General features: G+C 57.4%; 92 protein-coding genes and 6 tRNA genes (1 of these 98 cut by a window edge). 35 read left to right on the top strand and 63 right to left on the bottom strand.

Translation table 11 applies throughout. The features are described from left to right. The 4 genes from DIT72_RS15800 to zwf all read right to left on the bottom strand — a co-directional run. On the bottom strand, nucleotides 1-640 hold a 640-nt coding region (locus tag DIT72_RS15800), incomplete at its 3' end, for an IS110 family RNA-guided transposase (protein ID WP_135956204.1). A gap of 290 nt (nucleotides 641-930) precedes the next feature. Further along, on the bottom strand, nucleotides 931-1,578 hold the full coding sequence (locus tag DIT72_RS15795) for a bifunctional 4-hydroxy-2-oxoglutarate aldolase/2-dehydro-3-deoxy-phosphogluconate aldolase (protein ID WP_135956203.1): 648 nt from the start codon (nucleotides 1,576-1,578) through the stop codon (nucleotides 931-933). A gap of 39 nt (nucleotides 1,579-1,617) precedes the next feature. After that, a complete protein-coding gene (gene pgl / locus DIT72_RS15790) occupies nucleotides 1,618-2,337 on the bottom strand; it encodes a 6-phosphogluconolactonase (protein ID WP_323053155.1) in 720 nt (239 codons plus the stop codon). Then, entirely contained in the window at nucleotides 2,324-3,799 is a 1,476-nt protein-coding gene (gene zwf / locus DIT72_RS15785) for a glucose-6-phosphate dehydrogenase (RefSeq protein ID WP_135956202.1), read from the bottom strand. The genes pgl and zwf overlap by 14 nt, the downstream gene beginning before the upstream one ends. A gap of 213 nt (nucleotides 3,800-4,012) precedes the next feature. Here zwf and DIT72_RS15780 point away from each other — a divergent pair, with 213 nt between their 5' ends. Continuing rightward, nucleotides 4,013-4,882, top strand: a complete 870-nt coding sequence (locus tag DIT72_RS15780; protein ID WP_135956201.1) for a MurR/RpiR family transcriptional regulator — start codon at nucleotides 4,013-4,015, stop codon at nucleotides 4,880-4,882. Between the two features lie 78 nt (nucleotides 4,883-4,960). Here DIT72_RS15780 and DIT72_RS15775 read toward each other — a convergent pair whose 3' ends face one another. From DIT72_RS15775 to DIT72_RS15730, 10 genes are all read right to left on the bottom strand, one after another. Next, nucleotides 4,961-6,814 (bottom strand): SurA N-terminal domain-containing protein, encoded by a 1,854-nt coding sequence (locus DIT72_RS15775; protein WP_135956200.1) that lies wholly within the window; start codon nucleotides 6,812-6,814, stop codon nucleotides 4,961-4,963. A gap of 170 nt (nucleotides 6,815-6,984) precedes the next feature. Continuing rightward, nucleotides 6,985-7,257 carry an HU family DNA-binding protein gene (locus DIT72_RS15770; RefSeq protein ID WP_135956212.1) on the bottom strand — a complete coding sequence of 91 codons (273 nt, stop codon included), beginning with the start codon at nucleotides 7,255-7,257 and terminating at the stop codon, nucleotides 6,985-6,987. Between the two features lie 238 nt (nucleotides 7,258-7,495). Beyond that, entirely contained in the window at nucleotides 7,496-9,913 is a 2,418-nt protein-coding gene (gene lon / locus DIT72_RS15765; RefSeq protein ID WP_135956199.1) for an endopeptidase La, read from the bottom strand. 163 nt (nucleotides 9,914-10,076) lie between these two features. Next, nucleotides 10,077-11,360, bottom strand: a complete 1,284-nt coding sequence (gene clpX / locus DIT72_RS15760; protein ID WP_135956198.1) for an ATP-dependent Clp protease ATP-binding subunit ClpX — start codon at nucleotides 11,358-11,360, stop codon at nucleotides 10,077-10,079. Between the two features lie 78 nt (nucleotides 11,361-11,438). Beyond that, nucleotides 11,439-12,074 carry an ATP-dependent Clp endopeptidase proteolytic subunit ClpP gene (gene clpP, locus DIT72_RS15755; RefSeq protein WP_135956197.1) on the bottom strand — a complete coding sequence of 212 codons (636 nt, stop codon included), beginning with the start codon at nucleotides 12,072-12,074 and terminating at the stop codon, nucleotides 11,439-11,441. A gap of 184 nt (nucleotides 12,075-12,258) precedes the next feature. Then, nucleotides 12,259-13,566 (bottom strand): trigger factor, encoded by a 1,308-nt coding sequence (gene tig, locus DIT72_RS15750; RefSeq protein WP_135956196.1) that lies wholly within the window; start codon nucleotides 13,564-13,566, stop codon nucleotides 12,259-12,261. A 214-nt stretch (nucleotides 13,567-13,780) separates the two neighbouring features. Further along, nucleotides 13,781-13,865: transfer RNA gene (locus DIT72_RS15745), tRNA-Leu, on the bottom strand. A gap of 84 nt (nucleotides 13,866-13,949) precedes the next feature. Next, nucleotides 13,950-14,025 (bottom strand) — tRNA-His (locus DIT72_RS15740). A 95-nt stretch (nucleotides 14,026-14,120) separates the two neighbouring features. Next, nucleotides 14,121-14,197: transfer RNA gene (locus tag DIT72_RS15735), tRNA-Arg, on the bottom strand. Between the two features lie 34 nt (nucleotides 14,198-14,231). After that, nucleotides 14,232-14,308: transfer RNA gene (locus DIT72_RS15730), tRNA-Pro, on the bottom strand. A 164-nt stretch (nucleotides 14,309-14,472) separates the two neighbouring features. On the opposite strand from DIT72_RS15730, the gene folD reads away from it, so the two are divergent. After that, the gene (gene folD / locus DIT72_RS15725; RefSeq protein ID WP_135956195.1) at nucleotides 14,473-15,330 is read left to right on the top strand and encodes a bifunctional methylenetetrahydrofolate dehydrogenase/methenyltetrahydrofolate cyclohydrolase FolD; all 858 of its coding nucleotides are present in this window, start codon (nucleotides 14,473-14,475) and stop codon (nucleotides 15,328-15,330) included. A 177-nt stretch (nucleotides 15,331-15,507) separates the two neighbouring features. Here folD and DIT72_RS15720 read toward each other — a convergent pair whose 3' ends face one another. The 3 genes from DIT72_RS15720 to DIT72_RS15710 form a co-directional block, all read right to left on the bottom strand. Further along, nucleotides 15,508-17,688, bottom strand: a complete 2,181-nt coding sequence (locus DIT72_RS15720; protein ID WP_135956194.1) for a malate synthase G — start codon at nucleotides 17,686-17,688, stop codon at nucleotides 15,508-15,510. Between the two features lie 143 nt (nucleotides 17,689-17,831). Further along, entirely contained in the window at nucleotides 17,832-19,214 is a 1,383-nt protein-coding gene (gene cysS / locus DIT72_RS15715) for a cysteine--tRNA ligase (RefSeq protein WP_135956193.1), read from the bottom strand. Between the two features lie 87 nt (nucleotides 19,215-19,301). Then, nucleotides 19,302-20,978, bottom strand: coding sequence for a glutamine--tRNA ligase/YqeY domain fusion protein (locus tag DIT72_RS15710; protein ID WP_135956192.1), 1,677 nt, complete (start codon nucleotides 20,976-20,978; stop codon nucleotides 19,302-19,304). A gap of 138 nt (nucleotides 20,979-21,116) precedes the next feature. Here DIT72_RS15710 and DIT72_RS15705 point away from each other — a divergent pair, with 138 nt between their 5' ends. Both DIT72_RS15705 and lpxH read left to right on the top strand, forming a co-directional pair. Further along, on the top strand, nucleotides 21,117-21,626 hold the full coding sequence (locus DIT72_RS15705; protein ID WP_135956191.1) for a peptidylprolyl isomerase: 510 nt from the start codon (nucleotides 21,117-21,119) through the stop codon (nucleotides 21,624-21,626). Continuing rightward, nucleotides 21,623-22,351 carry a UDP-2,3-diacylglucosamine diphosphatase gene (lpxH, locus tag DIT72_RS15700; RefSeq protein WP_135956190.1) on the top strand — a complete coding sequence of 243 codons (729 nt, stop codon included), beginning with the start codon at nucleotides 21,623-21,625 and terminating at the stop codon, nucleotides 22,349-22,351. Before DIT72_RS15705 ends, lpxH begins: the two co-directional genes overlap by 4 nt. A 40-nt stretch (nucleotides 22,352-22,391) precedes the next feature. Here the strand turns inward: lpxH and DIT72_RS15695 are convergent, their stop codons facing one another. The 5 genes from DIT72_RS15695 to DIT72_RS15675 form a co-directional block, all read right to left on the bottom strand. Further along, entirely contained in the window at nucleotides 22,392-23,102 is a 711-nt protein-coding gene (locus tag DIT72_RS15695; protein ID WP_211578831.1) for an amino acid ABC transporter ATP-binding protein, read from the bottom strand. Nucleotides 23,103-23,200: 98 nt separating this feature from the next. Then, nucleotides 23,201-24,286, bottom strand: a complete 1,086-nt coding sequence (locus DIT72_RS15690; protein WP_135956189.1) for an amino acid ABC transporter permease — start codon at nucleotides 24,284-24,286, stop codon at nucleotides 23,201-23,203. Beyond that, nucleotides 24,286-25,473, bottom strand: coding sequence for an amino acid ABC transporter permease (locus DIT72_RS15685; protein WP_135956188.1), 1,188 nt, complete (start codon nucleotides 25,471-25,473; stop codon nucleotides 24,286-24,288). The genes DIT72_RS15690 and DIT72_RS15685 overlap by 1 nt, the downstream gene beginning before the upstream one ends. 93 nt (nucleotides 25,474-25,566) lie before the next feature. Next, a complete protein-coding gene (locus DIT72_RS15680; protein ID WP_135956187.1) occupies nucleotides 25,567-26,592 on the bottom strand; it encodes an amino acid ABC transporter substrate-binding protein in 1,026 nt (341 codons plus the stop codon). A gap of 280 nt (nucleotides 26,593-26,872) precedes the next feature. Further along, complete coding sequence (locus DIT72_RS15675) at nucleotides 26,873-27,718, bottom strand: hypothetical protein (protein ID WP_135956186.1); 846 nt, start codon at nucleotides 27,716-27,718, stop codon at nucleotides 26,873-26,875. Between the two features lie 99 nt (nucleotides 27,719-27,817). On the opposite strand from DIT72_RS15675, the gene DIT72_RS15670 reads away from it, so the two are divergent. The 3 genes from DIT72_RS15670 (at nucleotide 27,818) to DIT72_RS15660 (ending at nucleotide 34,306) form a co-directional block, all read left to right on the top strand. Continuing rightward, nucleotides 27,818-29,677, top strand: coding sequence for an LTA synthase family protein (locus tag DIT72_RS15670; protein ID WP_135956185.1), 1,860 nt, complete (start codon nucleotides 27,818-27,820; stop codon nucleotides 29,675-29,677). Between the two features lie 34 nt (nucleotides 29,678-29,711). Further along, the gene (locus DIT72_RS15665; protein WP_135956184.1) at nucleotides 29,712-31,508 is read left to right on the top strand and encodes a glycerophosphodiester phosphodiesterase family protein; all 1,797 of its coding nucleotides are present in this window, start codon (nucleotides 29,712-29,714) and stop codon (nucleotides 31,506-31,508) included. A 107-nt stretch (nucleotides 31,509-31,615) separates the two neighbouring features. Next, on the top strand, nucleotides 31,616-34,306 hold the full coding sequence (locus tag DIT72_RS15660) for a mechanosensitive ion channel domain-containing protein (protein WP_135956183.1): 2,691 nt from the start codon (nucleotides 31,616-31,618) through the stop codon (nucleotides 34,304-34,306). A gap of 12 nt (nucleotides 34,307-34,318) precedes the next feature. Here the strand turns inward: DIT72_RS15660 and DIT72_RS15655 are convergent, their stop codons facing one another. Together DIT72_RS15655 and DIT72_RS15650 are read right to left on the bottom strand one after the other, a co-directional pair. Further along, entirely contained in the window at nucleotides 34,319-35,419 is a 1,101-nt protein-coding gene (locus tag DIT72_RS15655) for a hypothetical protein (protein WP_228260840.1), read from the bottom strand. Nucleotides 35,420-35,456: 37 nt separating this feature from the next. Then, nucleotides 35,457-36,227, bottom strand: a complete 771-nt coding sequence (locus DIT72_RS15650) for a ferredoxin--NADP reductase (protein WP_135956182.1) — start codon at nucleotides 36,225-36,227, stop codon at nucleotides 35,457-35,459. A gap of 250 nt (nucleotides 36,228-36,477) precedes the next feature. Here DIT72_RS15650 and DIT72_RS15645 point away from each other — a divergent pair, with 250 nt between their 5' ends. Both DIT72_RS15645 and DIT72_RS15640 read left to right on the top strand, forming a co-directional pair. Beyond that, nucleotides 36,478-37,266: a universal stress protein gene (locus DIT72_RS15645; protein ID WP_135956181.1), complete on the top strand. Its 789-nt coding sequence runs from the start codon at nucleotides 36,478-36,480 to the stop codon at nucleotides 37,264-37,266. A gap of 104 nt (nucleotides 37,267-37,370) precedes the next feature. After that, nucleotides 37,371-38,276, top strand: a complete 906-nt coding sequence (locus DIT72_RS15640) for a LysR family transcriptional regulator (protein WP_135956180.1) — start codon at nucleotides 37,371-37,373, stop codon at nucleotides 38,274-38,276. A 3-nt stretch (nucleotides 38,277-38,279) separates the two neighbouring features. Here DIT72_RS15640 and miaE read toward each other — a convergent pair whose 3' ends face one another. Next, nucleotides 38,280-38,882 (bottom strand): tRNA-(ms[2]io[6]A)-hydroxylase, encoded by a 603-nt coding sequence (gene miaE / locus DIT72_RS15635; RefSeq protein ID WP_135956209.1) that lies wholly within the window; start codon nucleotides 38,880-38,882, stop codon nucleotides 38,280-38,282. Nucleotides 38,883-39,076: 194 nt separating this feature from the next. Here miaE and DIT72_RS15630 point away from each other — a divergent pair, with 194 nt between their 5' ends. Continuing rightward, nucleotides 39,077-41,671 (top strand): bifunctional aconitate hydratase 2/2-methylisocitrate dehydratase, encoded by a 2,595-nt coding sequence (locus tag DIT72_RS15630; RefSeq protein ID WP_135956179.1) that lies wholly within the window; start codon nucleotides 39,077-39,079, stop codon nucleotides 41,669-41,671. Between the two features lie 95 nt (nucleotides 41,672-41,766). On the opposite strand, the gene DIT72_RS15625 is transcribed toward DIT72_RS15630, so the two are convergent. The 5 genes from DIT72_RS15625 to DIT72_RS15605 all read right to left on the bottom strand — a co-directional run bounded on the left by DIT72_RS15625 (nucleotide 41,767) and on the right by DIT72_RS15605 (nucleotide 45,722). Continuing rightward, nucleotides 41,767-42,258 carry a universal stress protein gene (locus DIT72_RS15625; protein ID WP_135956178.1) on the bottom strand — a complete coding sequence of 164 codons (492 nt, stop codon included), beginning with the start codon at nucleotides 42,256-42,258 and terminating at the stop codon, nucleotides 41,767-41,769. 44 nt (nucleotides 42,259-42,302) lie between these two features. Further along, on the bottom strand, nucleotides 42,303-43,631 hold the full coding sequence (locus DIT72_RS15620) for a TRAP transporter large permease (RefSeq protein WP_135956177.1): 1,329 nt from the start codon (nucleotides 43,629-43,631) through the stop codon (nucleotides 42,303-42,305). A 23-nt stretch (nucleotides 43,632-43,654) separates the two neighbouring features. After that, entirely contained in the window at nucleotides 43,655-44,170 is a 516-nt protein-coding gene (locus tag DIT72_RS15615; RefSeq protein WP_135956176.1) for a TRAP transporter small permease, read from the bottom strand. 4 nt (nucleotides 44,171-44,174) lie between these two features. Continuing rightward, nucleotides 44,175-45,212 (bottom strand): TRAP transporter substrate-binding protein, encoded by a 1,038-nt coding sequence (locus tag DIT72_RS15610; RefSeq protein WP_135956175.1) that lies wholly within the window; start codon nucleotides 45,210-45,212, stop codon nucleotides 44,175-44,177. Between the two features lie 123 nt (nucleotides 45,213-45,335). Then, nucleotides 45,336-45,722: a 5-carboxymethyl-2-hydroxymuconate Delta-isomerase gene (locus DIT72_RS15605; protein ID WP_135956174.1), complete on the bottom strand. Its 387-nt coding sequence runs from the start codon at nucleotides 45,720-45,722 to the stop codon at nucleotides 45,336-45,338. A gap of 315 nt (nucleotides 45,723-46,037) precedes the next feature. Here DIT72_RS15605 and hpaH point away from each other — a divergent pair, with 315 nt between their 5' ends. From hpaH to DIT72_RS15555, 10 genes are all read left to right on the top strand, one after another. After that, complete coding sequence (gene hpaH / locus DIT72_RS15600) at nucleotides 46,038-46,841, top strand: 2-oxo-hept-4-ene-1,7-dioate hydratase (RefSeq protein WP_135956173.1); 804 nt, start codon at nucleotides 46,038-46,040, stop codon at nucleotides 46,839-46,841. A gap of 24 nt (nucleotides 46,842-46,865) precedes the next feature. Beyond that, nucleotides 46,866-47,672, top strand: a complete 807-nt coding sequence (gene hpaI / locus DIT72_RS15595) for a 4-hydroxy-2-oxoheptanedioate aldolase (RefSeq protein ID WP_135956172.1) — start codon at nucleotides 46,866-46,868, stop codon at nucleotides 47,670-47,672. A 32-nt stretch (nucleotides 47,673-47,704) separates the two neighbouring features. Beyond that, nucleotides 47,705-48,373: a fumarylacetoacetate hydrolase family protein gene (locus DIT72_RS15590; protein WP_135956171.1), complete on the top strand. Its 669-nt coding sequence runs from the start codon at nucleotides 47,705-47,707 to the stop codon at nucleotides 48,371-48,373. 3 nt (nucleotides 48,374-48,376) lie between these two features. Continuing rightward, nucleotides 48,377-49,159 (top strand): fumarylacetoacetate hydrolase family protein, encoded by a 783-nt coding sequence (locus DIT72_RS15585; RefSeq protein WP_135956170.1) that lies wholly within the window; start codon nucleotides 48,377-48,379, stop codon nucleotides 49,157-49,159. Between the two features lie 18 nt (nucleotides 49,160-49,177). Next, nucleotides 49,178-50,713 (top strand): 5-carboxymethyl-2-hydroxymuconate semialdehyde dehydrogenase, encoded by a 1,536-nt coding sequence (gene hpaE / locus DIT72_RS15580; protein WP_135956169.1) that lies wholly within the window; start codon nucleotides 49,178-49,180, stop codon nucleotides 50,711-50,713. Between the two features lie 252 nt (nucleotides 50,714-50,965). Beyond that, the gene (hpaR, locus tag DIT72_RS15575; RefSeq protein ID WP_135956168.1) at nucleotides 50,966-51,388 is read left to right on the top strand and encodes a homoprotocatechuate degradation operon regulator HpaR; all 423 of its coding nucleotides are present in this window, start codon (nucleotides 50,966-50,968) and stop codon (nucleotides 51,386-51,388) included. 139 nt (nucleotides 51,389-51,527) lie between these two features. Beyond that, nucleotides 51,528-52,958: an aldehyde dehydrogenase family protein gene (locus DIT72_RS15570; RefSeq protein WP_135956167.1), complete on the top strand. Its 1,431-nt coding sequence runs from the start codon at nucleotides 51,528-51,530 to the stop codon at nucleotides 52,956-52,958. A gap of 13 nt (nucleotides 52,959-52,971) precedes the next feature. Continuing rightward, nucleotides 52,972-54,174 (top strand): multidrug effflux MFS transporter, encoded by a 1,203-nt coding sequence (locus tag DIT72_RS15565; protein ID WP_135956166.1) that lies wholly within the window; start codon nucleotides 52,972-52,974, stop codon nucleotides 54,172-54,174. A gap of 100 nt (nucleotides 54,175-54,274) precedes the next feature. Further along, nucleotides 54,275-55,201: a 3,4-dihydroxyphenylacetate 2,3-dioxygenase gene (hpaD, locus tag DIT72_RS15560; RefSeq protein WP_135956165.1), complete on the top strand. Its 927-nt coding sequence runs from the start codon at nucleotides 54,275-54,277 to the stop codon at nucleotides 55,199-55,201. A gap of 125 nt (nucleotides 55,202-55,326) precedes the next feature. Next, nucleotides 55,327-57,228 carry an FAD-binding monooxygenase gene (locus DIT72_RS15555; protein ID WP_135956164.1) on the top strand — a complete coding sequence of 634 codons (1,902 nt, stop codon included), beginning with the start codon at nucleotides 55,327-55,329 and terminating at the stop codon, nucleotides 57,226-57,228. Between the two features lie 158 nt (nucleotides 57,229-57,386). On the opposite strand, the gene putP is transcribed toward DIT72_RS15555, so the two are convergent. The 13 genes from putP to DIT72_RS15490 all read right to left on the bottom strand — a co-directional run bounded on the left by putP (nucleotide 57,387) and on the right by DIT72_RS15490 (nucleotide 71,242). Beyond that, entirely contained in the window at nucleotides 57,387-58,877 is a 1,491-nt protein-coding gene (putP, locus tag DIT72_RS15550; protein WP_135956163.1) for a sodium/proline symporter PutP, read from the bottom strand. A 209-nt stretch (nucleotides 58,878-59,086) separates the two neighbouring features. Continuing rightward, nucleotides 59,087-62,263, bottom strand: coding sequence for a bifunctional proline dehydrogenase/L-glutamate gamma-semialdehyde dehydrogenase PutA (gene putA, locus DIT72_RS15545; RefSeq protein ID WP_135956162.1), 3,177 nt, complete (start codon nucleotides 62,261-62,263; stop codon nucleotides 59,087-59,089). A 203-nt stretch (nucleotides 62,264-62,466) separates the two neighbouring features. Next, on the bottom strand, nucleotides 62,467-63,246 hold the full coding sequence (locus tag DIT72_RS15540; RefSeq protein WP_135956161.1) for an AraC family transcriptional regulator: 780 nt from the start codon (nucleotides 63,244-63,246) through the stop codon (nucleotides 62,467-62,469). A gap of 67 nt (nucleotides 63,247-63,313) precedes the next feature. Continuing rightward, nucleotides 63,314-63,943 carry a dTMP kinase gene (gene tmk, locus DIT72_RS15535; protein ID WP_135956160.1) on the bottom strand — a complete coding sequence of 210 codons (630 nt, stop codon included), beginning with the start codon at nucleotides 63,941-63,943 and terminating at the stop codon, nucleotides 63,314-63,316. Beyond that, nucleotides 63,940-65,001, bottom strand: coding sequence for an endolytic transglycosylase MltG (mltG, locus tag DIT72_RS15530; protein WP_135956159.1), 1,062 nt, complete (start codon nucleotides 64,999-65,001; stop codon nucleotides 63,940-63,942). Before mltG ends, tmk begins: the two co-directional genes overlap by 4 nt. Before the next feature lie 5 nt (nucleotides 65,002-65,006). Continuing rightward, entirely contained in the window at nucleotides 65,007-65,825 is an 819-nt protein-coding gene (gene pabC, locus DIT72_RS15525) for an aminodeoxychorismate lyase (RefSeq protein WP_135956158.1), read from the bottom strand. A gap of 8 nt (nucleotides 65,826-65,833) precedes the next feature. Next, nucleotides 65,834-67,081 carry a beta-ketoacyl-ACP synthase II gene (gene fabF / locus DIT72_RS15520; protein ID WP_135956157.1) on the bottom strand — a complete coding sequence of 416 codons (1,248 nt, stop codon included), beginning with the start codon at nucleotides 67,079-67,081 and terminating at the stop codon, nucleotides 65,834-65,836. A 119-nt stretch (nucleotides 67,082-67,200) separates the two neighbouring features. Next, the gene (gene acpP / locus DIT72_RS15515; protein ID WP_007154069.1) at nucleotides 67,201-67,434 is read right to left on the bottom strand and encodes an acyl carrier protein; all 234 of its coding nucleotides are present in this window, start codon (nucleotides 67,432-67,434) and stop codon (nucleotides 67,201-67,203) included. A gap of 132 nt (nucleotides 67,435-67,566) precedes the next feature. Next, nucleotides 67,567-68,310, bottom strand: coding sequence for a 3-oxoacyl-ACP reductase FabG (gene fabG, locus DIT72_RS15510; RefSeq protein ID WP_135956156.1), 744 nt, complete (start codon nucleotides 68,308-68,310; stop codon nucleotides 67,567-67,569). A 9-nt stretch (nucleotides 68,311-68,319) separates the two neighbouring features. Continuing rightward, nucleotides 68,320-69,261: an ACP S-malonyltransferase gene (gene fabD, locus DIT72_RS15505; RefSeq protein ID WP_135956155.1), complete on the bottom strand. Its 942-nt coding sequence runs from the start codon at nucleotides 69,259-69,261 to the stop codon at nucleotides 68,320-68,322. A 130-nt stretch (nucleotides 69,262-69,391) separates the two neighbouring features. Further along, the gene (gene plsX, locus DIT72_RS15500; RefSeq protein ID WP_265937506.1) at nucleotides 69,392-70,393 is read right to left on the bottom strand and encodes a phosphate acyltransferase PlsX; all 1,002 of its coding nucleotides are present in this window, start codon (nucleotides 70,391-70,393) and stop codon (nucleotides 69,392-69,394) included. A gap of 42 nt (nucleotides 70,394-70,435) precedes the next feature. Further along, nucleotides 70,436-70,615, bottom strand: coding sequence for a 50S ribosomal protein L32 (rpmF, locus tag DIT72_RS15495; protein ID WP_041333767.1), 180 nt, complete (start codon nucleotides 70,613-70,615; stop codon nucleotides 70,436-70,438). 72 nt (nucleotides 70,616-70,687) lie between these two features. Beyond that, nucleotides 70,688-71,242 (bottom strand): YceD family protein, encoded by a 555-nt coding sequence (locus DIT72_RS15490; RefSeq protein ID WP_135956153.1) that lies wholly within the window; start codon nucleotides 71,240-71,242, stop codon nucleotides 70,688-70,690. A gap of 152 nt (nucleotides 71,243-71,394) precedes the next feature. Here DIT72_RS15490 and DIT72_RS15485 point away from each other — a divergent pair, with 152 nt between their 5' ends. Then, nucleotides 71,395-72,027 carry a Maf family protein gene (locus tag DIT72_RS15485; protein ID WP_135956152.1) on the top strand — a complete coding sequence of 211 codons (633 nt, stop codon included), beginning with the start codon at nucleotides 71,395-71,397 and terminating at the stop codon, nucleotides 72,025-72,027. Here DIT72_RS15485 and DIT72_RS15480 read toward each other — a convergent pair. From DIT72_RS15480 to rluC, 3 genes are read right to left on the bottom strand one after another with little or no spacing between them, the layout of a single operon-like run. Further along, nucleotides 71,999-73,063 carry a S49 family peptidase gene (locus DIT72_RS15480; RefSeq protein WP_135956151.1) on the bottom strand — a complete coding sequence of 355 codons (1,065 nt, stop codon included), beginning with the start codon at nucleotides 73,061-73,063 and terminating at the stop codon, nucleotides 71,999-72,001. The genes DIT72_RS15485 and DIT72_RS15480 overlap by 29 nt on opposite strands. A gap of 25 nt (nucleotides 73,064-73,088) precedes the next feature. Further along, on the bottom strand, nucleotides 73,089-73,736 hold the full coding sequence (locus DIT72_RS15475; protein ID WP_135956150.1) for an HAD family hydrolase: 648 nt from the start codon (nucleotides 73,734-73,736) through the stop codon (nucleotides 73,089-73,091). Between the two features lie 50 nt (nucleotides 73,737-73,786). Continuing rightward, the gene (gene rluC, locus DIT72_RS15470) at nucleotides 73,787-74,836 is read right to left on the bottom strand and encodes a 23S rRNA pseudouridine(955/2504/2580) synthase RluC (protein ID WP_135956149.1); all 1,050 of its coding nucleotides are present in this window, start codon (nucleotides 74,834-74,836) and stop codon (nucleotides 73,787-73,789) included. Nucleotides 74,837-75,432: 596 nt separating this feature from the next. On the opposite strand from rluC, the gene rne reads away from it, so the two are divergent. Both rne and DIT72_RS15460 read left to right on the top strand, forming a co-directional pair. Then, nucleotides 75,433-78,693 (top strand): ribonuclease E, encoded by a 3,261-nt coding sequence (gene rne, locus DIT72_RS15465; protein ID WP_135956148.1) that lies wholly within the window; start codon nucleotides 75,433-75,435, stop codon nucleotides 78,691-78,693. A gap of 3 nt (nucleotides 78,694-78,696) precedes the next feature. Next, complete coding sequence (locus DIT72_RS15460; protein WP_135956147.1) at nucleotides 78,697-79,236, top strand: YecA/YgfB family protein; 540 nt, start codon at nucleotides 78,697-78,699, stop codon at nucleotides 79,234-79,236. Here the strand turns inward: DIT72_RS15460 and DIT72_RS15455 are convergent. Continuing rightward, a complete protein-coding gene (locus tag DIT72_RS15455; RefSeq protein ID WP_135956146.1) occupies nucleotides 79,233-80,111 on the bottom strand; it encodes a PHP domain-containing protein in 879 nt (292 codons plus the stop codon). The two genes, DIT72_RS15460 and DIT72_RS15455, sit on opposite strands and share 4 nt — an antisense overlap. A gap of 85 nt (nucleotides 80,112-80,196) precedes the next feature. On the opposite strand from DIT72_RS15455, the gene DIT72_RS15450 reads away from it, so the two are divergent. Next, complete coding sequence (locus DIT72_RS15450; RefSeq protein ID WP_135956145.1) at nucleotides 80,197-80,496, top strand: YciI family protein; 300 nt, start codon at nucleotides 80,197-80,199, stop codon at nucleotides 80,494-80,496. A gap of 118 nt (nucleotides 80,497-80,614) precedes the next feature. Beyond that, entirely contained in the window at nucleotides 80,615-81,286 is a 672-nt protein-coding gene (locus DIT72_RS15445; protein ID WP_135956144.1) for a TIGR04211 family SH3 domain-containing protein, read from the top strand. A gap of 34 nt (nucleotides 81,287-81,320) precedes the next feature. Here the strand turns inward: DIT72_RS15445 and rraA are convergent, their stop codons facing one another. Both rraA and ppsA read right to left on the bottom strand, forming a co-directional pair. Next, the gene (gene rraA, locus DIT72_RS15440) at nucleotides 81,321-81,803 is read right to left on the bottom strand and encodes a ribonuclease E activity regulator RraA (protein ID WP_135956143.1); all 483 of its coding nucleotides are present in this window, start codon (nucleotides 81,801-81,803) and stop codon (nucleotides 81,321-81,323) included. Between the two features lie 27 nt (nucleotides 81,804-81,830). Further along, nucleotides 81,831-84,167 (bottom strand): phosphoenolpyruvate synthase, encoded by a 2,337-nt coding sequence (gene ppsA, locus DIT72_RS15435; protein ID WP_407657993.1) that lies wholly within the window; start codon nucleotides 84,165-84,167, stop codon nucleotides 81,831-81,833. Nucleotides 84,168-84,388: 221 nt separating this feature from the next. On the opposite strand from ppsA, the gene ppsR reads away from it, so the two are divergent. Then, nucleotides 84,389-85,204, top strand: a complete 816-nt coding sequence (gene ppsR / locus DIT72_RS15430) for a posphoenolpyruvate synthetase regulatory kinase/phosphorylase PpsR (RefSeq protein WP_135956141.1) — start codon at nucleotides 84,389-84,391, stop codon at nucleotides 85,202-85,204. Between the two features lie 71 nt (nucleotides 85,205-85,275). Here the strand turns inward: ppsR and DIT72_RS15425 are convergent, their stop codons facing one another. After that, the gene (locus DIT72_RS15425; protein ID WP_135956140.1) at nucleotides 85,276-88,200 is read right to left on the bottom strand and encodes an insulinase family protein; all 2,925 of its coding nucleotides are present in this window, start codon (nucleotides 88,198-88,200) and stop codon (nucleotides 85,276-85,278) included. A 97-nt stretch (nucleotides 88,201-88,297) separates the two neighbouring features. Here DIT72_RS15425 and DIT72_RS15420 point away from each other — a divergent pair, with 97 nt between their 5' ends. Beyond that, nucleotides 88,298-88,807: a hypothetical protein gene (locus DIT72_RS15420; protein ID WP_228260839.1), complete on the top strand. Its 510-nt coding sequence runs from the start codon at nucleotides 88,298-88,300 to the stop codon at nucleotides 88,805-88,807. Between the two features lie 43 nt (nucleotides 88,808-88,850). Here the strand turns inward: DIT72_RS15420 and DIT72_RS15415 are convergent, their stop codons facing one another. Then, a complete protein-coding gene (locus DIT72_RS15415; RefSeq protein WP_135956139.1) occupies nucleotides 88,851-89,462 on the bottom strand; it encodes a nucleotidyltransferase family protein in 612 nt (203 codons plus the stop codon). 110 nt (nucleotides 89,463-89,572) lie between these two features. On the opposite strand from DIT72_RS15415, the gene DIT72_RS15410 reads away from it, so the two are divergent. Further along, nucleotides 89,573-90,424: a 6-pyruvoyl trahydropterin synthase family protein gene (locus tag DIT72_RS15410; protein WP_135956138.1), complete on the top strand. Its 852-nt coding sequence runs from the start codon at nucleotides 89,573-89,575 to the stop codon at nucleotides 90,422-90,424. A 41-nt stretch (nucleotides 90,425-90,465) separates the two neighbouring features. Here DIT72_RS15410 and DIT72_RS15405 read toward each other — a convergent pair whose 3' ends face one another. From DIT72_RS15405 to DIT72_RS15395, 3 genes are all read right to left on the bottom strand, one after another. Then, nucleotides 90,466-91,851, bottom strand: coding sequence for a sodium-dependent transporter (locus DIT72_RS15405; RefSeq protein WP_135956137.1), 1,386 nt, complete (start codon nucleotides 91,849-91,851; stop codon nucleotides 90,466-90,468). Nucleotides 91,852-91,919: 68 nt separating this feature from the next. Further along, entirely contained in the window at nucleotides 91,920-93,104 is a 1,185-nt protein-coding gene (locus DIT72_RS15400; RefSeq protein WP_135956136.1) for an amino acid aminotransferase, read from the bottom strand. After that, complete coding sequence (locus DIT72_RS15395) at nucleotides 93,097-96,615, bottom strand: indolepyruvate ferredoxin oxidoreductase family protein (protein ID WP_135956135.1); 3,519 nt, start codon at nucleotides 96,613-96,615, stop codon at nucleotides 93,097-93,099. The genes DIT72_RS15400 and DIT72_RS15395 overlap by 8 nt, the downstream gene beginning before the upstream one ends. A 157-nt stretch (nucleotides 96,616-96,772) precedes the next feature. Between DIT72_RS15395 and DIT72_RS15390 the strand changes: the two genes are divergently transcribed. After that, complete coding sequence (locus tag DIT72_RS15390; protein ID WP_135956134.1) at nucleotides 96,773-97,252, top strand: Lrp/AsnC family transcriptional regulator; 480 nt, start codon at nucleotides 96,773-96,775, stop codon at nucleotides 97,250-97,252. A 92-nt stretch (nucleotides 97,253-97,344) separates the two neighbouring features. On the opposite strand, the gene DIT72_RS15385 is transcribed toward DIT72_RS15390, so the two are convergent. The 3 genes from DIT72_RS15385 to gltX form a co-directional block, all read right to left on the bottom strand. Then, nucleotides 97,345-97,420: transfer RNA gene (locus DIT72_RS15385), tRNA-Glu, on the bottom strand. 7 nt (nucleotides 97,421-97,427) lie between these two features. After that, nucleotides 97,428-97,503, bottom strand: a tRNA-Ala gene (locus DIT72_RS15380). A 102-nt stretch (nucleotides 97,504-97,605) separates the two neighbouring features. Continuing rightward, nucleotides 97,606-99,099: a glutamate--tRNA ligase gene (gltX, locus tag DIT72_RS15375; RefSeq protein ID WP_135956133.1), complete on the bottom strand. Its 1,494-nt coding sequence runs from the start codon at nucleotides 99,097-99,099 to the stop codon at nucleotides 97,606-97,608. A gap of 161 nt (nucleotides 99,100-99,260) precedes the next feature. Between gltX and DIT72_RS15370 the strand changes: the two genes are divergently transcribed. Continuing rightward, complete coding sequence (locus DIT72_RS15370; protein WP_135956132.1) at nucleotides 99,261-100,184, top strand: zinc ABC transporter substrate-binding protein; 924 nt, start codon at nucleotides 99,261-99,263, stop codon at nucleotides 100,182-100,184. Here the strand turns inward: DIT72_RS15370 and DIT72_RS15365 are convergent. Continuing rightward, nucleotides 100,164-101,078 carry an AEC family transporter gene (locus tag DIT72_RS15365; RefSeq protein WP_135956131.1) on the bottom strand — a complete coding sequence of 305 codons (915 nt, stop codon included), beginning with the start codon at nucleotides 101,076-101,078 and terminating at the stop codon, nucleotides 100,164-100,166. The genes DIT72_RS15370 and DIT72_RS15365 overlap by 21 nt on opposite strands. Before the next feature lie 6 nt (nucleotides 101,079-101,084). Continuing rightward, nucleotides 101,085-101,666 carry a bacteriohemerythrin gene (locus tag DIT72_RS15360; RefSeq protein WP_135956130.1) on the bottom strand — a complete coding sequence of 194 codons (582 nt, stop codon included), beginning with the start codon at nucleotides 101,664-101,666 and terminating at the stop codon, nucleotides 101,085-101,087. 205 nt (nucleotides 101,667-101,871) lie between these two features. Here DIT72_RS15360 and dusA point away from each other — a divergent pair, with 205 nt between their 5' ends. From dusA to DIT72_RS15335, 5 genes are all read left to right on the top strand, one after another. Next, nucleotides 101,872-102,918, top strand: coding sequence for a tRNA dihydrouridine(20/20a) synthase DusA (gene dusA, locus DIT72_RS15355; RefSeq protein ID WP_135956129.1), 1,047 nt, complete (start codon nucleotides 101,872-101,874; stop codon nucleotides 102,916-102,918). A 118-nt stretch (nucleotides 102,919-103,036) separates the two neighbouring features. Further along, the gene (gene tal / locus DIT72_RS15350; RefSeq protein ID WP_135956128.1) at nucleotides 103,037-104,002 is read left to right on the top strand and encodes a transaldolase; all 966 of its coding nucleotides are present in this window, start codon (nucleotides 103,037-103,039) and stop codon (nucleotides 104,000-104,002) included. A 33-nt stretch (nucleotides 104,003-104,035) separates the two neighbouring features. After that, the gene (locus DIT72_RS15345) at nucleotides 104,036-104,482 is read left to right on the top strand and encodes a tellurite resistance TerB family protein (protein WP_135956127.1); all 447 of its coding nucleotides are present in this window, start codon (nucleotides 104,036-104,038) and stop codon (nucleotides 104,480-104,482) included. Nucleotides 104,483-104,498: 16 nt separating this feature from the next. Continuing rightward, entirely contained in the window at nucleotides 104,499-105,626 is a 1,128-nt protein-coding gene (locus DIT72_RS15340) for a 3-deoxy-7-phosphoheptulonate synthase (RefSeq protein ID WP_135956126.1), read from the top strand. After that, the gene (locus DIT72_RS15335; protein WP_135956125.1) at nucleotides 105,623-106,426 is read left to right on the top strand and encodes a glycerophosphodiester phosphodiesterase; all 804 of its coding nucleotides are present in this window, start codon (nucleotides 105,623-105,625) and stop codon (nucleotides 106,424-106,426) included. Before DIT72_RS15340 ends, DIT72_RS15335 begins: the two co-directional genes overlap by 4 nt. On the opposite strand, the gene sthA is transcribed toward DIT72_RS15335, so the two are convergent. The 4 genes from sthA to nqrF form a co-directional block, all read right to left on the bottom strand. Beyond that, nucleotides 106,400-107,791, bottom strand: a complete 1,392-nt coding sequence (gene sthA, locus DIT72_RS15330; protein WP_135956124.1) for a Si-specific NAD(P)(+) transhydrogenase — start codon at nucleotides 107,789-107,791, stop codon at nucleotides 106,400-106,402. The genes DIT72_RS15335 and sthA overlap by 27 nt on opposite strands. A 123-nt stretch (nucleotides 107,792-107,914) precedes the next feature. Further along, nucleotides 107,915-108,163 (bottom strand): (Na+)-NQR maturation NqrM, encoded by a 249-nt coding sequence (nqrM, locus tag DIT72_RS15325; RefSeq protein WP_135956123.1) that lies wholly within the window; start codon nucleotides 108,161-108,163, stop codon nucleotides 107,915-107,917. 14 nt (nucleotides 108,164-108,177) lie between these two features. Next, on the bottom strand, nucleotides 108,178-109,230 hold the full coding sequence (locus DIT72_RS15320; protein WP_135956122.1) for an FAD:protein FMN transferase: 1,053 nt from the start codon (nucleotides 109,228-109,230) through the stop codon (nucleotides 108,178-108,180). Between the two features lie 9 nt (nucleotides 109,231-109,239). Next, a protein-coding gene (gene nqrF / locus DIT72_RS15315; protein WP_135956121.1) for an NADH:ubiquinone reductase (Na(+)-transporting) subunit F crosses the window boundary here: on the bottom strand, nucleotides 109,240-110,286 show its 3' portion. It continues 180 nt past the right edge of the window; the window shows 1,047 of its 1,227 coding nt (coding positions 181-1,227); its start codon lies beyond the right edge, outside the window; the stop codon is at nucleotides 109,240-109,242.

The following is a 110,286-nucleotide window of genomic DNA, read 5'->3' as shown; positions in this document are numbered from 1 at the left end:
GCTGACAGGTCTCGTCCTGTTTCGCCGTCTGTTTCACCTGCTCGTCGTACCAGGCCAGTTCCTCTTCCAGCTTCATGAAATGCTGGTACTGGCGGCTCAGCAATTGTCGAGCCCGCTCGGTCAATGCATTGTCGGCGTCCGCCAGGGCCAGCGGCAGCTCCCGGCGCAAGGCGGCGATTCCCTTGGGGATGATCACGCCATACTCGGCCAGCAGGCCCCGCAACTGATTGCTTATCCGGGTCCTGTCCTTGCTCACTCCCTGGCGCAACTTGTGCAGCACCTGCTCATCCTGCTGCTCCGCACTCTTGATGGGCACCGGGCGGATCCGCCCGTGCTCGCAGGCCTCAGCAATGGCCTGGGCGTCGTTGTAGTCGTTCTTCTGACCCCGCAGATACCCCTTGACGTGTTGTGGCGGCAAAAGCTCAACCTCATGCCCCAATGCCTGTATCTGGCGGGCCCAGTAGTGGGAGCTGCCACATGCCTCCAGGGCGACCGTGCAAGGCTCCTGCCGCACCAATTGCTCAAGCAATTGACTGCGGCGCACTTTGCGCTTCCAGCCGCACTGGCCTTTCGGCCCCAGCCCGTAAAGGACAAAGGTGTTCTTTGCGAGATCAATGCCAATCGTTGTAAGCTTAGTCATGGTCTCCTCCCACTCATGTCTGATAGGAAATCTCCTTCCCTATCCTGGCGCATTGCGACGCCGATTAGGAGGGGAGGAGACCATCTCATCGACCTACATTTGTTCTTGCCGCATCCGAAGCGTTATCTTCGAAGCCCGATCAAGCGGTTGCTGGGCCGGTCTTTCGGGAAACGCTACGAGCACGTCCATGTGCGCTTGAAATTGGCCATCCCTGGCCAATTACATTCCCGAAAGACCGGCCCACCAACCGCGAAAACCCCAATTCATCAGGCTACAGACCGAGGAAAATCTCAGAGATCGAGAAGACTTCCCCGAACAATCTCCGAAATCTGCCCCCAGTCACCGGATTCAACCGCCTCTCCCGGAGTCAACCAGGTACCACCAACAGCTGCCACATTGTCCAGCGCGAGATAGTCCTTGGCGGTGTTCCGACGAATACCACCGGTCGGGCAGAAGGTGACGTCCGGAAAGGGTCCGGAGAAGGCTTTCAGGGCCGGGATACCGCCGGCGACTTCGGCCGGGAAGAACTTGAATTCGCGATAGCCCAGATTGTAGGCCACCATAAGCTCGGAAATGGTGGCAATGCCCGGCAGCAGGGGCGCCCCGGAGGTGACGCCAAATTCCAGGATGGCTTCGGTAACGCCCGGGGTGATCACAAACTGGGCACCGGCGGCTTCCACCTGGCGGTACTGGGCAATACTGGTTACCGTGCCGGCACCCACCCAGGCGTCCGGAATGGCTTTTCTTACCTGCTCGATGGCTTTTACGCCGTGGGAGGTACGCAGAGTGATTTCCAGAACACGGATACCGCCATCAACCAGGGCCTGACACAATGGCACCGCCTGGTCGGGGTGGCCGATGGTGATCACCGGAATCAGGGGTGAGGCGCTGAGCACCGACCGGACCCGGTCGCGGTGAAAATCAGACAGTTGGCTCATAATTTTTTCTCCGGTAAAACGGTTCCATGGCCGCGGCTCTCAGGCGCTCCAGAAAATCTGCAGGCCGGGCCTGAGGAAGGCACGGACGGGCATTTCCTTTACCTGGCGGATATCACTGCAGGCCGCCTTCAACGTTTCCAGTTTGTCATCACCTTTCAGGTGCAGCGCCGTGAAGCCAGCGCGGCTCAGTGCTCCCAGCGTAAGCGTTATGCGCTTCTCGGGCCGGGAAGGCGGTGTCACTGGCGCCACAATGGCGGCGGAATCGGTGTCCAGAGCCTCGTCCAGCTCCGGCGCATCGGGGAACAGGGATGCGGTATGGCCGTCGTTGCCCATACCCAGAATCAGCACGTCCAGCGGTAGATGAAGATCAGCGAGCGCCGCTTCTACTGCGGCAAGACCATCTGCCGGAGTATCACCGGGCTGCTTCAGTGACAGATAGTTGGCCTCCGCTGCAGGGCCCTGCAGGAGATTCTCTTTCACCAAACGGGTATTGCTGGACTCATCGTCTTCCGGCACCCAGCGCTCATCCGCCAGCAGTACATCAATTCGCGCCCAGTCCAGCGGCTTTTGCCGCAAGGCCCCGAAGAACGGCCGGGGTGTGGAGCCGCCGGAGACCACAAGGCTGGCCCGGGGCGCAATCAGAAGCCTCTCGGCAAGGTGGTTGGCAACGGCATCCGCCAGAGCCACGGCGGCGTCATCAGGGGTATCAAAAAAGTGCGCATCCACCCCATCCGGCAGATTCAGATCATGCATCTTCATACCAGCTCCTTCCGTCCCGCGTGATCATTGCAATGGAGGCCACCGGGCCCCAGGTGCCAGCGGCGTAACGCTTCGGTGGCTCCCCGCTGTCCTCCCAGTTACGGATAATCTGGTCCACCCACTGCCAGGCATGCTCCACTTCGTCACGGCGCACAAACAGATACTGGTTGCCTTTCATGATCTCCCAGAGCAGCCGCTCGTAGGCATCGGGAATGCGATCGGTTTCGAACGTTTCCGAGAAAGTCAGCTCCAGCGGTCCCTGGCGCAGGCGCATACCCTTGTCCAGGCCCTGATCCTTGGTGAGAATCTGCAGAGACATACCTTCGTCCGGCTGCAAACGGATGATGAGCTTGTTGTTGGCCAGGTGTTTCTGGTCCGGATCAAAGATGTAGTGAGGTGCCGGTTTGAAATGGATAATAATCTGGGACAGCTTTTCCGGCAGGCGCTTTCCGGTACGGATATAGAAAGGCACACCGGACCAGCGCCAGTTCTCAATTTCGGCTTTAAGGGCGACAAACGTTTCTGTCTTGCTTCGCTTGATGGCGCCCTCTTCTTCCAGATAACCGGGAACCGGCTTGCCGTCACTGGTGCCTGCGGTATACTGGCCGCGCACCACATGGGTGTCCATCAGGTGGGGGGTAATCCGCCGCAGCGCCTTCAAAACCTTTACTTTCTCGTTACGGATACTGTCGGCGGAGAGGTCCGCGGGCGGGTCCATGGCGATGAGACATAACAACTGCAGCAGGTGGTTCTGGACCATATCGCGAACCTGGCCGGCCTTGTCGAAATAGCCCCACCGGCCCTCAATACCAACGCTCTCCGCCACCGAGATTTCCACATGGGAAATGTGGTTCTGGTCCCACTGGGACGCAAAAAGGTTGTTGGCAAAACGCAGGGCAATCAGGTTCTGGACCGTTTCCTTACCCAGGTAATGATCAATCCGGAACAACTGGTTCTCGTTATAGACTTCACCCAGTTCGTCGTTAATAACCTTGGAGGATTCCAGGTCATGGCCGATGGGCTTCTCCACCACAACCCGGGTGTCCTGGTCACAGCACCCGTTGCTGCGCAGATTGCGGGCAATGACACCATACATGGCAGGTGGTGTCGCCATGTAAACAATCAGATTGCTGGCTTCGATGGTGCGCCACCCGTTAAGATCCCTGTAGCCCTCCGAGTTGGTAAAATCGAGAAAGTGATAGTCCACTCGCTGCAGGAAGCCCTCTGCCACGCCAGCATCAAACTCGTGCCACTTTACATGTTCCTTGAGCTTTTCGAGGAGAATTCTGCGAACCTCTCCGGTGCCAGCCCGGTTTCTTGCGATGGCAAGAATGCGGGTACCATCATGCAGCAACCCCGCGCGTTCGAGCTGATACAGCGCGGGAAACAGTTTGCGTTGCGCCAGGTCCCCCAGCGCTCCAAACATCATCAGGTCACAGCGGGTATTGATCGAATCAGCCATCGGGTTCCTTCTCTCTAGTTTTGTGCAGAACGCACAGTCCCCACGACTTGAGGCGCTAATGTCGTAATTTTATTAAAATAATGACACCTGAAACCCCATTTTCCAAGGAAATTTCCCATTTATTGATACTTTTACTACCACAAATCGCCCGGAAACAGGTTATAATCAGCGCGGATTTTGACACGAAAGCCGATAAATCAGGGAGTATTCTCAATGGCTGCCAATCAGGCGCAACGCGACGACAATCTGCTCGAAGATATCCAGCTGAGGCTGGACACTCTTAACAAATCCGAGCGCAAGGTTGCCGAAGCAATTCTTCGCGACCCCAGCGCCGCAACCCGATACAGCATTGCGGCATTGGCGAGGGCCGCTGACGTCAGCGAACCTACTGTCAATCGGTTCTGCCGCGGGTTTTCCGCCACCGGTTTCCCCGATTTCAAAATCCGGCTGGCCCAGAGTATAGCCACTGGCACTCCCTATATCGGGCAAAATGTCGAGCCTGATGACACAGTGGCAGAGTTTGCCGACAAAATCATGCTCAGTACCATTGCCAGTCTGGACAAGGCGCGCCAGGCCCTTGATCCCAAAGCGCTGTCAGTGGCTATTGATTACCTGATCCAGGCCAAGCAGATCAACTTCTTCGGCATGGGCGGGTCTGCACCCGTTGCCATGGATGCCCAGCACAAATTCTTCCGCTTCAATATTCCGGTCATGTCCTATGACGATGCGCTGATGCAGCGGATGGTTGCCGCAGGCAGCACCACGGGGGATGTTATCGTGCTTATCTCCTACACCGGTCGCACCCGGGAAACAGTGGAGATTGCCCAGCAGGCCAGGGCAAACGGTGCCACAATTATCGGAATCACCATGCCCGGCTCACCGCTCGCCGAGGCCTGCACCGTAGTCATAGAAGTCACCGCTCCGGAAGACACCGAGGTCTACATGCCCATGTCGTCACGCATTATTCACCTTACCGTGATCGATATTCTGGCCACCGGCGTCACTCTGAAACGTGGCGCAGATTTTCTCGGTCATCTGAAAAAAATCAAGGAAAGCCTGAAACCCACGAGGTTTCCCATCTAGAAAGAAAAAGGCCCGGGACATTGTCCCGGGCCTTGGTCAAAACCGGATCATGCACCCGCTGACGGGTGCTTTTTTCGTCTACTGGCGCTCAACTTCCGCTCTCTCACGGAGATATTGCTGGTAGGCCTGATACTCCCGCTGGCCTTCCAGTGATGCCAGGAAGCTCTGGAGCTGGCTGAACTCGTTACCGTCCCGGTTTACCTCACCTTCATTGACCGCTTCAAGGGCGATAATGGCCATGCCGTTATTGGACATCACGGAACCATAAACTTCGTCGCCGTTTTCTGGCCGCTGCAGTGAAAACGCACGGGATATGACTGCACCACCCAGCACAGGACTGTTTCGCGGCTGATCGTCATAGGACTGCCATTCTCCAATGCCGATCTCCTCAGGCTCCTTGCCGGACTCCAGCTCAGCGATAACCGCTTCAGCTCGCTCGCTCAGAGCTTCCCGGGTCTTCTGACGGGTCAGTGCGGAACGGATCTCCTCTGACACTTCATCCAGTGGTTGTTGCTGGGCTTCGTGATACTCAGCCACTCTGGCAACCACGGACATGTTGTCGCCAACGTCGATCAGCTCGGTATTGAAGCCATCCTGCAGAACATCTTCGGAAAATAACTGACGCACGAGGCCCTCGTGATCAAATGGCGCTTCGCCACCATCCCGGGTGATACCACTTTTTTCCCGTATCTCGAGACCGAGCTCCTGGGCGGGACCTTCCAGATCGTCGGCGGCATACGCCAGATCGGCGAGCTCGGAACGAACCTCGGCGAAGCGCTCTGTAGCCTTGTTTCGTGCAAGTTCCCTGCGAAGCTCATCTTCAAGCTCCTCCAGCGGCGGCACCTCAGACTTCTGCACCTCCAGCAACTTGATCAGGTGAATACCGAAACTGGTCGAGACCGGCTCCGAGACTTCTCCCTCCTCAAGCTGGAACAGGGCTTCTTCAAACGCTTCGTCGTAAACACCACGCTCCGCAAAACCAAGGTCGCCACCCTCTTCGGCCGAGACTGTATCCACGGAAAACTCCTCAGCCAGTTCCGCAAATTCCTCGCCTGCCGCCAGTCTCTCCTGGATAGCCGACACGGTCTCCCCGGCATTCTCACCATCTTCAATCAGGATATGAGCTGCCCGTCGCTCCTCCCTGGCCAGCTCCGAGGAACGCTCTTGATAATACTCACGGAGTTCCTCGTCACTGACATCGATCGCTTCGGCGAGCGCTTCACGGGACAACACAATGTACCGGGCATCCACGCTTTCCGGCTGCTGGAACGCGTCCTGGTTATCCTGATAATAGGCTTCTATGTCGGCCTCGGTGACTTCCACCTGGTCACTCACCGTCTCCTCAGAGAGCGTCACCATCCGGAAATCCCGCGTCTGGTTCTGAATACGCAGCAGCTGGGCCACATTTTCATCAGCGACGATACCGCTCTGGGCGATACCCGCGCGAATCTGGTTCACCACATACTGCTGGCGCATGGTTTCCCGGAACTCGCCTACTCCCATTCCCAGATTCCTGACAGTCGATACAAACCGATCCCGGTTGAACGTACCATCCACCTGGAACTGGGGCATCTGGGTGATCAGTGAGTCGATATCCTGATCTGAAAGTTCAAGGCCCTGGTTCTCGGCATCCTGCGTCATGACCTTTTCCTGGATCAGCGACTGAAGAACGTCACGACGAACCTGGTCCTCATCAAGCATGGAGGGATCCGGATTATCCATTTCTGACAGACGACGCTGGGTTTCCATCTGCACAACGCGCATGAACTCACGCTCGGTGATGTCCTCGCCGTTGACTGTGGCAACCTCAGGTTCGCCGGAAAAACCGCCGACAATCGCGTCCATTCCCCAGATCGAAAGTGAAACAATCAGAAGGCCAATAATAACTTTGGCAATGGTGCCCTGGGCATTATCCCGAATATCTTGAAGCATGTTTCTCCCGGATCCCTGATCGATGTCTGTGAGGGTCTCTTAACGTAAAAAGGCGCATTCATTCAGGAATGCGCCTTGAATTCATCTGAGCTGGCTGACTGCGGTATTGCCACCGGGCCAACCGCTCCGGCAACCCCCGCTGTTCCGGGCGCTGCCGATGAAAGCAGCCGTTACTTAACGGCGTCTTTCAGGGCCTTACCTGCCTTGAACCCAGGCACCTTGGAGGCCGGGATCTTGATCTCGGCACCAGTCTGCGGGTTACGACCAGTGCGCGCAGCACGCTCTTTAACAGAGAAGGTACCAAAACCAATCAGCGTTACCTGATCGCCTTTTTGAAGGGCACTGGTAATGGAAGTGGTCATGGCATCCAGAGCGCGGCCAGCAGCGGCTTTGGAAATATCTGCAGATTCTGCAATTGCATCAATCAGTTCGGACTTATTCACACTAAACCCCTTCGATTTCAGGTTGAAGATGTTATAGGTTGGTTTGTTGTCTCCTGGATGTTCCCGACTATCGCATAAGCGGTCGGAGAATTCCATTCTTCACTATTTTTATTCCTTGCGGCTACTTACCGGTGTCCGGAATAGGCACTAACTGCGCGGGAGCCCTTGATATTGGCTGCTTCACGGCGAAACAGTTATACCAATGGGCTCTCTCGCATGTCAACAACACAGCGTGTGTTTAATGTGTATTTATGCGCTCTGCGGCCTCACCATCATCATCCCGGGGCTTGCTGGCAGCCTTCTCCGATGATGAATCCTCGGTGAGTGGTTCCGGTGGATAGGCCAGTGCTATATCCAGAACCTCATCAATCCACTTGACCGGACGAATCTCCAGGGACTCCTTGATATTGTCCGGTATCTCCTTGAGATCGCGGACATTTTCATCGGGGATGATCACTGTCTTGATACCGCCACGATGGGCCGCCAACAGCTTTTCCTTGAGGCCTCCGATGGGCAGTACCCGGCCCCGAAGGGTGATCTCACCGGTCATCGCCACGTCAGCCCGAACCGGAATCTGGGTCAGTGCAGAAACCAGCGCCGTGCACATGCCCACACCGGCACTGGGGCCATCTTTTGGCGTGGCTCCCTCGGGAACGTGAACGTGAAGATCGTGCTTTTCATGGAAATCGTCACTGATTCCCAGGCCAACCGCACGGCTTCTCACCACCGTCAGTGCGGCCTGGATTGACTCCTGCATGACGTCACCCAGGGAGCCGGTCTTGATGACTCTGCCCTTGCCTCTGGTCAAGGCACATTCCAGCGTCAGCAGTTCGCCGCCGACCTGAGTCCAGGCAAGTCCGGTAACCTGGCCGACCTGGTTCTTCTCCTCGGCCAGACCATACTTGAACTTCTTCACGCCCGAGTAATCCTCGAGCATCTCCGGCGTCAGCGTGACAGAGCTCTTGTCGCCGCTTTCTACGTGATCACGCACCACCTTGCGACAAAGCTTGGCAATCTCCCTCTCCAGGCCACGCACGCCCGCCTCACGTGTGTAGTAACGGATCAGGTCGCGCAGTGTTTCCTTCGGTATTTCCAGTTCGTTCCTGCGCAGACCATTGGCCTTTATCTGCTTCGGCAACAGATACTTGAGCGCGATATTGACCTTCTCATCTTCGGTATAACCCGGAATACGGATGATTTCCATACGGTCCAGCAGGGCTGACGGAATGTCCATGGAATTCGATGTGCATACAAACATCACGTCTGAAAGGTCGTAGTCCACCTCCAGATAATGGTCATTAAAGGTGTGGTTCTGTTCCGGATCCAGTACTTCCAGAAGAGCCGAAGCCGGATCACCGCGGTGGTCCATGCCCATCTTGTCGATTTCATCGAACAGGAACAGCGGATTCTTCACGCCCACCTTGGACAATTTCTGCAAAAGCTTGCCCGGAAGCGCACCAATGTAGGTTTTGCGATGACCGCGAATCTCGGCCTCATCGCGCACGCCACCAAGCGCCATACGGGTATATTTTCGATTGGTCGCGCGGGCAATCGACTGCCCCAGCGAGGTTTTACCTACACCAGGAGGCCCCACCAGACAGAGCACAGGACCCTTCACCTTTTTCACCCGGCTCTGGACAGCCAGGTACTCCAGAATACGCTTCTTGACCTCGTCCAGTCCGTAATGATCTTCGTCGAGAATGTCACGGGCTTTCTCGATGTCATGGCGAACGCGGCTGCGCTTCTTCCAGGGAATGGCCAGCATCCAGTCGATATAGCCACGTACCACCGTTGCCTCGGCAGACATGGGCGACATCATCTTGAGCTTGTTGAGCTCCGCTTCGGTTTTCTTACGGGCCTCTTCAGGCAGGCTGGCTTCTTCCAGCTTCTGCTCAAGCTCTTCAAAGTCGTTGTTGCCCTCACCGAGGCTGCCCATCTCCTTCTGGATCGCTTTCATCTGCTCGTTGAGGTAATACTCCCGCTGGCTGCGCTCCATCTGCTTCTTGACGCGGCCACGTATGCGTTTCTCAACCTCGATCAGATCGATTTCGCCATCCAGCTTGCCCAGAAGCAGGTCCACACGCTGGCGGATTTCCAGTGCTTCCAGAAGTTCCTGCTTCTCAGGAATCTTCAATTCCAGATGAGCGGCCATGGTGTCGGCCAGGCGCTCGAGTTCGGTGATGCCCGTGAGCGCGTTGGAGACTTCCGAAGGCACCTTTCTTGAGAGCTTGACGTATTTTTCAAACTCCTCCATCAGAGTCTTGACCAGGACCTCCTCTTCCCGTGCCGGCAGGGAGTCCTCATCCATCAGCATGGCCTTGCCGGACAGGTATTCACCGTCATCAATATTGGTGATGGTTGCCCGCGCGTTGCCTTCAACCAGGACCTTGACCGTCCCATCCGGCAGTCGAAGCATTTGTAACACGGTCGCCACAGTGCCCATGGCAAACACGTCGTCCGGGCCGGGCTCGTCGGTGGAAGCATCTCGCTGGGCAACCAGCAGGATCTCCTTGTTGCCCTCCATGGCCGCTTCCAGCGCCTGTATGGACTTTTCACGGCCCACGAACAGCGGCACTACCATGTGCGGGAACACCACCACATCTCTCAGTGGTAACAGCGGGTATTCTTGCACAGATTCTTCAGGTATCAGGGTCATAGAAAATCCTCTGACGATGTTTGATTCAGCATATCACCCTTCTTTGGGGCGACAGCAAAAATTGCAATCTTTTTACAGTTCGGAATGCCGCTCTTTCGCTTGTCCTCCGGCCATAAAAAAAGGGCGTCGCCGCCCTTTTTTGTCACGCTAACAGCCCGGGCACTCAGTCCTCGGGAACTGCCTTGGCGTGGTCACTGCTGTCATAGATCTTGAAGGGCTCTGAATGGCCGTTGATCACGCTTTCATCAATGACAACCTTGGAAACATCATGCTCGGACGGAATCTGGTACATGGTATCCAGCAGCGTTGCCTCCATGATGGAACGCAGGCCCCGAGCACCGGTTTTACGGATCATGGCCTTGCGGGCGACCGCCCGAAGCGCGTCTTCGCGGAAGTCCAGCTCTACACCTTCCATGTCAAACAGCTTCTGATACTGCTTGGTGAGAGCATTCTTGGGCTCTGTCAGTATCTGGACAAGCGCATCCTCATCCAGCTCCGACAGCGTCGCCACAACGGGCAGACGACCAACAAACTCAGGGATCAGGCCATATTTGACCAGATCTTCTGTCTCGACGTCCTTGATGATGTCGCCGGTATTCTTGATATCCTCGGGACTTTTCACCGTTGCTGAAAACCCGATACTGCTGCGGTCAGAACGCTCCTGAATCACCTTGTCCAGGCCGGCAAAGGCACCACCGCAGATAAACAGCATGTTGCCGGTGTCCACCTGAAGGAATTCCTGCTGCGGATGCTTGCGCCCGCCCTGGGGCGGAACTGAAGCAACCGTGCCTTCAATCAGCTTGAGCAGCGCCTGCTGTACACCCTCACCGGACACATCCCGTGTAATGGAGGGATTATCAGACTTGCGGGAAATCTTGTCGATCTCGTCAATGTATACGATGCCGCGCTGGGCCTTATCCACATCGTAATCACATTTCTGCAGCAACTTCTGAATGATATTCTCAACATCCTCACCAACATAACCCGCTTCCGTGAGCGTGGTGGCATCAGCAATGGTGAACGGAACGTTGAGCATCCTTGCCAGCGTTTCTGCAAGCAATGTCTTGCCACTGCCAGTGGGGCCAATCAGCAATATGTTGCTCTTGCCAAGTTCCACCTCGGCCTTGCCCTCGCCGTAACGCAGGCGCTTGTAGTGGTTGTACACCGCTACTGAGAGCACCACCTTGGCCCGGTCCTGGCCGATCACGTACTCGTTAAGCGTGTCGCGGATTTCGGCGGGTGTCGGAAGACGATCGCTGGCTTCTTCCTGGGCATTTTCCTGGATTTCTTCCCGGATAATATCGTTGCACAGGTCGACGCACTCGTCGCAGATGAACACCGAGGGCCCTGCAATGAGCTTACGGACTTCATGCTGGCTCTTTCCACAAAACGAGCAGTACAGCAACTTGCCGTTATCGTCGCCTCTGCCGTTTTTTTCATCTGCCATTGAAATACCTCTGAGCTTGGTTTACCGACGCAGTTACCACTATACGCCGGCAGGGAATGTTGCGATTACCTTCCAGTATTATTTATTCGGTACACGCTTATCAAGTATAGAATCAATCAGGCCATAGTCCTTTGCCTGTTGTGGATCCATAAAGTAATCACGGTCTGTGTCCTTGCCGATGGTTTCCAGCTTCTGGCCGGTATGGTGCGCAAGGATGGAATTGAGGGTGTGGCGTATCTTCAGAATCTCACGTGTGTGGATCTCGATATCCGATGCCTGGCCCTGATAGCCGCCCAGCGGCTGGTGGATCATGACCCGCGAATTCGGCAGGCAGGCACGTTTGCCTGCAGCACCGCCGGCCAGCAGGAAAGCGCCCATACTGGCCGCCTGACCCACACAGAGGGTGGCCACATCCGGCTTGACAAACTGCATGGTGTCGTAAATGGACATGCCAGCAGTCACAGAACCACCCGGGCTGTTGATGTACAGGTGAATGTCCTTGTCAGGATTTTCTGACTCGAGGAACAACAGCTGCGCCACAATCAGGTTGGCCATGTGATCCTCAACCGGGCCTACCATGAAGATGACCCGCTCCTTGAGCAGACGCGAAAAGATATCAAATGAGCGCTCGCCCCGTGCGGTCTGCTCTATAACGATTGGCACCAGGCCGGAATTGGTAACCATTGCGGGGCCATCGATTGGTTTCTGCGTCATGATGCGCGTGAACTCCTTTCTGGACAATGAGGTGGCGTTGGTCTGCCACAGCGTTATAAATCGGCAAAGCCTCGTAACTACTCCCACTCTGCCAGCACCGGGCCAAGATGAAAACAGCCGGACGTGCCGGCTGCTTCACTCAGTACATGCCGGGGACACTGATTTTATTGGTCCCCCGCAGTCTTTAACCCTGTTGCTGCTGGCCGGCCTGGATAGCCTCTTCGTACTTGAGCGTCTTTTCCTTGACGTCGGCCTGATCCAGAACCAGGTCAACAACCGCATCTTCGAGAACAGAGGACTCGATCTGCTGCTTCTGCTCCGGGTTGCTGCTGAAGTGCGCGACAACCTCCTCCGGTTGTTCATACGTTGATGCGATTTCCTGGATCTTTTCATCCACTTTAGCAGGATCTGCTTTCAGGTCATGCTGCTTCACGACTTCCTGGAACAGCAGGCCGGTTTTTACACGACGACGAGCCTGCTCTTCAAAGATCTCTTTCGGCAGCTGCTGCGGATCAACCTGGCCGCCGAACCGCTGTACCGCATCCTGGCGCAGACGGTCGATTTCCTGGTCTACCAGGGCTGTGGGAACTTCAAGGTCGGTACTCTCGAGCAGTCCTTCAACAACGTCGTTCTTGACCTTGTTGGAGACAGCCTGCTTGAGCTCCCGTTCCATATTCTTCCGGACTTCTTCACGGAAGGTAGCTTCGTCTTCTGCGTCGATACCGAATTTCTTGAAGAACTCGGCGTCCAGTTCCGGTAACTGCGGCTCCTGAACGTCGTGAATCTTGATCTCGAACTTCGCCGGCTTGCCCGCCAATTCTTCGTTCTGGTAATCCTCGGGGAAGGTCACTTCAATCTCGAACTCTTCGCCAGCCTTGCCGCCAACGATGCCCTTTTCAAACCCGGGAATCATCTGGCCGGAACCCAGGGTCAGTTTGTGGTTCTCGGCAGCGCCACCTTCGAACTCCTCACCGTCCACAAAGCCTTTGAAGTCGATCAGCACCACGTCCTTGTTCTTGGACTTGCGCTTGACGGATTTCATGGTCGCCTGCTGGCGGCGCAGATTGTCGATCATGGTGTCGACGTCTTTTTCGGTAATCTCGGCCTTCGGCTTTTCAACGGAGATCTTGCTGAAATCACCCAGCTCCACTTCCGGCATCACTTCAAAGACGGCCACGAACTCGAGGTCTTTGCCCTCTTCCATGGTTTTCGGTTCAAACCTGGGCCAGCCGGCCGGATTGATGTCCTGCTCCTGGAGCGCCTTGATGTAGTTGTCACGCATGACTTCGCCGACAATTTCCTGACGGACGCTGTCACCGAAACGACGCTTCACCACACTCATGGGCACTTTGCCCGGACGGAAACCGTTCATCTTGACTGTGCGTGCGGTTTCCTGCAGGCGCTTCTGGACCGCCTGGTCGATTTCCTGGGCGGGCACACCAATCGTCATCCGACGTTCGATGTTGGAGGTCGTTTCAACAGACACTTGCATGGAAGATCCTCAAATTACAGGTTCGGTATGTGAATGAAAGTAAAACCAAAAGTCCTGTTCAGGGCGAATTCCCGGAAAAGGACGCAAATTTAAAAGCCGGTAGTTTATCACGGTTTGCCATGCCGAGAGAATCACCCGATAAAGGCTCTTTTGCGACAAAGGTTCACGAACGGATCAGGAAAAGGAAAAAGAGGAGAAAACCAATAAGATAAAATGGTGCGAGCGGAGAGACTCGAACTCTCACGGGTTGCCCCACTGGAACCTAAATCCAGCGCGTCTACCAGTTCCGCCACGCTCGCACAGTGTCGCGGGCTGCTCTGCCTGACATTCGGGAAGAACGGACCTGCCTTGCGGAAAAAACCCTGGAATACTTCAGAAAAAATTGGGGTGGACGAAGGGGATCGAACCCTCGACCGCAGGAGTCACAATCCTGAGCTCTACCAACTGAGCTACGTCCACCACATCCAGACTATCGACGGGCAATTCCCCGCCCAATACTCCAAATTAACTTTGCTGATTCGGTGTCTCCGGGACGGATCAGACCGTCTGCGGTATGGCGCGCCCGGCAGGACTCGAACCTGCGACCACCGGCTTAGAAGGCCGATGCTCTATCCAGCTGAGCTACGGGCGCATAGAACCGTTCGCCCACCTGAATATTCAGAAAGTGGTCGGGGTAGAGAGATTCGAACTCCCGACATCCTGCTCCCAAAGCAGGCGCGCTACCAGACTGCGCTATACCCCGTCTGAACTGAACAACAGAAACCTCAGCAAAGTTGGCGCGCATATTACCGGCGCCGAACCGGTCCGTCAACAAGCATTTGGGCTTTTCGCCCATCGATTGGCGGCAGACCCCAAGCATGAGACAATGCAACGCCTTCATCTTCGCATAACCGACAAGACAAAGACATGAGCGCCAAACTGATTAACGGAAAAGAAATCGCAGCCGCCGTGCGCCAGCAGGTCGCGGCAGCAACCGAAACCCGCAAACAGCAGGGCCTTCGTGCTCCGGGACTTGCCGTGGTGCTGGTAGGCAGTGACCCGGCCTCTCAGGTTTATGTGGGCAACAAGCGCAGGGCCTGCGATGAGGCCGGCATCATGTCGCTTTCTTATGACCTGCCGGAAGACACCTCCCAGGAGGCGCTGGAAGCACTGGTCGACGAACTGAATGAAAACGCGGATGTAGACGGCATTCTGGTACAGCTTCCGCTGCCGGCGCACATGGATGCAGACCCCATTCTGCTAAAGATTCGCCCGGACAAGGATGTGGACGGCTTCCATCCCTACAACATCGGCCGCCTGGTACAGCGCAAACCCGCCCTGAGGCCCTGCACACCCGCCGGCGTCATCACCCTGCTGGACAGCATTGACACCCCTTACAAGGGCCAGCACGCGGTCATAGTGGGTGCTTCCAATATCGTTGGCCGGCCCATGACCATGGAACTGCTGCTCAAAGGCGCAACGGTGACGGTATGTCACCGGTTTACCGATGACCTGGAGAAGTTCGTCAGAGAGGCCGATATTCTGATTGCAGCCGTTGGCAAACCGGGGCTGATCAAGGGCGATTGGGTCAAACCCGGGGCTACCGTGATTGATGTGGGCATCAACCGCATGGAAGACGGGAAGCTGCGAGGGGATGTGGATTTTGCCGCCGCTTCAGAGCGTGCGGCGTATATTACGCCGGTTCCGGGCGGTGTGGGGCCAATGACAATTGCGACGCTGTTGCAGAATACGCTTTATGCCGCTAACGAACTTCACAAGGATTGAGTGGCTTTGTCGGATTACGGCTTTGCCTAATCCGACCTACATGTGAAAACTTCCGGGGTGCCCGCCCGCAGATCGGATTAGGCCCCAATGGGCCGTAATCCGACAAAGCGGAACACTTCAAAAGCTCCACCCACAAAAAAACCCTGCAAAATTGCAGGGTTTTTTGTGGCCGGGCGCTTACTGCCCGTACTTCTCTTTCGCCTTCAGACGATAGGCGTGCAGTAGCGGCTCGGTGTAGCCGTTCGGCTGCTCGCGCCCCTTCAGCACCAGATCCATGGCTGCCTGGAAGGCAATGCTGGCATCAAACTCCGGCGCCATGGCGCGGTAGGACGGGTCGTTGGCATTCTGGCGATCCACAACAGCGGCCATGCGTTTCATGGTTTCGTGGATCTGCTCTTCAGTGCAGATGCCATGGTAGAGCCAGTTGGTCAGCAACTGCGAGGCAATACGCAGTGTTGCACGGTCTTCCATCAGGCCCACATCATTGATGTCGGGCACCTTGGAGCAACCTACACCACTGTCGATCCAGCGCACCACGTAGCCGAGAATACCCTGGGCATTGTTGTCCAGCTCCTGCTGGATCTCTTCAGCTGACAGGGACTCCGGATCATCCATGACCGGAACTGTGAGGATATCGTCCAGGTTGGCGCGTGTCCGGCTTTCCAGTTCTTTCTGGATATCGGCAACACTCACCTGGTGATAATGGATGGCATGCAGGGTAGCCGCAGTGGGCGATGGAACCCATGCAGTATTGGCACCGGCTTTCGGATGGCCGATCTTGGCTTCCAGCATGCCCGCCATCAGGTCCGGCATGGCCCACATGCCCTTTCCGATCTGCGCAACTCCGCGGAAACCGGTCTCCAGACCGATATCCACGTTCCACTGTTCATAGGCCTGAATCCAGGTCGCCTGCTTCATCGCACCCTTGCGCATGAACGGCCCCAGCTCCATGGAGGTGTGGATTTCGTCACCGGTGCGGTCCAGGAAGCCGGTATTGATGAACACCGCACGCTCTTTGGCGGCATGGATACAGGATTTCAGGTTAACGGTCGTACGACGCTCCTCATCCATGATACCGACTTTGAGCGTGAACGCGGGCAGGCCGAGTGCATCCTCGACGCGACCGAAAAATTCATTGGTAAACGCCACTTCTTCCGGCCCGTGCATCTTGGGCTTGACGATGTAAACCGAACCGGTGGTGCTGTTCTGTAGCTTGCCGGTGCCCTTGAGATCGTGAATCGCTATCAGCGAGGTCAACAGACCGTCCATCAGTCCTTCAGGCACTTCGCTGCCATCTTTCAGCAGGATCGCCGGGTTGGTCATCAGGTGCCCGACGTTGCGCACAAACATCAGACTGCGCCCCTTGAGTACCAGCTCACCACCATTCGGCTTGTTGTAGGCCCGGTCCTGATGCATTTTGCGGGTCATTTGCTCCCCGCCCTTGTCAAAAGTCTCTTCCAGGTTGCCCTTCATCAGACCAAGCCAGTTGCGGTAGGCCAGCGCCTTGTCGTCCGCGTCCACGGCGGCAACAGAGTCCTCGCAGTCCATGATGGTGGTCAGGGCAGACTCCATCAGCACGTCTTTGACGTGGGCACCGTCGTCCTTGCCAATGGGATGGCTGGCGTCGATCTGGATCTCGAAGTGCATGCCATTCCTGACCAGCAGAACACCGGCAGGCGCATCAGCAGCACCGGTGTAGCCAACAAAAGCAGATTCGTCTTTCAGGCCGGTGGACTCGCCATTCTGCAGCCTGACCACCAGTTTGCCACCCTCTACCAGGTACTGGACCGCATCCTTGTGGCTACCGGAGGACAGCGGGGCTGAGTCATCCAGAAGGTTGCGGGCGAACTCGATCACCCTGGCACCGCGTACCGGATTATAGCCACGGCCTTTCTCGGCGCCGTCTTCCTCGGGAATGGCATCGGTACCATAAAGCGCATCGTACAGACTACCCCAGCGGGCGTTGGCAGCGTTCAGGGCAAAGCGGGCATTCATCACCGGAACCACCAGCTGGGGACCGGCCATTGTGGCCACTTCCGGGTCCACATTGGAGGTGGAAATCCTGAAATCGCCCGGCTCGTCGACCAGATAGCCGATGTCTTTCAGGAATGACTTGTATTCGGCCATATCAAGCTTCTGGCCTTTATGGTCGCGATTCCAGGTGTCCATCTTCTCCTGAATGGCATCGCGCCTGGCGAGCAGCTCTTTATTGCGGGGAGCCAGATCGTGAACAATCCTGTCAAACTCGCCCCAGAATTTGTCAGTGTCGACACCGGTGCCCGGAATCGCTTCATTATTAACGAAATCGAACAGGTTCTTCGCGACCTGAAGGCCGCCGACTTGTACGCGTTCTGTCATCGTTGTTTGCCTCAGTGAGTTACTGTATTCCCTGCCCTTTCAGCAGGTTTCTCTGCTAGAGCCGTTATAAATCGTGGGCATGATTGTACGGGATTTTGCCTACAAGGTCATTCCCGCGCCTGCAACCCGGCTATTGACCAGACTTATCCCCGGCGCCAACTGGTACCCTCACGACTGTCATCAAGAATAATGCCATTATCCGCCAGTTCGTCACGGATCCGGTCTGCTTCGGCGAAGTCTTTCTGTTGCCGCGCCTCAGCCCGGGCCCGGATCATGGCCTCGATATCCTCTGTACTGAGCTCGCCGCCCGTATCGGCCTGGAAAAAAGCTTCCGGATCCTGCTGTAACAACCCGAGAATGCGGCCAAGTCGCACCAGCACGGCGGCACTTTCAGCGGCCCGCTGATCATCTGCGTCGCGACGGTACTGATTGATCTCGTTAACCACCGCGTGAAGAACTGCGATCGCCCCTGCGGTATTGAAATCATCATCCATGGCCTCCGCGAATTGCCGGTCGTGCCCGGTTTTCGCAACATCCTTGGCCGGCACCAGGCCCCGCAGAGCGTGATAAAACCTGGCCAGGGTATGTCCCGCTTCCGCCAGATTCTCTTCCGAATAATCCACCTGGCTGCGGTAGTGGCTGGAAACCAGGAAATAACGCACCACTTCCGGCGCGTATTTTTCGAAGATTTCCCGAATAGTGAAGAAGTTGCCCAGGGACTTGGACATTTTTTCTTTGTTCACACGAATGGCACCGGCGTGCATCCAGGTGTTCACAAAGGTGTGGCCGTTGGCACACTCGGACTGGGCAATTTCGTTCTCATGGTGAGGGAACAGAAGGTCCGGCCCGCCACCGTGGATATCGAAGGTCTCGCCCAGGCAGTGGTTCGACATCGCGGAGCACTCAATGTGCCAGCCTGGGCGGCCGTCGCCCCAGGGCGACTCCCAACTTACTTCACCGGGCTTGGCGGCTTTCCAGAGCACAAAGTCCGCCGGGCTGCGCTTGGCTTCCTGAACATCCACCCGGGCGCCGGCTACAAGGTCCTCCAGCTTTTTCTTGCTGAGCTTGCCGTAATCCGGGTAGGACTCCACCGAAAAGTAGACATCGCCATTGTCGGCGGCATAGGCGTGACCGCTGGCGACGAGCTTGTGGATCATGGCCACAATTTCGTTGATGTAATCGGTGGCACAGGGCTCTTCCGTCGGCGACAGAACCCCCAGTCTGGCCTCATCCTCGTGCATGGCCTTGATCATGCGCTCGGTGAGATCGCTATAAACCTCGCCATTTTCATCAGCACGACGCAGGATCTTGTCGTCGATATCTGTGATATTGCGAACGTAGTGAACGTCATACCCACGATGACGCAAATAACGCGTAATCACATCAAAGGCCACCAACACCCTGGCATGCCCCAGATGACAGTAATCATAAACCGTCATACCACAGACATACATGCGAACCTTCCCGGGCTCTATAGGCTTGAACTCTTCCTTCTTCTGACTAAGGGTGTTGTAGATTTTAATCACGTGATGCTCGTTGTTTGCCCGATGTATTGAGTATTGGTGCAGGTCGCGGCCAGGCCGCTTCCCTGACTTTATTCGTGCCTTCTGCTGCTATTTACCCTTGCCCCAGGAATCCCGGAGGGTCACGGTACGGTTGAATACCGGGCGGCCTGCTGCTGCGGTCAGTTCCTGATCACAGAAGAAATAACCCTCGCGCTCGAACTGATACGGCAGGTCTGTACGGGGTTGGGCCAGCGCCTTCTCTACCCTGGCGCCTTTTAATACCACCAACGATTCCGGGTTGATGGACTCAACGAAATCAGTTTCTTTGTCACTGTCCGGCGACTCGTGGTTAAACAGACGATCATACTGATTGATGTCTGTCTCAACGCTGTCCGTTGCCGAAACCCAGTGAACGACTCCGTTCGGTTTATAACCTTCCGGATTGACACCCAGCGTGCCGGGATCGTACTCGCATTTAAGTTCAACGATCTCACCGGCCTCGTTGCGAATAACCTCGCGGCAAGTCATCACATAACCACCACGGAGACGCACTGCCTGATCCGGTGCCAGACGCTTCCACTTGCGGGGCGGCTCTTCGGCAAAGTCTTCCTGATCAATGAACAGGGTCTGGCTCCAGGTTACTTCCCGCTCGCCCATATCCGGGTTCTGGGGATGTACCGGCAGCACCAGGTTTTCGGTCTTGTCTTCCGGGTAGTTGATCAGGGTAACCTTCAGCGGACGCATCACGCACATTGCACGCGGGGCGCGGGTGTTCAGGTCTTCACGGATGGCATGCTCCAGCATGCCCATGTCCACGGTGCCACCGGCTTTATTCACTCCGATCATGTCGCAGAAGGTGCGAATGGACTCCGGGGTATAGCCGCGGCGGCGCAGGCCGGAAATGGTGGGCATGCGCGGGTCATTCCAGCCATCCACGAAACCTTCATCCACCAGACGCCTGAGTTTGCGTTTGCTGGTAATGGTGTAATTCAGGTTCAGCCGTGCAAATTCAATCTGCCTTGGCTGGCAGGGAGCGGAGATGTTTTCCAGCACCCAGTCGTACAGCGGGCGATGGTCCTCGAATTCCAGTGTGCACAGGGAATGGGTAACCCCCTCCATGGCGTCGGAAATCGGGTGAGTAAAGTCGTACATCGGGTAGATACACCACTTGTCGCCAGTCTGGTGGTGATCGGCGTAGCGAATCCGGTACAGGATCGGATCCCGCATGTTGATATTCGGGGATGCCATGTCGATTCTGGCGCGCAGCACCAGTTCCCCGTTCCGGTATTTTCCGGCGCGCATATCCCGGAACAGTTGCAGGTTTTCTTCTACCGGGCGATCACGGTAGGGGCTGTTTTGCCCCGGCTCCCTGAGGGTGCCGCGGTATTCTGCCATCTGGTCGGCAGTCAGTGCGCACACATAGGCCTTACCCTTTTCGATCAGCTCAACGGCAAAGTCATAGATGGCGTCGAAATAATCCGAGGCGTAGCGCACTTCGCCGGCCCATTCGTAGCCCAGCCAGTGAACGTCCTCCTTGATGGCGTCAATGTACTCCTGGGACTCCTTCTCCGGGTTGGTGTCGTCAAACCGCAAAGTGCATACACCGTCGAAGGTTTCGGCAATGCCGAAATTCAGACAGATCGACTTGGCGTGGCCAATATGCAGGTACCCGTTGGGTTCCGGGGGAAACCGGGTCACCACCGTGCCTGTGTGCCCGCCTTTGGCGATTGCGTCTTCGATCAGGCTCTCGATGAAGTTATGGGCTTTCTTGGACTCGGCGCTCATACAATCTCAATCATAGGGTGTGGGTCTGAAACCGCGTATTATACTCACAAATCATTGCCTAACTCATGCACGCGTACAAACTCTTCAGTACAATGATCCCAACGTTGCTTTTTATAACCATTTGAACAGGAAACCCTGATGATTCTGCTGAAAACCTCCCACGGTGATATCAAACTGGAACTGGATTATGACAATGCCCCGGAGACTGCCAAAAACTTTGAACAGTATGTTCGGGACGGTTTCTACGATGGTCTGATTTTTCACCGTGTGATTCCCAACTTCATGATCCAGGGCGGTGGTTTCGAGCCGGGAATGACCCCGCGCAAAACCGGCAAGCCGATCCGCAACGAAGCCAACAACGGTCTGAGCAACATGCAGGGCACCGTTGCCATGGCCCGCACCATGGACCCGCACTCCGCCACCGCGCAGTTCTTTATTAATGTCGAAAACAACGGCTTTCTCGATCATACCGCCGAGAATGCCGAGGGCTGGGGTTACTGCGTGTTCGGCAAGGTTGTGGAAGGCATGGATACCGTCAACGCCATTCGCTCCGTACGCACCACCATGCGCTCCGGCCACCAGGACGTTCCCGCAGAAGACGTTGTGATTGAAAAAGCAGAGGTTGTAGAGGACGGAGGCACGGCGTGACCACGCTGTTCATCTCGGATCTGCATCTGGAAGAATCCCGCCCGGATATCACCAACGCCTTCCTCGCGTTTCTGGACGAAACGGCCCGGGGTGTAGAGCAGCTCTACATCCTGGGGGATTTTTTCGAGGCCTGGATTGGTGACGACGAAAGGACGCCACTACAGGAACAGATAGCGGAAGCGCTGCGGACAGTGACTGCGTCCGGCACGGAACTGTTCCTGATGCACGGCAACCGGGATTTCCTCATTGGCGAGGATTACTGCAACCGCATTGGCGCCACGCTGCTACTAGAGGACCCGACGGTGATAGACCTGTACGGCACGCCGACGCTGCTGATGCATGGCGACAGCCTGTGCACCGCCGATGTGGAATACCAGAAGTTCCGCGCCAACATGCGCAATCCCCAGTGGCAGCAGATGATTCTCCAGCGGCCACTCGCTGAACGCCAGCAGATGGCCCGTCAGCTGCGGGAAATCAGCATGGCCAAGAACAAGGGCAAGGAAGAGTTCATTATGGATGTCACCCCGGACGAGGTGGTGAGGGAAATGGAGGCGCACGGGGTCCGGCGCCTGATTCATGGCCACACCCATCGCCCGGCGGTTCACCACCTGGAGGTCAGTGGCAAACCGGCAACGCGGATTGTGCTCGGGGACTGGAGCGACAATGCCTGGTGGCTGGAAACCGGGCCCGACCAGGATCCGGTACTGAAAAAGCGACCACTGTGAAGCACCGGCCAGGCCTATGGGCCTGGCCTGCGAGCGGTCGTCAGTGTTGCAGAATCTGTTCCAGAAATTTCCGGGTTCTGGGCTCCTGCGGATTGGTGAAGAATTCGTGGGGCGGTGCCTCTTCCACAATCTCGCCGCCATCCATGAAAATCACCCGGTCTGCCACTGTTTTGGCGAAGCCCATCTCGTGAGTCACACAGATCATGGTCATGCCACTGCCGGCAAGCTCGATCATCACGTCCAGCACTTCCTTGATCATTTCGGGGTCGAGCGCGGATGTGGGCTCATCAAACAGCATGATCTTCGGTTTCATGCACAGTGCCCGGGCAATGGCGACCCGTTGCTGCTGACCGCCGGATAGCTGACCGGGGAACTTGCTGGCCTGTTCCGGGATCCTGACCCGTTCCAGATATTCCATTGCCGTAGCTTCTGCCTCCTTCCGCGGCAGCTTTCTCACCCAGATGGGCGAAAGGCAGCAGTTTTCCAGCACCGTCAGATGCGGAAACAGATTGAAATGCTGGAACACCATGCCAACCTCACGGCGTACTGTGTCGATGTGGCGGATATCGTCTGTGAGCTCGATATTATCGACAATGATCTTGCCCTGCTGATGCTCTTCCAGCCGGTTGATGCAGCGTATAAACGTCGACTTTCCCGATCCTGACGGGCCACAGATAACGATGCGCTCGCCATGGCGGACGTTCAGGTTCAGATTCCGGAGAACATGAAAATCTCCGTACCACTTGTTCATCCCCTCGACCCGAATGATGGCCGCGCTATCGTCTTTCTGGCTTGGAACCGGATTCAGCGAATCCGTTGTCCGGGTTTGTTCTGTCATAGTGATACCCATCAGGTCCTGTGACCGGTGTCTAGTTTGCGTTCAAGGTTCTGGCTGTAACGGGAAATGCCGAAGCAGAAAACCCAGAAACAGAAGGCCACAAACACGTAACCTTCTATTGCAACGTTCTGCCAGGCCGGGTCCGTTATCGTCGACTGTACGGTACCGAGAATGTCGAACAGGCCTATAATCAGCACCAGCGTGGTGTCCTTGAAAAGCGATATGAACGTGTTAACAATGCCGGGAATAACCATCTTGAGGGCCTGGGGCAGAATGATCAGCCCGGTTTTCTTCCAGTAGCCAAGTCCAAGTGCATCCGCCGCTTCATACTGCCCTCTGGGAATCGCCTGCAGCCCACCACGGATGACCTCCGCCATGTAGGCAGACTGCCAGAGCGTGATACCAATCAGCGCCCGCATGAGCTTTTCGAAGTTCATGCCATCCGGCAGAAACAGCGGCAGCATGACCGAGGCCATGAACAGCACTGTTATCAGTGGCACAGCCCGCCAGACTTCAATAAACACCACACAGATGCCGCGGATGATCGGCATCTCCGAACGCCGGCCAAGCGCCAGTACTATACCAATCGGCAGTGAGGCAAGGATCCCGATGTAGGCAAGGATCAGTGTCAGCATCAGGCCGCCCCACTTGCTGCTTTCCACGACTTCCAGCCCAAAGTTGCCGCCAGGAACCAGAAAGTAGCCCACAACCGGAAGGCCGGTCAGGCCGAACAGGCCGAACCACTTGCGACCGGGAAAACGCTCGATGAATTGCGGCACAAAAGAAAGTGCCAGCAGACCGAACATCACATCTACCCGCCACTGCAGATCATCGGGGTAAAACCCGTAGATGAAGAAGTTCAGCCGTTCACTGATAAACAGCCAGCAGGCCCCCGTGCCGGTACAGTCACTCGGCTCGCTGCCAAGAAAAGTGGCGTCAAAAAACAGCCAGCTGAAAACCGGCCCCACGCCGACTACCAAAAGATAGCCGACCACCAGCGTCAGCAGGGTGTTGTACCAGCCTGAGAACAGGTTCTGGCGCACCCAGGTTATGGGGCTGATTGCAATTTTCGGTGGTTTTAACATTGGCTCAGCCATCATCGCTCCTTAATCGCCGCAGCCCTGTTATAGATGTTCATAAACAGGGAAATTGCCAGACTGATGGTGAGATACACCGCCATGGTGATGGCCACCACTTCCACCGCCTGGCCGGTCTGGTTCAGGGTTGTGCCCATGAACACCGCGACCAGGTCGGGATATCCGATTGCTGTCGCCAGTGAGGAATTCTTGGTCAGGTTCAGGTATTGGCTTGTAAGGGGGGGAATAATCACCCGCATTGCCTGGGGAATCACCACCAGACGCAAAGTCAGGCTGTTAGGTATGCCGAGAGCCTTGGCGGCCTCAGTCTGCCCTTTACTGACCGACAGAATGCCGGAACGAACAATCTCGGCAATGAAACTTGCAGTATAAAGAGACAACGCAATCCACAGGGCCGCCAGCTCAGGAATAATCGTGATGCCGCCACCAAAGTTGAACCCTTTCAACGCTGGCAGCTCCCACTCCAGGGGAGTCCCGGTAGCCAGGTAAGCCACCGTGGGCAGAATCACCAGTATCGCGACGCCCACTTTGAACGTGGGAAATATCTGGCCGGTTGCAAGCTGACGTTTCTTTGCCCAGGCACGCAGGCCGACTACCGCCACTATGGCGGCAATGACAGCGCCCCAGACCAGGCCAAAGCCCTCCTGAGGCATTGGCTCCGGAAGATAGAGCCCCCGATTGTTCAGGAAAAAGCTGTCAGCCACCTCTACGCTCTGCCGTGGCGAAGGCAGGCTGCCGAGGACGGCGAAATACCAGAAAAAGATCTGCAGAAGCAGTGGAATGTTGCGGATAACCTCGATGTAAACGAGCGCGAGCTTGGCCACAAGCCAGTTGCTGGATAATCGTGCCACGCCAATAATAAAACCGAGAATGGTGGCTGTTACAATGCCCATTGCCGAAACCAGCAATGTATTCATGAGACCTACGAGAAAGGTCCTGCCATAGGTCATGGTGGCGTCATAAGGCACCAGCGACATGATAATGCCGAAGCCTGCGGTCTCATCCAGAAATCCGAAGCCGGTACTGATGCCCCGGCTTTCCATATTCGTAAGGGTGTTATCGACCAGTGTCCAGCCACCCCAGAACACAAGGGCAATGGCGACAAACTGGAAAAAGATGGAACGTATTCGGGGATCGTACCAGGGCTTCGGCCCTGTCGGTCTTGAATCAACAGTCTGTTTTTTCATGGAGCTTCCCGGAAAGCTGAACCGCGATGAAACAAATCACGAAAACAGCGCGCGGGTGGGAAGCCCACACCACACGCTGTGCGCTTTCAGGTTTTAACGAAGGGGAGGCGCGTAAAGAATACCGCCTTCGTTCCACAACGCGTTCAGCCCGCGATCCAGCCCAAGCGGAGTGTCGGGACCAACGTTACGGTCATACATTTCGCCATAGTTACCAACCTGCTTGACTATCTGGTGACCGAAATCATCGGGCAGTCCCAGTTTGGCGCCCATGTCGCCATCGGTGCCCAGCAGGCGCTGTACGTTCGGATTGTCAGACTTCAGCATATCTTCAACGTTGTCGCTGGTGATGCCCAGCTCCTCTGCGTTGATCTGGGCAAACAGCACCCATTTGACGATGTTGAACCACTGATCGTCGCCCTGGCGGACCACGGGGCCCAGAGGCTCCTTGGAGATGGTGTTCGGCAGGATCTTGGCAGAGCCCGGATCGTTAAGCTTGGAGCGTAGCGCTGCCAGTTGCGAACGGTCAGAGGTCAGCACGTCACAACGGCCAGCAGCAAAGCCCTGGACGGTCTGCTCAGAGGTATCAAACACAATCGGCTGGTATTCCATGCCATTGGCGCGGAAGTAGTCGGACAGGTTCAGCTCAGTGGTGGTGCCCGCCTGAATACAGATCGTGGCGCCGCTCAGTTCAGTCGCATCATCGACACCAAGTTCTTTTTTGATCAGAAAGCCCTGACCATCGTAATAATTGGTGCCGGTGAAGTTCAGGCCCAGAGAGGCATCACGGGTCAAGGTCCAGGTAGTGTTACGGGACAGCATATCGATCTCGCCAGACTGCAGCGCGGTCAGACGCTCCTTTGCGGTCAGCGGAGTAAATTCTACCGCTTGCGCATCGCCAAAGATCGCGGCGGCAACCGCACGGCAGGTATCCACGTCGATACCGGTCCAGTTACCCTTGTCATCCGGCTGGGAAAACCCTGGCAGACCACTGGTCACACCACACTGTAAATGTCCATTTTCCTTGACGCTTTCAAGTGTTGTTGCAGCGGAGGCGGCCGAAGCAGAAAACAGGCCGCACAGCATGGCGGCGCCGACGGCGATCGACTTGGTATTCTTCATTGTGGTTCTCCGAAATTCCGTTGGTTAGAAGAGCAATAGCTTTTAGCAATTAGCGAGCCATGCGCACTAACTCATTGATTTATAGTATTTGTTTTTCCATGAGCATCTATTGATAACGCCAACAGGCCACAATACTGTGCGGTCAATGCCTTTATTCGGGGCACCAGGACCGCCAGCGGGCTCTTGAGCCGGCATTTCAGAACGCTCATCTATAAAAATAGAAGTAGTTCAGCAAATGAACCAGTTTTCAGGGCAGTTTATGTAATTTAACCCAACACTCCTAGCCGGGTTCCCGATAGGTATCGATTCGTGCCAACCAGCCCGGCAGCCATTTTTCCCGCTCTATGGCACGTGGGGCATGTTCTGCACGGCGTGTAAGGGTGGTTTTCGCCGCTGTGCGGAAGTGTTCGAGTACCGAACCATTACTTTCAGGCATCGCAAGGAGTACCTGAAGCAGGCCCCAGCCCTGGCCCTGGTAGGTTTCCTGTGCTGACAGACCCTCGCCCTTGAAGTTGACGTAATCAATGACCGCATAAGCACCGCCGGGTGTTGCGATCAATTGCCGCAAATGATCCCGGAGTGATGCCTGGTCAGACCTCGGGGCTGCGGCCACAACTCTCTCAAGAGCGTTTCGCGCCCGAAGTACAATGAATTCCGCCTGTACCCCGCGAGTGGACCATAAAAACTCCCTGAGCGAGGACACCACTGCCCTGTGCTCTTCGTTGCCCCCTCTTTCGCCATCTGCCTGCATGAAGGCACTGCGATCTGGCCATGGGGCGTCAAACGGTTCCAGCTCATTCAACCACCCGGGAAGCGGAACGGATTGCTCCCGCATAAAACGGATCAGCTCCGGGAAGCTCTCCACAAACTGCCCGTCCACACCAGCGGGATACCAGATAAAATGGCCGATTCCCAGTGAGGGAAAGGCTTCCCCCTTGTTCCAGTGGACTAGGCAGAGTGCCCTGCCGGCACACTCGTTACGGAAAACCTGCTCACCAATCCAGGTCAGCTCGGCGGGCGCAAGCTTGATGCTCAAAGCGGACGCATCACCGGTCTGCCGGCAGCCTGACAGAAGAAACAGAAGTACCAGACTGATTAACAGAGATTCATAATTAACACGCGACATTGCCAGCCTCCAGCCGGTGGGGATACCCTGTTTTACAGGAATGTTGCCACGCACCAAAGCACTGGCAGCCGGGATCCGTGGCAACTATCGGAACACACTATGGCATTTTTCTCAGCGCTCACCACCAGGCGCTTTGCACAAACTGTGCTGTTAACGCTTTGCTGGCTTCTGATTGTCAGGGCAAGCCATATACTGCAGAGTGGGATCTGGCCTGATCCCGTCGGCATGATCGCAAGCGATCTTGCCGGTGCGCTGGTTCTGGCCGTTTTATTGAGTGTAACGGCGGGCGCTTTCCGGGTGCTGCTTGTGGTTCTGCTCGGCTGTGCGGCTTTCGTTGCAGGAATGCATCTGACTGTCCACGGCACGCTTTTCCAGCTGTCCCTTATCGGCAAGGGTGTAGATCCCACGTTTGTGACCGGGAGCCTGCTCAACAGGCACTCTCTGTTGCTGCCGGTCTACCTCGTGCTGGCCTGGCTGCTCCACTGGCTGCATCGCAGACTGGTGGCCGCCCCCGTTACTGGCGGCAAGGGACTGGGGGCATTCGCCACGCTTGTCATAGCGGTGTATGCCGTGTCTTTTCAAAGCCTCACAACGCCCACAAATAACCTGGTTGCAAGCTTTTTCTCGCAGATTCCCAGCGCCCTGGCCGGCCCGTTCACCGCCTCATTACGCCGCGGTGACGACCGGGAAGTGAGCCCGCAGGATATCCGCGATGACACCAATTTCTTTCATCAACAGGTCGCCGCTCCCGATGTTGAGCATCCGCCCAACGTATTGCTGATCATGGTTGAAGGCCTGTCAGCAGGCTATTTCCCCGGCGTGAGTGACTACCACAACCTCAATCCCACGGTGATGCTCAGCAGTCTCGAGGACAACCTCAGCCACCATGGCTTCCGCATTTACAGGAATGCCCTGAGCATGGAACGACAAACAGACCGCGGGACTTTTTCCATCCTTTGTGGCGAGTACCCGGATTTCCACAGGCAATCCAGAAAAATGATTGATATAGCCGAAGACCGGGCCCGGGCAGACTGCATGCCGTCGCGGCTGCTCGAAAAAGGCTATACCACAGCATACTGGCAGGCAGCCCCCCTGGACTACATGCAAAAAGGGGATTTTATGCCGCGGGTCGGGTTCGCGGATGTGACCGGGGCGGAAGTCTTCACCAGCGAAGGTGAGGAGGTGGACGGCTGGGGCCCACCCGATCCGACCTACTTTGACAATATCGGTAAACGGATTCGCAAGCTTGATGCTTCCCCGGCACCATGGATGGTGACTCTGTTGAACGTGGGCACACACCACCCATTCAATACCGGAGAAGAAACGGCGGATGACGATGACTTTGGTACCGGGGACCTTGAAAAGCTTGCGGCAGCCGAGCCACAGCAAGCCCGCCGAAAAGCCATGAAAACCATGGCAGAGTCACTGAATCGTTTGCTCGATGGCCTCGCTTCGGAGGGTATCCTCGATGACACTCTGGTGATTATCACCTCCGACGAGTCCGGTGGTTTTATCAGGCAGGACCCGGAGTCCCTTCCCCTGAACAGTAACGTTGGGGTGCTGGCAGTGAGGCCTCCCAATGGCGATTCGCTGGCCCGCTATGCCCCCAAAACCCAGATCGTCGCCCAGATAGACGTTCCTCCAACGATACTGGACGTTACCGGACTGGGCAGAAAAACCGGCGACATGATTGGCCGAAGCCTGCTTGTCCGGCAGCAAAACAGTGAGCGCGACCTGCTGCTTGCAGACACCTACACCGGGTTGAAATACTTTCTCAGGGAGTCTGGCCAGTTACTGAGCTGCAGTGAGCTGATGACCAACTGCAGCACATGGACGTTCGATCCGGAGCGTCTGTTCGGCACACTGCAACAGACAGATGGCGAGCCGTTTCTGGGCTTTGAGGAACGCATGGCGCTGTTCAACAACGCTGCGCACATGAAACCCATTGAGAACCCATGAAGAGGAAACTTCAAAGCGGGAGATCCTTACCTGAATGAAGATTCTGGCACTGCACGCCCTGGCCTATCTGCATACGCACCGCCGGAGTCTGCTGATTTTTTACCTGTTCTTCACCGGCCTGACCATTGCGGCACTGACCCCGCTGTTTTCCGGCACCCTGGCAGCCCTTCGCCCGGTCACTGGCCAGGCCGCCATCAGTACTGGCGGTCTGGTGCAGTTTGTTACCTCGCCAGGGGGGCTGCTCTGGCTTGCCATTACCGCCACCATTGCCGCGCTGCTGGTCATTCTGCAACAGGCGGGAATGACCTGGATTGCAGCATCAGCGGGGAACCGGGAGTACCGGATTGCACTGTCGGCGCTCTGGATTCTCGCCCGCCGCTTCAGAAAGCTCTCAGCGCTGGCGCTGCTGCAGGTCGCCGGCCACCTTCTGGTCGCGATGCCGTTTCTGGTGACGCTGATCCTCGCGTATCAGTTTTTGCTCTCACCCTACGACGTCTACTACCTGAGGCTTGAGCGCCCACCGGCGGTATGGTGGTTCATGGGAATCTCGGGTATTGCCGCACTCGGTATCGTCGCGTGTAACGGCTGGCTGTATCTTCGATGGATACTCTCGGTTCCACTGGTGTTACTGGATGATCATGGTGCCAGGGAAGCGCTCAGGCTGAGCAACCATTATGTCCACGGGCAACGCCTGCCGGCGACAGGGGCTTTGCTGGCAGGTCTCGCCGGGCTGGTGTTACTTCCGATTCTGGTCACGCTTGTGTTCCAGGGCATTGGCAGCCAGCTACTGCCCAGATTGCCGGAAAGGATGGACCTGCTCATGCCCGTCACCCTGGGCTTTGTCGCACTCTATATTGTTTTCACCATTACCCTGGCGTTTGCAGGCATTGCCGCCTACAGCATGCTGATTTACAGTGTTTACCGCCGCGCGACCGGCCACCATCAGCGCGTGTCCGTAAGGAATCTGCCCCGGCAGGCGGGCGCCATGACGTGGACGGCAGAAATTCTGGTCATCGTTCTGGCAGTTGGCCAGGCCTGGTTCGTACTGCAATCCTTCGAACAACAGGACGAAGTCTCCATAACAGCCCACCGCGGCAGTGCCTTCAAGGCGCCGGAAAACACCCTGAGCGCCATAGAGCAGGCCATTGAGGACGGTTCGGGCTACATAGAAATCGATGTTCGCATGACCGCCGATGGCGTACCCGTGCTGTGGCATGACGCCGATATGAAGCGCGTATTCGGGCTGGATGGCAAAATCTCCGATATTACCCTTCAGGAGGCTCGCGGGCGGGATGCAGGCTCCTGGTTTGCCCCCGGGTTCAGTACCGAACGAATTGCCACACTCGAAGAGGCCATCATCGCCACCAGAGGCAAGGCAAGGCTTTATGTCGATATAAAACCTGATCCGGATACCCCCGAACTGACGCGGAAAGTGGTCCGCCTGCTACAGAACATGAACGCCGTCGAAGGCACTGTGATCGCTGCGGCAGAATGGTATGTGCTGGCGGAAGCCCGCAGCCTGGAGCCGGCGCTGAAAACCACTCTTCTGGCGCAATTCATCGTCGGCCCGCTTTGGGAAGGAAGCTTTGACAATCTGGGTCTGCGACAGAACAGAGTCACCCCCGCTGCTGTCGCGCAAACCCACCAATCCGGCAATGAACTTCACGTGTGGACCGTCAACAACCCCGTTGCCATGTCGCGCTTTATAGACATGGGGGTGGATAACATCATCACTGACAGGCCCGATGTTCTGGCGGACCTGCTTGAGCATCGGCGCGGACTTTCCGATGCCGAAGTGCTGGTCGTCAAGCTGCGCAACTGGCTTCGCTAAAGAATAACCGGACCAGCGCAGCAAAACTGCTATACAGTGACAGAAAAGAATGAAAACTGTCTAATCCTGCATGTGACTTCAACACCCGACGCAAGGAGAGCCACGTCATGAAACGCCAAAGGCCAGGCTCCCACTGTGGCTTCCGGTCACTCTGTCTGATTTGGACGGCTATCCTGTGCTATGCCGCCATTCCGGCCCACGGCCAGCCAGATAACCAGGGAAGTGGTAACGAGACCAGCGAAGAAGGTGTCGAGACGGCCACCGAAGAGAAAAAAGAAGAACCCGAAGAAGCAAGGCCTGCTGTCCAGCCCGAACTGGAAGCGGGTACCGATGGCCCGCCCCAGATTGATCTTCCCGACACCGGGACGGCAGATATCCGCCAACAGATTCAGGCGCTGAGAACCTCTCTGGACCAGCGGCTGATTGCGCTTGAATCCACACGCAAGCGGCTCAGCTACGCGGAATCGCTTCTCAATCGACTTGAGGACGAATACAACAGCTTCGAGCTTCGCCTGGAAAAAGCCGGCCTCAACCTGACCGGCAGCTACGCGAATCTACTTCAGCAGCGGCTTGAGCGGCTGCAGCGGCAAGGCATTGCGAAGGATCTGATTGGTGATATTGAAAGCCAGTTATCGACAGCACGCGAGGAACAGCTTCGGCTGGAAGAATTCGAGGCGGTCATCGACCCCGGTGATGATGCCCGCGAACAGCTAAGAAGTCAGCGGGCCAGCCTTATCCGCCAGCTGCACAAGGCCGTCACTGAACACATTCAGGCTCTGAACGACTATTACAACACGGTATCGGCCCTGGAGGAGCAAGTAAAGGCATACCAGACTCTGCTGCAGCAGCGCCTTTTCTGGCTGCCCAGCGCCCCGGTTGTAGGCGCGGACACGCTCAAAGAGCTTATCAGCGCTGCTGCCTGGTTCGCCGGGCAATCGCGTCTTGAGCCGCTCAGCGATGCCATTGGCAAGTCGGTTCAGGAGCGTGGCGGCAGCATAGCCTTTCTGATCATTCTTCTGGCGCTGCTACTGATCAGGCGACGAGCCATCAAACGTAACCTGAATACCAACAGCCGGTACGTTGGCAACGTTGGCCATGATCGCATTGATTTTACTCTGTATGCGCTCGCCAACAGTCTGTTGCTGGCGCTGCCCGGCGTACTGGTGCTTGCGGTCGGAGCGCTTTTGCTGATGGAAGGCAACGAATTTTTTTCCGCCCTTTCCAGCGGCCTGGCCACCGCAGCACTTGTCACCCTCCTGCTGGCGTTTATTCAGAACGTTGCCCGCCAGGGTGGGTTGGGAGACGCCCATTTCAACTGGCGTATCGACTCGCTGCGCGCCCTTCGCCGGGAACTTCCGTTTCTTCTGGCGGTAATCATCCCGATCACGGTTATCATGCCCACCACCGCAACACCCGGGGGTTCCGAATTTGAGGACAGTCTGGGGCGCTTGCTGTTTACCGCCGTCTCTATCGCGCTTTCAACATTCGCGCATCGCATCATGAGCGCAGTCCGGGCCGACCGGCCACAGAGCAGACGCCTGTTAGCCCTGCATATGCTGGCGGTCGCCTCGCCCCTGGTACTGGTGGTGGCTTCACTTCTCGGATATCACTACACCGCGCTGGAACTGGAACGAAACCTGTTCATCAGCATCTGCTGGATCGCCTTCAACGCCATGCTGTTCTACATCGGCCTGCGGGCACTTTCGGTCAGGGAACGTCGCCTGACTCTCCAGCGGCTGAGGGAACACCGCGAGGCGGAACGCAAGCTGGCTGAAACCAGGGAAGCGGCAGAATCATCCGGTGAAGCGGTGCCGCTGACGCTGGAGATGCCGGAGATGGATCTCAAGGATATCAACCAGCAGAGTAACGCGCTGTTGCGCATCCTGGTTTCGGTGCTTGTCATTACCGGCCTCTGGCTACTCTGGGCGAGCCTGATTCCGGCCCTGCAGCTGTTCGACAATATCACGCTCTGGACCATCTCCACTGACCTTGAAAGCGGCGACCCCCTGCCCATTACGCTTGGTGACCTGCTGCTGGCACTGTTCGTCGGCGTTGGCACAGTGCTCGCTGTCAAAAACCTGCCCGGCACCCTGGAAGTCATGGTACTCAGCCGGATGAAGCTTGAGCCCGGAACCGGCTACGCCATTACCACCCTCACCACCTATACCCTGGTGTTGGTCGGCGTGGTGTTTTTCCTCGGAGTGATCGGGGTGCAGTGGTCCAAGCTGCAGTGGCTGGTGGCGGCACTCGGGGTAGGCCTGGGCTTTGGCCTTCAGGAAATTGTCGCCAACTTTGTGTCCGGCATCATCCTGCTGTTCGAACGCCCTATCCGCGTCGGAGACACGGTCACCATCGCGGGTATCACGGGTACGGTCTCACGTATCCGCATTCGTGCAACCACTCTGGTTGACTGGGACCGCAAGGAGCAGATCATTCCCAACAAGACCTTTGTGACCCAGGACCTGACCAACTGGACACTTTCCGACTCGATCACGCGCGTCATACTGCAAGTCGGCATTGCCTACGGCTCCGATGTCGATCAGGTGCAGGAACTGCTCACGGAAGTGGCTCAGAATAACGAGCGGGTGGTGGATGATCCGGCGCCGGCAGTATTCTGCGTCGGCCTCGGTGACAGCAGTATTGATTTCGAGCTGCGGGTGTTTGTAAAAGATCCCCTGGACATTATGCCCCTGTCCCACGAAATCCACGCTGCCATTACTCGCGCGCTGCATGAAGCAGGCATCCAGATCCCCTTCCCTCAGCGCGATGTGCACGTGCGGACGATCGCGGGCACATGAATGTTGAGGTGGCTAAAGCTGTCCCGGATAATCCGGCCTGCGCCCGGAGAGCCTGTAAAGAACTGCAAGAAGTCCCCTGAGCAAGGTAATTGTGGGCCATAACAGCCAACTGAGAAGGTACAGCGCGGGGACAAGAATGATCAACCAGCCTGTGATCTGTAGGGCCAGGGGGGGTACACCCAGCATATCGGCCACCCCGGCAAAGAAATCATTGATCAGGCCGGGATGGTTGATCACCAGGTACCCTGCCCCCAGAATGGCCGGCCATTTCGCATATCGGGCACTGCTGAGAGCCAGTCGCCCGCCACCGGTAATGCGGGCGGCCAGTGCTGCTGAACGGGTTGACAGTCCGGTTCCCTGAGTGGCCTTTGCGGCCGAGCGGCCTGCACGAAGCACCTTGACGGCGCTTGCAAATACCAGCACGTCCACTGAGGCCCAGCCAATATCGCTGGCGGAAATATCCTCACCGGTGCGGTAATTCGTCTCCAGCTGCCGCACACCGCTGGTGAAAAACTGGCCAATGCCCTCAGTGACTCTTTCGGTCTGAACCCATTGGGTCCGACCACTTTCGTCGACGACAAACTGCCCGAGAAAATCGTGCCCTTCGTTGCGTATAAAGTTCACCGCATACCAACCACGCTCCTCTGGCGACAGAGGCCGGACCTCTTCCTGCTGCTCCGGCTCTCCGCCTCCGAGTTCTGCAAGGTAATCTTTTGCGCGCTGGTACTGGCGGGCAGCACTGTTCATCCATTCAATCGAGCGGACAGGATTATGAATGAAATAGTGAACGGGCGGTAAGGCGTTCTCGCCGTAGGTGAGCAATACCTCACGAAACTCTGGTTCGGCGGCATAAAGGGGAAGAATTGTGCGGGCCATTTCAGGGTATGCCAGCAGAGCGGCCCGGGCTTTAAGAAGTACCAGCGGGTCGTCGCCCAGATCCAGAATGGCGGCCTGAACCTCCACAGGCTCCTCCGCAATGTTGTCAAAACCGGGCAGTGCCTCCGCGGCCCGGATCGAAATGAGCTTTTGCTCAATCGGCACCGGCCGGGTCGCATTGCTGGCGAAAGCCGCAACCAGCAACGCTACCCCCAGAATCACCATGGCTTTTTTCAAACGCCCACCTCTGGCTGCTGCTGGTGGAGCCGTTAGCCTACTGCTCCACAAACGCCCTCTCGATCACATAGTGCCCGAGGTTACCATGACGCGCTTCCTTGAAACCCATATTGTTGAGAATGGCGCAGGTGTCTTTCAGCATACTGGGGCTGCCACATACCATGAAGCGGTCGTTCTCGAGATCAAACTCGGGCATGTCCAGGTCCCGGGTGAGCTTGCCGTTTTCCATGGCATCGGTCAGGCGCCCGGTGTTGCGGAAATCTTCCCGGGTGACCGTGGGGTAATAGAGCAGCTTGCCTTCCACCATTTCACCAAAGAACTCGTTGTCAGGAAGCGCTTCAATTTCCTCCTGGTAAGCAAGTTCGGACTTGTAGCGAACGCCGTGGGTGACAATTACCTTGTCGAAGGCCTCGTAGACTTCCGGGTCCTTGATGATACTGATGAACGGAGCCAGGCCGGTGCCGGTACTGATCAGCCAGAGGTTCCTGCCCGGCAGCAGGTTGTCCATAATCAGGGTTCCGGTCGGCTTGCGGCTGACCATGATCTCGTCACCCACCTCGATTTTCTGGAGCCGCGACGTCAGCGGGCCATCCTGTACCTTGATGGAGAAGAATTCCAGTTCCTCTTCATAGTTGGCGCTGGCAATACTGTAGGCGCGCATCAGCGGCTTGCCGTCGGTTTCCAGGCCAATCATGGTGAAGTGGCCGTTCTTGAACCGGAATCCGGGGTCACGGGTGGTCGTGAAACTGAAGAGAGTGTCGTTCCAGTGACGAACACTTGTTACCCGCTCTTTGTTCAGGTTGCTCATTTACACCTCTGCCGGTTCTTACGCGTTTTACGGCGAATGTTTCAATTTTGTATGCTTTCAATTCTAACGCGGCATAATCTATCGGTAAAATGGGATATTCTCATAACCTTATTCGGGAAATCCGATTTAAGCTCTCTCCTGCAACAAAATGCCTGCCCTTGAACTATGCTAACAGATAACTGTTTACAGGAAGACAGCCAGCAGGCTACGTGAAGCCTGAGCGCAATTAATCGGTATAAGGAGGCACCGGATGCTGAATCATCTGATTCTGACCGTCGATTACACCAAAGACTGGGAGCGCGCCATGGAGCGCCTGCCATCAATGATCAAACTGCTTGGCACCCGAAAGCTGACCTTGGTGCATGTCATCGAAACCCACAAACGCCTGCACACGGAAGATGACGAACGGGTGGTGAAGGAAAATCTCGAGGATCTGGGTAAAAAGCTGGCCGGTGATCTGGATGTTTCCACCGATTACAGGATTGGCAAGGGATTTGTGGCCAGCCAGGTAATCACGATCGCCAAAACCATTGATGCCGATGGCATTATCGTGTGCAATCGCAGCCATTCTGCTACCCGGGAACTGTTCTTCGGCAATATCGCCCTCAACCTGGCAAGGATGACCCGACTGCCCCTGCTGGTCATCCCCATAGACGGCATACCGCCTGCTGTGGAAGAAGAGATCCTTTACGCGACGGACGGGTCCGCATCTTCACTCAATGCACAGACGTGCTTTGAAAAACTGATTACCGAGGGACACGATGGCCGCGTGCTGTGGGCAAAGCCAGACGACGCCGGTGCCGAAAGCCAGGAAATCGAGGAGCGGATAGATTCGCTGGCAAACAAACACGCCAACGTGCACAGGCATATTGTAACCAGTCGGGCGGTGCCGGCGATACTGAAGGCTATCGAGGAGGACAGACCGGCACTCGCCGTGCTCGGGAAACGCGGCGCCACGCCAATCGAAGACCTGCCGCTTGGCAGCACCACGGAAAAAGTTGCAGGTGCAAGCTCACAGCCGGTACTTATCATACCCTGAGCCGAAACGGACCCAGTAACGGTCCTTGTTGAATAAACACTGGCAGGAAGCTAACGTACCGATTTAATCGAACACATTCATGAATTCATTCGAGCCGATCGATTATGAGGTATAGCTTCCGCCAGCTGGAGGTCTTCCTTGCAGCAGCGCACTATCAGAACATTACCCGCGCCGCTGAATCCCTGGCCATGTCCCAGTCTGCAGCGAGCAGTGCCCTGAAAGAGCTGGAAAACCAGTTCGACATTCAACTTTTTGACCGTGTTGGCAAACGTCTCCAGCTGAACGAGCTGGGGCGTCTGTATCGCCCGAAAGTAGAGGCCCTGCTGGCCCGGTCAGGTGAGCTTGAGCAGGCGTTCAGCAAACATACCGAGGTTGGAGCCCTCAAGGTTGGCGCCACACTCACCATTGGCAACTACCTGGCCGTGGGCGTTATGGCCAAATACATGAACACCCCGACGCATCCCAAAGTATCTCTTGAAGTCGCCAACACCCGCACCATTGCCAAACGGGTCAGTGATTTCGAGCTGGACATCGGGCTGATCGAGGGAGAGTTGCAGTCCTCCGAACTGGAGGTTATTCCCTGGAGAAGCGATGAGCTGGTGGTATTCTGTTCTCCCCATCATCCTCTTGCCAGCAAGGGGAGGCTTTCAGATGCTGACCTGCGATCCGCCACCTGGGTCATGAGAGAACAGGGTTCCGGCACCCGTCAGACCTTTGAACGGGGCATGCACGGCCTGCTGCCGGACCTGGATATTCTGCTGGAGCTGGAGCACACGGAAGCCATCAAACGGGCGGTAGAAGCCAACCTCGGCATTGGCTGCCTGTCCAGGGTGTGTCTTGCGGATGCATTCCGGCGGGGTAGCCTGGTACCGCTGGAGGCTCCTTCAGAACGGAAATTCGACCGGACTTTCTACTTCATCCTTCACCGGCAGAAATACCGGAGTGCCGGCATTGATCGCTGGATGGAGCTTTGCGAACAGCTCCAGGAGCCACCGATGCCGGATCCCTGATCATCAGACCGGCCCGCTGTGAAAGCGGAACTCGGTGTCCGGCGACTCGATCAACTGCTTTTCAATTTCCAGAAAATCCGTTACACGATCGTCCACCGGGCCACCGGCGGCCTGCGCCGCCAGAACCAGATAGTCCCGGTAGTGACGTGCCTCCGATTTCAGAAGCCCGTTGTAGAAATCCGCCAGTCTGCCATCAAGGTGCGGCGCGAGCGCGGCAAAGCGCTCACAGGAGCGGGCCTCAATAATGGCTCCGACGATCAGAACATCCACCAGTCGGCCCGGGTCCTGCGCCCTCACCTCCTTGCGAAGGCCAGCGGCATAACGTGCCGGAGTGAGGTGATCATAGCGCACGCCCCGCTTCTTCATAATGGCCAGCACCTGTTCGAAATGGCGCAGTTCCTCACGGGCCAGACGGGACATCCTGTTGAGCAGGTCAGTGTTGTCCACGTAGCGATACATCAGGCTCAGTGCCGTGGAGGCTGCCTTTTTTTCGCAATGGGCGTGGTCGATCAGCATCAGGTCCTGGTTGGCCAGGGCGTTGTCGATCCATCTTGGTGGAGTCCGGCACGGCAGAAAATCGTGAATCTCTTCCAGGGCGTTGTTCATGGCGTCATTACAGTGGTGATTTGCGGGCGCAGAGTATAGCGCAATCAACAGATCTCTCCGACCTCTGTCCAACTTAACTTTATAAGGGCTTTCCTATAGAATGCAGCGCCAACTTAACGCCTTTTCGCCATAAAACTCCCGCCGGGCAACGACGCCGACGGCGCGGGACATTCCAACTGATGAGGGTCCATATCGTGTTAGAAGCCTACCGTGAACACGTTGCAGAACGCGAAGCTCTGGGCATTCCCCCCAAGCCTCTGAATGCCGAGCAGACCGCTGCGCTGGTCGATCTCCTGAAAAATCCCCCGGCCGGGGAAGAAGAAACACTGGTTTACCTTCTGGAAAATCGTATCCCGCCGGGCGTCGACGAAGCCGCCTACGTCAAGGCCGCTTTCCTGTCCGCCATTGTCAAAGGTGAAGCTTCTTCTCCGCTGATCGACAAAAAGAAGGCTGTCCAGCTGCTGGGCATGATGCAGGGTGGCTACAACATCGCCACTCTGGTTGACCTTCTGGACGATAACGAACTGGCCGAGCTCGCCGGCGAAGAGCTCAAGCACACCCTGCTGATGTTTGATGCATTCAACGACGTAAAGGAAAAGATGGACGCCGGCAACGCCGTTGCCAAGGACGTGGTTGAATCCTGGGCCAATGCCGAGTGGTTCACCAACAGGAAAAAGGTCCCCGAGAGCACCAAAATGGTGGTGTTCAAGGTTACCGGCGAAACCAACACCGACGACCTGTCCCCTGCTCCCGATGCCTGGTCCCGCCCGGACATCCCGCTGCACGCCCGCGCTGCCTATAAAATGGAGCGCGACGGCCTCAAGCCCGAAGAGCCCGGCGTCACCGGCCCGATGAGTCAGATTGACGACATCAAGTCCAGGGGCCTGCCGGTCGCCTTCGTTGGTGATGTTGTCGGCACCGGTTCTTCACGGAAGTCCGCCACCAACTCCGTTCTGTGGTTCTTCGGCGAAGACATTCCGGGCGTGCCCAACAAGCGTGCCGGCGGTGTCTGTATTGGTAACAAGGTTGCCCCGATCTTCTTCAACACCATGGAAGATGCCGGCGCTCTGGTCTTTGAAGCACCGGTCGACGACATGAACATGGGCGACGTAATCGAAATCCGCCCGTACGAAGGCAAGATCCTCAACGAAGCCGGAGAGACCATCTCCGAGTTCGACTTCAAATCCGACGTAATCCTGGACGAAGTCCAGGCTGGTGGCCGTATTCCGCTGATCATCGGTCGTGGCCTGACCAACAAGGCCCGCACAGCACTGGGCATGGGCGCTACCGATATCTTCCGTCTGCCCAATGACCCGGAAGAAGGCACCAAGGGCTTCACCCTGGGCCAGAAGATGGTCGGCAAGGCCTGCGGCCTGGACGAAGGCAAAGGCGTTCGCCCTGGCACCTACTGCGAGCCGCACATGACCACCGTCGGCTCCCAGGACACTACCGGCCCGATGACCCGCGACGAGCTCAAAGACCTGGCGTGCCTGGGCTTCCAGGCGGATCTGGTGATGCAGTCCTTCTGTCACACTGCCGCTTATCCGAAGCCGGTTGACGTTGAAATGCAGCACACAATGCCGGACTTTATCCGTACCCGTGGCGGCGTTTCCCTGCGTCCCGGCGACGGCATCATCCACTCCTGGCTGAACCGCATGCTGCTGCCGGACACCGTGGGCACCGGTGGTGACTCCCACACCCGTTTCCCCATGGGCATCTCCTTCCCGGCCGGTTCCGGTCTGGTGGCGTTTGCCGCTGCCACCGGGGTTATGCCGCTGGATATGCCGGAGTCCGTTCTGGTTCGCTTCAAGGGCGAAATGCAACCAGGCATTACCCTGCGTGACCTGGTACATGCCATCCCGCTGTACGGCATCAAGCAGGGCATGCTGACCGTTGAGAAGAAGGGCAAGATCAACGAGTTCTCGGGTCGCATCCTGGAAATCGAAGGCCTTGAGCACCTGACCGTTGAGCAGGCGTTCGAGCTGTCTGACGCGTCTGCCGAGCGCTCTGCAGCAGGCTGTACCATCAACCTGTCTGAAGAGTCCGTAGCCGAGTACCTGCGCTCCAACATCACCATGCTGCGCTGGATGATTGCCGAAGGTTACGGCGATCCGCGTACCCTGGAGCGTCGCGCCCAGCAGATGGAAGAGTGGATTGCCGATCCGAAACTGATGCGTGCCGACAAGGACGCGGAGTATGCCCACGTGGTGGAAATCGACCTGGCCGAGATCAAAGAGCCGATCGTGTGCTGCCCGAACGATCCCGACGACGCCCGCACCCTGTCTGAAGTCGCCGGCGACAAGGTGGACGAGGTATTCATCGGTTCCTGCATGACCAACATCGGTCACTTCCGTGCGGCGGGTAAACTGCTGGCACAGAACAAGGAGCCCCTGAAAACCCGTCTGTGGATGTCACCTCCCACCAAGATGGATCAGGCCCAGTTGATGGAAGAAGGTTACTTCAACATCTACGGCACCGCCGGTGTTCGCACCGAGATGCCGGGCTGTTCCCTGTGCATGGGCAACCAGGCACGTGTTGCCGCCAAGAGCACGGTGCTGTCCACCTCCACCCGTAACTTCCCCAACCGCCTGGGCGATGGTGCCAACGTGTACCTGACCTCCGCGGAACTGGCGGCAGTAGGCGCAGTACTGGGCAAACTCCCCTCCGCGGAGGAATATATGGAGTACGCCAAGGACCTGAACAGCATGTCGAAAGAGATCTACAAGTATCTTAACTTCGACCAGATGGAGAAATACACCAAGAAGGCTTCTGAAGCGAACGTTGCTTAAGTTTCAGCTAGCACCATGAAAACGCCAGCCTAAAGGCTGGCGTTTTTCGTCGCTTGATACAGTTATTGCCGGAACGGCTGAGCATCGTCAAAAATTTAGTGGCCCAGCGGCACGATCAGCACCGGACGTTTGGAGTGGGTCAGCGTTCTGGTGGCGGTAGATCCGATCAGTGCCTGCCCCAGCGCGCTGTGCTTGCGGGTTCCCATAACGATCACATCGGCGTTCATCTCCTCGCCGACTGCAAGAATTTTACGCCAGGGCGTGCCTTCCTCGATGCGGGCCTCAATGTTCTTCAGGCCCAACACTTCGTGTTCTTCCAGCTCTTCCTCGCAAAAGCGCTCTATCCGCGCACGGATCTTGACGCTCAACGCATCAATCCCCTTGTGCAGCATGTCCTCAAGCTCTTCTTTTTCCATCATGTTACTCAGCACGCTGCGCGCGGTACCCGACAGCGACTCAATCACATGCAGATAAGTGATCTGAGCGCCGGCATAGTGACCACACAGGCTGACTGCTGCACGGAATGCCGGACGTGACCCTTCTTCAAGATCGGAGGCGTATAAAATCCTTTCAACGTCATGGAACATTTTTCTTCTCCTCTATCCACCCAGGGCAGGAAAGACTGTATCACTCAGTGATACAGCAGATCCGGCAAAAACAGCGAAATCTGGGCAATAAACACAATCAGCGCCAGACGCACAATATCGGCACACCAGAACGGGGTAACACCCCTGAAGATGGTGCCCGTTTTAACATCTCTCAGTACTGCGCTGAGCACAAAGACGTTCATACCCACCGGCGGTGTGATCAGGCTGATTTCGGTAACCACTACAACGACGATACCGAACCAGACGAGATCGAAACCCAGGCTTTCCACCAACGGGTAAAACACAGGAACCGTCAACAGCATCATGGACAGGCTCTCGAACACCATGCCAAGCACGAGATAAACGCCAAGAATGGCCAGTATGACCATGATGGGGGACACATCCAGCGAGGTAACCAGGCTCAGCAGCATGTCCGGAAGCCCCGCCCGGTTAATAAAGTCAGAAAAAATCAGTGCCCCGATCAACACGGCAAACAGCATCGCCGAAGTGCGCGCTGTATCCGACAGCGTCTCGAAGAGAGTCGACCAGGTGAGGCTGCGCCGTGCGAGAGTAATCAGAAAAGCGCCACCGGCACCGACACCGGCCGCTTCGGTGGGGGTGAATACGCCCATATAAATGCCCCCCATCACCACGGTAAACAGTGCAAGCACGCCCCATACGCTCTTGAGAGCCTCCAGGCGTTCCGCCCAGGGAGTCTTGTCTCCGGCTGGCCCGGCATCAGGGTTGCGCTTGACGACGTACCAAACGGCCGCCAGATACAGCAGGACACCCAGTAGCCCCGGGATAAAACCGGCAGCAAAGAGCTCGCGGATACTCGATTCCGTCAGCAGGCCGTAGATGACCAGGATAATGCTCGGCGGGATCAGAATGCCCAGGGTTCCGCCAGCGGCAATGGAAGCCGTTGCCAGCGCGTCTGAATAGCCATACTTGCGCATAGGCGGCATGGCCACCTTGGCCATGGTCGCGGAGGTCGCCAGACTGGAGCCACAGATTGCCGAAAAACCGCCACAGGCCACAACCGTTGCCATGGACAATCCGCCCTTGCGATGGCCTAGAAAGGCATTGGAAACATGGTAAAGCTCCCGGGCAAGGCCCGAACGGGTCACCAGGTTACCCATCAGCACGAACAACGGTATCACCGACAGGCTATAACTCTGGACCGTATCGATCACCCGGTTGGATGCCATCGACAGGACGCCCCGCCAGCGGAACTCCATGAAATTGGTGAAATCCAGCCCCATCAGCATGGCGAAACCAAAGAAGCCGACCAGGCCCATGGCAAAGGCAATGGGCACCCTCAGAACCACAATGAGTAAAAGGAGAACGGCAAAGCCGGTCAGCACGACGGTCATAGAATTTTCCGTAACTGATTGGGTTATTTGTCAGCAATGAACAGGATGCGGTAAACGCCGAGCGTTATCATGCCGGCGGCGGTCAGCCAGCTCATAATGGCGATGTACTGGACGATATAACCACTGGGCAAGCCGAGAAATTCCGTCACAACACCACGGCGGATCGACCTCTCGCCAAGCTCAAAGATCCGTACCGCAAGGAAGTACATCGAAGAGGAAATAATCAGGGCCGAAACCAGTCCCAGCACCTTCAACACCTTTTCCCCCAGCACATGATCCAGCAGATCCACCACGATATGCCCACCGCGATAGGTGATAACCGGCATCGCCGCGAATACCATCAGGGCAAGGCCGAGTCGCGTGAGCTCCGTGGCCCCGGGGACGGGACTGTTGAAGAGATAGCGACCGCCAACGTCCAGGCAGGTTATCAGCATAAGCAGGAAGAGAACTGACGCTGCTACAAGCTCCAGAAGAAAGGCCAGCCACTTGGCTGGCCCCTTCTCGCTGTAATCTCTGTTAACCCATGTAGCGAGAGACATGTGTTTACTCCTGCTGCTCAGACTCATACTCCCGGGCAACGGTGCGCAGCTCTTCAAGCGCCTGTCGGGCATTCGGAGCACGATCGGACACATTCTGGATCCACTGTTCGTCCATGCCCTGAATCAGCTTCTGGAACTCCTGCGCCATCTGGTCCCCTTCCTCGACGCGGATGATGTTGACGCCGGCCTCCTGCGCGGCCTTCAGGCCCTCGTCATCAATATCATCCCATGCGCGTCCGGCCAGGGCGGAGAGCTTTTCACCCGATACGCTCATGATCGCCTCGCGATCTTTGGGATCCAGTTTCTCGAGGAAGTAGGGATTGATGAACATGGAGAAACTGCCGAGGTACATGCCACCGGGAAGCATAGTGACGTTGGGCGCCACTTCCTTGAGACGCAGGGTCTTCTGCTCACCCATGGGGAGGAAGGCACCATCAATCACCCCCTGCTGCATCATTTCATAGACTTTCGGGGCTGGCGCTGAAACTGCAGTCACGTCCATCCTCTCGCCGAGCTCGGTCTGGACGCCACCACCAATACGAATCTTCTTGCCCTCTATCTGGTCGAAGGAGGTGATTGGCTCAATGGAATGGATATAGCCCGGACCATGGGTAAACATGCCCAGGAGGGTCAGGCCTTCAAACTCGCCGGAGTCCATGAAGTATTTGTTATACACATGCCACAGTGCCACGGACCCCGCTTCGGCTCCTACACCCAGGCCCGGCAGTTCCACGATCTGGGGCAACTGGAAACGGCCCGGAACATAACCGTGGTAACTGAATCCCGCGTCGACGACACCGTCCTCTACCAGCGTGAACAGGGTTTTCGGATGGCCCAGATCATGTTGGATTTCAACCTTGACCCGTCCTTCCGTTGCCTCTTCAACCCATTTGGCCCACGTCGGCCAGACCACGGCGTTCTGCGGGTTCGTCGGTGGCAGCCAGGTCCCGATGTGCAATGTCGTGGCGGCGATGGCGCTGCCGGACACGGCCAGCCCCAATGAAAGGATGGCGGCTTTAGTAAAGAGTTTTGTTTTTGTCATAACGGCCTTTCTCCTGATCGTTTTGTAGTTATTACTTGCGTTGCCGCGGCCCGGGAAGACCCGCGAACCTTCCTGACGCTGCCACTACAGGGTCTTGCAGCGCCCTCCCGTGTCAGATTCCCTTCAGCTATTTGAGAACAGAGGATGAATGTTGTTTTTGTTGAATTTGAGAACAGGATCCAGCTCCGTCATCTCGAATGAAATCTGGCAATAGCTGGTATCAGTGACCGGCCTCATCCAGTCGCAGAGTATGTCGAACACACGCTCCGCGACTTCCTTCTTCAACACCATGTCCCGGCCATGACCGATCTTCAGAGTCAGGTTGAGGAAGGCAAAGTCTTCTCTGCCGTCCGCGACCCGGAAGTCGTCACAACGAATAGCCCGACTGCGCACACCACCGATGGGGAAAGCCCCGGTAGAGACAATGTATTCGTGTAAACGTGCGAACAGCGACTGGAACTCCAGACGGTCGTGGAGATTACCCGAATACTCGACGATGAAATGAGGCATAGGATGAGTCCCGGATGATATGTTCATCGTTATTGCTTGACGCCCCTGGCAGCATTTGCAGCTCAGAGACCACTCACCAGAATCTAATTAACATATTAAGTTTTGTCAACACACTCTTTGAAATGAGACAGGCCTGCCAGGCAGGTGCTCAAAAGCCCGAAATCTGCCTCTTGACTTAGTTAATATGTTAACTAAAATGAGAGCATTATCATTGAGTCACAGAGCGCCTCCGGGCTCCGAACCCGTGCAACTGCGGCTCGAGGCGGGCCATCATCGCCGGTCATCCACCCGACAGATTAAAGGTGCATAGCAAGCATGTTGACGAAAGAACAGATCGAAACGGCTGCCGACCGTCTCTATCAGGCCGAGACCAGCCGCAAACAGATTCCGGCCCTGACACTCGACTACCCGGATATGACCATCGAGGATGCCTACAGCATCCAGAAAGCCTGGGTGGACCGTAAAGTTGCCGAAGGCCGCAAGGTGATAGGCTATAAGATAGGCCTGACTTCTCGCGCCATGCAGATGTCATCCAATATCGATGAGCCGGACTATGGCGTACTGCTTGATGACATGCTGTTCGAGGACTGCACCACCATCAAGGCATCCGACTTCCTTGATCCTCGTATAGAAGTCGAACTGGCCTTTGTCCTGAAGAAGCCTCTGTTCGGCAGCACCGTCACCATTTTCGATGTTATCAACGCCACTGATTACGTAATCCCCTCTCTCGAACTGATCGCGGCCCGGTGCCTGCGCACTGATCCCGACACCGGCTACACGCGCAAGGTCTATGACACCATTTCGGACAATGCCGCCAATGCAGGCATCGTGCTGGGTGGCCGCCCCATTCGCCCGATGGACATCGACCTGCGCTGGGCCGGATGCATGCTGTACCTGAACGGCCAGATCGAAGAAACGGGCCTGGCCGGTGGCGTTCTGGGGAACCCCCTCAAAGGTATCACCTGGGTTTGCAAGCGCTTCGCGCCACACGATGTGGGTCTCGAACCGGGCCAGGTCATCCTGTCCGGCTCTTTCACCCGCCCCGTCCCGGTCAAGGCCGGCGATACCGTGCATGCAGATTTCGGCTCTCTGGGTGGCGTGAGCCTGAACTTCGAATAATCAGATTGCACTGGGGGAACAAGCATGGAACTGCCCGAAAACCGTTTCAAACAGGGTTTGGCAACTGGAGAAACCCAATATGGGCTCTGGCTGGGCCTGCCGGACAACAGCGCGGCCGAAATCGCCGCGGTAGCCGGTTTTGACTGGCTGCTGATTGACGGCGAACATGCCCCGTTCGACCTGCGCACCATCATGTCTCACCTTCAGGCCATGGCACCCTACGACGTCGCCCCGGTCGTACGTTGTGTTGAAGGCAATACTGCACTGATCAAGCAATTGCTGGATATTGGTGTGCAGACGCTGCTGGTCCCGATGGTAGAGGACGCGGAGCAAGCGAAACAGCTGGTAAAGGCAGTTCGCTATCCACCGGCCGGCGTTCGCGGCCTGGGAACCTCGCTGGCCCGCGCCGCCCGCTGGAACCAGATACCAGGCTATCTGAAGAAAGCCAATGACGAGATCTGTCTGATCGTCCAGGTGGAAACCGCCAGTGCCATGGACAATCTCGATGACATTCTGGCCATTGAAGGTGTCGACGGGGTCTTCATAGGCCCATCAGACCTGTCCGCATCCATGGGCTACATCGGTGACGCAGGCAACCACGAGGTGGTCGACGCCATCAACAAGGGCCTCAACAGGATACGTGCTGCCGGCAAATATGCCGGCCTGCTCTGCCCCGACCCGTCTCTGGCGCAAAGCTACATCGGGCAGGGTGCCAATTTCGTCGGTGTGGGCGTCGACACCATGATCCTGGCCAACGAAACCAGAAAGCTGGCGCAGCGCTTCAAGCAGGGCGCACCGGTTCAAGAGGACAAACCTCAGGCCGGTTATTGATCGATCCCGGCCATCACAACAAAAGGTTAATCATGACAGCAAACACCCTGGTTCGCAGCAAGCTGGTCTGCGTCGCACTGAACGACAAGTCCCAGTTGACTGCTCTGGAGGGCACATTCAACCAGCCCCCCTATAACAAGCCACCGACCCAGCCGGTACTGTATTACAAGCCCCGCAACACCTGGAATGTTGATGGCGCGGAAGTGGAATGGGCCAAGGATTTCGACGGCAGCGACGCTCCGGCCATGGCAGTTGGCGCCAGTCTGGGCGTGGTCATTGGCCAGGAGGCATGCCGCGTCAGTCAGGCAGAAGCGCTGAATTATGTTGGTGGCTACACCATCGTCAGCGATTTTTCGCTGCCGGAGGAAAGCTACTTCCGGCCCGACATCAAGGGTAAATGCCTGGACACTTCCGCGCCTGTCGGCCCGGAGATTGTCCCGGCCGACACCATCGACAACCCGGATGCCCTCACCGTCACCATCCGCGTCAATGGTGAACAGAAGAGCGCATTTGCACTGGCCGACATGGAGCGCAGCGTTGCCGAGCTGATCAGCACCATCTCCTGGATCATGACCCTGCAGCCGGGGGAGATTATCGCCGTCGGCTTTGCCGGTGACCGTGTTCCGGTCGCCCGGGGTGACAGAGTGGAAGCAAGCATCGAGGGCGTCGGCACCCTCACCAACACACTTGGAGGTGCCTGAGCCATGAGACACGCGCGCATCATTTTTGACGGCCGTGAACTGGATGTCGACATCGATACCAACGATCGCATCACTACCAGTGACGGCGAGGTACTGGAAGTATCACTGGGTTCGGATGATATCACCTGGCTCCCTCCGGTAAAGGAGCCCGGCACTATCTTCGCCCTGGGTCTGAACTACGCCGACCACGCCACCGAACTGGCGTTCGAACCTCCCAAGGAACCTCTGGTATTTATCAAGCATGCCAATACCCTGACCGGGCACAAGCAGGTCAGCTACCGGCCCGACAATATCGACTTCCAGCATTACGAGTGCGAACTGGTAGCGGTGATCGGCAAAACCGGCAAGAACATCAGGCGTGAAGATGCGATGGAGTACGTAGCCGGCTACACCGTATGCAACGACTTCGCGATCCGGGATTACCTCGAGAATTACTATCGCCCCAATCTGCGGGTAAAGAGCCGGGATTCCCTGTTACCAATGGGGCCGTGGATCGTCGACCGGGAGGACGTGCCAGACGTCAGCAACCTGCGCCTGACCACGGAGGTCAATGGCAAGATCACCCAGGACGGCTCCACCAGTGACATGATCTTCGACATTCCCTTTCTGGTGGAATACCTGAGCAAGATCATGACCCTGAACCCGGGTGACATGATTGCCACCGGCACCCCGCACGGTATGGTCGATATGCAGCCTGGCGACACGGTGGTCTGCACCATCGAAAACATCTGCTCACTGGAGACGCGCATTGTCTCCGAAAAAGAATACTACGGCGATAAATACTGAGCCTTCAGGAGAACCAACATGAGCGATACAAAAGCGACCAACCTGGAACGTGCCCAGCGCTACCTGGAACGCTTCAGGAACAACACCACCGGCCACTACATCAACGGTGAGTTCACGATGGGTAACGGCGGCACAGAATACGACAACATCACGCCGACCGACAACACTTCCATTGGCAGGGTCATGGCCGGTTCCACCGACGATATGGATGCCGCCTGCAAGGCTGCCGGGGAGGCCTTTGAAGCCTGGGCTGCCACCCCGGGAGCCGAGCGCAAACGACTGCTGAACAAATTCGCCGACCGCCTGATCGAGCGCGCCGACGAAATCGCGCTGGTTGAGTCCATGGACTGCGGTCAGGCGATCCGCTTCATGAAAAAGGCCGCCGAGCGCGGCGCCGCCAACTTCCGCTTCTTCGCTGACAAGGCACCGGAAGCCCAGGACGGCCTCTCACTGCAGCAGCAGGAACACACCAACTTCACTATTCGCAACCCGATTGGACCCGTGGGCATCATCACGCCCTGGAATACGCCGTTCATGCTGTCCACATGGAAAATCGCTCCGGCTCTGGCGGCAGGCTGTACCGTTGTTCACAAGCCTGCCGAACTGACCCCGCTAAGTGCCCATATCCTGGCCGAGATTGCCGATGAAATCCTGCCCAAAGGAGTATGGAACATGGTCAATGGCTTCGGCGAGAGCACTGGCAAGCGCATGACAGAACATCCCGCGATCAAAGCTGTGGCGCTGGTGGGCGAGTCCGCCACTGGCTCACACGTCATGCGCCAGGGTGCTGACACCCTCAAGCGCATGCATTTCGAACTGGGCGGGAAGAACCCGGTCATCGTGTTTGACGACGCCCACTTCGATCGGGCGCTGGACGCAGTTGTGTTCATGATCTACAGCCTCAACGGCCAGCGCTGTACCTCTTCCAGCCGTCTGCTGATCCAGAGTGGTATTCGTGACAGGTTCATGGCCGCACTGGAGCAGCGGGTTCGCAAGCTGAGGGTCGGTCACCCACTGGACCCGGACACCGAAGTCGGCCCACTGGTACACAAAGGTCACTACGACAAGGTCCTGAGCTATTTCGACATCGCTAAAGAGGATGGCGCCAACATCGCCGTGGGTGGCAAGCGCATCACCGACGCGAACGGCGATCTGGATCCGGCGGGCAACTATCTGGAGCCGACTCTGTTCACCGAAGCAAACAGCGGGATGCGCATCGCGCAGGAAGAGATTTTTGGACCGGTACTGACCAGTATCACCTTTGATACCGAAGAAGAAGCTATCGCGATCGCCAACGATACGGAATACGGTCTGTCCGGGTACATCTGGACCGAAAACGCCGGTCGGGCCATGCGCATGGCCCGACATGTCGAGGCTGGCATGCTTTGGGTGAACTCCGAGAACAACCGCAACCTGCCGTCTCCGTTCGGGGGCATCAAGATGTCCGGCATCGGCCGTGATGGCGGCGACTGGAGCTTCGACTTCTACATGGAAACCAAGAACGTCTGCATCGCGCACGGCACTCATCAGGTGCCGCAGCTTGGCAAAGGCTGAAGCGAGACCAACCGGCCCCGTTTCGATGCACGGGGCTCCGGTCCGGTAAGACTTTTGCCACATTCGCCTGCTGAGCGAAGCCAATCGTACCGAATGGTCCGGGAATCAGGCAGCAAAGGACCCGGCAGCAAAAAGTCTGGTCCGGCTGTTACTGATAGACATTCCTTAACGTACTAATAAAATAGTCTATTACCCATTCTGGCAACAACTGGCCGAATTTCCAGAGACCGGACGATTAAGGTAACCTTTCTCATGCGCAAGTTTGATGACTCACTTCCCCTCCGGCTACTCAAGGCCCGCGAGGCTGCCATGGGCTTTTTCCGCCCCCTGCTCCAGGAAATCCCCCTTACCGAACCGCAGTGGCGTGTCATCCGCGCGCTTAATGAATTCGAGGAACTGGAATCGAAGCAACTCGCGGAGCTGTGCTGCATTCTCAGCCCGAGTCTCACGGGAATCATCAACCGGCTTGAACAGCTGGGTTACATCAAACGCCGCAAGTCAACGGAGGACCAGCGCCGAACTCTGATCAGCCTGACCGACAAGGCCAAGGAAATGTTCGAGAGTATGAGTCCTCGCCTTGAGGCACGCTACCAGGAAATGACCGAGCGTTTCTCGCACGAGGACATGGAAAAGCTGGAGGAGTTGCTGATCAAGTTCTGTGAAGTGAAGCCCTGAAGGGCCCTTCCCCCGGACAAAGATTTTCAGACCTGAAGACGTTGACATTAGATAACATATTAACTAAATTATTATTTAATATGTTAAGTAAATGAGTCAGCCGGGCCCGTCTGCCCTCTTCAGGTGGAGATTATCCATAATGCTGCAAGAAAGTTACCCGTACTTCCTCGCCAACACCCCCGTGTCAGCAAACCGGGATCTGGCGGTTCACGACAAGTATACCGGTGAAGTGGCGACTCACGTGGCGCTGGCCGACGCCAAGGCCATCGACCAGGCAATCGCCGCTGCCGCCGCCGCGGCCGAGCCGATGCGCAAGCTGCCGGCGTACAGGCGCCAGGCGATTCTTTACCATTGTGTCAAGCGCTTCGAGGAACGCTCCGAGGAACTGGCCGAGGCACTGTGCATAGAAGCAGGCAAGCCGATCAGGGACGCCCGTGGCGAGGTCACCCGGCTGATCGATACTTTCCGCATTGCCGCCGAGGAAACTGTGCGAATCGGCGGCGAAGTAGTGCCCATGGACATCAACCCGCGCGCCGAAGGCTACACCGGTATGTGGAAGCGGGTACCCATTGGTCCCTGTTCGTTTATTTCGCCGTTCAACTTCCCGCTGAACCTGGCAGCGCACAAGGTGGCGCCGGCGCTGGCAGCGGGCTGCCCTTTTGTTTTGAAACCCGCCAGCCTGACCCCGATCGGCGCACTGATCATCGGTGAAGTCCTGGCCGAAACCAATCTGCCCAAAGGGGCTTTTTCAATCCTGCCCTGCCGCCGGGATGGAGCCGACCTGTTCACTACCGACGACCGGCTCAAGCTTCTCAGTTTCACCGGTTCTCCGGATGTAGGCTGGGCTCTCAAAGCGCGTGCCGGCAAGAAACCTGTCGTGCTGGAGCTGGGCGGTAATGCCGCCTGTATCGTCGATGAGGGCAGCGATATTGAAGACGCTGTTGCCCGTATCGTTTTTGGTGCCTATTACCAATCCGGCCAGAGCTGCATCAGCGTTCAGCGCATTATCGTGCATGAGAGCCACTACGATGAAGTGCGCGAAAAGCTGACAGCAGCCGTAAAAGCGCTGAAAAGTGGTGACCCCAAGGACGAAAGCACTTTTATCGGTCCGATGATCTCGGAGAAGGAAGCCATCCGCCTGCATAAGTGGGTGCACGAGGCTACAGAAGCCGGTGCGGTGGTGCTGGCTGGCGGCGAGCGTGACGGCGCTATGCTACAGGCAACCCTGCTGGAAAATGTGCCTGTGGACACCAATGTGAACTGCCAGGAAGCGTTCGGTCCGGTGGCAATTCTGTCCAGCTTTCGCGATTTCGATGCGGCTCTGGACGAGGTCAACGATTCCGATTTCGGTCTGCAGGCTGGCATTTTTACCCGGGATATCTACAAGATCCAGAAAGCCTGGGACAAACTTGAGGTAGGTGGTGTTGTTATCGGTGACGTGCCTTCCTGGCGCGTGGATCACATGCCTTATGGCGGCGTCAAGGACAGCGGTCTTGGCCGTGAGGGGGTGCGCTACGCCATTGAAGACATGACCGAACTGCGCCTGCTGGTCATCCGCGACCCATATTGAGACAGCGTCGAAAATGATTGCCGATAACCCGGTACGCACACCATCTGTTGCCCTGATGGCGCTGATTGCCATGGCGAGTCCTTTGGCGCTGAACCTGTTCGTGCCAGCGATGCCTGACGCGGCGCGGGCGCTGCAGACCGATGTGGGCGTGATTCAGCTCACCTTTACCGCTTATCTGTTCACGCTGGCATTCGGCCAGTTATTGTCCGGCCCGCTGGCCGACCACTTCGGCCGTCGCCCAATCGTGCTCGCGGGGCTGGTTCTCCACACCCTCGGGAGTCTGCTGGCGGCACTTGCCCCCGATGTAACCCTCCTGATCGCCGGCCGCGTACTGCAAGCACTTGGTGGCAGTGCCGCTATGGTAATGGCTCGCACGATCATCATCGACATCTATGGTCGCGAGGGAGCCTCTGCCCGCATGGGTTATGTCGTTCTGGCAATTGCCACTGCCCAGACAATCGCGCCGACGGTCGGCGGCTTTCTGAACGTCTGGGCGGGTTGGAATGCCATTTTCTATGTTTCCCTGGGCACGGGCGGCGTCGCGCTGCTTGTCGCCACCCTGCAATTGCCGGAAACCTGCCGTGTCAGGAGCGACAGCCTGCGGCTGGGGCCGGTCATCCAGCGTTACGCCGGTGTCTTCAACTCAAGGGGATATATTGGCTATGCACTCTCCACCACCTGCATCGCCGCGGCATTCTATATGTTCGTTGGCACCGCACCCTATATCGTCGACGGCCTCGGCGGTAACTCCGCGGTGTTCGGGACCTGGTTCCTGTCAGTTTCGCTGGCCTTTATGGCAGGCAGTTTCCTGTCGACGCGACTGGCCAGGCACGCGAGCATCGACCGGGCGCTGTTGTTAGGTAATGTGCTCTCGCTGACCGGCGCACTGGCACTGCTCGGCTTCACGCTCGGTAGTACGCTGAGCTATGCCACGCTGTTTCTTCCAATGGCATTGGTAACTTTCGGACGCGGATTCAGCCAACCCAATGCCCAGTCCGCGGCGATCAGCTGTTCGCCAACATCCGCGGGCACTGCCTCCGGGCTGATGGGATTCATCCAGCTGTTGGCCGGCGCCTTGATTGCCCAGATGATGCCGCTGCTGCTCGGCGAAGGCGTACTACCCATTGCCGTTTGCATCTTTCTGGCACCTGTGGCCGCTCTCGGTGCCCATTATTACGCGACAAGTCGCCAGCGCAGCCCGGTCGCGGAAGCTTGAGGGGGATAAAGACGGGGAATCTGGCGGTCAATCAATATCAACAGCATGGCGATGTATCAGCTGATGCACCCGAAGCTTTCAACAACAAAAGGAAACTGTCATGGGAAAACTCGCGCTTGCCGCAAAAATCACGCATGTACCATCCATGTATCTCTCCGAGCTGGACGGTCCTCAGAAGGGCTTTCGCCAGGCGGCCATCGACGGTCACATCGAGATCGGCCGCCGCTGCCGTGAGCTGGGCGTGGATACCATTGTGGTATTCGATACCCACTGGCTGGTGAACGCCAACTACCACATCAATTGTGGCGCCCACTTCAAAGGCAATTACACCAGTGGTGAGCTGCCCCACTTCATCTCCAATATGAAGTTTGAATATGACGGGAACCCTGAGCTGGGCAAACTACTGGCTGCCGAATGCAATGCTCAGGGCGTGGAAACACTGGCCCATGACAAGACTACCCTCGATCCTGAGTATGGCACTCTGGTACCGATGCGCTATATGAACGAAGACCGCCATTTCAAGGTTATCTCGGTCTCGGCAATGTGCACCGTGCACTACCTGAATGACAGTGCCCGTCTGGGCTGGGCAATGCGCAAGGCGATCGAGGAGCATTACGACGGCACGGTGGCCATTTTTGCCAGCGGCTCGCTGTCTCATCGCTTTGCCCAGAACGGTCAGGCACCGAAGTTCGCCACCAGAACCTGGTCCCCGTTCCTGGAACGCCTGGATCACGAGGTGGTTCGGATGTGGGAAAACGGCGAGTGGGAAGACTTCTGCGAAATGCTGCCCGAATACGCTGTAAAAGGTCACGGTGAAGGCTTTATGCACGACACCGCCATGCTGCTGGGTGCACTGGGCTGGTCCGAGTACGACCAGAAAGCGGAAGTACTGACACCTTACTTCGGCAGCTCAGGGACTGGCCAGATCAACGCGGTATTCCCGGTATCGCAGGTCAGTGGCGACAAGGTTCCTGCACCGCAGGCCTCCGTTACCGAGTCTTTTATTCCGGGTTCAAGCCGGATCTGAGGGTAAACGGCGGACACTATAACGGCCGTGAAATACGCACAAAAAGCGGACCGATAACAAGAAGTACGGCAAGCCGGTCTCAGTTTGATCCGGCCGGACCCAGAAAACAAAAAGGAGAAGTCACAATGCAATTCCACCACCACAAATACGTATCCAGCGACCCGAGAATCGAGGAGGCATCCGGGACGGGCATTAATCGCCCCGAGACCCTACCGGATGTTATGGATGTCCTTATCGTCGGCAGCGGGCCTGCGGGCATGATTGCCGCCGCTCAGTTGGCCAAGTTCCCGAATATCACTACCCGTATCGTCGAAAAACGTTCCGGACGACTGGAAATCGGCCAGGCCGACGGTATCCAGGCACGCAGTGTAGAGACATTCCAGGCGTTCGGTTTTGCCGAAAGAATCACCACCGAGGCCTACCGTATTACCGAGATGGCCTTTTGGGCCCCGGACGCCGACAATCCGGCGCACATTACCCGTTCGTCGGTGGCGCCGGATGACCCCACCGGTGAAATCAGTGAGTTTCCCCATCTGATCGTCAACCAGGCCAGGGTTCTCGATTATTTCGCCGAATTCGCCCGAAACGCCCCCGCCCGGGTGACCCCCGACCATGGTCTGGAGTTTGTGGGGCTGGCGATTCATGACGGCGAGGACTATCCCGTCGAAGTAACATTGCGCCATACCGCGGGCGACAAAGAAGGCGAGGAGCGCACGGTTAAAGCCAGATACGTCATCGGTTGCGATGGCGCCCACAGTCGCGTTCGTGAATCTATTGGCCGCAAGCATATCGGTGCGGTCTCGAATCATGCCTGGGGGGTCATGGATGTACTGGCCAATACCGACTTCCCCGACATTCGTACCAAGTGTGCCATTCAGTCATCAACCGGCGGCAGTATTTTGCACATTCCCCGGGAAGGCGGTCACCTGTTCCGGATGTACGTCGATCTCGGCGAAGTTGCCAGGGATGACAACCACCAGGTACGCCAGACCACCCTGGAAACCACCATCGCCAAGGCCAACCAGATCCTGCACCCCTATACCGTTGAGGTGAAGCACTGCGCCTGGTACACCGTCTACGAGGTTGGCCACCGGGTCACCGACAAATTCGATGACGTTCCACCCGGCGAAGAAGGCACCCGGACTCCGCGGGTCTTTATCACCGGTGACGCCTGCCACACCCACAGCGCCAAAGCTGGTCAGGGCATGAATGTGTCCATGCAGGACGGCTGGAACATCGCCTGGAAGTTGGGCCATGTGCTTTCCGGCACCGCGCCTGAATCCCTGCTCGATACCTATTCGAGTGAACGTCAGGTTGTCGCGCAGAACCTGATTGACTTTGATCGGGAGTGGTCGAGCTTGATGGCCAAGCCCGCCGAGGAGTTCGACGATCCGCAAGAGCTGGCGGATTTTTATGTCAAAACCGCAGAATTCCCGGCAGGCTTCATGACCGAGTACCAGACGTCGATGATCACTGGAACCACCGACCACCAGAACCTGGCGACCGGTTTCCCCGTTGGCAAGCGATTCAAATCGGAGCGGGTCATGCGGGTTTGCGATGGCAATGATGTCCACCTGGGCCACCATGCCACCGCCGACGGCCGCTGGCGGATCTACGCCTTTGCCGACCACGCCCGCCCCGGGGAGGATTCCCGTTTGTCCGCCTGGGCGGATTGGCTGCTCGACTCACCTGACTCGCCGGTTGTGAAGTACACCCCTGAGGGTTCGGACCTGGACAGTCTCTTTGACGTCAAGGTGATCTATCAACAACCCCATGGCGAGATTGAATTCGGCCCGAAAATCCCGGCCATTTTTGTCCCGAAGGTGGGGCCTTTCCAATTGACCGACTATGAGAAAGTCTATGCCATCGACCCGGAGGTCAACATCTTCGAAACGCGGGGTATCGACAGGAATGGGGCCGTTGTCGTAGTTCGGCCTGACCATTATGTTTCGCAGGTGCTCTCATTGAGTGACGTTGACGAGCTTGCCACGTTCTTCGACGGAGCCCTGCACCGCCGCTCCCGGTAACGTCCTTGCCCCGTGATGATACGCACTGGATGGTATAGCAAGATCGGGAAAGGCTCGGGGCCAGTGTGGGGATACCAGCCCCCACCGGCCGCTCCAACCCAAAAAAGGGGCCCCCGAAGGAGCCCCTGTCGTTACTCAGAGCGTTTCAAGTGCTCTTGTTACCGGGTGATGTGCTGGTACTCACCGGCATCTTCTGTGGCAAGGCTCACCACCATAATGGCAATCCAGGCAACGATGAAGCCGGGAATGATCTCGTAAATGCCAGGACCACCCCATATTTCTCCGTTCCAGCCCATCGAAATCCAGACAATAACGGTAGCCGCACCGGCAACCATGCCTGCGATGGCGCCAGCGCCATTGGTGCGCGGCCACATCAGCGACAGGATAATCAGCGGACCAAACGCGGAGCCAAAGCCTGCCCAGGCGTTACTGACCAGCGCCAGGACCTGGGAATCCGGATCGGAGGCGATCACCGCAGCAACCAGACCGACCAGCACCACACAGATCCGGCCGACAAATACGCACTCCTTGTCGGTCGCTTCCTTGCGCAGGAACAGACGATAGAAATCTTCGGTCAGTGACGACGAGGACACCAGAAGCTGGCTGGAGATGGTGCTCATAACCGCGGCAAGCAGGGCGGCATAGAGGAAACCGGTGATCAGCGGATGGAACAGCAGGTTCGACAGAATGATAAAGATCGTTTCCGGATCTTCAACATCCAGACCGTTACGAATGGCGTAGGCCCGGCCAAACACGCCCAGAGAGATGGCACCAATGAGGGAAATGGTCATCCAGCCCATACCGATATTGCGGGCGATAGGCACATCTTTCAGGGTACGGATCGCCATGAAGCGCACGATGATGTGGGGCTGACCGAAATAACCCAGACCCCAGGTAACCGCAGACAGCCAGCCTATAAACGTGAGTCCCTCCGTCCACGATAGTAACGTGGGGTCGACTTCATTCAGTGTCTGCTGGGCCTGGTCAAAACCGCCGCCACCTTCGCCAAAGAGCACAACCGCCGGCATGATGACCAGTGCCAGCATCATGATGCAGCCCTGGACAAAGTCCGTCATGCTCACAGCCAGGAAGCCGCCCACCACCGTATAGGCCAGAACCACACCCAACGTAATGGTGATACCCACAGCGTAATCACTCAGGCCACCGAAGTTGAATATTCCGGCAAACGCACTTTCAAACAGCTTGCCGCCGGCAACCAGGCCAGACGCCGTATACACCGCGAAGAAGATAACGATAACCACCGCTGACACGGTGCGCAGGGAAAGCGCCTGGGTTGGAAACCGGTTAGCCAGAAAGGCCGGAATCGTGATCGCATTACCATAATGAACCGTCTGTTCACGAAGCCGTGGTGCTACGAGGGTCCAGTTAAAGAATGCGCCCACAAGCAGGCCGATACCGATCCAGGCCGAACCCAGGCCCGATGCAAACAGTGCCCCGGGTAAACCCAGAAGCAACCAGCCACTCATGTCCGAAGCACCGGCCGAAAGCGCCGCTACCTTTGGACTGAGTGCCCGCCCACCCAACATGTAATCTTCGGATGAAGACGTAGCTCTGCGCATCGCATAAACGCCAATGGCGATCATAAGCGCAAAGTAAAGAAATAGACTAATCCAGACACCAATAGCCATGAAACTCCTCCAGTTCATAAGGACGGAATTGGCTCCGCCCGTTTAGCGCGTTTACCATGATGACGCCGGTAGTCGCACTCTTTGTTTTTTTTAACTCCCTATTCCACTCACTCAACAAGGCGCTAATGCCTTTAACGCCAACTTCCCCATCTCAATACCCTCCTGTCGCCCGGTTTTCATTCCGCACTGCCTGATGAGCAAAGCGCGCCTCAAACCTTTTCAATCCCCAGTGACAACAGCGAAGCATTGCCTCCTGCCGCCGTAGTATTAACGGTGCGTGTTCTCTCGGTGGCAAACCGCAACAGGTAATGCGGGCCACCGGCTTTGGGTCCGGTGCCAGACAACCCGCGGCCACCGAAGGGCTGAACACCAACGACAGCACCAATCTGGTCACGATTGACGTAGGTATTGCCAACTTTCACACGCCGCTCGATATAGGCTGCGGTTGATTCACTTCGGCTATGAATGCCCAGGGTAAGCCCGTACCCCGCGGCGTTTATTTCCTCAATTACGTCGTCGAGCTTCTCTGCAGTGTAGCGGACAATGTGCAGGACCGGACCGAAATGCTCCGCTTTCAGCTCGGCAATACTGGCAATGGCGTAAGCGGACGGCGGCACGAAGTGGCCTGAACAAGCGGATTCCGGCAGCGGCGTTTGCGATACCAGCCTGGCGCTCCTGTCCAGCTCAGACAGATGAGCTTCGAGACTGGCCTGTGCCTTTTGGTCGATAACCGGCCCCACATCAGTGCAATGCCACTCCGGGTTGCCGACGGACAGTTCCTGCATGGCGCCCGCCAACAAAGCCTCCGTGCGTTCGGCTACATCTTTCTGAATATAGAGTACGCGCAGTGCCGAGCAACGCTGCCCGGCGCTGGTAAAGGCCGACTGAATGACATCTCTGACCACCTGCTCCGGTAACGCACTGCTGTCGACAATCATGGCATTCTGCCCACCTGTCTCGGCGATCAACGGCACAATCGCCCCTTCCCGCTGTGCAAGGGCCCGATTGAGCATATGCGCCACCTGTGTAGAGCCGGTGAAGGCCACGCCGGCAACCCTTGGGTCCGGAATCAGGTTACCGCCGATTGTTGCGCCGTCACCGGGTAAAAACTGGATCACATCAGGCGGGAAGCCGGCCTCCAGCATCAGCTCAAAGGCACGATAAGCGACCAGGCTTGTCTGCTCCGCCGGCTTGGCAATAACCGCGTTACCCGCCACCAGTGCCGCCATAATCTGGCCGGTAAATATTGCCAGCGGGAAGTTCCAGGGGCTGATGCACAGGAAAACACCCCGTCCCTCCATATAGAGCTCATTGCTCTCCCCCGTAGGACCCGGCAGAGCTATCGCATCAGCAAAGCGTACCCGACCCTGAAGGGCATAATAACGACAGAAATCGACGGCCTCCCTTACCTCGTCGACCCCGTCCTGCATGGTTTTCCCCGCCTCTCGGCAACAGATCGCCATCAGCTCTTCCATGTTCGCTTCCAGCAGATCTGCATAACGTTTGAGACAGTTGGCACGCTCTTCGACCGGCCGTTCACGCCATCTGACAAAACCTTTATTCGCCAGATCCAGTGCTTCAGCTGTCTGTATTGCCGTCGCCCAGTAAACGTGGCCTACCTGCTGGAAGCTGTCGTAAGGCGCATGGATTTCCCGGCATTCTCCTTCCCGGCGTTTCTCGCCACCAATGACCGGGGCCGCTTGCCAGCGGGTTTTTGCCCATTGCCCCAGGCGATGCAGCAACGGATCCAGGTGTACCGCCACCCCGATATTGACTCCGCGGGAGTTGCGCCGCTCGTTGCCATAAATATCGGCGGGCAACGGAATACGGTCGTCAGGCAGTGAGTCGTAACCCTGCAATACCTGTACCGGGTTCTGCACAAGAGCGTCTACGGGTGTGGCCGCGTCCACCAGCCTGTGCACAAAGGATGAGTTGGCACCATTTTCGAGGAGACGGCGAACCAGGTACGGCAACAGATCCTTATGGGCTCCGACCGGGGCATAAATGCGCACCGGAATGTCATTGTCCTCAAGAATGCTCCTGTACAGTGCGTCGCCCATTCCATGCAGCCGCTGGAACTCGATCCTGCGCCCCTTGTTCCGGGCCATGACCAGCACGGAGGCCACGGTATGTGCGTTATGGCTGGCAAGCTGAGGGTATAGCGCTCCTTCGGTATAATTGCTTAACAGGAAGCGCAGGCAGGCCAGATAAGAGGTATCAGTACCTTCCTTGCGAGTGAATACCGGATAACCTTCCAGGCCCAGCTGCTGACAGATCTTGATCTCGGTATCCCAATAGGCTCCTTTTACGAGCCTCACGGGAATTTCGTCACCCCGCTCTTTCGCCAGTTTGGTCAACCAGCACAGTACTGGTAATGCCCGTTTGGAGTAGGCCTGGACAACCAGACCAAAACCGCCCCAGCCCTTTGCGACCGGTGACGTAAACAGCTTTTCGAACAGCTTCAGTGAAATTTCCAACCGGTCCATTTCCTCGGCATCGATGGTTATCGACACCTTCTTTTCCCGCGCGAATGTCAGCAGGTGGACCAGCGTGCTGTAAAGCTCCTTCAGAACACGCCCCTGCTGTGACACTTCATATCGAGGATGCAGGGCGGACAATTTTATGGAAACGGACGGCGCTGTCTTGCTGTCTGGAAAGGCATCATTGCCAACGGACTCGATGGCTTCCATATAGTCCTTCAGATAGCGACCAGCGGCATCCCTGGTCATCGCTGCTTCGCCAAGCATGTCGAAGGAGCAGGTATACCCCATATCCCGATATTCGCGGGCGTTGCTCAGGGCCTCACCGATATCGCGGCCCAATACAAACTGTTTGCCCATGATGGCCATGGCCTGGTACATCGCACTTCGGATAACAGGTTCGCCACTGCGCCTGACCAGTCGCCTCCAGATGCGGGACGAAGAACCATCCAGCCGCTTGTCCATTTTCACCACCCGGCCTGTCAGTAACAGCCCCCAGGTGGAGGCATTGACCAGTGTGGATTCACTGCGGCCGACATGCCTTGTCCAGTCGGCGTCCGACAACTTGTCCTGAATCAGCGCATCAGCGGTGTATTTGTCGGGAATACGCATCAGTGCCTCGGCAAGGCACATCAACAGTATGCCTTCCTCGGTATCGAGGCTGTATTCCTGCAACAACGCATCAACCATGTGGACGGAGTCGTGCTGGTCACGTACTTTTCTGATCAGAGCGGTAGCCGTTTCCGTAACGGCACGATGCTCTGCAGTATCGCTGCGGGCCAGGGGAATCAATTCATTGAGATAGCGTGTTTCGTCGACAGCGTAACTGGCAGCAATGGCTTGCCAGAAAAAGGACCTTGGCTGTTCCTGGAACGCAGGTTCGAGAACCTTGCTTGCATGAAACATCTGGGTGCCTCGCCGACAGTGCCCGTCACTCACCGGGTACCTCGAACTTATTGTTCTGTGTAGATCAGACAACACGCACCTGCTCGTTCAGCGTTTTGGCGTGATCGGCTATGCTGTTAAGTTAGTATTACTACGGATCCGTGGCTTACAAAATCCTACGATTTTTTTGTAAATTCATCCGGAAATGGGTGTTTTTTAGCAAATCAGGCAACTTTGCCATCAATTCGCAACCTGGAAGGCGTGGTGCCCTTATGTTTTCTGAGGGCGTTGGTAAGAGCGCTCTGAGAGGAGAATCCGGTCCGGTAACTGACTTCCGAGACCGAAAGGGGGGTCATTGTCAGTAACTGAACAGCCTGGTCAAGACGGATTTGTAGCAGGAACTGGTGTGGGGTGACACCGACCACTTCCCGGAACATTTCGTGGAAGCGGCTGACGCTGAGGCAGGCCACGCTGGCAAGGTCGTTCACGGTAATCTTGCACTGGATGTTTTCCATGATATAGCGGCGGATGGTGTCCGGGCTTAGGGCATGGCGGTTCTGACGCACTTCCCGGCCCTCGTTCAGACGTTCTGCCATACAGTGCAGGATGCTGGCACCCATGTGATGCTTTATGCCTTCGTTATCCGGCGACCGGTCAAACTCTCCGGCAACAAACTGCACCAGACCCTGTAACTTGCTGTCCAGTACCAGCGTACGCGGCCTCTCGAATAAAGGGGCCAGGGTTTCGTATTCGCTGTGGGCTGGACTGCTGAGGGCCGGCATATAAGGATCAAGATTGATCACCAGCACGTGATTCTGAAAGTCGCCACAGTAGTCATGCCTGGCTTCGGTAGGCACCAGGCAGGCGCGCCAGGTATCCAGGTGGGAGCCGGTTCCGTCCACGCTGAGATCCGCCTCACCGCGAACACCGACGACAACCTGATGGTGTTCATGGCGATGATGATGGGAAGCCGTTGGAAGTTTCAGCAAACGCGCGTTCAACATACCCGCGACCCGGAAATTGGTTGAGAATGTTACTCAATTAAAGCAGAACATCGCCTGACATGCACGATCAGGGCTGGCTCACCAGGCTCTGAATCAGGCTGGTGACGTCATGGCTGACTGTCTCCAGGGGCCGTCCGGCGTCCACAATGTGGTATCGGCGAGGGTCGTCCGAAGCTCGATCAAGGTAGGTCTGGCGTATGCGTTCAAAGAAGGCCACGGTTTCGCGCTCAAATCGGTCCAGATCGCCTCTGTGGCGGGCACGGGTCATTCCGGTTTCTACCGGCGCGTCCAGCAGAATAACGTGGTCCGGTCGAAAGCTCCCCTGCACCAGGTCTTCCAGCTGGGCGATACGTTCCGCCGGCACACCGCGCCCGCCTCCCTGATAGGCGAAGGTAGCGTCGGTGAAGCGGTCACACAACACCCATCGTCCCGCTTCCAGTTGCGGAAGTATCCGGGTATACAGATGCTGCGCGCGGGCAGCGAACATCAACAGCAGCTCGGTGATGTCATTGACCGGCTCGTCCCGGGGCGCCAGCAGCAACTCGCGAATCGATTCCGCCATGGGCGTGCCGCCGGGTTCCCTGGTCACAGTATAATCAATGCCCAGTGTTTTCAGGGTGGCTGCCGCATTCTTCACCTGGGTGGACTTGCCAACGCCCTCAGTGCCCTCGAAGGTAATGAACTGCCCGCGACTCATTGCCCGCCTTCCTTCGCATCGGGCACAGGCGCCGGCGAGGAGCGATAGTCAGACCGACGATTGAGCTGAAATTCCCGCACGGCCTTCTGATGCTCCTGTAAAGTCCGGGAAAACTTGTGGGTGCCATCTCCGCGCGCGACAAAATACAGGGCATCACCATCGGCCGGGTTCAGGGCCGCGTGAATCGCTTCCTTTCCGGGCAATGCAATGGGCGTCGGTGGCAGGCCATCAATCCGGTAGGTGTTGTAGTCAGTTCGGGTCTGCAGATCACGACGGGTGATCCGGCCCTGGTACTTCTCACCCATGCCGTAAATCACGGTCGGATCAGTCTGCAACCTCATTCCCTTTTCCAGGCGGCGGACAAAAACACCCGCCACCTCTTCGCGCTCATGGGCGGCACCGGTTTCCCGCTCAACGATGGAGGCCATGATCAGGGCTTCGTAGGGTGAATCGTAGGGCAGGTTCTCGGCTCTGGACGCCCATTCTTCGGCCAACACTTCCTCCATTCTTTCGAAGGCGCGGCGGAGCAGATCCAGGTCGGTCTCACTGCTGGTAAACGAATAGGTATCCGGGAAAAAGCGGCCCTCCGGATGCTCGCCTTCCGCGCCCACCGATTCCATGATCCGGGCATCAGTCCATTCCGTGGTTACCTTCTCAAGACGTTCGCTGGCTGCCAGTGCCCGGCGCATATCCTGGAACGTCCAGCCTTCGATGAACTGGATCTGCCAGTGTTTGGTGGCACCGGCCACCATCATCGCGATCATGTCCAGGGTACTCATTCCGGCTGCGAACTCGTATTCTCCGGCTTTCAGGCGAGTCTGCTCCGGAAACAGTCTGCCATGGATCTTCAGCCAAAGGCTGTCACCGGCGAGGTCTTCCGCCTCCAGCTTGCGGGCAATCTGCCCGTAACCACTACCGGAGGGAACACTGAACAGCACAGGCTCAGTCAGTGCTACCGGTTGTTCAAGGGTCTGGAGCCCCTGCCATACCCAGAGGCTACTGCCGGCGACGACCAGAACGACAAGGCAAAACAGACTGATTACCAACTTCTTCAACAAGCTTTTTATTCCAAAGTTTTCAGAGGGTCGCAGATTGTCTCAAGCCCGCCATCCAGTGGCAAATCAACACCGCCCATTTGACGAACAGGAACAATACCGACAACGCTGTTGGTCAGATAAAGTCCGCGGAAATCGGGCGACGAGAGAATGGAGGGCTGAACCGCTTCCTCAACAACCTCATGTCCGGTTTCACGAAGACATTCAATCAGATATTTTCGCATTACACCGGCCACTGCAAGACTTCTGCCAGGCGGGGTCAGCCATTTTTTACCATGGCGGAAAAACAGGTTCGTCCGTGTGCCCTCAACCAGATACCCCGTGATATCGCGCATGATCAGCTCGAACTCCTGCCCTGTAAACTCGCGGCTGGCCATAACCTGTTCCAGTCGGTTGAGCGTTTTGATACCGGCCAGCTGCGGATTTACGGTCAGGGGAAATTGCGAAAGGTCTGCCACAACTCCCCCACTGTCCGGGAGTGGCGGCATGGCCGAGACGGAAACAATCAGATTGGGCTGGCAGTTCTCGGGCAACCGATAGCCACGACCTCCGCTGCCGCGCGTCAGAATCAGCTTGAGCACCCAGTCGCAGCCTTTGAAACCGGCTTCGTAAATGACCCCGGCCTGAGTTATCGCCGTATCCAGATCATGACGGTGAACCGGTATCCCCAGACGCGCTGCGTCCGCCACAATCCGGTCCAGGTGGAGCGAGCGCAACACTGCCCGCCGGCCACGCATCCGAATGGTTTCAAACAATCCGTCACCATAGGCTATTCCCCGGTCGGCGGCAGAAACTCCGCTGCTGTCAGCCCTGATAACGTTGAGCACGCTTCCTTTTAATCCTCGTAACGCTGGAAAATGAGGGTACCGTTGGTACCACCAAAACCGAAGGAGTTCGACAAAACAACGCGAATATCGGCCTTGCGGCTCTTGCCCGCGACAAAGTCGAGGTCACAGCCTTCGGCAGGCTCTTCCAGGTTAATGGTGGGAGGCAAGACACCGTCGCGAATCGACAGCACCGAGAAAATAGCCTCAACCGCACCCGCGGCCCCGAGCAAATGTCCGGTCATGGATTTTGTGCTACTGATCGACAGTTTGTAGGCGTGCTCCGCAAACACCGACTTTACGGCGGCAACCTCGGCAACGTCACCGACCTGGGTGGAGGTACCGTGGGCGTTAATGTAGTCAACTGCGTCGAGATCAAGCCCGGCATCACGCATCGCATTTTTCATCGAACGGGCCGCCCCCTCGCCACTGGCCGGCGGAGAGGTGATGTGGAAAGCATCGTCACTCATGCCAAAACCGATGACTTCCCCATGAATGGTTGCTCCCCTGCTTTTGGCGTGTTCAAGTTCCTCAAGCACCACAACCCCGGCGCCATCACTGAGCACAAAACCGTCCCGGTCCGAGTCCCAGGGCCGGCTCGCCTTTTCGGGCTGCTCATTGCGGGTGGATAAAGCCCGCGCAGCCGAAAATGCGGCGATGGAGCTGCGAGTGGTGGCCATTTCCGAACCACCAGCCAGCATCACATCCGCATCACCATAGGCAATGGTACGGGCAGCATAGCCAATATTATGAGTGCCCGTGGTACAGGCCGTCACGATGGCGATATTGGGGCCCTGGTAACCGAAACGAATGGCAACGTTACCGGAAATCATGTTGATAATGGACGCCGGCACAAAGAAGGGGGATACTTTTCTTGGCCCCGACTTCTCCATATTGATGATGTTCTTCTCCATGTACTCCAGACCGCCAATGCCCGAGCCAATGGCGACCCCGACTCTTTCCCGGTCGAGGCCGGCATAGCCTTCCAGGCCGCTGGCATCGACCGCCTGCTGGGCCGCAATGAGACCATAATGGATAAACGCGTCCAGTTTTCTGGCGTCTTTGGTGGAGAGGTGGGATTCCATGTCCAGATTTTTGATACTGCCGCCGATCCGTGTGCTGTACCCAGTGGTATCAAACCGGTCGATTTCGGTTATGCCACTGCGCCCCGCCAGGATACCCTCCCAGGACGAATCCACATCGTTGCCCAGTGGCGACAGCATTCCCATGCCTGTTATCACAACACGTCGTCTAGCCATATCCACTTCACCTGAAGTCTGTTCCGGTACTGCTATAGTAAATGCCGGCCCATAAAAAAGCCGCCCATTGCAGTATTACATGGACGGCTTCTCGCCTGGCGTTAAAAACGTGCTGAGTATCAGGTGTGCGCGACGATGTAGTCGATCGCGTCCTGAACACTCGCCAGCTTTTCCGCTTCCTCGTCCGGAATCTCGGTCTCGAACTCTTCTTCAAGTGCCATGACCAGCTCAACAGTGTCCAGTGAGTCAGCGCCAAGGTCCTCTACAAAAGAAGATGTGTTCTGAACTTCGGACTCTTTAACGCCCAACTGCTCACAAACGATCTTCTTCACGCGCTCTTCAACTGTACTCATAATGTCCTCACTTTTTGTGTCAACCAAGCAACTTGAGTGCTGCCAGTTTAGTTTAAACCATACCTGCAAACAAGCAGGGGTTCCATCAAACATGTTGTGCAACAAGGGTTTGCGCACATGCCCCCACAGGGACTATCCCATGTACATACCGCCATTGACGTGAATCGTTTCGCCCGTCACGTAACCGGCGGCCTCCGAGGCCAGGAAGGCAACAACTGCTGCCACTTCTTCCGGCTCACCCAGACGACCGGCGGGTATGACTTCCATCATAGCCTCGCGTTGCTTATCGTCCAGTTTTCGGGTCATATCCGTGTCAATAAATCCCGGGGCAACACAGTTGGCTGTGATCCCCCGGTTCGACATTTCTTTCGCCAGGCTACGGGTGAAGCCCTCCACACCGGCCTTGGCAGCGCAATAATTGGCCTGTCCCGGATTGCCCATACCCGCAACGACGGAGCTGATATTGATTACCCGCCCCCATCTTGCCTTTGCCATGCCGCGCAATACAGCTTTGCTGGTGCGATAGACGCTCGACAGGTTGGTTTCAATCACCGACGACCAGTCATCGTCTTTCAGGCGCATCAGCAGGTTATCACGGGTAATCCCCGCATTGTTGACGAGAATCACAGGCACGCCGGCTTTTTCGGTCACTTCCTTCAGTCCGGCATCGATGCTGTCCGGCTCGGCGACGTTCATTACGATACCGAAACCCTTCGCCCCCGCCGCCTTCAGGTCAGCCGAGATAGACTCTGCACCCGCTGCGCTTGTTGCCGTGCCCACGACTGTAGCACCCTGGTCAGCCAGTGCCCTGGCGACGGCTTTTCCGATACCGCGGGTTGCACCGGTTACCAGTGCTGTCTTGCCTTCAAGAGACATGCAATGCTCCTATCCTTTCTGTCCGAATGCCTCTGACGCTTTTTTCAGGGCATCGGGCTCCTCAATTCCGTAGACCGACAGGTCACGATCGATCCGCTTTGCCAGGCCGGCAAGCACCTTGCCGGCGCCGCACTCTACAGCGATGCGTACATCACTTGCCACCAGTTTCCGAACCGTATCGGTCCACAACACAGGAGAGTATAGCTGTTTAACCAGATTCGTCTTGAGGGTATCGCTGTCCTGGGCGATGGCGGCGGTCACATTCTGAACAACCGGGATGACAGCGTCGTTAAAATCAACATCGTCCAGTGCGGAGGCCAGATCTTTTGCTGCGTCTTTCATCAGCGCACAGTGGGACGGGACACTCACCGGCAGTGGCATGACTTTCCGCGCGCCACGGGCCTTGCATGCCTCTATGGCGCGCTCCACCCCCGCCGCAGAACCCGCGATCACTACCTGGCCCGGAGCATTGAAGTTAACGGCGGAAACCACATCGCCGTGCGCAGCCTCGGCACAGGCCGCGACCACATCACCGTCTTCCAGCCCGAGGATGGCCGCCATCCTGCCTTCGCCGGGGGGAACGGCCGTTTGCATGAGCTCACCGCGCAGTTGCACCAGTTTCAGGGCATCGGAAAAGGTCAGGCTCTCCGCAGCCACCAGTGCACTGTACTCGCCCAGGCTGTGGCCAGCGACGTAATCGGGCTCCTGCCCCCCCGCCATGAACCATTGTCGCCAGAGCGCAATGCTTGCGGTCAGAAGGGCGGGTTGCGTCACCGTGGTCTGGTTCAGATCCTCGGCAGGCCCATGCTGGCAAAGATGCCAGAGGTCATAACCGAGCACATCTGAGGCTTCAGAGAAGGTTTTCTCTACGATCGGCCAGGTCTCGACGGCTGTCTTCAGCATGCCGACAGACTGCGATCCTTGTCCGGGAAATATAAAAGCTGATTTCATAGGGCGAATCTTACCGTTAATAACGGGTTACGGGAGATTAGCCAATAGTACAATCTGGCGGCCATTTCGGCCAATCTAGCAAAAACGCGGAGAGACTTCAGTCTCAGTAACAGGGCAAATCTGGCCCCGGTCAGATCATCAGGTCGTCGAGGCGCTCGTTGATCCGGCTGGGAACATCGAGTTCAACTTCCAGGACTGCCTGGCGAATGGCGGCCAGCATCGCGCGCTCGTTGGCATTGCCATGGCTTTTGATCACCACTCCCTGAAGCCCCAGAAGGCTGGCGCCGTTATGGCGCGAAGGGTCCATCAATCTGAGCAGGCGCCCGATCATGGGCCGCGCCAGCAGGCCAACAAATTTCCCGTAAAGGGTCCTGGTGAATGCCTGCTCCAGCAGATCAATAAGCAGCCCGGCAACACCCTCACCGGTTTTCAGGGCAATATTGCCAACGAAGCCGTCACAGACCACCACATCGGCCACGTCCCTGAAAAGGTCGCTGCCTTCAATATATCCGATGTAATTGATGGTATCGCACTGGGCCAGCATGTGAGAGGCAAGCCGCACCTGCTCATTACCCTTGATCTCTTCCTCGCCCACGTTCAGAAGTGCCACTCGGGGCTCTGGCTGATTACAGATGGCCGACGCCATCAGTGACCCCATCAGCGCATACTGGTAGAGGTTTTCCGCCGTGGAATCCACATTGGCACCCAGATCAAGCACATGGCAGCGGCCACGGAGGGAGGGGATCAGTTTGGCAATGGCCGGCCGTTCAATACCCGGATACATACGGATAACAGATCGCCCAAATGCCATAAGGGCCCCGGTATTACCGGCACTCACACAGCCCTGGGCAACACCATCGCGAACCAGGCCAAGGGCGACGGCCATGGAGGAGTTGCGTTTGTGCCGAAGGGCATGGGAGGGCCGCTCATTCATGCGCACAACGTCGGCCGCCTCGACAATGCGAATTCGTGGGTGCCCCTCATGCAACAAAGCCTCGAGCTCGCTCCGGATTCCCACCAGAACAAGACTCAAGGCTTCGTTTTCTTTTACCGCATCCAGCGCCGCGGACACCACCACGTCGGCTCCGCGATCACCACTCATGGCGTCAATAGCGATGGTGACCGGCTTCACCGTTCCTCCATCTGGCACTGGGGGATGGATACTGGCGACGATTTACTCGTCGCTAGCCTCAATTACCTGCTTGCCACGGTAAAACCCGTCTGGTGACACGTGGTGACGGCGATGCACTTCACCGGTGGTGGTGTCAGTGGACAGAGCTGCAGTGCTCAGGGCGTCGTGTGAACGGCGCATACCGCGCTTTGAGCGGGTCTTTCGGTTTTTCTGTACAGCCATGATTATGCTCCTGACCTGATAAACGTGTGTTCGTGAAATTCGCGCCGGCTTTCCGTGAAAAACGACGCCTGATTAATGTTTCTTCGTCTTGAGATCCGCCAGCACACTGAACGGATTGTCTTCAGGCTTTTTCACCGGCTCGTCATCGGAATGATCCGGCTCAAAGGCTTCCAGTTCTTCCCTGGCGGGACACTCGTCACGCTCATGAAGCGGGAACGGAGGCAGAACCAGCAGCAGCTCGTCTTCGGTCATGGACCACAGATTCGCGCTGAAATCGTCAGTCAGAAACGGTTCAAGTTCCCTGGGCAACTGCTGCGCCTGTTTATCGCTGGTTACCAGTCCCAGCGTAAAACTGGATACCAGCGTTTTGGGCATGGGCCCCATGCAACGCTGACACTCCAGCAGTACCGGCGCTTCCAGCTCGCCCGCCACCATGCGCCGGCGTTCGCTGTCCATGGAAAATGACAGCTTTACCCGGCACACCGCGCCATCCTCAATTCCGTAAACGGAATCAACAAAGCGAGACAGTGCCTGCAGAGGGATCTCTCCCTCCAACACAGTGTTTTGCTCTGCCAAACGATAAGGATCGACAGTTTTGGGCAGCTCGGCGCTAGAGGCTTTTGACATAGGCGCGCAATTTTAGGGGCCCGGCACGCTGCTGTCAAAGACTTCATGCGTATTTGACCAGGGGTTACACCGGGGATAGGTGTATTCTACGATAATACCATCGTCACCGGGCGAGCCCGGCCACATATCAGACCCGTTCTTCAAGGAAGCCCATGAACCCGCACCCTCTGCTGCTCGCATCCTCATCGCCCTACCGGCGACATCTGCTGGAAAGGCTCGGCCTGCCGTTCGAGGTGGCGTCACCGGAGATCGATGAGTCGCCCGCTGACAACGAAACGGCGGAACAGCTGGCTACGCGGCTGGCTCAAGGCAAGGCCGAAGCCCTTGCCCCTGCCTGGCGCGACCACTGGATTATCGGCTCGGACCAGGTTGCCTGCCTGGAGGATGGCATGCTGCTGAACAAACCCGGAAATCATGAGCGCGCCGTGGAACAACTTGACCGAAGCAGTGGTCAGCGGGTTTCCTTCATGACCGGCCTGGCGCTGCTTGATGCCGGCTCAGGAAAAATACAGACCCACTGTGAGCACTTTCATGCCCACTTCCGGTCACTCAGTCCGGATGAGATAGAGCATTATCTGCGAGCGGAGCAACCCTATGACTGCGCCGGCAGCTTCAGGGTGGAAGGCCTGGGTATCGCGCTGTTCAGTCAGTTGGAGGGCAGAGACCCCAACAGTCTGGTGGGGTTACCACTGATCGCACTCAACGACATGCTTCGTAACTGGGGACTGAATCCGCTGCTTCAGCCCCCGGGACCGATCAGCGCAGCTCGAACCGTGATTCGGTAATGTAACGGGCGATGCCGCTTCCCACCGACACTCCGAACTGATCCACAATGTCCTGCAACGGCGATCTGCGACGACTGTAATCCACCATGTCTTCCTGGCCAATTACCTGCCTGGCCACGTGGGACGAACTGCCCAGGCCGTCAATCAGCCCGAGCTCCAGTGCCTGCTCACCGCTCCAGATCAGCCCCGAGAACAGGCGCTCATCGTCGGCAAGGCGATCGCCACGTCCCTTACGCACGCTTTCTATGAACTGGCTGTGGGTGGTTTCGAGCACCCCCTCCCAGAACTGCACCTCCTCTTTTTCCTCGGGCGAGAACGGATCGAGAAACGCCTTGTTCTCGCCAGCGGTGTAAAGGCGTCGGTCAATCCCGAGCTTGTCCATGATGCCGGTAAACCCGAAGCCACCGGCAACCACGCCAATGGAGCCAACCAGGCTGGCCTTGTCTGCATAGATTTCATCCGCGGCTGCGGCGATGTAATAGGCGCCGGAAGCACCTATGTCGGAAATAACGGCGTACAGTTTTTTATCGGGATACTCGTCCCGCAGACGAACGATTTCATCATAGATGTATCCCGACTGCACCGGACTTCCCCCGGGGCTGTTGATCCGCAGGATAACGGCTACCGAATTTTCAGCGTCGAATGCGGTTCGCAGGGCACCGGCAATATTGTCCGCACTGGCCAGCTCATCCGCAGCAATGGTGCCCTCAACTTCTACGAGCGCCGTATGCCTGCCCTTGGTGGCAGACTCCAGAGCTCCGCCGAACGGGAACTGAAACATGATTAACAGCGCAAACAGATATCCGAATGTGAGCAGCTTGAAGAAAATACCCCAGCGCCGGCTCTTTCTCTGCTCCGACTGAAGGGACATCACCAGTTTTTCAATCAGCTTCCAGTCGCGGGCTGATTCCGGAGGTATTGCGGGTTTTTTGCGACTGCCAGACGGCTTTCCCCCCTCACTATCTGCCCCGCTTTTCGCCCCGTTCTCCGGCTCACTTCCCCAGCCCGGATTCTTGTCTGACTCCCAATCGCTCATTGATTCATCCTGTTACCGTTACCGTTCAGAGACCAAGTACGTCCCGCAGATCCTTTACCGAATCGACGATCGCGTGAGGGGAGTATTGTCCCAGCACATCCCGTTTGTGGACGCCCCATTCCACACCGATAGAGGGCATGCCGATACGCTGCGCCATATCAAGGTCGTACCGGGTATCACCAATCATGACTGCCTGGGACGGCTCAATGCCGTAAAACCGGATAATCTCGCCCAGCATGGCCGGGTCGGGCTTGGAACGGGTTTCATCGGCGCAACGGGTGATGCCGAAATGCGACCCCAGGCCACTCGACACCAACGCTCCCTCAAGGCCGCGACGACTCTTGCCGGTGGCAACCGAACAGCTGCGCCCGCCACCCCGGAGATCCGCCAGCACATCCGCCATACCCTCGAAGACATTTTGCGGCGTGGTCACCTTGGAAAAGAAATAACGAGAGTACCCCTCCCGGATGGTGTTCATTTCCTCGCGGCTGATCCCCGGATACAGCTTTTCCAGTGCCTCGATCATACCCAGACCGATAATGTCGCGATAAGCTTCACGCTCCAGTTCCGGGTAACCCAGTTCGGTGGCGGCCTGGTGAAGGCTATCGGCAATGTGGTCAACGGAATCCACCAGTGTTCCGTCCCAGTCAAAAATTACGACCTTTACGTCCATTCTTACTACCCTGCTGTGGTCATGCTGCATTCATCCCGCAGCGAAACCGGTTATTCGGATGCCTTCCGGCGAGCTGTCAACCTGGCGATGGTCCCTGCAAACGCCTCGTCGTAAGGCGCCTCAAGATGAACCGCCTCACCGGTGGCAGGCAATGTAAAATCCAGCGCACGGGCATGCAGCATCAAACGCTGGCCACCGGCAGAACGGAAAGCCCGAAGACTCACATCATCCATATACTTGTCATCCCCGGCAATCGGATGACCTGCCCAGGCGCTGTGAACACGAATCTGATGCGTCCGCCCCGTTACCGGAGAGGCTTCTACCAGACTGTAGCCGCTGTAGGATTCCAGGCACCGGAACAGCGTGAGAGACTCTTTCCCGGCAGCATCTACCCGCACCCTCCGCTCCCCGGAGACCAGCTCAAACCGCAATAGCGGCTCATTGACCCGTTTGAGTGAGCGCGGCCAATCTCCGGCTACCAGCGCATGATACCGCTTACGAATGCGTTTGTGGCGAAGTTCATCCTGAAGGTATCGCAGCGCCGAGCGTTTCTTCGCCACCATCACCAGGCCCGAGGTGTCCCGATCCAGGCGATGCACCAGCTCCAGGAACTTCGACCCCGGCCTTGCCGCCCTCAGCACCTCAATCAGGCCGAAGTCCAGACCACTGCCACCATGAACCGCAATGCCGGATGGCTTGTTCACCACCAGCATCTCGTCGCTCTCGAAAATGACCGCCTCCTGCATCACCCCCTGTACACGTGAGCCGGGCACAACCTGTTCCGGTTTTTCTTTGCGGGTTACTGGCGGAATACGCACTTCGTCACCGGTATTAAGGCGGGTATCAGGGTTGACCCGCCCCCTGTTTACCCGCACTTCGCCCTTGCGGATAATGCGATAGATGATGCTGCGCGGCACATCCCGGATTTGCGCCATCAGGTAGTTGTCTACCCGCTGCCCGGCATTGTCCTCATCAACCACCACCTTTCGCACACCCTGTCTCACCTCTGCATCGCGGGAGCCGGTCACCTGAGCGTTCTTTGTCCCACTGGCCGGCCGTAGAGAAGAAGGAGTACGTTTCTGTCTGGAAGATCTGGACATGGTTACCTTACCGCCAAGAAGCCTGCGGGATTGAAGGGTCGGGCGAATACTGTTATATTCCGGCGTGCTCTACCGTTTGTCTACGGCCTGACCAGTATGTCAGAAGCCGGAGCGGCAGAAGTATACCGACACTATTTGAGAGTTTGAACGCCGAAAGCCCAATCATTACCGGGAACGGCGACCGAATCCTCCCGGGCTGGAACGGAAGACGCCGAGAACGGCAACTGGCCGGACTCCGGGAGAACAAGAAACCGTACGGAAAACCGTCGGGCGACATCGCGAAGAATCTTTACCAGCATGCAGGGCCGGGCCGTCCAGGATACGAATACGACGTGAGACCCAGGCACCCGCGTGAACCTGAAAACGGATAACATGCGTCAACAGACATTAACCCTACACGACACCTCCCTGCCCTCGGGCAGTCGATCTGTCGGCGGTGGCCTCGGAATCCCGGGAAGACTTCCCGCAGGGATCTGATTCGTCTGGCCGCCGGCTTGCTCCTGATAGACGGGGCCCGCGGCACGCAAGTTCTGCTTCGCTGATGCCATCCCCCCTGGTTTTCTGTCCAAACCAAACGACAGGAACCACTTCTTTCCATGAAAAGAATGCTAATCAATGCAACTCATCCTGAAGAGTTGCGCGTAGCCCTGGTTGACGGCCAGAGACTGTTCGACCTGGACATTGAATCCAGCTCCCGTGAGCAGAAGAAAGCCAACATCTACAAGGGTCGCATTACCCGGGTAGAGCCCAGCCTGGAAGCCGCCTTCGTGGACTTCGGTGCTGACCGCCACGGATTCCTCCCTTTAAAGGAAATCTCCAAGGAGTATTTCAAGAAATCTCCCGGCCAGATTGAAGGTAAGGTCAACATCAAGGATGTTGTTGCCGAAGGCCAGGAAGTGATCATTCAGGTCGACAAGGAAGAGCGCGGCAACAAGGGCGCAGCCCTGACTACCTTTGTCTCCCTCGCCGGCCGCTACCTCGTGCTGATGCCCAACAACCCCCGTGCCGGTGGCATTTCCCGCCGCATTGAAGGTGACGAGCGGGCACAACTGAAAGATGCCATGAGCGATGTCCAGGTTCCCAAGTCCATGGGCATCATCGTACGCACCGCCGGCATCGGCCGCACCACCGAAGAGCTTCAGTGGGATCTCGACTATCTGGTCCAGTTCTGGGAGGCCATTACCCAGGCCGCCGGCGAGCGCAAGGCACCGTTCCTGATCCATCAGGAAAGCAACGTTATCATCCGCGCCGTGCGTGACTACCTCCGCCAGGACATCGGCGAGGTATTGATTGACGCCAGCACGGTCTACGAGGACGTACTGAACTTTGTTCGTGCCGTGATGCCCTCGTTCGAGAACAAGATCAAGCTGTACAAGGACGAAATCCCCCTGTTCAGCCGTTACCAGATTGAAGGCCAGATCGAGACCGCCTTCCAGCGGGAAGTGAAGCTGCCCTCCGGTGGTTCCATCGTTATCGATCCCACCGAAGCACTGGTCTCCATTGATATCAACTCCTCCCGCGCCACCAAGGGCCATGACATCGAGGAAACCGCGTTCCAGACCAACCTGGAAGCGGCGGAAGAGATTGCCCGTCAGCTGCGCCTGCGTGATATGGGCGGCCTGATCGTCATAGACTTTATCGACATGACCCCGGCCAAGCACCAGCGGGAAGTCGAGCAGAAGATGCGGGAAGCGCTGGAAATCGACCGCGCCCGGGTTCAGGTGGGCAAGATTTCCCGCTTTGGCCTGCTGGAAATGTCGAGGCAGCGTCTGCGCCCGTCACTGGGTGAGACCCGCAGTGAAGTCTGCCCGCGCTGTGAAGGCCAGGGCACCATCCGCGGCATCGAGTCCCTTGCCCTGAGCATCATGCGCCTGATCTTCGAGGAGTCTTCCAAGGAGAAAACCGGCCAGGTTCGCGCCGTTGTGCCCGTTGCTGTCGCCACCTTCCTGCTTAACGAAAAGCGTAAGCAACTGGCCGATATCGAAGCCCGCCAGGAAGTGGAAGTTGTCGTGGTACCGGCACCGCACATGGAAACACCGCACTTTGAAATCCTGCGCATGCGGGATGACGAAGCCGGGGCGGAGCAGGTATCGAGCTACCAGGTGGCGCAGGAGTACAGCGAGAGAGAGGAAGAGATATTCGAGGCTCCCGCTGCCCAGCCGCCGGTTCGCGAGCAGGCTGCCGTCAAAGCCATACGCCCGGTTGCACCAGCTCCGGCGCCGGCGCCGGCTCCGGCTTCGGAAAAACCGGAAGAAGCAACACCGGCCGAACAGAGCGAAGGGCTGTTCCGCAAGCTCGGCCGCAAGATTGCCGACTTCTTCAGTGGCGAGGAAGTCATTGGCGAGCTTCCGGTGAAGCGCGAAGAATCCGGCCGCCCCGGCCTTGACGAGCGCCGCACCCAGGACCGTCAGGACCGTCGCAAGTCCAGGGTAGCCAGGGACGAAAACCGCCCAGGCAACCGCAGCGGCACCGAACGTCGCCAGCCAAATGCCAATCGCAGTGACAGCGGCCGCACTGAGGACAACCGTAGCCGCAACCGTGGCGCAAACCGCACTCGTGGAGAAGACCAGGCTCGAGGCAGCCAGGCCCAGCAGGGCGGCGCCGAAAAGACGGTTGACGGCCGCAAGGAAGGCAGCCGCAAAGAAGGCCAGCCCCAGAGCCGGGGCCAGGGACGCAATAAGCCCCAGGGCCGCGACCAGAAGGATACTCGGGAACAGAAGGATACCCGGGCACAGCCCGAAAAGCAGGCGGAAAAACAGGAGCCACAGGAAAGCCCCGCCCCGAAGGCGCCTGCCGCTGACAAGGCCGGCTCTGACGAGAAGCGTCGCAAGCCACGTCGCAACCGTAATCGCGACGGCTCGCCAGCGGAAACGCCAGCCTCCACACCGGCGGACCGCAAGACTGCCCGTAGCGAAAAACACCAGAAAGATACCCAGCCGGAAGACCAGCGGGATAAACAGCCGGCAACACAACCTGCCGGCAAACCGGACGTAGCGGCTGCCAACACGGCAGAGAACAAGCCGGCCGAGAAGTCTTCTGAAAAACCTGCAGACAGCCAGAGTGACAAAGTGGCTGAAACTGATAGAACCTCAGAGACAGCGCCGAAGCAGGCTGCGGCTGAGTCATTACAGGCCCCGGAAGCGGATCAGATGGAAGCACCTGCCGAACAGCCGGTGACCGGACAGCCGGCCAGTGAAGACAAGGCGGCAGATACTGCGGCCGAAACCCCACAGGCCACTGCGGCGGACACGAAGGGCACTGAGACCGAAGGCGCCGGTGGCGAAGAAAAGCCGAAACGTCCTTCCCGTCCGCGCAGGTCTTCCGGAAGAAAGCCGGCGGCGAAGAAGGCAGAAACCGCTACTGACGCAGGCTCTGAGACCGCCGACAAGCCGTCAGCGGAGCAGACAACCGCAGAGGAGCCGGCAGCAGCCACAGGGACGCCGGAAACTGGAGTTACGGCCAAACCCGAGCAGCAGGCCGAAGCCAGGCCAGAAGAGCCCTCAGAGATCGCAGAGACAGCTGCCGTACCGGAAAAGACCGAGCAGCCTGCGGCCAAACCTCCTGCGCCCGAGCCTGCAGCCCAGCCTCCTGCATCCGAGCCTGCGGCAACAGATGAGACCAGCAAAGCGGAAGACAGGCAAAAGACTACCGGGCAGCCTTCTGAAGAGCCGGAAGCCGAACAGGTCAAAGCGGATGACAAGCCCGCTGAAAAGGCCGGAGAGCCAACGCCCGAGCCAGAGAAGCCAACCGAGCAGGCTGAGGTACCGGTAACGCCGGGCCGAGCCTACAATGATCCGAGGGAAGTCCGTAAACGTCAGCGGGCAGCCGAAGAGGCCAAAAAGGCCGGGAGTAACTGACGAATGCTATCAGATTCGGACATCGAAGCGCTGGAAGACATCCTGTTCGCGGAACCATGGGGCGACGAGGCCCTGGATTTCTTCGGTTTGCACGGGGTTGTCTGTGCCAGCGTGGTAGGCCCGGCATCACTGAGCACTGAAGATATCTTCAGGCTGGCCACGGGGGCTGATCAGGCGCCTGGCGGCCAGGTTCCGGACACATTCCGGAACGCAGTTGAGCAACTTGGCAGGGATATGGCCCACTCTCTGGATATGGGCCAGCCCCTGGAATTGCCGGAGCCCGAAGATGGCGATCCGATGAACGCACTGGAAAACTGGTGTGCGGGCTTCGTGGATACCTTTCTTGAAAACGAGGATGCCTGGCTGGAAGCGGGCGAGGAAGAAACCGCAGAGCTTCTGGTGCCAATGCTGACACTGTCAGGCCTGTTCGAGGATGAAGACTTCCAGAATGTCCGCAACAGCCCAAAGCTGTCACGGGATATGGCGGATGCCATTCCGGACTCGCTGACGGATCTGTACCTGTTGTTCCACGCTCCGGATTAGACCGCGGCGGGAACACCCACCGGTTGTCTGAAATGATGCCAGACCGGCTCAAGCCCGTCTGGCATTTTCATGATGGATCCCAGCTCGCACCAGGGCGCGCCGGGAAAATGAAAATCACTACCCTGGGAAGCCAACAGGTTTTCGCGGCGGCATAGCTCCGCGAGGAAGCCGAGATCGCCACTGGACTGGCCTGATGTAGACACCTCGATAGCGCGACCGCCGGCCTGACGGAAATCGCCGGTTAAAGCGCGCAACTTAGTGGCGGTCAGTTTGTATTTTCTCGGGTGTGCGAGCACTGCGATCCCGCCCGCACTGGTGATCCACTGCACCACTTCTTCCAGAGTGGGCCAGAAGCCTTTTACATCCCCTGCCTTGCCTGTGCCCAGGTATCGCTTGAAAGCCTGCGCCGAGTCCTTGACCGCGCCCTCATCCACCAGCACCCGGGCAAAATGCGGGCGGCCGGGCACATCGCCGCCGGCCCTGAATGTGGCCTTTTCCACCATGTCGACAATTTTCAGTTTGGCCAGTTTATCGGCAATTGTATGGGCGCGACGCCAGCGGTTATCATTCTGGCGCGCCAAGACCGCCTTGAGGTTGTGGTCAGAGCTATCAAAATCCAGCCCGACGATATGGATGGTGTGGCTTTTCCAGAGACATGAGAGTTCGGTGCCTGCGATCAGGGACATGCCAACAGCCTGCGCCGCTGTTCTGGCATCGTCCAGACCTGCGATGGTGTCGTGATCGGTCAGTGCGAGGTGGGTCACACCCTTATCCCTCGCCCTGCGAACCAGGTCCTGCGGCGGTAGTGCGCCGTCCGAGGCGGTGCTGTGGCAGTGCAGATCAATGCAGAACCCGGATTCTTGCGTTATAGTCACATCGTTTCCGATTTCAGAGTTTTTACAGTAAGGTCAGTGTATCAGCCAGGCACTGCCCCGTGTCAGCAAATCTCCGGAGAATGCCATGTATTACGCCATTATCAGTGAGGACGTTGAAAACAGCCTGTCATTGCGAGCTTCTGCACGGCCTGCACACATAGCAAGGCTCAACGCCTTGAAAGACGAAGGCCGGCTAATGGTTGCCGGTCCCCATCCCGCTCTCGATACCCCGGAACCCGGTGATGCCGGATTCACCGGCAGCCTGGTCATTGCCGAGTTTGACTCCCTGGAATCAGCCAGGGCCTGGGCCGATGCCGATCCCTATGTGGAGGCGGGTGTCTACCAGCAGGTGACTGTCAAACCTTTCAAAGCCGTGCTGCCATGATCCATACTCTTTCGCTGTTCTTGCTCTGCATGAGTTTTTTGTAATGAACGTCGTCTTGTATGCCCCGGCATCTGTGACAAAATTGCGCCTCAAACCGCTGTTTCAGGGAACAAAACCAGTGACGCCATTACGCCTGTTTATCTGCTTTATCGTACTGATGGTTGCGGCCGCTTCGGCCCACGCCAAAACCGTCTACGTTGACGACACGCTTTTCGCCCCCATCCGCAGCGGCGAAGGAACGCAGTACCGCATTCTTCATTCCGGAGTGCGCAGCGGCACCCCTCTGGAGCTTCTGGAAACTTCGGAATCCGGCTACAGCCGGGTACGCACGCCTGATGGTATAGAAGGCTGGATAGTCACCCGCTACATCACCGAGACTCCGATTGCCAGACAACGCCTTGAACAGGTCAACCGGCAGCTTGAGCAGGCCCGCAACGAACTGGGCGAACTCAAGACCCGGCTCGAAGAAGTCACCAGTGAGCGGAACGAGCTCCGGGAGTCCGAAGAAGGGCTGCAATCCCGGGCCGGACGGCTCAGTGAAGAGCTCAGCAATATCAAGGAAGTGGCTTCAGATGCAATCAACCTTGATCGTCGAAACAGTGAGCTTCTTGAAGAGAATCAGAAACTTCGCAATGAACTGGAAGTGCTTACGGCCGAAAAGGAACGCCTGGAAGCCAAGAAAGAATCCGACTTCATGCTGCTGGGCGCTGCCCTGGTGCTGCTTGGCGTGATTCTCGCTCTGGTGATTCCGCTCCTGAAACCGAACCGGAAAAACGATAACTGGGCGTAGTCTTTGGTGCCGGATCTCTGCCGCGAGGACCCTGTCAGTCGGTCCTGAGCGGCTTCTCGGATACAACAATACCGTTGTTGTCAGCGTAGACATAGTGGCCAGGGTGGAAGGTCACGCCACCAAAGGTCACAGGCACGTTCAGGTCACCCACACCACGCTTTTCGGTTTTACGGGGGTGTGTGCCCAGGGCCTGCACCCCCAGCGGTGTCTTACCGATCACATCCACATCCCGGATGCAGCCATAGATAATAAGCCCGGCCCATCCATTGTCAGCCGCTTTTTCGGCAAGCATGTCACCAAGCAGTGCGGCTCTTTTGGAGCCGCCTCCATCAACGACCATCACACGCCCATTTCCGGGCAGAGCAACCTGCTCTTTGACGACGGAGTTATCCTCAAAACACTTGACCGTGACAATTTCACCGCCGAAGGCATCCATGGCGCCGAAATTGCTGAATCCCGGCTCAACCACGAGCACTTCCGGATAATCATCACATAGATCAGGGGTTACGATAGGCACGCTTGCGCTCTCCTTTTCTCGAAATGCTTAGTCGATTTTCTCGTCCGCCAGGAAGAACCAGGTATCCAACACCGAGTCCGGGTTCAGAGAAACAGAATCGATACCCTGATCCATCAGCCACTTGGCAAGATCCGGATGGTCGGATGGCCCCTGCCCGCAGATTCCAATGTATTTGTTTGCCTTCTTGCAGGCCTGGATAGCACTGGCGAGTAACGCCTTGACGGCGTCATTACGCTCATCAAACAGGTGCGCAATGATGCCGGAGTCTCTGTCGAGACCGAGGGTAAGCTGGGTCAGGTCATTTGAGCCGATGGAAAATCCATCGAAATGCTCGAGGAACTGTTCTGCCAGCAGGGCATTGGCGGGGAGCTCACACATCATGATCACCTTCAAGCCGTTTTCCCCGCGCTTCAGGCCATTCTCTGCCAGCAGGTTCACCACCTGTTCCGCCTCACCCACGGTACGCACGAAAGGCACCATTACTTCGACGTTGGTGAACCCCATCTCGTTACGTACCTTTTTCAGGGCACGGCACTCGAGCTCGAAACAGTCGCGGAAGGTTTCCGAGATATAGCGCGAGGCGCCACGGAAACCCAGCATCGGGTTTTCCTCGTCCGGCTCGTACAGGGTGCCACCGATGAGGTTGGCGTATTCGTTGGATTTGAAGTCTGACAGGCGAACGATCACCTTCTTGGGCGCGAAGGCTGCCGCCAGGGTGGAAATGCCTTCAACCAGCTTGTCGACGTAGAAATCCACCGGCGAGCTGTATCCGGAAATACGCTTCTCGACGGTCTGGCGGATGTCCCGCGGCAGGCCATCGAAGTTGAGCAGTGCCTTGGGATGCACGCCGATCATACGGTTGATGATGAACTCGAGGCGCGCAAGCCCGACGCCCTCGTTGGGCAGTGACTGGAAGTCGAAGGCCCGGTCCGGATTGCCCACGTTCATCATGATCCTGAACGGGATATCGGGCATGGAGTCCACGGTATTCTCTTTCAGTTCAAAGTCCAGGCTGCCTTCGTAAATCAGCCCGGTATCGCCTTCAGCGCAGGAGACGGTCACTTCCTGGCCGTCTTTGAGCACTTCAGTGGCATCGCCACACCCGACCACAGCAGGTATGCCCAGTTCACGGGCAATAATGGCGGCATGGCAGGTACGCCCACCACGATCTGTGACGATGGCCGAGGCCCGCTTCATCACAGGTTCCCAGTCGGGGTCGGTCATGTCGGTTACCAGTACATCGCCGGCCTGCACCCGGTCCATTTCCTTGATGCTGGTAATAATCTTGACCGGGCCGCTGCCAATCTTGTGGCCGATACTGCGGCCTTCCACCAGTACAGTGCCGGTCTCATTCAGCAGATAACGCTCCATCACATTGGCGGAGGCGCGGCTCTTGACGGTTTCCGGGCGGGCCTGAACGATGTAGATAAGGCCGTCATCACCGTCTTTCGCCCACTCGATGTCCATCGGACGCTGGTAATGGTTTTCGATGATCACGGCCTGCCTGGCCAGCTCTTCCACTTCGGCATCGGTAATACAGAAGCGGTTGCGATCGTCCTGCTCCACCTTGACGGTTTCCACGAACTGCTCTGCGGACGGATCCGTGTGATAGACCATCTTGATGGCCTTGCTGCCCAGGTTGCGGCGCAGAACCGCAGGCCGTCCGGCCTCGAGAGTAGGCTTGTGAACGTAGAATTCATCAGGATTCACCGCACCCTGCACGACTGTTTCACCAAGGCCATAGGAGCCGGTGATAAACACCACGCCGCGGAAACCGGATTCAGTGTCGAGGGTAAACATCACGCCACTGGCGGCTGTTTCACTGCGGACCATCTTCTGCACACCCGCAGAGAGGGCCACCTGTTTGTGGTCAAAGCCATGATGTACACGGTAGGAGATGGCACGATCATTAAACAGCGAGGCAAAGACTTCTTTTACCGAGGTACGAATCTGTTCCAGACCCACGACGTTGAGGAAAGTCTCCTGCTGGCCGGCAAACGAGGCGTCCGGCAGATCTTCGGCGGTTGCGGAGGAACGCACCGCTACCGCCATCTTGTCGTTACCACCGCGCAACTGTGCGTATGCCTCTTCCAGTGGCTTCTCCAGCGCCTCGGGGAACGGAGTGTCGAGGATCCACTGGCGGATCCGGGATCCGACCCTTGCAAGCTCATTGACGTCATTGATGTCCAGCGCGTCGAGCGCGTTGTCGATCTTTTCCCGCAGACCATCTTTCGCAAGGAACTCACGATAGGCATGGGCCGTAGTGGCAAAGCCGCCGGGCACGGTAACACCTGCATTGGCGAGATTACTGATCATTTCACCGAGGGAGGCATTCTTTCCCCCGACCCGGTCAACGTCTGACATTCCCAGGTGATCAAACCAGATAATGTAATCTTCCAAAGCGTGTCTCCCTTGATTCGTTGAAGCAAAGAGCGAAACCGGAGCGGTGGAGGTGCGCCTCACCTGACCCTCACCCTGCAATTCCTGCATTCTCCGCTGCGGGCTCTCGAACTTGGCGTGTATGATACTGTAACCTGTGGCAATTACCTAGGGAACCCGCCAAATACGGAGCCGGACTACACATCATGAAACGAACCGCTTTCTTCATATCCGATGGCACCGGTCTGACCGCCGAGGCATTGGGGCACAGTCTGCTTGCGCAATTCGAAAAAATTGATTTCGAGCGCGTTACGGTGCCATACATCGACGATGCTGACAAAGCCCGGGATATGGTCAAGCGCATCAACAAGGCAGCGGAAGTGGACGGTGCCCGGCCGCTGGTCTTTGACACCATCGTAAATGGCGATATTCGCGAGATCATTGCAGGCGGCGACGGCTTCATGGTGGATATCTTCGGCACCTTTCTGAGCCCGCTTGAGCAGGAGCTGAAGTCATCGTCGTCGTACACGGTCGGCAAATCCCACGCCATCAACAACGAAGGCAGCTACGAACGGCGGATCCATGCCGTCAACTTCGCACTGGATAACGACGACGGCGCGCGCACGCGTCACTACAACGAAGCCGACCTGATTCTGGTGGGTGCTTCCCGCAGTGGCAAAACGCCCACCTGCCTTTATCTGGCACTTCAGTATGGGGTCAAGGCAGCAAATTACCCCATTACCGAAGAGGATCTGGATGACCAGAAAATGCCGGCGGCTCTGCGCGGCCACAAGGAAAAGATCTTCGGACTGACCATCGAGCCCGAGCGGCTGGCTACGATCCGCAATGAGCGCAAACCGAATTCCCGCTACTCCTCCCTCAAGCAGTGCATGCACGAAGTCGAGGAAATAGAGCTGATGTACCGCAGAGAGCGGATCCCCTTCCTCAATACCACCGCCTACTCCGTGGAAGAAATAGCCACCCGGATTATGGTGAGCACCGGGCTCAAGCGGAACCGCTAGTACAAATAAAAAAAGGCCGGCGCGCCCTCTTGCTTCAAGGGGTCACCGGCCTTTTTTTCATCCCGCGAGGCTTACAGCTCCTGAATCTCCAGCCCCAGTTTCTTCGCGCTGTCACGATTCTCGAAGCTGGTGACAACCGCCACGCTGGCGCTGTCGGGCTTCAGCCATTGCTTTGCCACCCGCTTCATGTCTTCCAGTGTCACCGCCAGCACCCGCTCGCGGAAACGGGCGCGCTGCTCCGGTGTGCGACCGAACAGACGGTTATGGAACGCATGGCGGGCCGCGCCGGCTGGCGAACGCGGGCGGTCCAGCTGGCCGATAACGCCGAGGATGGACTCCTCCAGATCCTGGGGATCATGCTGTTCTTCCTGTAGCCACTCCAGGGCCTTGTCGAAATCTGCAAGTGTTTCACCCAGGCGGGGATCACGGTAGGAGAAGAAGCGGAAGCTGCCATTGACGCTGTCCTGCCCGGCACCACCACCGTAGGCACCGCCCTTTTCACGGATGGCTCTGTGAAGGTAGCCGTTACGCAGGAAGCCGCCAAGTACTGTCAATGGGGCAGCATCAGGATGATCAATAGCAACCGTGCTGTAGGCCTTGGCGCAGAAATTCACCTGGGTTGAGGTGAGCCAGGCTTCGCGGACCTGATAGTTCACCGGCGCCAGTTCCCAGGTCTCCCCGCCTTCAGCGTTGGTATCGCCCCAGGTCGATTTCAGTGCAGTGAGCATGGGGTCAAGCTGTTCTTCCTCACCAATCAGCAGGAATTGTCGCGCCTGCTGCCGGATGCGCTGGTGCAGGGCAGCCAGGCGCTCACAGAGCTTATCAAGCTCCGCCGGGCTCTCTATGGACCTGTCCAGGGCCTTGACTCCGCGGACGGCCTCCAGACCACCGAGCCGGAATGACAGCCAGGCACCGGGGCTGATGCCCTGGGAGGCTGCTCCCATAGCCAGTGCATGACCACTGCCGGTGACGCCCTGCTCTCTGCGGGAGCGAATCTGGGCGACCAGTTCCCGCACGCGTTCTTTCTCGTCAAAACGGGCGCCATCGAACACGTCTTTCAGCAGGCGGGTCAGTGCTTCGCGGTTTCTGGCCAGGGCCTTACCGTTGAATACGATGAAGCCGGACAGATCCTGCACATCGTCAATCCGCCCCTTGGCGGAAAAGGATGCACTGATGCCCCCGGATTCCGCGGAAATGCGGTCCTGCATCTGCAGGTAATCCAGCTCACCGCAGCCCACTTCCGGGATCAGGGTGGTGTAATACGGCAATAACAGAAGCTCGTCTTCCGACAGGTTCGGTACCGGTACGATCGCCTGTTCATACACCAGGCCATTCGTACCCCGGGCATAAATGGTTGCCGCCATATCGCCGGCAAACCGCGCTTCGGGTTCCGGCAACTGCAGCGGAACGTCGGACAGATCAACCTTGGGCAGAATGGAGTCATCATCCTTGCGGGTCTGGCGTTCTTCCAGGGCCCGGGCACGCTCAACAATCTGGCGCACTTCTTCCCCGGTCAATGATGCCTTGCGACGCGCCAGAGCATCACGGATTGCGGCCTGACGGCGGCTTTCCAGCTTATCGTCCGGGCGAAGTGTCAGGGTAACCCGGTGTGGATTCTCCAGAAGTTTGCGACGGATCAGGCCGGGCACGTATTGCGGATCGCGGATCTTCTCCCGCATGTCCGCCAGTACCGGTTCCAGATCCAGCAGTTCCACCGGGTCACCGCCGTGAACCATCGGTGAAATGGCGGTCATGATCAATTGCAGGCCGTAGGGGAAGCTGTCGCCGGCAATCTCGCGCTGATGCAGCTCGAGCTGGTGCAGAATGGCCTCCAGCCGGTCCTGACTGACCCCTTCGTCCACCACTTTTGCCAGGGTCTGTTCAATCAACTGCTCCAGATCACCCTGCCTGTCCGGCTCGCTGCCTTCGATGCCACAGACGAATGTCATCTCGCGGTTTGAGTCCTCGAGGCCGCACATGGGCGACGGCGAATGTCCGAGGTCGGTGGTTTCCAGTGCCCGCAGCAACGGCGAGGCACTGTTCTCCAGTAACACGCTGGCCAGCAGCTGGCCTTCGAGATTCTCCTGCAGGTCGAAACTGTGCCCCAGCAACCATCCCATGACAATGTGGGTCTTGTGGCTGGTTTCCTCGCCTTCGCTGATGGCGTAACTCTGGTCGACACGAACGGGCGAGAACATCCGCTTCTCATCCCGCACCGGCAGCTCCACGTCGAGGCGGTCAAAACGCTTGAGGGCAAGCTCCTCGAAGCGTTCATGGTGCTCGTGGGCCGGGATATCGCCGTAAGTGGCAAAAATTGCGTTGCTGGGATGATAGTGGTGACGGTAGAAACGCAGCAGATCATCATAGCTCAGATCCACAATGTGGTCTGGCTCGCCGCCACTGTTGTAGTGATAGGTCGTGGTTGGAAACAGGTGGCTCGACAGGTTCTGCCACAACTGGGATGTGGGTGCACTCATGGCGCCTTTCATCTCGTTGTACACCACACCACGGTATACCAGATCCGTAGAGGGATCCTCCGGTGAATCGAATTCCAGGCGGTGGCCTTCCTGGGCAAAATCCAGCGGATCAAGGGATGAGAAAAACACCGAATCCAGATAGACCGTCAGCAGGTTATCGAAATCCTTGCGGTTCATGCTGGCAAACGGGTATGCGGTCCAGTCGCTGCTGGTAAACGCATTCATGAATGTGTTCAGGGAGCGGTGAATCATCATGAAGAACGGGTCCCGCACCGGGAAACGCTCGCTTCCACAAAGTGCAGTGTGCTCCAGTATATGGGCAACGCCCGTGGAATCCATGGGAAAGGTCCGCAGGGCCACAAAAAACACATTCTCGTCGTTATCCGCCGCCAGATGCAGGTGGCGGGCGCCGGTTTTACGGTGACGGTATTCTTCAACGGTCACGTTCAGCGTGCTGATCCGGTGACTGCGAAGCATTTCAAACGCCGGATGGACTGTGTTCTCGATCACTGCCGCCATTAAAGCTATCCTGTCTTTATCCAAATGGTGATTGTAGGGTAACACGTACTTTCTATTATCATGCATTAACCGAAGCCACAAGGCAGTACCCGAGGCCATGACCACTGAAACCCAGGTTGACCAGATTCCGGAGGTCCCAGAACATCCTCCCGGCGCCGGCAAAAGCCACGCGGTCCACGCCCCGGAAGTGGCCGCCTACTGGGCCGAACGCCGCCATTACCTGGAACGCATACGGCGCGTTCCCGAGATCCGGCAACGCTACTGGCGTGCCATCGGCGTATACCTGCTGCGCAGAATCCTGTGGTCCTTCGGATTCTTTCCGGTATTCCTCGCGTTCTGGATACCGTTTGTGCTTTCGAGCTTTAACCCCGTAGTCATGGCTTCAGACCTGATTCCCCTGCTTGAAAGCTTCGTCAACGCCAACCCGGAAGTTCAGGCCACCACTATAAGTACGCTGGCCATCGCATGGGGATCTGTCGGATTTTTCTTTCTGGTGTTCGACTTTGTACTGACACCGTTCAAATCCCCCTATCAGTATGAGGCGGATGTGTATATGCGCTCCTGGGAGCAGCTCAACCATGATCAGTTGCCGAAGCTACCTCAGTAATAACGCGGTCGCCGAAGTGCATCCCGGTCTCGCTCATGGGCTGTCAGGACTTTTCCGCCAGCTGGCGACGGACACGGCTCCAGTCGCCGGGCGTATCGACGTCTGACTCGGCGCCGGTCATGGCAATTGTGGCCGCACCGTTGCTGGCAAGTATGGCGGCCGCCCCTCTGTCCCCTTTCAGCCTCATTATCTGAGGCCACAAATGCCTGGGGATATAGGCAGGTGCCCCCGGCTTGCCTTGCAGGTCCGCGGCGCAGGCTCGCGAAGGGTTCCTTCTGGCCGCATCTGCCAGCCTGGCAAGCGCCCCCGGCGTAATCAGGGGCTGGTCCAGCAACACAACAAATACACCTCTGGCACGGGCACCAGGACTGTCCAGGCCCGCTTTCAGCGACTCTGACATACCCTCGCGCCAATGCCGGGCAAAGACCCAGGCAGAAGGCTGCACGCGGCAGCGATAGCGCACAAGGGGGTACCAGCCTCCCGCTACCACGGTAACCGGAGTACCAAGCTGCTTCGCCTGACCGATGGCGTGATCCAGGAGTGTGCCCGCGCTCAGTGGCAACAGCGCCTTGGCCCTGCCCATACGGCGGGAAGCCCCGGCCGCCAATACCAGTACCGGAAAGGCCTCATGATCATCTGTACCGGTGTTCGTCATTGTTCCCTGCTCCGTTGTTTTCGCCATGCTGCTTACGCAAAGCTGCGGGCGTTGGCGGATTTTTGCTAGAATCGGCTCATCAATCAACCTCATCCTGTCAGGCTCCTCCGATGAACCACCTTTTCGTAGACAATCTCACGGTTATCGACTTCGCCTATCTTGACGCCTCCCGCGGGCTGGTGGGTGAAAGCTGGATTGTGGACGTGGTTCTTGGTGGCGAACTGGATGATCAGGGCATGGTGTTTGATTTCAGCAATGTCAAACGCACTATCAAGCGGGTGATTGATGAACTTGTGGATCACCGGCTTGTGATTCCCCGCGGCTACAGCGGGCTCGAATGGAATGAAGATGAACCGCACCGCTTCATCTGGCACCTCCAGGACGGCACACATATTCTTCACCAGTCGCCCGATGAAGCGGTGGTCTGGCTGTCCTCCGAGAGGGTTGTGCCATCCGCGGTTGCCACCCTTCTTGAGCACGAACTGCGGACAGTCCTGCCGGCGAATGTGATGGACGTGGAGATTTCACTGCGGGAAGATGTGATTGAAGGTGCTTACTACCATTATGTTCATGGCCTGAAGAAGCACCTGGGTAACTGCCAGCGGATTGCCCACGGCCACCGCTCGCCCATCCGGATTGACCGCAACGGACAGCGGGACCGGGACCTGGAGAACCGCTGGGCGAAGCTTTGGCAGGATATCTACGTGGGGTCCGGAGAGGACGTGACCCGGCGCTGGGTGGCCGGGGATGGTACGGCGTACGTAACCTTCGAGTATGAGGCGAATCAGGGGGAATTTGCGCTGACGCTGCCCGCGAGTCGGGTTTATATGCTGGACTCGGATACCACGGTAGAGCTGATTGCAGCGCATATTGCAGAGAGACTGAAATCCGAGTTCCCCGGGGACACTATTCGGGTCAAGGCTTATGAGGGAGTCGGCAAAGGGGCTATTGCTTCGCGCTGAGCTTCCACCGGATGCTGGCCCCCGTCCATGGGGGCCTGATCTCACCAGATCAGGTTGTAGAGGAACACCACGGCGATACCGGCGGGCGCCAGGTACCGGAGTATGAACATAAAGGCTCTGAACGCACCACCCTCCAGGCCAATATCCTCCGGCAGACCTTGCCGTTTCATGGCCCAGCCTGCAAACAGGGCAATGGCGAGTCCGCCCAGCGGCATCATCAGGTTGGAGACCAGAAAATCGAGCAGGTCGAACACGGTCTTGCCTTCAAAGAATGCGATGAAGCCCAGTGGATGCAGGTCTTCCCATACGTTGAAGGAAAGCACCGTACCGATGCCGATAAACCAGATCGCCAGTCCCCCGCCCAAAGCACTTTTGGCCCGGCTGACACCTTTGTGTTCTTCCAGCCATTCCACCACCGGTTCCAGCATTGAAATAGCCGAGGTAATGGCTGCCACCAGCAGCAGGGCAAAAAAGATGGTGCCGAAAAGTGCGCCGCCGCTCATCTGACCGAAAGCCAGTGGCAGGGTCACGAAGATCAGGCCGGGACCTGTCCCGGGCTCGAGGCCGTTGGCAAACACCAGCGGAAAGATGGCGAGCCCGGCTAGCAGCGCAACGCTGGTATCAAGAACGGCGATGGTCATTGCCGTTCTGGCAATATTGACGTTCTTCGGCAGGTAGGAGCCATAGGCCATGAGCACGCCAATACCGATGCTGAGAGTAAAGGCGGCATGCCCCAGAGCGGTCAGAACACCGCCTGTGGTCAACTTGCTGAAATCCGGAGAGAACATGAAGCTCACGGCCCGGCCAAAGCTGCCACTGCTCATGGCATAAATGACCATGGCAATCAGCAGTACAAACAGCAATGGCATCAACGTGTTCACCGCTTTTTCAAGGCCGGAACGGATGCCCCGGCCAACAATAAACACGACAATGGCCATGAACACCGAGTGCCAGAGCAATAGCTCCCAGGGGTTTGCCAGCAAGCCGCCGAACTGCCCGCCAATCGCTTCCGCATCCGCGCCGGTAAATACTCCGGCGGCGGCCTTGCCGATGTATACCAGGGCCCAGCCACCAATGACGGCGTAGAACGACAGTACCAGGAAGGAGGCGATAACGCCGTTCCAACCGATCGCCCGCCAGCCTCTGGCGGTGCCCTCGGTGCTGGTCAGGGTACGCATGGTCGCCACAGGACTCTGGCCACCCCGGCGGCCGATCATGGTTTCGGCGATCAACACCGGCACACCAATAAGAAAAATGCAGGCCAGATAGATAAGAACGAAAGCACCGCCACCGTTCTCTCCGGTAATGTAGGGAAACTTCCAGATGTTTCCGAGGCCCACTGCCGAGCCGGCAGCGGCGAGGATGAAGGCCGTCCGTGAGGACCAGAGGTTATTGGCCTGCTGGTGTGGTTGGGTATTCTGACTCATTGTGTTCTCCGGCTAGTTGTTTTTGTCGGATTGAGTTTCTGGTCTGGTTCAATGTCGGAACTGGCCGCTTACCTCAGGACGTCGCCGATTGCGGCAGCCACCCCTGGCAGGACCCGGTCATTCAGGCCTGCCATATTTACCCGGCTGCTATCCAGCATGTAGATGCCATGCTCCTTACGTAAGCGGCCCACCTGCTCCGGGCTGATCCGGAGGAACGAGAACATGCCACGTTGTCGGGCGATAAAGTCAAAATCACCCACCGGCGCCAGAGCCTCGGCAAACGCATGGCGCAGGTGCAGGATGCGTTCGCACATTGCCGTCAGCTCGCCCTGCCACCGGGCCCGCAACCTGTCATCTCCGAGAACCGTCTCCACGATGGCGGCACCGTGGGCCGGCGGCATGGAATAATGGGAACGGATGATACTCAGCAGCTGGCTGTTGGCCGCCGACGTGATGGTGGCCGTGGCAGAGACAAGAGCCAGCGCCCCCGTGCGCTCCCGGTACAGACCGAAGTTCTTGGAACAGGACGCGGCGATCAGCATCTCCGGCACCTCTCCGGCGAGGTGCCTCAGGCCTGCGGCATCGGTTTCCAGGCCCTCGCCAAGCCCCTGGTAGGCCATGTCCACGAAAGGTAGCAGACCTTTGCGCTGAATCAGGGTGGTAACTTCTTGCCATTGTGCCAGGCTCAGATCGGCGCCTGACGGGTTGTGACAGCAGCCGTGAAGCAATACCACGTCTCCCGCTTCAGCCCCCTCAAGGGTTTCCAGCATGGCCGCGAATTCTACCTGCAGCGTTTTTGGATTGAGGTACGGATATTCGCGGATGGTCAGGCCGGCCCCGCCCAGCAGAGGAAGGTGGTTGGCCCAGGTCGGGGTGCTCACCCATACGGTGGTATCCGGCTTGCACCGACGCAGAAACTCGGCTGCCATGCGCAGGGCACCACAGCCACCAGGAGCCTGGACAACAGACATCCGACGGTCCCGGATCAGCGGGCTGTCGCTTCCGAGGATCAGCTCCGCCATTGCACTGTTGAACCCGGCAGACCCCGCGGGCCCGACATAACTCTTTGTGGTTTCGCCATCCAGCAGACGCCGTTCGGCTTCGTGCACAGCGGCCATGATTGGCGTATTGCCGGCATCATCCTTGTAAACACCAATACCCAGATCCACCTTGTCCGGCCGCGGGTCTTCCCGGAAGGTCTGCATCAGTTGCAGGATCGGGTCCTGTGGCAGGGGTTTCAGGGCCTCAAACATGATCCACCTCCCTGTCGGCCTGCTGGGTGCGGATGAGGGTCGGGCGCCCGGTGTCCAGCGCCTTTACCAGCTGGGCCCGTTTTTCCCGGATGCCTTCTGCCGCCTGCTCGCGCACGGGTCCGAAGCCGCGCACGTCGGCCGGCAGTTCCGCAAGCTGCAGGAAGGTTTCGTGGTTGCTGGCGTCCAGCTCCCGGACAATGCGGGCCACCAGGTTCTGGTAGTCTTTGAGCATGGCGCGATCCAGCTTCCGGTCTGCCGAGTAACTGAACGGGTCCACCGGGGTTCCGCGCAGGCTGCGCAATTTTGCCAGCAACCTGAAGGCGCGGAACATCCAGGGACCGAACCGGCGTTTTTTCGGACGTCCCTGCGCATCGGTTTCGCCGTTGAGCAGTGGTGGCGCCAGATGAAAGTGAACCCTGAAGTCACCTTCAAAGGTTTCCTTCACTTCTTTCATGAAATCGGTTTCCGCAAACAGCCGGGCCACTTCGTATTCGTCCTTGTAGGCCATGAAGCGATACAGTTGCTGCGCAACCGCCCTGGTCAGAAGCAGGCTGGTCTGTCCCAGGGCTTCCTCGGCCTTACGGACTCTGGCAACACTCTCCCGGTACTGATCGGCCCAGCGCTGGCTCTGATAGTTGACCAGGTGCCGGTGGCGGATCTCGACCAGCTCATCCAGGGTCGGCTCGGGTCTGGCATCGACGACTTTCGCGCCGCCGGTATCCAGGAGATCTGTTACCGCGCCCGGATCAGCCGCAGCCAGACGGCCCCAGCCGAAGGCTTCCTTGTTGCGATCGATAGCAACGCCATTAAGTTCGATGGCTCTCATCAGAGCAGCTTCGGACAGCGGCAGCAGTCCTTTCTGCCAGGCAAAGCCGAGCATCATCACGTTGGAGAATACGGTATCTCCCATCAGCTTCTCGGCGATGCCGTTGGCATCAAGCTGATCGAAATGGTCGTCGCCGACCGCGTCACGGAGCAGGCCCAGTCGCTTGTCGGCCTGCATGTCGGCATCACGGTAAAGCACGTAGTCGGCGGTGGGCAGTTCCGCTTCGTTGGCAACAATCCGGGTGTGTTCTGTCCTGAGTGTACTCAGGGCCTTCTGGGAGGAAGCCACCACCAGATCGCAGGCGATAACCGCATCGGCCTGGCCGTTGCTGATTCTTACCTGGTGCAGTTTGTCCGGAGACGGGGCCATGCGCACATAGCTCAGCACAGTGCCGCCTTTCTGGGCGAAACCCATGAAGTCCAGCACCGAGGCGCCACGGGATTCCAGGTGTGCGGCCATGGTGATCAGCTGACCCACGGTGACCACGCCGGTGCCACCGACGCCACCAACGAGGAGATCGTAGGAACCTGTCATTTCCGGAAGTTCCGGAGCCGGAACATTGGCCAGCCTGCTGGTCAGCACCGAGCCGGTATCCATCCCCCGGGACTTGCGCAGCTGCCCGCCTTCAATCGTGACGAAGCTGGGGCAGAAGCCATTGACGCAGGAAAAGTCCTTGTTACAGGAAGACTGGTCGATCTTGCGCTTGCGGCCGAGCTCGGTTTTGCGGGGCACAACCGAGAGGCAGTTGGACTGCACTGAACAATCGCCACACCCCTCGCATACATGATGGTTGATAAAGGCCCGCTTCGCCGGATCCGGAAACTGGTTGCGCTTGCGCCGCCGGCGCTTTTCGGCGGCGCAGGTCTGGTCGTAGATCAGCACCGTACAGCCCGGAATATCCCGCAGTTGACGCTGAACCGCATCCAGTTCGGAGCGGTCGTGGAAGGTTACATCCTTCGGGAACTGGTCTTTATGCCCATCGTACTTTTCCGGTTCGTCGCTGAGCACAACTACGCGGCGAACGCCTTCGGACGCTACCTGCTGGGCAATCATGGGAACGGTAATCTGGCCATCCACCGGCTGGCCACCGGTCATGGCGACGGCATCGTTGAACAGGATCTTGTAGGTGATGTTGATTCCGGCCGCCACCGCCTGGCGAATGGCCATGGAACCGGAGTGGAAATAGGTGCCTTCACCCAGGTTCTGGAACACGTGGGGATTGCCGGTATAACGGCTCTTGCCAATCCAGTTGACACCTTCACCGCCCATCTGGATCAGGGATTCGGTGTTCCGGCCCATCCATGAGGCCATGAAGTGGCAGCCAATACCTGCCAGAGCCTTGCTGCCCTCGGGCACTTTGGTGGAGGTGTTGTGGGGGCATCCGGAGCAGAAATAGGGCATCCGCTTTACGCCACCCGGGTCCTGGGCAGTGGACATCGCGCTGATTTGAGCCATGCGCTCGCTGAAGTCCACCGAAAAGAAGCGGCCAAGCCGGGCTGCGAGGTAACCGGCAACCAGTTTCGGGCTCAGCTCGCCCACGTAGGGAATCAGCGGGCGTCCCAGCTCGTCCTGCTTACCGGTAATCAGTACTTCGCCGGGACGATCCGGCTCGGACATGTACTCCTTGATCTGGCTCTCGATAATGCCCCGCTTCTCTTCGATCACCAGCACCTCTTCCTTGCCATGAACGAAGTTGAGAATGCCGCGGCGCTCCAGTGGCCAGACCATACCGATTTTGTAGATATCCAGCCCCATTTCCCGCGCCCGGTCTTCATCAATGCCCAGCATATCCAGGGCTTCGAGCAGGTCCAGGTGGCCTTTGCCGGTGGTCACGATACCGAAGCGGGCTGCTGTGTTGTTGAACAGGCAACGATCAATAGGGTTGGCCCTGGCGAAAGCCTGCACGGCCGCCAGCTTGTGCTCGATGCGGGTTTCCAGCTGGGGCCCCGGCAGATCCGGCCAGCGGTAGTGGAGGCCGCTTTCGGGTGCGGTGAAGTCATCCGGTGTTATGAACTCGGGCTGGCGCGGCAGCTCTACAGACGCGGCACTCTCAACCGTCTCGGAAATGGCCTTGAACCCGACCCAGCAGCCGCTGTAACGCGACAGAGCGTAGCCCCAGAGGCCGAATTCCAGGTACTCGGCGATGTTGGCCGGGTTGATGGTAGGCATGAAGAAACTCATGAACGCCACATCGGACTGGTGAGGCATGGAGGAGGACACGCAGCCATGGTCATCACCGGCAACCACCAGGACACCGCCATGGGGCGACGAGCCATAGGTAGTGCCGTGCTTGAGGGCATCGCCCGCGCGGTCGACGCCGGGGCCTTTGCCGTACCAGAGACCGAATACGCCATCCACCTGCCGGTCATCATCGGTTTCCACCTGCTGGGTGCCCAGCATGATGGTGGCCGCAAGATCCTCGTTAATGGCGGGAACGAAATCGATGCGGTTGTCATCCAGCCAGGTCTTGGCCTGCCATAGTGCCTGGTCGTAGGCGCCCAGGGGAGAACCCCGGTAGCCGCTGACCAGCCCTGCTGTATTCAGCCCCTGCTTGCGATCCAGGGCTGCCTGCATCAGCGGTATGCGGACCAGAGCCTGTGTTCCGGTCAGGAAAACCCGGCCGGATTCCCGCAGGTAGCGGTCTTCCAGTCTGTAATTATCGAGTTGCGGGGTATCGGCGGACATGGCGCCCTCCTTGTTGTCGATTTTATGACCGGGATTCTAGAGGGAAGTCGGCAAAAGGTGCTTGCTTATTGGGGGAGAGTTTTCAGAGTTTGCGAAAGATTGTTTGATAAAAGACAATAATAAGAAAGAACCTTTGACATAAATCAGGTGTTACCAAATGAAACAGGTTGATCTCGATAAACTGGACAGACGGATCCTGTCCGCGCTTCAGCAGGACGGTCGCATCAGTAACCAGTTACTGGCGGAACAGGTGGGGCTATCGCCGGCGGCTTGCTGGCGGCGGGTAAGGACTCTGGAGGAAAGCGGTGTCATTCAGGGCTATACCGCACGAGTGGACCCGGAACGCATCGGTCAGGGCCTGTGTGTGCTCGTTAACCTGTCATTGCAGCGGCACAACATCGACAGTACTGCCGAGATCGAGCAGCAGGTCAGCAGCTATCCGGAGGTACTGCAGTGTTTTGCCGTTACCGGGAATGCCGATTTCGTGCTGAGGGTCATCGTGCCGGATATGGCCAGCTACGACCGCTTCCTCAACGAAAAGATCTTTACCTTGCAGGGTATTGCGCAGGTGAACTCAAACTTTGCGCTGCGGGAAATCAAGAACACCGGAACGATCCCGGTGGAAGGGCTGGAGTAAGAAATTACAACAGGCCCTGTTTCAATCAAAAAAACCGCCCGAAGGCGGTTTCTTTGATGGCTTACCGGGGGACTAATCCGGTTAAGCCGTATTGGCGTCCCCTACCGGGTTCGAACCGGTGTTGCCGCCGTGAAAGGGCGGAGTCCTAGGCCACTAGACGAAGGGGACTAGAAATTGGTGGAGCCAAGCGGGATCGAACCGCTGACCTCAACACTGCCAGTGTTGCGCTCTCCCAGCTGAGCTATGGCCCCCAACGGCTGCGTATATTAAGGATCGCCCCCCGAGGCGTCAACCTTTTTCCCAACGTTTTTTCAGTTTAGCGGACATCCCTGTCAGAACCGCTCATTAATTCATCAATCTGGTTGCCCGGCAAGCAGAGCTGCGTATTCCTTCTCCACTCTTTTCGTTTCCTTTTTGGAAAAACCGCCCAGGACTTCAAGCGCATGGCGCAGGCGGGACCGCGTCATGTCCGGGCCAAGAATAGCCATGGAGTCCATCACGGACCAGGAATTGGGGGTGCCGGCAATTGCCACGAAGATAGCAAACATGAAATCGCCCATTTTCAGTTCCATGGCCTTGGCCAGGGTTTTGATATCGGCAAAGATGTTGTCCTTGCGCCAGTGACGCTGGGCCTCCAGCTTCCAGAGGGTAAACTGGAGCACGCGCTTTACCCGGGCTTCCTCGAGTTTGTTGTGGCTGAAGTCTTCCGGCTTGAGGTCAAGCATGCCGGAGAACATGAACGAGGACATCGGCGCCACATCACTGAAGACCTCTGCCCTGCCCTTGATGTGTGGTACCAGCTCCCGCAGGGCCTGTTCGTTGAACCACCAGTTACGCATGCGCTCAATGAACTGGTCGTCACTGAGATCGTCGCGGATCCACTGGCCGTTGAGCCAGCGCAGTTTTTCCACGTCGAAAACCGGGCCACCCAGGGAAACACGCTGGATGTCGAAGTGCTCGATCATTTCTTCCAGGGTAAACTTTTCCCGCTCGTCCGGCATTGACCAGCCCATGCGACCGAGGTAGTTGGTCACTGCCTCCGGCAGAAAACCCATGCGCTCATAGAAGTTGATGCTGGTGGGATTCTTGCGCTTGGACAGTTTGCTCTTGTCAGGATTGCGCAGTAGCGGCAGATGACACAGCACCGGCATATCCCAGCCGAAGTATTCGTACAGCAGCTTATGCTTGGGAGCGGAGTTGATCCACTCTTCACCACGCAACACGTGGCTGATTTCCATCAGGTGGTCGTCCACCACATTGGCCAGATGGTAGGTGGGCATGCCATCGGATTTCAGCAGGATCTGGCTGTCCACCTGGGACCAGTCGATCTCGATGGTGCCACGGAGCATGTCCTCAATCTCGCAGATGCCGTTCTCCGGTACCTTCATGCGGATCACGTAAGGCTCTCCTGCATCCAGGCGGCGCTTGACCTCCTCTTCCGGCAACTCCAGGTCGCCTTTAATGCCGGGGTTCAGGCCCCGGGCCTTGCGTTCCTCGCGGATGGCATCCAGTTCTGCCGGGGTACGGAAACAGTAAAAGGCATGCCCCCTGGTGACCAGATCAAGCGCGAACTGTCGGTAGGAGTCCTTGCGCTCGGACTGCCTGTAGGGGCCGTAGGGGCCGCCGACATCCGGGCCCTCGTCCCATTCCAGTCCGAGCCAGCGCAAGGCGTTCAGGATGTCCTGTTCGGATTCATCGGTGCTGCGAACCTGATCCGTATCTTCAATCCGCAGAATAAACTGGCCGCCATGCTGCCGGGCAAAGCACAGGTTAAACAGCGCCACGTAGGCGGTACCAACGTGGGGATCACCGGTGGGCGACGGTGCGATTCGGGTGCGTACGGTCATGAAAGTTTCCTGGGGTTACTGCCTGATGAAGGCTGTGCGTTGAAAGCCACGCATTATACCGGCCACGGCCGGATTTCGCATGGACCGGCGCAAATCCGCTTCATCTGCGCGCTATATTGTTATATTATAACGTATCATTAATTTTCGAGGCCTTACTGATCATGATCGCCAACCGTTTTGCCGCATTCACCGCAGCGGGATTCGCCGCAATCCTCGGATCCGCCAGCGCGCTCGCAGCCACTCAGGTCGTGACTTCGCTCAAACCTGTCGAACTGCTGGTAGAGGCCGTGGCAACCGATGATGTGGAAGTCACTACCCTGGTCCGGCCCGGCGACAGCCCCCATAACTATTCCATGAAGCCGTCCCAGCGCCGCGCACTGGAAAATGCCGATGCCATCTTCTGGGTGGGCCCGGAACTGGAAACCTTTCTGACGCGCCTGCTCAGCGGTAACGAGTTCCGCGACCGGACCTATTCACTGATGCACGGGGAAAACGTACCTGACACTGATGCCGATGAAGAGCACCATGGCCATGACGGCCACGGCCATGATCATGGCGACGGTGAAGATCCCCATATATGGCTGGACCCGGCGCTGGCACTGGAGATGGCAAAAGACATACACAAGGTACTGTCACAGCAGGAGGGCGCAGACCTGGACGCCCTTGACGCGAACCTGGAAAGATTTGAGCGCAACCTGTCAGCTGCTGAAAATGACATCACCACCCGGCTGAAGCCGGTAGCAGACATTGATCTGTTTACCTACCACAATGCCTTCAGCCGTTTCATTGAGCACTACGGGCTGAAACTGGAAGGTATTCTGACCCTGAACCCCGAGCTGTCTCCCGGTGCCAGACACATTGCCGAAGTCCAGCAGAAACTGCGCAATGCAAACCAGCCCTGCCTGCTGACAGAGCCCCAGTTCAATCGCCAGTGGTGGCGTTCGATTACCGAAGGCCTGGATATAATCTTCAGCACCTGGGACCCGCTGGCAACGGACATCGAGCCCGACCGCGACGGGTATATCACCTTCCAGCAAGGCCTCGCCGACGCCATACTCCGATGTCTACCAGAGCATGCCCAGTAACAGCGGAATGGTCACCATGGCCAGCAATGTCTGGCCACTGATGATGCCCGCCATCAGTGACGCGTCACCTCCCAACTGGCGAGCCAGAATGTAGGATGAAGTAGCCGTGGGCAGGGCTGCCAGCAGTACGGCCACCTGCACCATCAGCCCCTCCATACCTAACAGCATCGCCAGACCCGCGGTCAGTAGTGGAAAGCCCACCAGCTTGGCGGCGGAAGACACCAGAAACGGCATCGAAGCACCCCGCAGAGCCTTCAGTTGCAGGCCGGCACCCACGGTCATCAGGCCCAGAGGCAGGGCCAGATCGCTCAGGGGTTCGAGAATGCCTGCCATCAGTGGATGGAATCCGATCCGGAAATAACTCCAGACCATCCCCACCACAGAACCGATAATCAGCGGGTTGGAAACAATTGCCCGGAGGACAGCCCGCAGTTTCACCGCACCGTTACCGGCAACCATGGAAAACATCAGGATGCACAGCAGGTTGAGCAATGGAACCTTGACCGCCACCGCGATAGCAATCAGGGACAGCCCTTCATCCCCGAGCAACATGCCCGCCGCGGCCAGTGCAACGTAGGAGTTGAAGCGAATACCGCCCTGGAACACAGAGGAAAACACAGGGCCCGGCCAGCGCCAGATCCACTGAAGAATGGCCAGCAAAAGCGCCATCGTTACCAGCATGGCAACAATCAGGATCAGAATGTCGCCGTAAGCGGATGCCGGCACCCTTGCCTGCCCCAGCTTGAAGATCAGCATGGCCGGGAACAGCACGTAGTAGGTGAAGCGCTCCGCCTGGATCCAGAAGTCGTCGCCCGGGAAGTGCCAGCGCCGGAACAGATGGCCCAACAGGATCAACGCAAACACAGGCGTGAGCGCCTGTACCATTACCGGCATTGAAACTTACTCTCTGGTGAGGTTTTCCCGCATCAGCTGCGCGGTACTCGAAGAGAGCTTACTGTAGACTTCCAGCAACGCCGAAATCAACTCACCCACACTGCCGCCCAGCTGGTCATCGACCTGCCTTCTGGCCTCATCGAGCGGAAGGCCCTGCTCAACGGCCTTTACCGTCATTGCCATCCGACGATCCGACTCCAGAATATGAAACGCCAGCCAACGGGCGAGAAAATCAAACAGATCCGACATGATCTGGCCTTTGGGCTGGCCGCTGCTGCGAAGGGTCTGGATCTGGGCGAAGAACATCTGGTGGGAGTCGTGGTGGTTACGGGCAATGCCCTCGCTACCAAGCACAGAGTTCCAGATTTGCTCTTCTGAGTTGAAATGGTAATGGGCGTAGGAAAGCAGCTCATCAAGGATATGATCACAGCGAGCCTGGGGTACATCAGACACCGCGTGCCAGACAAGCCGGTTGACGATTTTCACAAGTTTTTTGTGTTGTTCATCAATCTCTTCGATGCCAACCTCAAAATGCCGGCTCCACGGAAAAAACTCCAGTGCCGCCAGTGCATCGCCAGAACTGGACATGACAGACCTCCTGGATATACCTGCTGCAGGTATATTCAGGCTAGCGGGTTCAGTGACACAGGGCTTTGTCATAAGTCAGTTCCACGCCGGATGCCGGGTTTTCCTGATACAATAACAGCTCTTTTGATTTGTTCCGCAGAGCTCGGCAACAAATGACAGACAGATTCAGACTGGGCAGTTAATGATTACGAGCAACACGGCAGAAATGCCAGAAAAGACAGTAGAAAGACAGGCAAATAGCAGCTTCGGACCATCACGAAGGTTCTGCGTGGCCCCGATGATGGACTGGACTACCAGTCATTATCGCTACCTCGCCCGCCAGCTCAGCCGGCACGCCCTGCTCTACACCGAGATGGTCACCACCGGCGCGCTGATTCACGGCGACACCGCACGATTCCTGCGCCATCATCCTGCGGAGTACCCGCTGGCGCTGCAACTGGGCGGCAGCAATCCGCAGGAGCTGGCCCATTGTGCAGCGCTTGCCGAGCAGTACGGTTTTGATGAGGTAAACCTGAATGTGGGCTGCCCCAGTGACCGTGTTCAGAACAACATGATCGGCGCCTGCCTGATGGCCCACCCCGACAAAGTAGCCGAAGGGGTTCGGGCGATGGTCGCTGCCACCAGCCTGCCGGTAACGGTCAAGCACCGTATCGGCATAAATGGCCGCGAGTCCTGGGAAGACCTTTGCGAGTTTATCGAGAAGGTCTCCGAGGCAGGCTGCCAAACGTTTATCGTGCATGCGCGGATTGCCGTCCTTGAAGGATTGAGCCCCAAGGAAAACCGTGACATACCTCCGCTGAAATACGACTGGGTCTATCACTTGAAGGCCCGCTATCCGCATCTGGAAATCATCATCAACGGCGGCATCAGGACCTTTGACGAATGCCGTGATCACCTTGAGCACACCGACGGTGTCATGCTCGGCCGCGAGGCCTATCACAACCCCTGGCTGCTGGCCGGGGTGGATGCCGAGTTTTTTGGACAGCCCGGACCGGCTCAATCCCGCCATGATGTCTTGCGGGCGGTATTACCATTCATTCAGGATGAACTCGACCGGGGCGTTTACCTCAGCCACATATCCCGTCACCTCATGGGCCTGTTCCACGGCCAGCCGGGAGGTCGGCAATTCAGGCGCTACCTCAGCGAGAACGCCCACAGGCCCGGTTCCGGCATTGAAGTTATCGAGCAGGCCATGGCCAGGGTTCCGGAACCCTCAGAGGCATCGATCCTGCAAGCCATAACGCCTGCCTGAATACTCCGGGACTTTTTACTGTCTTGTTCCTTTCAGGGCAGCCCGTTATTGTAGGCATATACCTTCAGCACCCGCGAAACGGGCGACCAATAACAAACCTATCAGGACGACAGGACGAATGAGCAGCAAGCTTGAACAACTCAAAACCATGACTACCGTGGTCGCCGATACCGGGGATCTGGACGCCATCGCCAGGTGGAAGCCGGAAGACGCCACCACCAATCCGTCGCTTCTCCTCAAGGCAGCCGCCTCAGATGCCTACCGCCCCATGCTGGATGAAGCCGTAGCGGCGGCCCGGAAACAGGGCGGTTCGGACGCCGAGCAACTGACATACGCCACTGACATGCTGGCCGTCTTGGCGGGAAGACAGATACTGGGCCTTATTCCGGGCGTGGTTTCAACCGAAGTGGATGCCCGGCTGTCCTTCGATACCGGCGCCACCCTTACCCGCGCACGCCGTCTGGTTGAGCTCTATGACCACCTTGGCATGGATACCAGCAGGGTACTGATCAAGATCGCGTCTACCTGGGAAGGCATTCGCGCTGCCGAGCAACTGGAGAAGGAAGGCATTCGCTGTAACCTGACCCTGTTGTTCTCGTTCATCCAGGCGGCTGCCTGTGCCGACGCCGGTGCCTTTCTGATTTCACCGTTTGTGGGTCGTATTCTGGACTGGCACCTGGCGGCAACCGGTCGCGACGCTTTTCCGGCCGAAGAGGATCCGGGCGTTCAATCAGTAAGCCGAATCTACAACTACTACAAGGCCAATGGCTATGAAACAGTGGTAATGGGCGCCAGCTTCCGCAACACCGGCGAAATCGAGATGCTGGCCGGCTGTGACCGCCTCACCATCAGCCCGGCGCTATTACAGGAACTGGACAATGATTACGGTGCGCTACCGCGCCAGCTGTCTGCTGAAGGTGCAAAAAGTTCTGACAGGCCAGGCAGTATCGATGAACGCCTGTTCCGCTGGGAATCCAACGAAGACGCCATGGCCACAGAAAAGCTGGCGGACGGCATCCGCCGTTTCACCAACGACCAGATCGAACTGGAAAACCGCGTCCGCCGGCTATCCCGGGCTGCCTGACGCTGGAAATAACCGGGAGGGAGTCGCAAGACCATGATTGAGCGCCTGAAGAGCCTGTTCGGCTCACCCGAAGATGAACCGACTCAGCCCGACAACCACCAGCTGGCCGTTGCGGCCACAGCACTGATGGTGCAGTTGTCCAGGGTGGACAATGACCAGGATGATGAGGAACTGAAAACCATCGTCGACTGCGCTGTGCGGGCCCACCAGGTGACCCGGGAGGAGGCGGAGGACATTCTCCAGGACGCGCTCAACCACGCCGACGATGCCACTTCCCTGTACGAGTTTACCGGCATGATCAACGACCAGCTGGATCAGCAAGAAAAGCATGTCCTGCTTGAGAGTATCTGGCGGGTAGCTTTTGCCGACGGTCGTATCGACAAGTACGAGGAACACCTGATCCGTCGCATGGCGGATCTGCTGCACCTGAATCACCGGGAATTCATGCAGGCCCGCCATCGCGCCGAGCGCACTGACTGAACCTTGAGGAGCGAATATGTTAGCCATTCTCCACCCGGATACCGCGCTGGACAGCGAAGCCTATCTCCAGACCATGCATTTCCTGGAGAACCTGCCCGGGGTATCGGTCAGGGTGCATCAGGTACAGGGTGCGAAACAGCGCCTCACCGAGGTTTACCTTCTGGGAGAAACCAAATCTCTCAACAAGGAGGACATTGAGGCCCTCCCCGCGGTAGAACGGGCCATTCGCATCTCCGATGATTACCGGATACTGGGGCGCCACAAGGACGACCGCCGCCAGAGTGGCTTCACCTACAATGGCGTTACCTTTGACCAGTCCGGTCTGAACATCTTTGCAGGGCTGTGCGCCGTCGATGTGCCGGAGCATGTGGAGCAGATGATGCAGGCGCTGGAAGAGAACGGCCAGGTCTGTACCCGCATGGGTGCCTACAAGCCCCGGACCAACCCCTACTCGTTCCAGGGCCACGGCAAGGGCTGTCTGCCCTGGGTATTTGAAAAGGCCGGCAAACATGGCATCAAGGTGATCGCAATGGAAATCACCCACGAAAGCCATATCGAAGAAATCGACCACTGCCTGGAACAGCTTGGCCGACCGACGGGCGTCATGCTACAGGTGGGCACACGCAACACCCAGAATTTCGAACTGCTCAAGGCCATCGGCCGTCAGACCACTTACCCGGTGCTGCTGAAGCGGGGCTTTGGTATCACCCTGAACGAATCCCTGAACGCGGCGGAGTACCTCGCCAGCGAAGGCAACGCCAACGTGATCTTCTGTCTGCGCGGCATGAAGACCGAGGCCGGACAACCACACCGAAACATGGTGGACTTCGCCCATGTGCCGGCCGTAAAACGGCTTACCCGTATGCCGGTATGTGTGGATCCTTCCCACTCGGTGGGTAGCCGCGAGCGTGCGCCAGACGGTGTCCTGGACGTGATGCACGCAACCGCTCAGGGCGTGATTGCAGGTGCCAACATGGTGCTGGTGGACTTTCACCCCAAGCCTGAAAAAGCGCTGGTGGACGGCCCGCAGGCCCTGCTGATGGACGAGCTGCCAGCCTATCTGGAAGACATCCAGCTGTGTCATGACACCTGGAAAAAACGCCAGCAAATCTATAACCGCCTGAAGGAATCTGCCACAGAATGATTGTTTATGGGCACAGGGGAGCAAAGGGAGAAGCCCCGGAGAACACCCTCGCCGGCTTTACCCATGCTTACCGACATGGCATTCGGCACTTTGAACTTGACCTGGTACTGTCAAAAGATGGCAAACCGGTTATCGTTCATGATCTTACGGTCGACCGCACCACCGGCCAGGAGGGCAGTGTCAGCAGTTACACTGCCGAAGAGCTCGCAGCAATGGACGCCCGGCGCAATGGCAAGCCCTGGCCAAGACCCGTGGGCATCCCATCGCTGGAGCTATTGCTTAACGAATATCCTGATTTTGAACACCTGCAACTGGAAGTAAAGAAAGACAGCCGCCAGCGCCTGAATATCCTTTGCAATCGCCTGACCGAGGTGATTCAGCGCCGCGACCTGTACAACCGGATCGCAATCACGTCTACGGACCACTGGTTCCTGCGGCAGGCTCGCCGCAGGGACAGAAAGGTGCGTATTGGCCTGGTATCCGACAGGAGGTTCCCGAAACCGGTCAGCGCCGCCGCCAGATTGCACTGTGACTTTCTCTGCATCGGCTGGCGCATTTGCACCCAGACTATCGTGGATGACGCTCACCGCCGGGGAATTCACGTGTCCACCTGGACCGTCAACCGTATCCACGACATGCTCGAGCTGGAAGCCAAAGGGGTCGACAGCATCATCACCGATTATCCAACCAGTACCCGCATGTTCTTCGACAACCGTTCAAATGCTGCCCTGCATTTACCCACAGGACAGCACAACAAGGCCGACACTGCCGAATCAGAAAATCCGGTTCAGGCCATTTAGCGCCGCTACCCGGTAGGCCTCGGCCATGGTCGGATAGTTGAAGGTGGTGTTAATGAAATAGTTCAGGGAATTGGCTTCGCCTTCCTGGTTCATGATGGCCTGGCCGATGTGGACGATCTCCGCAGCCTGATCACCGAAGCAGTGAATACCCAGAAGCTGCCGGGTCTCACGATGGAACAGCAGCTTCAGCATTCCCACCGGATCCCCTGTAATCTGGGCGCGCGCCAGATCCTTGAAGAACGCCTGCCCTACTTCATAGGGTACCTTGGCTTCCGTCAGCTCGCGCTCTGTTTTGCCGACGGAACTGATTTCCGGCAGGGTATAGATACCCGTGGGAACATCGGTTACACGGCGGAAGTAATCGTCTTTGACGATATCGGAGGACGCCGAGCGGCCCTGATCATAGGCTGCACTGGCCAGGCTCGGCCAGCCAATAACGTCGCCAGCGGCGTAAATGTGCTCTACTTCCGTGCGATAGTGGTCATCCACGGCCAGCTGGCCTCGACTATTGGGGGTCAAGCCGATATTTTCGAGGCCCAGTCTTTCCGTATTGCCACTGCGGCCATTACACCACAGGAAGGCATCGGCCCGTATTTTCTTGCCGGACTTCAGTGACAGAACAACCCCGTGGTCGTCACCATCGACTGACTCGTACTCTTCGTTATGTCGGACCAGAACACCGTTATTGCGGAGGTGATAGCTCAGAGCGTCGGATATCTCGTCATCCAGGAAAGTCAGCAAGCGGCTACCCGGGTTGATCAGATCTACCTTCACACCCAGCCCGGAAAAAATGGACGCATATTCAGAGCCGATAACACCCGCACCGTAGATGATGAGCGTACGGGGGGTATGGGAAAGATTGAGAATGCTATCGGAGTTATAGATCCGGTGATGACGAAAGTCTACATCCGGTGGAAGATAAGGGCGTGAACCAGTGGCAATAATGGCCTGTTTAAAGTGAAAAATTTCATGGGACTTGTTACCACGGATCTCGAGCCGGTTGGCATCCAGGAAGCTCGCCCGACCGTTAACCAGATCGACACGGTTTCGGGCATAGAACTGGGTTCTCAGTTTGACCTGTTTGCCAATCACCTTCTGGGCATTCTGCAGCACGCGCGGGAACGAGAACCAGCGTGGTTCACCGATGTCCCGGAACATCTGATTGGTGTTGAAGGTAACAATCTGCTTGACCGAGTGACGCAATGCCTTGGAAGGGATCGTGCCCCAGTGAGTGCAGTTACCGCCAACGGTGGGTTTGTCTTCAACGATCGCAACACGTTTACCATGTTTCGTCGCATTCATCGCCGCGCCTTCACCCGAAGGGCCCGCGCCGATAACGACGACGTCGTAATGATGATCTGCCATTCTGCAGTGACTCCCTATCTACGTCGTGAGAGAGCCTCTGAAAAGATCCTGCAGGCGCGCGCGGTCCGGCCAGGCGCTTTTCAGAGGCTCCCGGAATTTTTATAGTGTTCTGATGACCACGAATCAGCGGTTTATTTTGCTGGAGGCGTCGTAGGTTAATGCCTCTGCCGACTCGCCGTCGTTGGCAAGGCGCTCGTTTTCTTCTTCGCATTTCTGGGTATTACCGCCGCAGATATCGCAGGATTTGCTGATACCCATGGCGCCAATGCCACCACATGTACCGCTGATGGGCTTGCGACCGAATATGACGCCAACCGACATGCCGGCAACCAGCAGTACCACAATTGTCAGAACGAGCAGAAAAGTACCCATATGAGTTCTCTCCGTTAGTGTTGTGCCAGGTACGAGGAGAAAGCCGGCGTGTAATCCGTTTCAAACCCGTCTTCGCCCCGAACAATAAAATAGGCGGCAATGTTTTCACGTGTGGCAAGTTCTTTTGCCTGTTCAAACCCCATCACATTGAATGCAGTCGCCAATGCATCTGCAGTCATGCAATCGTCCGCTATGACAGTGACCGAAGCCAGATTATGGCGGATCGGTCTCCCACTCTTGGGATCTATTGTATGCGAAAAACGCCGCCCTTCCGATTCGTAATAGTTCCGATAATCTCCCGACGTTGCCATTGCCTGATTATCCAGGGCGACAACCCGGTTGATCTGCCGTTGCCCTGAAACGGGCTGTTCAATGGCCAGACGCCAGGCCGCACCATCCGGTTTACGCCCCGAAACGCGAACTTCACCGCCAATTTCCACCAGGAAAGCGGAAAGTCCCGCTGATTCGAGGAAGCGCGCAACCGCGTCTACCCCGTAGCCCTTTGCAATCGCGGAGAGATCCACGTATTGATTGGGGCTCGCTCTGAGCGCGTAAGGCTCATCCTGTAACTCAAGCCTGTCATAACCGATATTGGCAAGTCTGGATAAAAGCTCCTCATCGCCGGGCACCTGCTCTGGACGTGCATCAGGGCCGAATCCCCACAGATTGACTACCGGTCCCACGGTGACATCGAAAGCACCACCCGTCAGCGCGGACACCTCCCTGGCAGTTGTCAGTACCTCGTATAGTGGCCTGGATATCCCGGTCCACTCACTTTGGTCGTCCAGGCGATTAAACCGCGAGAGTTCCGAATCGTCGCGCCAGGTAGACATCGAGGCATCAACCTCTTCAAGAACCTCTTCGATGCCGCTCGCCAGATTTTCGAGCCGGTCCTGATCCTCCTCCAAAACCACACTGATATGATATTGGGTACCAAACACCGGGCCGGATATCTCCCAGACTTTTTCCTCTTCCTCAAACGAGCAACCCGCCAGCGCGGTAACGGCCAGCACCCAGAAGATGCTGGCCAGAACCACCCTGGCGGGTTGTAACATGCCAAATACCATGTAAGCGGATTAACCCCCGAAATCATCCAGCATGATGTTCTCGTCCTCAACACCCAGGTCTTTCAGCATCTTGATGCAGGAAGCATTCATGATGGGGGGCCCACACATGTAGTACTCACAGTCCTCGGGAGCCGGGTGGTCCTTCAGATACTTGTCGTAGAGCACATTATGGATAAAGCCGGTCGGGCCCTCCCAGTTATCATTTGGCTGAGGATCCGATAATGCCACATGCCATTCGAAGTTCTCATTCTCCTCCGCCAGCATGTCGAAATCTTCGACATAGAACATTTCACGGACACTGCGGGCACCGTACCAGAAGCTGATCTTGCGTTTGGAGTTCAGGCGCTTTAACTGATCGAAGATATGGGAGCGCATGGGCGCCATACCGGCACCGCCGCCGATGAACACCATTTCGGCATCGGTCTTTTTGGCAAAGAATTCGCCGAACGGCCCCATGACCGTGATCTTGTCACCCGGCTTCAGCGCGAACACGTAGGTGGACATGATGCCCGGCGGATGGTCCGTGCCCGGAGGTGGCGTGGCGATACGGATGTTGAACTTGAGAACACCCTTCTCTTCCGGATAGTTCGCCATGGAGTAGGCCCGAATGGTCTCCTCCTTGTTCACGGCCTTATAGCGCCAGATATCATGCTTGTCCCAGTCTTCCTGGAACTCTTCCTCGATATCGAAATCCTTGAAATCGATTTCGTAGGGAGGACACTCAAGCTGGACATAACCACCAGCACGGAAGTCCACTTCCTCGCCTTCCGGAAGTTTCAGCACCAGTTCCTTGATGAAGGTGGCAACGTTATGGTTGGAAACAACCTCACATTCCCACTTCTTGACGCCAAAGAACTCCTCCGGCACCTCGACCTTCATATCCTGTTTCACGGGAACCTGGCACGACAGGCGCCAGCCTTCCTTCTCTTCGCGGTTGGTGAAGTGAGTCTTCTCCGTTGGCAGCATCGCGCCACCGCCTTCCAGGACCTTGCACTTGCACTGGGCGCAGGTACCACCGCCACCACAGGCAGAGGACAGGAAGATCCCGTTGTTGGC

The organism is Marinobacter orientalis (assembly GCF_004792665.1).
Taxonomy (GTDB): domain Bacteria; phylum Pseudomonadota; class Gammaproteobacteria; order Pseudomonadales; family Oleiphilaceae; genus Marinobacter; species Marinobacter orientalis.
This window is presented reverse-complemented; position numbering and strand designations above follow the sequence as displayed.

Bases quoted from the DNA above. Each gene is read 5' to 3' on its own strand.
- hpaI (WP_135956172.1), top strand. From the start codon at position 46,866: ATGGAACTGCCCGAAAACCGTTTCAAACAGGGTTTGGCAACTGGAGAA.
- putA (WP_135956162.1), bottom strand. From the start codon at position 62,263: ATGTTTCATGCAAGCAAGGTTCTCGAACCTGCGTTCCAGGAACAGCCA.
- hpaD (WP_135956165.1), top strand. From the start codon at position 54,275: ATGGGAAAACTCGCGCTTGCCGCAAAAATCACGCATGTACCATCCATG.
- DIT72_RS15720 (WP_135956194.1), bottom strand. From the start codon at position 17,688: ATGACAGAACGCGTACAAGTCGGCGGCCTTCAGGTCGCGAAGAACCTG.
- DIT72_RS15425 (WP_135956140.1), bottom strand. From the start codon at position 88,200: ATGGCGGCAGTGATCGAGAACACAGTCCATCCGGCGTTTGAAATGCTT.
- DIT72_RS15590 (WP_135956171.1), top strand. From the start codon at position 47,705: ATGACAGCAAACACCCTGGTTCGCAGCAAGCTGGTCTGCGTCGCACTG.
- DIT72_RS15625 (WP_135956178.1), bottom strand. From the start codon at position 42,258: ATGTTCCATGACGTTGAAAGGATTTTATACGCCTCCGATCTTGAAGAA.
- DIT72_RS15665 (WP_135956184.1), top strand. From the start codon at position 29,712: ATGAAGATTCTGGCACTGCACGCCCTGGCCTATCTGCATACGCACCGC.
- DIT72_RS15605 (WP_135956174.1), bottom strand. From the start codon at position 45,722: ATGCCTCATTTCATCGTCGAGTATTCGGGTAATCTCCACGACCGTCTG.
- DIT72_RS15405 (WP_135956137.1), bottom strand. From the start codon at position 91,851: ATGAGTCAGAATACCCAACCACACCAGCAGGCCAATAACCTCTGGTCC.
- DIT72_RS15460 (WP_135956147.1), top strand. From the start codon at position 78,697: ATGCTATCAGATTCGGACATCGAAGCGCTGGAAGACATCCTGTTCGCG.
- hpaE (WP_135956169.1), top strand. From the start codon at position 49,178: ATGAGCGATACAAAAGCGACCAACCTGGAACGTGCCCAGCGCTACCTG.
- DIT72_RS15450 (WP_135956145.1), top strand. From the start codon at position 80,197: ATGTATTACGCCATTATCAGTGAGGACGTTGAAAACAGCCTGTCATTG.
- DIT72_RS15340 (WP_135956126.1), top strand. From the start codon at position 104,499: ATGTTAGCCATTCTCCACCCGGATACCGCGCTGGACAGCGAAGCCTAT.
- DIT72_RS15410 (WP_135956138.1), top strand. From the start codon at position 89,573: ATGAACCACCTTTTCGTAGACAATCTCACGGTTATCGACTTCGCCTAT.
- ppsA (WP_407657993.1), bottom strand. From the start codon at position 84,167: ATGTCAGACGTTGACCGGGTCGGGGGAAAGAATGCCTCCCTCGGTGAA.
- DIT72_RS15685 (WP_135956188.1), bottom strand. From the start codon at position 25,473: ATGAAAAAACAGACTGTTGATTCAAGACCGACAGGGCCGAAGCCCTGG.
- hpaH (WP_135956173.1), top strand. From the start codon at position 46,038: ATGTTGACGAAAGAACAGATCGAAACGGCTGCCGACCGTCTCTATCAG.
- DIT72_RS15415 (WP_135956139.1), bottom strand. From the start codon at position 89,462: ATGACGAACACCGGTACAGATGATCATGAGGCCTTTCCGGTACTGGTA.
- DIT72_RS15390 (WP_135956134.1), top strand. From the start codon at position 96,773: ATGAAACAGGTTGATCTCGATAAACTGGACAGACGGATCCTGTCCGCG.
- DIT72_RS15695 (WP_211578831.1), bottom strand. From the start codon at position 23,102: ATGAACAAGTGGTACGGAGATTTTCATGTTCTCCGGAATCTGAACCTG.
- DIT72_RS15795 (WP_135956203.1), bottom strand. From the start codon at position 1,578: ATGAGCCAACTGTCTGATTTTCACCGCGACCGGGTCCGGTCGGTGCTC.
- DIT72_RS15610 (WP_135956175.1), bottom strand. From the start codon at position 45,212: ATGACAAAAACAAAACTCTTTACTAAAGCCGCCATCCTTTCATTGGGG.
- tal (WP_135956128.1), top strand. From the start codon at position 103,037: ATGAGCAGCAAGCTTGAACAACTCAAAACCATGACTACCGTGGTCGCC.
- DIT72_RS15565 (WP_135956166.1), top strand. From the start codon at position 52,972: ATGATTGCCGATAACCCGGTACGCACACCATCTGTTGCCCTGATGGCG.
- DIT72_RS15585 (WP_135956170.1), top strand. From the start codon at position 48,377: ATGAGACACGCGCGCATCATTTTTGACGGCCGTGAACTGGATGTCGAC.
- DIT72_RS15365 (WP_135956131.1), bottom strand. From the start codon at position 101,078: ATGCCGGTAATGGTACAGGCGCTCACGCCTGTGTTTGCGTTGATCCTG.
- DIT72_RS15620 (WP_135956177.1), bottom strand. From the start codon at position 43,631: ATGACCGTCGTGCTGACCGGCTTTGCCGTTCTCCTTTTACTCATTGTG.
- fabF (WP_135956157.1), bottom strand. From the start codon at position 67,081: ATGGCTAGACGACGTGTTGTGATAACAGGCATGGGAATGCTGTCGCCA.
- DIT72_RS15645 (WP_135956181.1), top strand. From the start codon at position 36,478: ATGCTGAATCATCTGATTCTGACCGTCGATTACACCAAAGACTGGGAG.
- DIT72_RS15360 (WP_135956130.1), bottom strand. From the start codon at position 101,666: ATGTCCAGTTCTGGCGATGCACTGGCGGCACTGGAGTTTTTTCCGTGG.
- DIT72_RS15640 (WP_135956180.1), top strand. From the start codon at position 37,371: ATGAGGTATAGCTTCCGCCAGCTGGAGGTCTTCCTTGCAGCAGCGCAC.
- DIT72_RS15555 (WP_135956164.1), top strand. From the start codon at position 55,327: ATGCAATTCCACCACCACAAATACGTATCCAGCGACCCGAGAATCGAG.
- zwf (WP_135956202.1), bottom strand. From the start codon at position 3,799: ATGGCTGATTCGATCAATACCCGCTGTGACCTGATGATGTTTGGAGCG.
- DIT72_RS15710 (WP_135956192.1), bottom strand. From the start codon at position 20,978: ATGAGCGCCGAGTCCAAGAAAGCCCATAACTTCATCGAGAGCCTGATC.
- nqrM (WP_135956123.1), bottom strand. From the start codon at position 108,163: ATGGGTACTTTTCTGCTCGTTCTGACAATTGTGGTACTGCTGGTTGCC.
- tig (WP_135956196.1), bottom strand. From the start codon at position 13,566: ATGCAAGTGTCTGTTGAAACGACCTCCAACATCGAACGTCGGATGACG.
- DIT72_RS15400 (WP_135956136.1), bottom strand. From the start codon at position 93,104: ATGTTTGAGGCCCTGAAACCCCTGCCACAGGACCCGATCCTGCAACTG.
- DIT72_RS15690 (WP_135956189.1), bottom strand. From the start codon at position 24,286: ATGGCTGAGCCAATGTTAAAACCACCGAAAATTGCAATCAGCCCCATA.
- acpP (WP_007154069.1), bottom strand. From the start codon at position 67,434: ATGAGTACAGTTGAAGAGCGCGTGAAGAAGATCGTTTGTGAGCAGTTG.
- clpX (WP_135956198.1), bottom strand. From the start codon at position 11,360: ATGGCAGATGAAAAAAACGGCAGAGGCGACGATAACGGCAAGTTGCTG.
- DIT72_RS15485 (WP_135956152.1), top strand. From the start codon at position 71,395: ATGAACCCGCACCCTCTGCTGCTCGCATCCTCATCGCCCTACCGGCGA.
- DIT72_RS15475 (WP_135956150.1), bottom strand. From the start codon at position 73,736: ATGGACGTAAAGGTCGTAATTTTTGACTGGGACGGAACACTGGTGGAT.
- sthA (WP_135956124.1), bottom strand. From the start codon at position 107,791: ATGGCAGATCATCATTACGACGTCGTCGTTATCGGCGCGGGCCCTTCG.
- DIT72_RS15335 (WP_135956125.1), top strand. From the start codon at position 105,623: ATGATTGTTTATGGGCACAGGGGAGCAAAGGGAGAAGCCCCGGAGAAC.
- DIT72_RS15370 (WP_135956132.1), top strand. From the start codon at position 99,261: ATGATCGCCAACCGTTTTGCCGCATTCACCGCAGCGGGATTCGCCGCA.
- ppsR (WP_135956141.1), top strand. From the start codon at position 84,389: ATGAAACGAACCGCTTTCTTCATATCCGATGGCACCGGTCTGACCGCC.
- DIT72_RS15540 (WP_135956161.1), bottom strand. From the start codon at position 63,246: ATGTTGAACGCGCGTTTGCTGAAACTTCCAACGGCTTCCCATCATCAT.
- fabG (WP_135956156.1), bottom strand. From the start codon at position 68,310: ATGTCTCTTGAAGGCAAGACAGCACTGGTAACCGGTGCAACCCGCGGT.
- gltX (WP_135956133.1), bottom strand. From the start codon at position 99,099: ATGACCGTACGCACCCGAATCGCACCGTCGCCCACCGGTGATCCCCAC.
- DIT72_RS15395 (WP_135956135.1), bottom strand. From the start codon at position 96,615: ATGTCCGCCGATACCCCGCAACTCGATAATTACAGACTGGAAGACCGC.
- hpaR (WP_135956168.1), top strand. From the start codon at position 50,966: ATGCGCAAGTTTGATGACTCACTTCCCCTCCGGCTACTCAAGGCCCGC.
- pgl (WP_323053155.1), bottom strand. From the start codon at position 2,337: ATGAAGATGCATGATCTGAATCTGCCGGATGGGGTGGATGCGCACTTT.
- dusA (WP_135956129.1), top strand. From the start codon at position 101,872: ATGCCAGAAAAGACAGTAGAAAGACAGGCAAATAGCAGCTTCGGACCA.
- DIT72_RS15480 (WP_135956151.1), bottom strand. From the start codon at position 73,063: ATGAGCGATTGGGAGTCAGACAAGAATCCGGGCTGGGGAAGTGAGCCG.
- DIT72_RS15650 (WP_135956182.1), bottom strand. From the start codon at position 36,227: ATGAGCAACCTGAACAAAGAGCGGGTAACAAGTGTTCGTCACTGGAAC.
- DIT72_RS15775 (WP_135956200.1), bottom strand. From the start codon at position 6,814: ATGCTTCAAGATATTCGGGATAATGCCCAGGGCACCATTGCCAAAGTT.
- DIT72_RS15680 (WP_135956187.1), bottom strand. From the start codon at position 26,592: ATGAAGAATACCAAGTCGATCGCCGTCGGCGCCGCCATGCTGTGCGGC.
- DIT72_RS15705 (WP_135956191.1), top strand. From the start codon at position 21,117: ATGATTCTGCTGAAAACCTCCCACGGTGATATCAAACTGGAACTGGAT.
- DIT72_RS15615 (WP_135956176.1), bottom strand. From the start codon at position 44,170: ATGTCTCTCGCTACATGGGTTAACAGAGATTACAGCGAGAAGGGGCCA.
- lon (WP_135956199.1), bottom strand. From the start codon at position 9,913: ATGACCCTGATACCTGAAGAATCTGTGCAAGAATACCCGCTGTTACCA.
- DIT72_RS15570 (WP_135956167.1), top strand. From the start codon at position 51,528: ATGCTGCAAGAAAGTTACCCGTACTTCCTCGCCAACACCCCCGTGTCA.
- DIT72_RS15490 (WP_135956153.1), bottom strand. From the start codon at position 71,242: ATGTCAAAAGCCTCTAGCGCCGAGCTGCCCAAAACTGTCGATCCTTAT.
- miaE (WP_135956209.1), bottom strand. From the start codon at position 38,882: ATGAACAACGCCCTGGAAGAGATTCACGATTTTCTGCCGTGCCGGACT.
- DIT72_RS15345 (WP_135956127.1), top strand. From the start codon at position 104,036: ATGATTGAGCGCCTGAAGAGCCTGTTCGGCTCACCCGAAGATGAACCG.
- DIT72_RS15420 (WP_228260839.1), top strand. From the start codon at position 88,298: ATGACCACTGAAACCCAGGTTGACCAGATTCCGGAGGTCCCAGAACAT.
- rluC (WP_135956149.1), bottom strand. From the start codon at position 74,836: ATGTCCAGATCTTCCAGACAGAAACGTACTCCTTCTTCTCTACGGCCG.
- DIT72_RS15320 (WP_135956122.1), bottom strand. From the start codon at position 109,230: ATGGTATTTGGCATGTTACAACCCGCCAGGGTGGTTCTGGCCAGCATC.
- DIT72_RS15675 (WP_135956186.1), bottom strand. From the start codon at position 27,718: ATGTCGCGTGTTAATTATGAATCTCTGTTAATCAGTCTGGTACTTCTG.
- DIT72_RS15780 (WP_135956201.1), top strand. From the start codon at position 4,013: ATGGCTGCCAATCAGGCGCAACGCGACGACAATCTGCTCGAAGATATC.
- putP (WP_135956163.1), bottom strand. From the start codon at position 58,877: ATGGCTATTGGTGTCTGGATTAGTCTATTTCTTTACTTTGCGCTTATG.
- DIT72_RS15660 (WP_135956183.1), top strand. From the start codon at position 31,616: ATGAAACGCCAAAGGCCAGGCTCCCACTGTGGCTTCCGGTCACTCTGT.
- fabD (WP_135956155.1), bottom strand. From the start codon at position 69,261: ATGAAATCAGCTTTTATATTTCCCGGACAAGGATCGCAGTCTGTCGGC.
- DIT72_RS15670 (WP_135956185.1), top strand. From the start codon at position 27,818: ATGGCATTTTTCTCAGCGCTCACCACCAGGCGCTTTGCACAAACTGTG.
- rne (WP_135956148.1), top strand. From the start codon at position 75,433: ATGAAAAGAATGCTAATCAATGCAACTCATCCTGAAGAGTTGCGCGTA.
- rpmF (WP_041333767.1), bottom strand. From the start codon at position 70,615: ATGGCTGTACAGAAAAACCGAAAGACCCGCTCAAAGCGCGGTATGCGC.
- clpP (WP_135956197.1), bottom strand. From the start codon at position 12,074: ATGACGCAGAAACCAATCGATGGCCCCGCAATGGTTACCAATTCCGGC.
- tmk (WP_135956160.1), bottom strand. From the start codon at position 63,943: ATGAGTCGCGGGCAGTTCATTACCTTCGAGGGCACTGAGGGCGTTGGC.
- folD (WP_135956195.1), top strand. From the start codon at position 14,473: ATGAGCGCCAAACTGATTAACGGAAAAGAAATCGCAGCCGCCGTGCGC.